The following is a 94,132-nucleotide window of genomic DNA, read 5'->3' as shown; positions in this document are numbered from 1 at the left end:
CGATTCGGTCGCACGGAGAGCATTTCCCAGTTGACAAAACTATAGGAACACCCAACGACTACCTAACGGCTATTGCGTACATGACTCACATGACAGTTGTCTCTTTTATGTTTCCTTTAGCCGTCGCTGCCTAGGATGGGAGTTAGTCGGCAGGAAGGGAGCGTCTGTATGGACGATGCGAGCGAGCGCGCGATCGAAGAGGACATGCTCGATCAGTTCAATTACTTTGATGATGAGGACGAGGAGCTGATCGACCGTCGCGAGCCAGCGCCGCTTGATTCCTTTGATCTGGTCGATGAAGAGGCTGATGAGGTTGAGGATGAATCGACGGAACCCCCACAGCCTTCGCGCCTTGACTCACTGCCTTCGAGAGCCCCCATGCACCACGGTGTCCGTGCCGGCGCGCTCCATATGAAAACTGACTGGCGCCAGATCGTGACCGCGGGCGATGAGCTTGCCGTCGATGCGCCACTTACCGACAAATCATCCATCATCTGCCGCACCGGTATGCTTATGCTCGCGAGCGGAACGGGTGCCTGGCGTGTACGCGATACCATGAACCGCGTCGCCGCCGTACTCGGTGTCACCATCCACGTTGACTTAAGTCTCCTGTCGTTTGAGTGCACCTGCATCGAAGGCGGCCACTGCTTTAACGAGGTCGTCAGCCTGCCAACAACGGGCGTCAACACTCATCGCATTTGGATGATGGAGAGCTTCCTAAAGGAAATCGAGACTTATGGGCGCCGGTTTACCGTGCATGAGTATCACGAGATGCTCAAGACCGTTGAGAGTTCAAAACCTGATTACGCGCCTTGGCAACAGGGCCTTGCGGCGGCCTGCGCCTGTGGCGCCTTTGTCTTTTTACTTGGTGGCGGTCCCATTGAGATGGCATGTGCGTTCGTGGGCGCGGGCGTCGGCAACTTTGCCCGTTCTCATATCCTCAAGCAGGGCCTCGGCCAGTTTAGCGCGTTGACGATTGGCGTCGCGCTGGCCTGTATCTCGTATTTACTGGCGTTGCTCGGCCTTGGCCAGGTCATTCCGGGGGCAATGTCGCACCAAGAAGGCTATATCGGCGCCATGCTCTTTGTCATCCCCGGCTTTCCCCTCATTACGGCAGGCCTCGACATCGCAAAGCTCGATATGCGAAGCGGCATCGAGCGTCTTTCGTATGCTGTGTCAATTATTGTGATGGCGACCCTCGTAGGCTGGATGGTTGCCGAGTGTGTGGGACTGGCGCCGGATGACTTCGCCCCGCTCGGCCTCTCACCGTTGGCTCTTACGCTCTTGCGCATACTGATGAGCTTTATCGGTGTATTTGGCTTCTCGGTTATGTTCAACAGTCCGATAAAGATGGCCGCGGCGGCTGGGCTCATCGGTGCCGTGTCTAATACCTTGCGCCTTACGCTCGTCGATGCGCCGACGCTGTTTCCCTTTCTGGGCCTGAGTGCAGGCATGCCTCCCGAGGCGGCGGCGTTTATCGGCGCGCTGGTGTCGGGACTGCTTGCGAGCCTGGCCGAAATCAAGCTCACGTACCCGCGCATCGCCCTCACGGTGCCATCGATTGTCATCATGGTGCCGGGACTGTATCTGTATCGCTCGATGTACTACATGTGCACGTTTGACACGGTTAATATGCTTGGCTGGTTTGTGCGTGCGGTGCTCATCGTGGCGTTCCTTCCCGTCGGCCTGAGCGTAGCGAGAACTCTCACCGATCCCCGCTGGCGCCACACCAGCTAATTGGTGCAAGGGGGACAGGTTACTTTGCACCAATACGCCGAGCATCTCCACAAACTCAACGCTTACGAAGCGCGTGTTGTTCGTGTTAGGGTAGTTCCACCACATAAGTAGTCGCAGACGCACGTACCGCGGGCGGGCGAGATGAAGTCCCAGTAACTCCATCTCGCCTGCCCGTTTTTTTGCACGCGCCGCGGCGTAACACAGAAAGGATTTCGCCCTTTATGCCTATCAACAAACGAGAGAGCCTGCTGTTCACCTTTATCATGTGTTTTTGTATGGTGCTCTGGATGAGCATCTACAACGTTGCCCTGCAGCATGGGGCCATCAACGGCGAGGTTGTTGCCGCTGCATGGCTTGGCTTCCCCGTTGCCTACGTCTTTGCCATGTGCTGCGACTGGTTTATCGCCAGCCCGCCAGCCAAAGGCTTCGCCTTCAAGTTCCTGGTTACTCCGGGCAAGAGCTCGCCGCTCGCTATGACGCTCGCCGTCAGCTCCTGCATGGTCGTCCCCATGGTCATCATCATGTCGCTCTACGGCGCCTGCGAGGGCCTGTTCCATATGCCCGGCGGCCCGCTTACCAATTTGCAGGCGCTGCCGATGATGTGGCTCGTCAACATTCCGCGCAACTTTATCATGGCCCTGCCCTGGAACCTGCTGGTGGCCGGTCCGGTTGCCCGGTTTGTCTTCCGTCGCGCCTTCCCCATGGGCACGGTCTTTGCCGAGCCGCACATGGAGCTCGTGCACATGCCGGGTGCTCCCGCTGCCGAGGAGGTTGCCAACATTTCCGAGGGCATGGACGTCGAGCCTGCCTGCTAGGCAACGCTCAGAACCAGACCCCCAAACAGACCGGAGCGATTCCTTTTTTGTAGACGTTGTCGTATGGCTCCGTGCGGAAAAGGTCCCAACGGTTAACATATACTCCATATGGGTAAAGAGACCAAAGCGCTGCCGCGGGGCGGCGCTTTGCGTTTGAAAAAACTAGCTCGTCTAAGAGGAACTAGCATGTTAGACCGTTTTACCGATCGCGCGCGCAAGGTCATGTCCATGGCCAAGCAAGAGGCGCTCGATCTACACTCAAATAAAGTGGGTACCGAGCATCTGCTGCTCGCGCTCGCTAAGGAGGACGAGGGCATTGCCGCCAAGGCACTGCGCTCGCTCGATATCTCCTACGACGACATCATGGACACCCTCAAGGAGGTCCAGACCACCGTTCCCGAGCCCAGCGAGGAGACCGAGGCCGCCAAGCTCGCCTTTACGCCGCTCGTCATTAGCGTGATGGAGCGTTCCTTCCGTGTGGCGCGCGAGAACAACCAGACCTATGTGTCGACCGAGCACCTGCTCATCGGTATCGTCGAAGAGGGCAACGGAATGGCCATGGACATCCTCATGCGCCTGGGTGTTTCGTCCGCTTCTATCAAAAAGGCCATCGAAAAGCTCACCGCCAAGGACCAGGACAAGAAGCGTCCGCTCGCCGGAGCTGGCGCCGGCCGCCCCGGTGCGGGCCTGCCGTTCTTTAGCGGCTCGGACGCCTCACAGCAAAAGGGGGACGGCACCGACACGCTCAAGCAGTTCGCCACCAACCTCACACAGAAGGCGCGCGACGGCAAGCTCGATCCCGTGATCGGTCGCGAAAAGGAAGTCCAGCGCATGATGGAGATCCTTTCGCGCCGCACCAAGAACAACCCGCTTATCTTGGGTGATCCCGGCGTGGGCAAGACAGCCATCGTCGAGGGCCTGGCTCAGCAGATTGCCGCCGGCAACGTGCCCGAGAACCTCATGAACCAGAATATCTGGACACTCGACCTGCCGGGTCTTGTTGCGGGCGCCAAGTATCGCGGCGAGTTCGAGGAGCGTCTCAAGAACGTGATCCAGGAGGCGACCGAAGCCGACGACGTTATCTTGTTTATCGACGAGATGCACACCATCATCGGTGCCGGCTCTGCTGAGGGTTCTATCGATGCGAGCTCCATGCTCAAGCCCGTTCTCGCACGCGGTGCCTTCCAGATCATCGGCGCCACCACGGCCGAGGAGTTCCGCAAGTACCTCACCAAGGATCCGGCCTTTGAGCGTCGCTTCCAGACAATCGATGTCGAGGAGCCGAGCGTCGAGGACACGGTCAAGATCCTGACCGCGCTCAAGCCGCGCTACGAGGAGCACCACCATGTGCGTTACACACAGGGTGCTATCGAGGCCGCCGCGAACCTCTCCAACCGCTACATTCAGGACCGCTTCCTGCCCGATAAGGCCATCGACCTTATCGACGAGGCCGGTGCCCGCGCCCGCATCGCCGCTAACCGCGCGCCCGAGCCGGTGCGCGAGGCCGAGCATCGCGTCGAAGAGCTCAAGGCTGCCGCACAGGAGGCCACCGAGAGCGACGACATGAACAAGGCTGCCGAGATCACTGAGCAGCAAAAGGCTGCCGAGATTGAGGTTGCCGAGGCCAAGGCTGCCTGGACGGCCGAGCTCGACGCGAGCCCGCTCACCATCGACGTCGCCCAGATCGCCGACATCGTCTCCGTGACCTCGGGTGTGCCGGTGTCTTCGCTCACCGAGAGCGAGAGCCGTCGCCTGCTGCAGACCGAAAGCGTGCTCAAGACCCGCATTATCGGCCAGGACGAGGCAGTCGAGGCCGTTGCCAAGGCCGTGCGCCGCAGTCGCTCGCCGCTCAAGGACCCGCGTCGCCCCGGCGGCAGCTTTATCTTCCTGGGTCCCACCGGCACGGGCAAGACCGAGCTCGCCAAGACGCTTGCCGAGTATCTCTTTGGCAGCAAGGACGCGCTCATCAGCTTCGACATGTCGGAGTTTGGCAGCGAGTTCGAGGTCTCCAAGCTTATCGGTAGCCCCCCGGGCTACGTTGGCCATGACGAGGGCGGTCAGCTCACCAAGGCCGTGCGCCGTCATCCGTACTCGGTTGTGCTGTTTGACGAGATCGAGAAGGCGCACCCCGATATCTTCAACATTCTGCTGCAGGTGCTGGAGGAGGGCCGCCTGACCGATAGCCAAGGCAAGACGGTCGACTTCCGCAATACCGTGATCATCATGACGTCCAACGTGGGCGCCCGCGAGATTGCGCAGGATGCGAGCGTTGGCTTTGGCACCACCGGCGAGCACGGCCTTACCTCGAGCGAGATTAAGGGCCGTGCGATGGGCGAACTCAAGCGCCTGTTCCGCCCCGAGCTGCTCAACCGTATCGACGACATCGTGGTGTTCCAGAAGCTTTCGGGCGAGAATCTGACCAAGATCGCGCACCTGCTGGTGGACGACTTGCGTCAACGCCTGATTGCCAACGGCATGAACATCAAGCTCACCGATGCGGCCTACGACAAGATTGTGGCCGAGGGCACCGACCTCACCAATGGCGCGCGTCCGCTGCGCCGCGCCATCCAAAAGCTCATTGAGGACCCGCTGTCCGAGGAGCTGCTGGCCGGCGAGTGGGGCGAGGGCGATACCGTCCTGTGCGATGTGGCCGACGGCAAGTTTGTCTTTAGCCACGGCACGGGCGAGATTCCGGCACCGCGTCCGGTCGGCGCGCTCGGCGGCGATACCGCTCCGGCGGCGCCGCACACCGGCAACGCCACGCCCGTAAGCGGCGGCGTGACCTCGGGCCCCGGCGGCATGATGCAAGCCGGCTCTGGCGCGCTGTAAAGTGTGAAATAGTCTGAATGAAGGGGATGTTCCAGCTGGGACGTCCCCTTTCTGGTAAAGGCGGCATTCATCCTAAATGCTATACTAAGTAAAGGAAAGCGTATAGCAAAAGGAGCCAACATGTCTATGTCGATACTAGACTCACGGCCGGTTCAGATGAACGTGCGCATGGATCGCCAACTCAAGGATGCCGGGGACGCCGTTTTGGCACAGATTGGCATGACGCCGTCGCAAGCCGTTCGGACACTTTGGGAGTATCTGGTCGTTAACGGACATATGCCCTCGAAGGGAGACGCGGCGGCTCCAGTTTCTGACGGAGTGGAGCCCCGGCGCATGGAGTCAAGGGCCGCGCAAGGCAGCCATATCGTTCGCGATTCGTGCCTCAAATACGGCATCCCCATCCCTGAGTTCTCGGGAGACTATGACGACCTCTATGAGGAGGCCATGGCGGAGCGCTATCCCGAGTGGGTGGAACTATGAGCACAGAAGGCGTCCTCAAGCTGTTAATCGATACCAACGTATGGATGGATTATTTTTCTGGCAGGTCCGACCGTACGGCAAATGTCGCCCATCTGATCGAGATTGCCGACGCCTCGGAGCGGATTGCCCTGTTTGCCTCGTCGCTTTCGGTCAAAGACGTTTCATATCTTGTCTCGGCGGCAATCAAGCAGGAGTGCCGAAGAAAGACTGGCTCACTGAGCGATAACGCCATTGCGGCGGCAGACGAAACGGCCTGGGCATGCGTTCGACAGATGCGCGAGCTAGCCCTCATCGCCCCGGTCGGTGCAGATGAGGTCTTCGACTCCTTTGTGTTCAAGTATCATCACAACGACTTTGAGGACGACCTGATACTGGGCGTCGCTAATCGCATTGATGCCGATTACGTCGTGACGGAGGACAAAAACCTCATTAAACATACCAATGGCGTATGCATAAACGTTGATCAAGCTTTGAGGTTGGTTGAAGGGTCCAACGCCCCTTCGGTGCGGCCCGTCTAACCTGCTTTATCTTAATAAAGTAGCGTTTCCCCGCCGTTAGCCGATGATGCGAGGGCGCTCGGCGTTTTCGACTGGTTTATGCACGCAAAGTCTGGGAATATACAAGGCGCATGTCTTACTGTCTAACCAGTTGCGCCAAGGAGGCACCATGGATTACAAGATTACCGGCTACGAGCCCGCCCAGCTGTTCCATTTCTTTGAGGAGGTCAGCGCGATCCCCCGTGGGTCTGGCAACGAGAAGGGCATCAGCGATTTCCTGGTTGCGTTTGCCAAGGAGCGCGGCCTCGATGTGTACCAGGACGAGGTCTACAACGTCATCATTCGCAAGCCCGCTTCTGCCGGCGCCGAGAATGCTCCGGCCGTGATGCTGCAGGGCCACATCGATATGGTGTGCGACAAGTTGGGCTCCGTTGAGCACGACTTTACGACCGACGGTATCGACCTGGTCGTCAAGGACGGCGTCCTCACCGCTAACGGCACCACCCTGGGTGCCGACAACGGCATTGCTGTCGCTCTGATGCTCACTGTTCTCGATGACGATTCGATCGTTCACCCCGCCCTCGAGTGCGTATTCACCACCGACGAGGAGACTGGCCTGGTCGGTGCCGAGACGCTCGACAAGTCCCAGATTAGCGCCCGCACCATGATTAACCTTGACTCCGAGGAAGAGGGCGTTGCCACCGTCAGCTGCGCCGGCGGCGTCGTTGTTACCTACGCCTGCCCCATCGTGCGCGAGCACAAGACCGGCAGCACCCTCACGCTCGACATCTCCGGCCTACTGGGTGGTCATTCCGGCAACGATATCAACCTAGAGCGCGGCAACGGCAACCTCATCATGGCCCGCATCATCGACCGCCTGATGGTTGCCGGCGAGCCCGCCATCGTTAGCTTTAACGGCGGCACCAAGGACAACGCCATCAACCGTGAGTGCAAGGCTGTTCTGGTCTACGCCGACCACGCTGCCGCCGAGGCCGCGGCCCAGATCGCAAAGGGCATCATCGCCGACGTCACTGCCGAGCTCGAGGTCTTCGACCCCGGCTTTACCTGCACCGTCGAGATTGCCGATAACGCTGAGGTCGAGGCCATGGACCAGAAGTCCGCGCTTGCCCTCATCCGCGCCCTGCGTCTTGCCCCTAACGGCGTGATTCGCCGCAACGTCGCCACCGACGGCTCCGTCGAGGTTTCCTCCAACATCGGTGTGGTTGCCACTTCTGACGACGAGGTCAAGATCATGCTGTCCCCGCGCTCCTCGATCACCTCGCTGCAGGACGAGTTCAAGGACCGCCTGCAGACGCTGGCCGATGTCCTGGGCTTCGACGCCAAGTTTGAGTTCGAGTATCCCGGCTGGAGCTATGCCGAGCATTCGCCGGTCCGCGACGTCTTTGTCGAGAGCTATCGTGAGCTCTTTGGCTCCGAGCTGCGCATCGAGTCCATTCACGCCGGCCTTGAGTGCGGCCTGTTTGCCGAGGCCCTGCACGGTCTGGACGCCATCGCCGTGGGCCCGACGCTCTCCGATGTCCACACCCCGGACGAGAGCATGGAGCTCGCTTCTGCCGAGCGCTTCTACGAGCTGCTCATCGACGTCCTCAAGCGCCTTGCCGCGTAAAGGTCACGCCGGCAGCGGTCCGAGCCACGTGCTAGCGGATTGCAAATGACATTACGAGAGGGGACACCCGGTCTTTTGCGACAGGTGCCCCCTCTCTTCTTTTAAGAAATGGGAAATTGCCTGGCGTCTAACCCATATCACCCTTTAGTCAATTTGGAACGTGTCTCTATAGTTTTGTCCACTCTCCCGGGACGACCCCGCCTTCCTTGAGGCGCGTCGGGAGGCTCGGCGTTACAGAGACGGCAAGGCCGGACGGGGATTACCTCTTCGCGATGGAGGGGAACCCCCGGCGCTGGAGGGCGACGGGGAAGAGCCATGCGATCAAAACGGGGAGCAGCGACTGCCGAAAGTTGATCGTCTCGCACAAGCGCCAGCACGACATTCGGGCTTTCGGATCCTAGGGAGCGGATGGCCGGGGCGGAGATTCCGGTTCAGAGTCAGAGAAGAAGAGGTGAAGGCTTGAGCCCCGGTGGAGGGAATTAGTGCCTTCCCGGGCGTAGCGCCATGTCTCCTCCACGGTATCGCCCGGAACCTTTACGTCCCCGCTTCGGAGCAGATTGATGAAACCCTCGGGGTCGTTCCGGTATTTCTTGCCGAAGGCTGCGGAAAGCTGCCTCTTCTCGTCATCGCTGAATTCGCGTACGGAGCCGTAGAGCGCATGCTCGAGGTTGCGGGACATGAAGTAGACTCTGTAGGGGACTGCGTGTTTTCTGTGCTTGAGCTCGCGCGTGCCCGCGAGCTCAAGCAGCGCGGCAGACTTTCTCTCGTTTCTGTCTACCACCCTAGCGGTGTCCCGGGCGGTGATAGAGTCGCGGCCATAGACGAATCCATCGCAGTCCCCCTCGACGATGCACTCGTTCGGTATGAAGGCGCCGTCCAGGTCGACGATGTGGATGATCCGGTCGAGGTCGGTCCATTCGTACTCGTGCCGCGACGCGATGCGGTCGACGACGAACTGGCGCACGGTGTCGCGCACCCTGTCCTTGACGGCGAAGGAGGCCTCCCATGAGAAGGGTCGCACCGTGGTAACGTCGCAGTGGAAGGCGAGCGCCCTCGCCTCGGGCGGTGCACCGTTTGCGGCGAAGTTGAGCGCGGCCTGCATGGGCTCGAGGAGCGCGTTTTCATCGCTCGGCCCCTCCACGAGAATCAGGACGACCCGCTTCTCCCTTGCCATGGTCACTCGCCTCCCATGGAGGACAGAAGGGAGTCGAAGTCGAGGGCCTGGGGGCTTCCAGCCTCAAGGAGGGCGGAGCCTATCGCGGAGGTTCTGGTCGGCTCGTACAGCTGTTCCTTCTGCCCCCCGAGGTTGATGGCTCTCAGGTATTGGTTCCTGAGGTTGTTCGAGGGTGCCATGCCCCGGAACCCGATGTAGCGGTTGTTGGGGTTGGAGGTCGAGAAGACGAGGCATCCGACCGGGAGACATTCAAGCGCTCGCAGGTTGTGAGCGGTGAAGATGAGCTGGCCCTTGCCCTGCTCGGTCACGACTTCGAGGAGCTCGCCGAGCAGGAACTCGAACACTCCGGAGTCGATCTCGTCAACGACGAGACAGGCGCTGTCGTCATTGAAGACGTTTATCAGCCAGCCGAGCATCGATGCGATCTTCTTGATTCCTTCCGATTCTGTTCTGAAGGGGACGCGTACCCCCTGCCGGCATGATAGGAGCTCGACGCGCTCGCCCGGTGTGCCGTCTTCCATCGTTTCGCCGTGGAGGGTGTTCACTTGGATGCTGAGTCCCGGAACGATTGCCCCAAGCGCGCAGTTGATGGTCTCGACGGTCTTGCGGACCGAGTCGCAGACTTCTGAGGGGAGGACCGTTGTCTGATCGATAGGGAGTGACACGTCGCGGATGACAGGGGCCTTTCCGGCCTCCTCGGGTGACCATCCGCCTGTGCTGCTGCCCGGGGAGGCGAGGAGGAAGATGTTGAACGCCAGCGCCGCGCTTCGGCGCGTGTCACAGACCCTCATCTTATCGTCGGCGAACCTGTTCAGGAGCGTCGTGGAGTCCATGAGTGGAACCAATACGCTCTCGTACGCCGTCCTCGCCGCCTCGGATAGGGAGTTATTTCCGAGGCGCTCGAGATAGGACTTTCTCGCGGCGACCGCGAAGGCGACCATGGCGTTCGAGAACAGCTTCGAGGAGCCCTGCAGGTCGGGGGAGCGCCGTGCGACGGTGAGGTCGAGGTCGGCCTCCCTTCCGGCGAGATTTCTGAGTGCCCGCCACCTGTTGACGGGCTTCAGGTTCTGGCTGTCCTCGGTATCGGCCGCATCGTAGGCGGCGAGCCTTCTCTTGACGAGCCCCTCGGCGCGGACGGAGAGGTCCTCGGAGAGGAGGCGCGGTCTGTCGTCGAGCCTGTCGAAGGAGAACGAGTAGCAAACTGTGAAGGGCTTCCCGGCCGCTACGGTGCCGCCGAGCCCGCCTACGAAGCCGAGCGAGGAAGGGGAACCCTCCGTCACCTCGACCTCGATGCTGATTTTGGCGCACTCGGCAGAGGGGCCGATCAGATCGACGCTTTCACGGTCGAGCGGAAAGCCGCACATCAAATCCTGGACTCGCGCGAGGGATTCGACGACGGCGGTCTTGCCCGATCCGTTCTGACCGTATATTCCCATCACGCTGGAACCGAAGGGGCTGTCCTTGAAGCCGATCGTGCCGTTAGCAACGTTTTTCACATTTGAGAGCTCTATGGAGCGAATACGGATCATGGTGCCCTCCTTGAACACAATTTATATTACTATATATCGAATAATCGATATAAAATCAAGATAACAATTATTAAGAATGGAAATGAGATCAACCAATAATTAAAACAAATTTGCATTCAAGCTATTATTTTTACTTGATTTAAGACGGAGTGGAATGTGAGCGCACAAGGAGATGCGGAATCGATGAGAGCCTCGAAAAAAATTACTGCAGTGTTATCATCTTTCATCCTCTCTATTCTTCCATTTCTGATTCTATGGGCGGCTTGGTCAGCCCTCCCTGATACAATTCCCGCTCATTGGAGTGGGGGTGTGGTTGATCGATGGGGTAATAAGCTTGAATTGCTGGTTGTTCCGCTGTTTTCTCTGATTGGTTCTATTGCAATTTCTGTGTACCTTATTGTTTCCACGCGGCGAAGAGAGTTCGCGGATTTCTCTGTTCGAATGCGACGGGACTTTCTTGCGTGCTATATTTCTAGCCTTCTTTTATCGACAACCTGCTCAGTGATAATTGCCGTTTGGGTTCAGTTGATTCTTACGCAAAACACTGCGGTTGATGGGGGGCTTGGACTATCGATCCTGTATTCCCTTCCCGGGCTATATGTGATCTTGTGCGCTTTGCCGCCTTTTTATGCGAGCGGCGAGAGCAAAAAGGCAGAGCGCCTGATAACAGTTCTTATTGGCGGCGCGGAGATTGTTCTTTGTGGAATAGTGTTTGAAGGTTCGGCTGCCTCTTATGCGATGATTGGACTGATGATTCTGTTCTGTGCGTTTGAGATTGTGTCACAGGTAAGGGATAACCGGTCCTTATGAGTTGAATTACGCGCGTGCGGATATAAAGGTTGGCATGTTAAGCTGGTCGTTTTCTCGTTCTGGGACATTTGCAGTAGGATGAGTGGGACTAGGCGCGCTGCGGTGTGATGGTTGAGACTTGTATCGCTGCAATTCCGCTGATGCACATTTTGCTATTGGGCTTGAAGGTGGGACCGACAGGCCTTTGTTTGGGATGTTCTGGTCGTCCAACGCGTGTTGCACGGCTTTATATTGTTACGCTCGTTCGGCGCTCCGTTGGAGCATTTCCGGGTTTGTCGGCATCATGACTTGACCAAGTGACACGCTTGCCGGGACGGTTGTAACGCCGCGCCGGTTCCGTGTGCTCCTTCGTTGTTGGCCTGTCCAGCCGGGGGCGGATTCGGCCTCATGTTGTGGCGCACGGCCTTCAGGGGCTTCCCCTGGCGAGCTATGTTCGTCCGTATGGGTAAGGGTCGGTTTGAGCTGACAATCCCGTGCCGGAAGAGGCTTGCACCATGCGTACGATGATAGAGATTGAGTGGCTGGACGGCCGTATGACGAAGGTGCCGGAGCTCGTCCTGGGCGATGCGTTCGGCGAGAGCGTCCAGGCGGAGCTCGATTTCGGGTTCGATGACGTGTCGGAGGGCCTTTGGGTCGAGGTGCGCCATCACGAGCCGGATGAGGGCTCGGGCGGCGACCCGCGCGGGAGGGGCTGCGCGCTGTACGCGGACTGCCGGTGCAGCCTGGTCGAACCGTCGGACCTCGAGCGCGTCTTCTGCATCCTTTACGAGGGGCAGCCGAGGGTCTGCCGCGTCGCGGGGGAGCTAGGGGTCCCCGTGTCGGCGGTGAACGCGGCCGCTGCGTGGGAATCCGGGATGGGGGCGGGTTTCGAAACGCCTGCGGAGGGGAGAACCCCGTTGGGCGGGGACTATTCGTGATGCTACTGGCGTTGAGTTTTGAGCGATTGCGTTTGGCGTTACAGCGCCAAAATCCCCAGATGCTCAAGCAAGATCTTAAGCCCGATGAGGATGAGCACGATGCCGCCCACGATGGTGGCAGGTTTTTCGTAGCGCGCGCCAAAGGTGTGGCCGATCGCTACGCCGGCGATGGAGAAGATAAACGTTGTGACGCCGATAAGCGATACAGCGGGAACGATGTCAACCGAGAGCGCCGCAAATGAGATGCCTACGGCTAGGGCGTCGATTGAGGTGGCGATGGCGAGGATCAGGTACTCGCCCAGGTCAATCTTTTCGGCATCCTTGCCGTCGCCTTCATTCTCGTCCTCGGTAAAGGCTTCCCACAGCATTTTGCCGCCGATAAAGGCCAAAAGGATAAAGGCGATCCAATGGTCGATGGGTCCGATGATGCCCATGAATTGACTGCCAAGCGCCCATCCGATTACGGGCATGCCGGCCTGAAAGCCGCCAAAGAACAGGCCGAGCACCGCGGCGACTTTAAGGTCGATCTTCTTCATGCCAAGGCCCTTGCAGATGGATACGGCAAAGGCGTCCATCGAAAGGCCAACGGCGAGCAGCACGAGCTCTGCGAGTCCCATAGTCTGACTCCCTCTCTGCGGGCGGGCCCGCGTGTACCTCTTGGGGGAGTAACAAAAAAGACCCGTGGCGTACGCGTTGCGCGCACAGCCACGAGTCTCGTTCATTAAGGCAAGCCAGGCCGCATCGGCCAGTGTGTTGACTTACCGCGCCACCGGAGGCGAACCCGGTCACGCGACTACTCCCTCATTCATGTGAATCCCGATGCTACCACATAAGCAGCTCATTTGGGTTGGGGCTCTTTTGACTACCCCAGCGGTGTTCGCTCATTCTGTAAGCATCGGATTTCGCAAGCGCTGCGGGGGCAAACCGTGAGAAACTATTTAGCGTTTATGGAGCGTATACGATGGGAGCGATGCCTTGGATAAGAACGAGCTGCAAAAGCGTATGGAACAGGCTATTCGCCTGACTGCCCCCGGCCAGCCGATCCGCACCGCCCTCGACATGATCATTGCTGGTCACCTGGGCGCTCTTATTTGCGTCGGCGACACCGAAAACGTACTCGCTGCCGGTAACGACGGCTTCCCGCTCAACATTTCGTTTACCTCGAACCGCCTGTTCGAGCTTTCCAAGATGGACGGTGCCATCGTCATCGATGGCGACCTCACCCAGATCCTGCGCGCCAACTTCCACCTCAATCCCGATCCCTCGCTCGCCACGAGTGAAACGGGCATGCGTCACCGTACTGCCGCTCGCATGTCGGTGCTCACCGACGCCATCGTGATCTCGGTTTCGGCTCGTCGTGCCGTCGTCAACGTGTACGTCCACGGCAAGAGCTACGAGATCCAGCCCGTCACCACCATCATGAGCTCGGTCAACCAGCTCGTCGCCACGCTCCAGACTACCCGTCAGTCGCTCGATCGCTCCCTGCTGCGCCTGACGGCCCTCGAGCTCGACGACTACGTTACGCTCGCCGACATCACCGGCATTTTCTCGAGTTTCGAGATCATGCAGCAGGCAAAGACTGAGCTTAAGGATTGCATTGTCAAGTTGGGCAACCAGGGCAAGCTCGTGCAGATGCAGCTCGAGCAGCTCGCCGGCTCCAGCATGGATACCGAGTACGACCTGATGATTCGCGACTACGCGAGCGATTCTTCCGAGGCCAATGCCGAAAAGATCCGCGCCAACCTGAGCCGTATGACGCCCAAGGACTTGTCCGACCCGCAGCATGTGGCGGCGGTTCTGGGTTACGACGACCTGGACGAGGACTCCGTCATGACACCGCTGGGCCTGCGCACGCTTTCGCGCGTGTCCGTCGTGCGCGACGGCGTGGCCGAGAAAATCGTCGACGAGTATGGATCGCTGCAGGAGCTCATGGACGACATCAGCGAGGATCCGGAGCGCCTGGGCGACTTTGGCGTTAACAACCCTGCCATTCTTGCGGACTCCCTGTACCGCATGAAGGGCACCAAACAGGGGAACGCATAATGGCGCCCGTATGCGCCGTGGTCGTTGCCGGTGGCAGCGGCCAGCGCTTTGGTAACCCCGGTGGCAAGCAGCTCGTCAATGTAGCGGGTCGTCCGCTTATGAGCTGGTCCATCCGCGCGTTCGATCGTAGCGACAAGGTCGGCCACATCGTGGTGGTGTGCCCTGCCGAGCGCCGTGCCGAGATGCGCCGCCTGGCCATCGACCCGTTTGACTATGACACGCCCATCAGTTTTGCCGATGCCGGCGATACCCGCCAGGACTCCACCCGTGCCGGCGTGCATGCGGTACCGGCGGGTTTCGAATATGTCGCCATCCACGACGGCGCCCGTCCGCTCATCACGACCGAGGCCATCGATCATGCGATCGACGTGCTTGTGGGCGACCGCTCGCTCGACGGCGTCGTGTGCGGCCAGCCCGCGATCGACACGCTCAAGATCGTCGACGGCGACAATATCGTCGAGACGCCGCCGCGCGAGCTCTACTGGGCCGCGCAGACGCCGCAGATCTTTAGCGTCGACGCCATGAAGCGCGCCCACACCGCAGCTATCACCGAGGGCTTTATCGGGACCGACGATTCTTCGCTGGTCGAGCGCATGGGCGCCCGCGTCCGCTGTGTCCAGAGCCCGCGCGATAACCTTAAGGTGACGGTGCCCGAGGACCTGCGTCCCGTAACCGCGATTCTGCTTGGCCGCATGGCCGAGGGAGAGGACCTTCCCCATGTTCAGTAACCTGCGCATTGGCCACGGCTACGACGTCCACCGTTTGGTGGAGGGGCGTCGATGTATCATCGGCGGGGTCGACATTCCCTACGAGCGCGGCCTGCTGGGCCACTCGGATGCCGATGTGCTCGCGCATGCCTTGGCCGACGCCATTCTGGGCGCCTGCCGCGGGGGAGACATCGGCAGGCTATTTCCCGACACCGATCCCGCCTACGAGGGTGCCGATTCGATGGTGCTGCTCGCTCGCGTGATGGACTATGCGCGCGAGCTGGGCTTTGAGTTTGTCGATGCCGATTGCACCATTGCCTGTCAGCAACCCAAGATCACTCCGCACCGCGATGCCATGCGCGCCAACCTTGCCCATGCCCTGGGCGTTGACGTCGAAAACGTGGGCGTCGCCGCCACTACGACCGAAAAGCTCGGTTGGGAAGGCCAGGGCGAGGGAATCGGTGCCTGGGCCGTCTGCCTGCTACAGAAAACCGTTAAGGAGTAACGAATGCGTATCTACAACAGCGCTACCCATAAAAAGGAAGAGTTCCAGCCCATCGAGTCCGGCAAGGTCCGCATGTACGTGTGCGGCCCCACGGTCTACGACAACATCCACATCGGCAATGCCCGCACGTTCATCAGCTTTGACGTGATTCGTCGCTGGCTCATCGCGAGCGGCTACGAGGTCACGTTCGCCCAGAACCTCACCGATGTCGATGACAAGATCATCAAGCGCGCCAACGAGCAGGGCCGAACGGCCGCCGAGGTCGCGACGGAGTTCTCCGACAAGTTTATCGGCGTCATGCGCGCCGCCAACGTGCTCGATCCCGATGTGCGCCCCCGCGCCACCAAGGAGATCGGCCCCATGATCGCCATGATCAAGACGCTTATCGAGCAGGGCCACGCTTACGCAGCCGATAACGGCGATGTGTACTTTGCCGTGCGCAGCGATCCCAACTATGGTCAGGTCTCGGGCCGCAACATCGACGACCTTATGGTTGGCGCGCGCATCGAGGAGAACGAGGACAAGAACGATCCGCTCGACTTTGCCCTGTGGAAGGCCGCTAAGCCCGGCGAACCCAGCTGGCCGAGCCCCTGGGGCGAAGGCCGTCCCGGTTGGCACACCGAGTGCGCCGCCATGGTGCATCGCTACCTGGGCACTCCGATCGACATCCACGGCGGCGGCTCCGACCTTGCCTTCCCGCATCACGAGAACGAGTGCGCTCAGGCCACCTGCGCCTGGCACCAGGGCTTCTCCAACACCTGGATGCACACGGGCATGCTGCTGGTCGACGGCGAGAAGATGTCCAAGTCGCTCGGAAACTTCTTTACGCTGGCCGAGGTGCTCGAACAGCACTCTGCCGCGGCCCTGCGCCTGCTGATGCTGCAGACGAGTTATCGCTCGCCGCTTGACTTCTCCTGGGAGCGTCTGGATGGTGCCGAGAACTCGCTCACACGCATTGCCGGTACGGTCGAGAACCTGCGCTGGGCCGCGAACCATGCGACGGCCGATGCCGATGAGGCAGCATCCGAGGCGTTTGCCGCTAAGGCCGCCGAGGCCCGTGCCGCCTTTAAGGAGTGCATGGACGACGACTTTAACACTGCCGGTGCCATGGGTGCTGTCTTTGGCTTTGTGACCGAGTGCAACCAGTACCTGGAGCAGGCGGGCGACGCTGCCGACAAGGCCGCTGCGCTTGCTGCTGCCGATACGCTGGTCGAGCTGCTCGATACGTTTGGCGTCGAGCTCCCCGAGCCCAAGGTCGAGTTGCCGCTGGGCCTGCTGGGCGTTGCCGCCGGCCTGGTCGCCTACACGGGTGACGACGTGGACGAGGCCGCTGCCAAGATTCTCGAGGCCCGTGCCGAGGCCCGTGCCGCCAAGAACTGGGATCTGGCCGACGCCATCCGCGACCAGCTCAAGGACCTGGGCCTGACGATTGAAGATACGGCCGCGGGTACTCGTATTAAGAGTCTCTAGTATTTGTCGACCGTTCGAGGTGCGGCAGATTGCCTTGAAAGAGGAGGGCATAGACCTGGTGGTCATGCCCAACGATTGAAAGGCAAGGTGCCGTGGCTCGGACGGTCGATTCTTGTTCGTTATCTATTTAAGGAGGCCGTTTTATGGCCGACAATCGCAAACGTGCACCGCGTGGAGGCAAGCAGGCTGCTTCTGGCTCGCGTCCGATTCGCCGCAACGACCGCGCTGCCACTCCCAAGGGCCAGCGCGAGCGCTCCCAAGCCCAGGCTGCGCGTTCGCAGCGAGATCGCAACCGCGACAACGTTCAGGTTCCCAAGGGCGAGTTTATCGAAGGTCGTCGTGCTGCCGCCGAGGCACTGCGTACCGGCTTTCCCGTCAAGTGCGCGCTCATCGCCGAGGGCGGGGAGCGCGATGCCGCCTTGTCGCGCCTGGTCGACGACCTCAACGCCGCGGACGTCCGCATTAAGTATGTGCCGCGCACGCAGCTCGATGCGCTGTCGAGCCATGGCGCTCACCAGGGCATTGCGCTCGAGGTGGGCAATTTCCCCTATGCCGATGTCGCCGATATTCTCGATCGCGCGGGTGAAGGACCGGCGCTCGTCGTCGTGCTCGACCATGTGACCGACGATGGCAATTTTGGTGCGATCGTGCGCTCTGCCGAGGTCGTGGGCGCAGCGGGCGTCATCATTGCCAACAAGCGCGCCGCCGGTGTGACCGTGGGCAGCTACAAAACCTCCGCTGGTGCCGTCATGCACCTGACCGTCGCGCAGGTTCCTAATATCGCCCGAGCGCTTGACGACCTCAAGGCCGCCGGCTTTTGGGTGGGCGGTGCTTCCGAGCACGCCGAGGGCAGCTGCTGGGATGCTCCCTTCGAGGGCCGCGTTGCGCTCGTCATGGGCTCCGAGGGCGACGGCATCTCGCGCCTGGTGCTCGAGAAATGCGACTTTTTGACCAAGCTTCCCCAGCGCGGCATGACCGAGAGTCTCAACGTGGCCCAGGCGACCACCGCGCTGTGCTTTGAGTGGCTGCGCCGCAATGCCGGCGAGCTCATGGGGGAGGAGTAGCGCATGTCCAAGAAGAACCGCGCCAAGTCCAAGGCCAAGCGCTTTGGCGAGGGCTCGGCCAAGCCGATTGTTTCGGCCGCGACCTATGGCGTGGGCGGCAATGCGTTTGCGCAGGCCATCGCCGACCCGGTCTCGACGGTGCACTCCAATAAGCCCGAGCTGCTGGTGGTCGACGGCTACAACGTGATTCACTGCACGCCGCGCTACGAAAAGCTCGTCTACGACCATTCCGACGATCCATATTCCAGCGACGTCCACGATATGGCTCGTACTGCGCTTATCAACGATGTCGCGGCGTTTGCCCAGGGCCGTTACGAGGCCGTGATCGTGTTCGACGGCGCGGGCAACATCTCCAACGAGCGCCCCAACCTACCGGCCCGCGGCGTGCGCATCGAGTTCTCGCCGACGGGCGTCTCTGCCGATACCGTGGTGCAGAAGCTCTGCATCGAGGCGCGTGAGGAAGGCCGCGCGTGCTCCGTGGTATCGAGTGACGGCACAATACAGGCCGTCGTCATGGGCAAGGGCGTCACGCGCATCTCGAGCCGTATGCTGGTGGACGAGATCAAACAGATCGACAACGACGTTCACGAGGCCGAGGAAGCCCCGCAGATCAAGATGACCCTGGGCAGTCGCCTGAGCCCCGATGCCCTGGCCAAGCTCAAGGCCCTGCGCGGACGGTAGGGGAGTTGCGGCAGAGAGCCGTTTCCTAGATTGGTCTACCCGCTGATTTGTAATCAGTGGGTTGCGGGTTTGCAGCTGTCAAAACGAATAGGTTTATGTTTTGACGAACAGATAAAACTGTTCGTTCTGACGAACGGTTTTTGAGATGTGGTCGGTCGAAGGGCCTGTTGCGCCCCGTCCTCAATTCCTTTATCCTAAACAGGCTTCGCGCGAAAGCGCCAAGTGTGCCAGTGTGGCGCAACGGTAGCGCAACTGATTTGTAATCAGTGGGTTGCGGGTTCGATTCCTGTCACTGGCTCCATGAGAGTTTCGGGCTCTGTCTCTATATGGGACAGAGCCCGTTTCTATTTAGGTGGTGCGCCATCGGGTTAGCGCCCATCCCGTTTTTGGTTTGTCTCGTCCTCCAGTTTGTCTAAATCTGTAACACCAAGACCGATATTCGGCATCTAACTGTTACAGATTGAGATGAAACTTAGGGTGTTTTAGGAATATCTTGATCTGTAACATGTAGAAGCGGAATAGGCCTCTTGCTGTTGCAGATCGAGACAAGGGCGGGCGCGGATCTGGATGTCCTGCTCGAGCGTGGATTTCTGGATACGCGAGCGAAGAAAATCTCCCGACCGGAGAACGAGCGTGGATAATTAACTTGGATAGGGAGCTAAGGTAAACACCGATTGTCTATCGACGGCTTTAGAAACAACGGCCCCGATTTCATTGTGGAATCGGGGCCGTTTGTGCCTCAGGAATCCGAATGGATTAATCGAGCTCCTAAGGAACTTCTTGGGTTCTTGCTAATGGTCTGCCGAGGATGTCCCCAATGCAAACAGCGGGCATCTACTCAATATAGCTGGGGTTCTTCTTGATGATCACGCGTGCAGCGATGAAGGAGACGACGATGGCGATGATGGCGACAACGCATGCCAGCACGAAGTTACCCATGGACCCATCGGGAGCGATAAAGATGAGTGCCGAAAGAAGGCCGGGGCATGCTCCCGCAACATACTCTTTCAGAACAAAGATGCCTGCAGGGAGTCCAGCGCAGAGCGCGCCGATTGCCGTGCCGACAAGCAGGCGGGGACGCTCGATGAGGCAACCGTAGAACGCGGGCTCGGTTACGCCACAGAGTGCGGTGACGGCAACCGTGGTGACCATACCCCTCTTCTCTTTGTTTCCCTTCATGGCAGTTGCCAGGGCGAGGCTCGTGCCGCCAATGCAGAGGTTCGAGATGAATCCAAAGATAATGGGTGCCCAACCGAGCTGCGCCAGGCTCGTAACTTCGATTGCGATGTAAGCCTTATCGAGACCGAGCATGACGAAATAGGGGTTAAGGGCTGCCAGGATCGGAGTAGCGATAAATGCCACGTTGTCCATAAGCCACGTGACGGCATCGCTCAGCGCGTAGCCCATCATGCTGCCGGCGGGGCCAAGGATAATAAGCTCGACGGGCACGACGATGATCATGGTGAGCAGCGGCTTCAAGAACAGTTTGGTAACGTCGGGAATAATCTTCTGAAGGCCGCGGTCGACAAAGTACATGAATACAACGCCCAGTACGATGGGCACTACCGTACTCGAATAGTCGTTCGTCGGGATGGGAATACCAAGAAAGTCGAGACCCTCGGCACCGCTAATGGACGAGCTGATCATGATCGCGCCCAGCAATGCGCCCATGATGGGCTGCATCTTCATGACGGCCGCGAGCTGATAACCAAGATAAACGGGTAAGAAGCTAAACGAAGCGCTAAAGATCGCCAACAGGACCTGGGCGGTTCCGCTATCGGTGCTCAATCCGCAATAATTGACCAGGAGATTCTTGATCGAAAGAATGAGTCCGCCAACGATGAGCGCCGGGACGATGGGCATGAATACCTGTGCAGAGACGTTCCCGAATTTCTCAATCAAGCCCATGGCGGTGTTACCGCTTTTAATGCCTTCTGCAAGGTCTTTGGCGGTTTGGGCATCGTCGGCAACCGTGCCACCGCCGACTTCGATTCCCGCGAAGTCGAGGAAGTCGTTGTAAGCCTCGGTGACGTTGGGGCCGATGATCACCTGAAGCTGGCCACCGCTGACTACTGCCCCGAGCGCCTGATCGGCCGATTTGGCGAGCTGGAGATCGATGATCGAGGTGTCTCGTGCGTCGATGCGAAGGCGCGTCGCACAATGAGTTACCGATGTAATGTTCTCTTTGCCGCCAACAGCCTTTAGGACTGTTTCGGACATTGCCTGATATTTCATCTCTTTCTCCTAACCTTCCTGCTCCTGATACTTCGAGATAAGGTCTCGGTACCAATACCAGCTCTTTTTGGGGGTGCGCTCCAGATTGTTCTCGAAGTCGATATGGACAAGTCCGTATCGTTTTTCGTAGCCGTTGATCCAGCTATACAGATCCATCGTCGACCAGAGGTAGTAGCCCTCAACGCGCGCGCCGTCGCGCTTAGCCCTCATCATGTGCTCGATGAACTGGCCCAGAAGCTCGATGCGGTCATCATCGTGGATCATTCCGTCTGCGTCTGGTTGCTCATAGGCGCCATGTCCGTTTTCCGTAATAAAGATGCGGGGCGCGTCATAGCGCTCGTGGACATCCATGATGGTTGAATACATGCAACCTGGGAGTATTTCGCGGCCCCATTTATTGCGGGGAACATTGCTGTCGCGGGCGCTTTCAAACAAGGGCGCAATGCATTTTCCTTCGACCTTTTTGCTCGAACCGCCCTTATTGTTCGCCGAAACGGCAAGCTCTCCACCGTGCCAGTCGGTTACATACTCTCGGCAATACACGTTGAGTCCAATAAAATCGACTTTACCGTCTCTGAATTCTTCTACGTCATTTGGGGATCGATAGAGCGAGACGCCAAGTTTTTCAAGGATTTCGTCCATTTCTGGCGGCAGTTGACCCTGAAGCGCTGGTGCCAGAATCATGCGATTGGCGAAAAAGTCTGCGTATCGAAATACGTCATCAGGGTGCTCGGTTGCCGGGTCGAGTTCGACAACGCCGCCATCGTGGACGGCGCCGATGATGCCGTCGTAGCCCATTTGACGATATGTTCGGACTGCGAGTGCGCTTGCGCGCATCAGGTTGTACTGAAACTGCATGTACGACTGAACGTCGAGCGATCGATTGGGGGGATAGTTGCCCAACATGTTTACGCAGTAGCTGTAGAAATGCGGCTCGTTAACGGTAGCCCAGATTTTGACGCGGTCTCCAAAGCGCTCAAAGCAAATCTTGGCGTATTTGCAGAACCACTCTGCCATGTCATTGTTCAGCCATCCGCCTTTGCAAGCAAGCGTGAATGGCAGATCGTAATGGAACAGCGTAACGTTGGGCTCTATGCCATTTTCGAGGCAGCAATCAATGACCCGATTATAAAAATCGATACCCTCTTCATTCACTTCGCCGATACCCGTGGGGATGATTCGACTCCATGAAAGAGAGAAGCGATAGGTGTTTTGTCCGCCTTCTTTCATCATGCGGATATCTTCTTCATAGCGATGGTAGAAGTCGCAAGATACATCACCGTCAACATGGTTGATGTTCTTATTGCTTGTGTGGCTAAAGAAATCCCACTCGCCAAGGCCTTTGCCGTCTTCGTTCCAGGCACCCTCGCACTGATAAGACGCCGTGGCGGAACCCCAGAGAAACGGCATGTTGTTCACGTTGCCCATGAATCCCCTTTCCATCATTCAACACGGTGGATACGTGTGGCGGAATTACGATTAAGATGACGTCAACTGATTTGAATCATAGGAGAACGACCAAAGCTGTTTGATTCAATAAATGAACTATGATTTCGAGGAGAGCGGAAAGAGGGATCACGTGAATATCAATGACTTCGATGTGCTCAATCGCATTAGCTCCATCATCAACAGCGAGTTTGGGTCAAACGATGCCGCCATCGCTCGATATCTCGTCGCTCACATTAGGCGTTCGAGCGAAATCAATGTTGCCGCAATAACCCGCGATGCATTCGTGACCCGTTCCGCTGTTCGTCGTTTCTGCAATCGATTGGGCTACCAGTCTCTTAGCGATTTGAAAGAATCATTTACTCAATCAGTCTTTCCAAGCGACTTAAGCCATCGAGAGGAGGAATTTGGCTACGAGGAGTACAGGGCAGAGCTCGACGTTCGCATGATCGAGATGTTCGCTGAGGTTGAAAGCGGCGTGTCCGATATTGCTATTAAGCACCTTGCCGACGAAATTGATGGCCATAAAAACGTTGAAATCTGGTGCACCAATAATGTGAGCGCCAATCTCGTACGATTTCAGCAGGAAATGTTTTATGCGGGCAAGATAGTTCGCATAGTTGCTGGGGCTAACGTCGCGGAATTGAAAAACATGGGAGATGCTTCGCAGTCATTGATAATTCTCGTATCGGTCTCCGGGCTATTTGCGTCACAGGCGCGTGAGTATCTTGATTGCCGTTCGGGCAGGAAGATTCTAATTACTGCGTTTAGCAACGATGACAAATCGAGGTCTTTTGACCGTATATATCGTCTTGGTAATGCGGGAAACGGAATTGACCGACTCGGCGTTTATTCGAAATATGCCATGACTTATTTCTTCGACTTGCTATCGTCGTGTTACTTGAGTCGCTACCCCTGCACCAAGGGTGAGCCGCTCTATGGGTCTACTTTGGCCTGGCCCGAGTAGTTGCGGCTCTATAGTTCTCCCGTCTGGAGAATGAGCGTGGATAATCTGCCACTTTGGCCTTGGGGGCACACCAAAAGTGGGAGATTATCCACGCTCGATTTCAAACGGGAGATTATCCACGCTCGATCGATCCAGGGAAGCCCGATCTCGACCTATATATAGGTGCAAATGAGTCGTTATCGAAGTTCGTTCCAGCCAGCGTACTCCACTACGACAAAGTGTTCCCTCGGGAAATGTTACCGCTACATGCAAATCCACCATCCTTCATATCCAAACACAGCAAAACCGCAGGTCAAAGGTATATAGATACGCCCGGAACCGTGTATCTAGAGGTTTTCGTTGACAGCCCCCAAGGTTGCATCGTATTATCTTTTTCGTTCGCGGGGGCGGCGGTCCAAAAGACCAAAGGACCTGCGGATACTTGAACGATTGGGAGTTTGCCCGAGTGGTTAATGGGGACGGGCTGTAAACCCGTTGGCTCTGCCTACATAGGTTCGAATCCTATAGCTCCCACCCGTCAAGTGCCTGTATAGCTCAGTCGGTAGAGCACTTCGTTGGTAACGAAGAGGTCACCAGTTCAAGTCTGGTTGCAGGCTCCATCCGGCGGTGTAGCTCAGTTGGTTAGAGCACACGGTTCATACCCGTGGCGTCACTGGTTCGAATCCAGTCACCGCTACCATAGGTAACACGGTGGCTTCTCAATAATATGTTGAGAGGCCACTATGGTATAAAGGCAAAGTCCCGTCCGGGGACGACCTGTTTAGAGGAGGGCTTTATGGCCAAAGAGAAGTTTGAGCGCACTAAGCCGCATGTTAACATCGGCACCATTGGTCACGTCGACCACGGCAAGACCACGCTGACCGCTGCCATCACCAAGGTTCTCTCCGAGACCGAGGGCTGCAAGGCTGACTTTACGGCGTTCGAGAACATCGACAAGGCTCCCGAGGAGCGCGAGCGCGGCATTACGATCTCCGTCTCCCACGTTGAGTACGAGACCGCTTCCCGTCACTACGCTCACGTTGACTGCCCGGGCCACGCTGACTACGTCAAGAACATGATCTCCGGCGCTGCTCAGATGGACGGTGCTATCCTGGTCATCGCTGCTACCGACGGCCCCATGGCTCAGACTCGCGAGCACATCCTGCTCGCCCGTCAGGTCGGCGTTCCCTACATCGTCGTCTTCCTGAACAAGTGCGACATGGTCGACGATGACGAGCTTATCGACCTCGTCGAGATGGAGACCCGTGAGCTCCTCTCCGAGTACGATTTCCCCGGCGACGACATCCCCGTCATCCGTGGTTCCGCTCTGGGCGCTCTCGAGGGCGACGCCAAGTGGATGGACGCTATCCGCGAGCTCATGAACGCCGTCGACGAGTACATCCCGACGCCTGCTCGTAACAACGACCTCCCGTTCCTGATGGCCGTTGAGGACGTTATGACCATCTCCGGCCGTGGTACTGTTGCTACCGGCCGTGTCGAGCGCGGTGAGCTCAAGCTCAACGAGCCCGTCGAGATCGTCGGCATCAAGGATACCCAGAACACCGTCGTTACCGGTATCGAGATGTTCCGTAAGTCCATGGACTTCTGCGAGGCTGGCGACAACGTCGGTCTGCTGCTCCGCGGCATCAAGCGCGAGGACATCGAGCGCGGCCAGGTTCTCTGCAAGCCCGGTTCGGTTACCCCGCACACCAAGTTCACCGGCGAGATCTACGTTCTGACCAAGGAGGAGGGCGGCCGTCACACCCCGTTCTTCGATGGTTATCGTCCTCAGTTCTACTTCCGTACCACCGACGTTACCGGTACGGTCAAGCTCCCCGAGGGCACCGAGATGGCTATGCCTGGTGACCACATCACCATCGAGGGCGACCTCATCCACCCGATCGCCATGGAGGAGGGCCTGCGCTTCGCTATCCGCGAGGGTGGCCACACCGTCGGTTCGGGCATCGTCTCCACGATCATTGAGTAAATTAGCTCTCTGATAGTTGACTTAGAGAACCCGGCACTTATATGGGTGCCGGGTTCTTTTCTGCAATGGATATTGAGCCGTTGCTGGTGTCGAGAGGATCAATAATGGTCCTGGTTGCACCGTCGATTAGCTCTCGATGGCTTCATTGATGTGTTCCAAATATGAATGGATCCACCGAGAACCAATTGATTCGAGGTTTTCATTGACAGCACTTACATAGAGCTGATAAAGTACCATCTCGTGCCCGTACGGGGCGGAAATGAAAGGTTCAGGATAAATGCGTACTCTAGTTACTCTTGCGTGCACTGAGTGCAAGCGCCGCAACTATACGACCACCAAGAACAAGTCGAACATGCCTGATCGTATGGAGATCAAGAAGTATTGCCCCTGGTGCCGTCACCATACGCTGTACAAAGAGACTCGCTAGTCTCTAGTCATATACGCCAGTAGTTCAATTGGTAGAGCATCGGTCTCCAAAACCGAGTGTTGAGGGTTCGAGTCCTTCCTGGCGTGCCAGTCATTATTCCGTAAGCTCCCAATTGGGGGCTTACGGTTTACTCATGTATAAGCGCATTGCGCGGAGGTAACCCAAATGGCCAACAAGAAGAACAAGAAGAAGGCTCAGCAGTCGGCACCTGCCAATAACGCTGCCGCCAACTCCAAGGTTGAGGCCAAGAAGGCCGTTGCCAAGAAGAACGAGAAGGCTGCGAAGTCCAAGAAGAACGAGAAGCCTGGTTTCTTCGCCCGCACCAAGAAGTATTTCGCTTCGGTCAAGTCCGAGATGAAGCGTGTCACGTGGCCCGATAAGAAGGAGCTCGTGAACTACTCTGTCGTCGTTTGCGCTTCTCTGATCGTCGTCGGCGTCGTCATCGCTCTGCTCGATGCTGGCTTTGGCGAGGCTCTTGCTCTGTTCTCTGGATTGAGGGGCTAAACCATGTCTAAGCGTTGGTACGTCGTTCACACTTACTCCGGATACGAGAACCGCGTTAAGTCCGATCTCGAGCATCGCATCGAGACCATGGGCATGCAGGACCGTATCTTTGATATCGAGATTCCTATGGAGCGCGTCACCGAGATTAAAGAGGGTGGCAAGCGCGAGACCAAGGATTCTAAGATTTTCCCGGGTTATGTCCTGGTCCGCATGGAGATGGATGACGATGCTTGGACGTGCGTTCGTAACACGCCTGGCGTCACCGGTTTCCTGGGCGGCAATGGCAAGCCCGCTCCGCTTTCCCGCGACGAGTACAACAAGATGACTCGTCGTCCCGGTAAGGGCGATTCGCCCAAGCGCACTTCGGTCGATATTCAGGTCGGCACGTCTGTCCGCGTCACCGATGGCCCGCTTACCGACTTTGATGGCAAGGTCTCCGAGGTTAACACCGAGGCAGGCAAGCTTAAGGTCACGCTGATGATCTTTGGCCGCGAGACGCCGGTTGAGCTCGACTTTAACCAGGTCGCTGTCATCGCTTAAGTTTTCGTCCGTTCGCGCGAGCGTGCTTCTTCTGTGACTGCTCATCTCAGGAGTGCTTCTAACACGTGCGTGCTTACGATATAGCAAGTACTTCACACTCGTGATTCGAAAGGAATGACCATGGCTGAGAAGAAGGTTGCCAACGTCATTAAGCTCCAGATTCCTGCTGGTGCAGCTAACCCCGCTCCTCCCGTCGGCCCCGCCCTGGGCGCTGCTGGCGTGAACATCATGCAGTTCTGCCAGGCCTTTAACGCCGAGACGCAGGACAAGAAGGGTGACATCATCCCCGTTGAGATCTCTGTCTACGAGGATAAGTCCTTCTCCTTCATCACCAAGACCCCGCCGGCGGCTCACCTCATCAAGAAGGAGCTGAACCTCAAGTCTGGTTCCGCTAAGCCCCAGGCTGACAAGGTCGGTCAGCTCTCCCAGGAGCAGCTCACCAAGATCGCCGAGATCAAGATGCCGGACCTCAATGCCAACGACATTGACGCCGCCAAGAAGATCATCGCCGGTACCGCCCGTTCCATGGGCGTCACCATCGCTGAGTAGCGATTTCTTTAGGTAATAACGGGTGCTCCGACCGGGGCGCCCGTTATATGTGTGCAATAGGGCACACGATACGATGTGGGAGGGCTCACGCCCGTTTAACCACAGGAGGTAATGCACATGGCTAAGCATGGTAAGAGCTATAACGCCGCTGCCGAGAAGATCGACCGCGCCACGCTCTACACCCCCCTTCAGGCTGCTAAGCTCATCAAGGAGCTCGACACCGCCAAGTTCGACGAGACCGTCGAGGCTCACTTCCGTCTGGGCATCGATACTCGTAAGGCTGACCAGAACATCCGTGGTTCCATCTCCCTGCCCCACGGCACCGGCAAGACCGTTCGTGTTGCCGTCTTCGCCGAGGGCGAGAAGGCCCGCGAGGCCGAGGCTGCCGGCGCCGACATCATCGGTTCCGACGAGCTCGTCGCCCAGATTCAAAAGGGCGAGATCAACTTCGACGCCGCTATCGCTACGCCGAACATGATGGCCAAGGTTGGCCGCATCGGTAAGATTCTTGGTCCCCGTGGCCTCATGCCGAACCCCAAGCTCGGCACCGTGACCATGGATGTTGCCAAGATGGTTTCCGAGCTCAAGGCCGGCCGCGTTGAGTATCGCGCCGACCGTTACGGCATCTGCCACGTGCCCCTGGGCAAGAAGTCCTTCTCTGAGCAGCAGCTCGTCGAGAACTACGCTGCCCTGTACACCGAGATCCTGCGCGTCAAGCCCTCTTCTGCTAAGGGCAAGTACGTCAAGTCCATCTCCGTGTCTTCCACCATGGGCCCTGGCGTCAAGGTCGATCCCGCTGTCCAGCGTGACTTCCTGGCTGAGTAACTTTTAGTTACTGCCTGAGCAAAGCAAGCATTGCTAAAGAAACCCGGTTCTGCCTCGTGCAGGACCGGGTTTCTTGCTATCTCGGGCCAAAACCGCCACAAAGGTGCCTGTCCCCTTTGTGACGGTTACCAGGGTGTTCTGGCGGTAGAGGACTCGATTGCCTCGTGGCGCTTGAGCTCGCGGCGCATGGTTTGCGAATTGAGCCAAGCTGCCTGCCAGCCACGGATGGGGTAGCTCGCTTCGTCCAGCTCAAACTGCGTATAGCCACAGGCGTTGATGATCGTTGCCCCGCATGCGTGCTGACGTTCGCGTTGAAAGTCGCGACCATAGCATTGGTGCACATGCCCGTGCACCATGTACTCGGGATTCCAGGATTCGAGTGCTGTGTTAAAGCATTCGAATCCTCGATGCGGCAGATCATCCAGATCGCCCACGCCGGCGGCGGGTGCATGGGTCAGCAGAATGTCGCAGCCGCCGACCATCCTCACTTTGCGGGACAGCTTGCGCACACGCTTGGCCATCTCGTGCTCGGTATACATGTTGGCACCGTCTCGGTAGCGCATGGAGCCGCCAAGCCCCGCAATGCGGACGCCGCGATACACGTACACGGTGTCTTCGACACAAATGCAGCCGCCCGGTGCATGACGCGCATAGCGGTCATCGTGATTGCCACGCACGTAGATGAGCGGTTTGTTGATGACCGTGACCAAAAACTCAAGATAATCCGGGTCCAGATCTCCTGCGGATAAAATCAAATCGATACCCTCAAAGCGCTCCTTGCGAAAGCACTCCCATAGGCATCGTTCTTCGGTATCGGCTATGGCAAGGATTTTCATAGGGCGCGGACCTTCGGCTCATCGTCGAGTTGCGGAATGGTGCCCACCACGTTGTCGGCCAGCCAGTCCATCTCGACGATTTGCGTGCTCGGCAGTGGGGGAAAGCCCTCGATCTGCACCACGCCGTCTTGGCTATGGAGCTCGCCGCCAAATGGATTGATGGAGCCCTCGACGATGCCATTGCGGAGCAGCTGAACAAGCTTACGCGTCTGATAGGGCAGGCCCGGAGCGTAGCGAATGTCGATGACGCCCGAGCTCATACCATACCAGTAGTTGACGGCACGAACCTGGCTGTCGTCACTGGTCTCATCCCAGGTGCCGTGCAGCAGACTTCGCACGATAAGCTCGTAGTATCGGCCCCAGTTCCATACCGGCATGGCAATGCCGACAACCTTGCCATCGACCAGACGGTGGAGTCCGTAGGCCGTGGGGTCTTCGAGTGACTTTGACATGTCGGCGCCGGTCATGACGCTCGCGCCTTCGCGGCACATGGCCTCGGCAAGGCCTCCAGCGGGCACATCGCCCCAGGTCAGGATAATTTGCGCACGGGGGTCGAGCAGCGAGGCGCCAATCGCAAAGGCGTTGATCTCGCTGAGCGCGCCCGAGGCGAAGACCGACGCGTGGTAACCGATGCGGTGGTTGTCCGCCATGCTGGCGGCAAGGGCGCCCAAGAGAAATTTGGCCTCGTACATCTTGCCAAAGTACGAACGGACGCTTTGGTGGGGAAGGCCGATGGAGCAGTTGAGGAATCGCACCTGAGGATACTCGACGGCAGCCCTGAGCGTGTATTCCATCAGGCGGTGCGAGGTCGAGAAGATGACGTTTGCTCCATGTTTGACAGCCGTTTCCACGGCGGCGTAGAACACGTCCGGATCGTGACAGTCCTCGAACGCCTCGGTACGCACGATGCCGCCAAAGTGCTCGTCGAGATATTGGCGCCCTTGGTCGTGCAGACTATCCCAGCTCGACGTGGCACACGGGTATTCGTGAATAAAGGCGATACGCAGGGGATTGGCTGCTGAATAGACGGTCTTGCCCATAAAGAAGTTGAGCACGCCGGAGGTGGGCTTGGCGGGTGCCTCTTCCTCATCGACGCTCGGCGCTTCGACAAGATCGACCTTGTCCTCGTCATTTTTGCCGGCAATGACCAGCTCGCGCCAAATCTTGCACAGGCGGTTTACGACGATATCAGTCGGCGTATCCAGCAGGCGGTCTTGGTTGTACACGTTGAGGTAGACGAGCATAGCGTCGGCGGGCGTAATGTCCAGATGGTCGCCGCCGGCGCGCAGGTAGGCTCGTTTAAAGAGTAGGAAGGTATGGCGCAGGTAGTCGACCTTTTTCTGTGGCCACTTTTCGACAAGGTCCTGGCCGAGCATCTTGGCGAGCGTCTCATAGCTTCCCTCGCGCGAGAACTCAATCTCGTATAGGGGGCAGACGCGCCAAAACGCGCAGAACTCGCCGTACAGGCGACTTTCGACGGAATCCCATGTGCCGGGGTAGAGGCGGGTGACCTTGGCCGAAACCGTCGGGGCGTCCAGGAATTTGAGGACGCTGACGCGCTTGTTGCCCTCCTGGACGTAGAACCGATGCATGAACTCGGTGACGATGATGGGGTCGCGATAGCCCTCGGTCACCTGGATGTCATAGAGGTTGGACCACTTGCGGGCGAACTCGGTGCTAAATGGCAACAGGGGCATAAAGTTGCACGAAAAGGCTGACTGACGGCCCTTGGTAACCGTGCCGACGACCATTTCGAGCGGAATGTCCCTTAGGCCGACGCTCTCTCGCTGACCTAAGGGGAGCTGGGCAACGAGGCTATCGAGGTCCGTAAGGTACGGGTGCTCGCTTTGGCTGATGGCGTGACGGCGTCCCTGCTCGCCGCGCTTGCGTGCTTGACGATAGGCCTCTTCCATGGTGTCTACTCCCTTAGTCGTTTAAACAACGATATGAACCATGGTACCACGATGCGAAACCACCACAAAGGTGCCTGTCCCCTTTGTGGTGGTTTTAGGCGATGATGGGGGCGATGGCGCGGATGCAGGCGTCGGCTGCCGTGAAGGTGGTGCTATCGTCGCTGACGATAAAGATGATTTTGCCCTTGACGCCAAAGTCGCCGATCTCGCTAAAGAGCACGTACGGCTCCTTGTCAAAGCCAGAGATGGGAAGCACCGCGGCCTTGGTGGCGTCGGTAAGCTCATCTGCCAGCGCATCCAGCGAGGCCCACTTGGACGTGTCCTTTACGGCAACGGGCACGGTAACGCGCCCAAAGGGCATCAAGTGCACGAGCGTGTTCTTGGAGATGTTTGAATTGGGGACGATGATGGTCTGCCCGCAGGCGTCCTCGATGGTCGTATGGCGCCAGGTGATATCTTGGACCACGCCCGACACGCCGCCGACCTCGATATTGTCGCCGGGTTTGATAATGCCCATAAACGTCACCTGCATGCCGCCGATGAGGTTTGACAGCGTGTCCTGAAAGCCGAGCGAGATGGCGATGCCGCCGACGCCAAGAGCGGCGACGAGGGCGTTTGCGTTAATGCCAAAGCAGTTGTCGAGGATAAAGCTGCCGCCGATCGTCCATATGACGGCGCGCGCGATGTTGATGAAGATGCTGGATGAAGGGAGTGGGTTATCGTCGCGGTTAAGCAGGTGGCGCAGGGTCTTGGACGCGACCTTGGCGGCAACGGCGGTTCCGATAGCCAAGATACCTGCCCAGATGATGTTGTGGACCCATCGTTGTGCAAAGAAATGAAGAATTGGCTCAAACAATTCCATGTAGGGAAACCTCCTAATGATCGTCCAACCATGATACCCACCAAAAAGCCCGTCCGATCACATTGGACGGGCTTCTGCGCTCGATATAAGGGTTAACGAAAACCACCACAAAGGTGCCTGTCCCCTTTGTGGTGGTTTTCTAGGTCGTTAGCTCAGCAGCATGCGGTCGTTGGCGAGCTCGCCGCCCGAGACCTCCTCGAACTTCTGGAGCAGGTCGGCGACGGTGAGCGACTTCTTCTCATCGCCGGCCACGTCGTAGATCACGTGGCCTTCGTGCATCATGATCAGGCGATTGCCCAGACGGATGGCGTCGTTCATGTTGTGCGTGACCATGAGCGTGGTCAGGTGGTTCTCGTCGACAATCTCCTCGGTCAGATTGAGCACCTTAGAAGCCGTCTTGGGGTCGAGGGCCGCCGTGTGCTCGTCGAGCAGCAACAGGCGCGGCTTGGTGAGCGTGGCCATCAGCAGGGTGAGTGCCTGGCGCTGGCCGCCCGAGAGCAGGCCGACCTTGGCGTTGAGGCGCGTGTCCAGACCGAGGTCCAGGCGCTTGAGCAGCTCAACGTACTCGTCCTTCTCGGCCTTGGTGACGCCCCACGAAAGACCGCGACGCTGGCCGCGGCGCTTGGCGAGGGCCAGGTTTTCGGCAATTTGCATGTCGGCTGCGGTGCCGCGCATGGGGTCCTGGAACACACGGCCCAGGTACTTGGCGCGCTGCGACTCGCTCAGACGCGAGATGTCGGTGCCGTCGAGCTCAATAACACCCGAATCAAGCGGATACACGCCGGCGATCATATTGAGCAGCGTGGACTTGCCGGCGCCGTTGCCGCCAATCACGGTTACAAAGTCGCCATCGTTGAGGGTGAGGTCGACGTCGGTGAGCGCGCGCTTCTCGGTGACGGTGCCCTTGTTAAAGGTCTTCTTGACGTGCGAGAGCTTAAGCATCTGCCTCATCTCCCCTCGTGTAGGAGCTGCGGAGCTTATAGCGCTCCCAAACCACGGGCACGCACAGGGCCACGGCAACGATCACGGCGGAGAGCAGCTTCATGTCGTTGGCGTCCATGCCCAGCTGCAGCACGATAGCGCGGATGAGGAAGTACACCACGGAGCCAAAGACGGCAGAGGCAAGACGGACGCTAAACTGCGTGAGTCCGCCGGGCAGCAGGCGGCCGAGCACCTCGCCGATGACGATGGCGGCAAGACCGATAACGATGGCGCCGGTGCCCATGCCAATGTCAGCGTACTTCTGGCTCTGGCAGATGAGCGCGCCCGAAAGGCCGATAAGGGCGTTGGAGAGCACCAAGGCGATCATCTTGGTGGAGTTGGTGTTAACGCCCAGGGCGCGGATCATGTACTCGTTGTTGCCGGTGGCACGCAGCGCCGAGCCGATCTCGGTGCCAAAGAACCAGTACAGGATGGCGACGATGGCCACGGCCAGCACAATGCCTAGGATAATGGCAACAGTGGACTGCGGCAGGCCCGTCATGTTGCTGACGGATGAGAAGATAGTGCCCTTGGCAAGGATGGGCGTGTTGGACTTGCCCATGATGCGCAGGTTGATGGACCACAGACTGATCTGCGTAAGGATTCCGGCGAGGATTGCGGGAATCTCAAAGACGGTGGTCAAGATGCCCGTGACGGCGCCTGCGATGGCGCCGGCGCACATGCCGGCCAGCACGGCGAGCAAGGGGTCGACGTTATTGTTGACGATGAGTACGGCGCAGACACAGCCGCCGAGGGCAAAGCTGCCGTCGCAGGTCATATCGGGGATGTCGAGCAGGCGGAACGTGATAAACACGCCAAGCACCATAATGCCCCAGAGGACGCCCTGCGAAACGGCGCCCTGCAATGCAATGAGCATGCTTCATACCTCCTAGGATAGGGTGGACACGTGATTTTCCATAATAGCGGTACCAATGCATAAAAGAGCTGCGGACAGATGTTTTGTCTCATCCGAAACAAGCAGGGCGAACGCCGGTCTTTAGCGTTCGCCCCAAGGACTCAGATATTGAATAACGCGGCTGTGGCGCGCGTGCGGGCCCTAGACGCGTTACCGCGCATGGCGCTACTCGTCCAGAGCGGAAAGGTCGATACCCAGAGCCTCGGCCATCTCGTCGTTCTTGACGACGACCAGGTCCTTGCTCGAGAGGTGCTTGATCGGCATATCCTCGGGCTTGGTCTCGCCCTTCAGGATCTTAACGGCCATCTCGCCCGCGGCGTAGCCCAGGTCCTTATAGTTGATGGAGAGGGTGAACAGGCCGCCGGCCATGCACATACCCTCCTCGCCGGTCACGAAGGGGAGCTTATTCTCCTTGCAGATCTGGCCGACCTGCGAAGCGCCCGCGGCGATGGTGTTGTCAGTGGGGGAGTACAGCGCGTCGACCTTGCCCACGGCAGACTCGACGACGGACTGAATCTCGTTGGAGCTCGAGACGGTGAAATCGGTGTACTCGAGGCCCAGCTTGTTGAGCTCCTTCTTGGCGGCTTTGATCTGGACGTCGGAGTTGGACTCGGCGGTGCAGTAGAGCAGGCCGACCTTTTTAACGTCGGGCAGGACCTTCTGCATCATCTCGAGCTGCTCGGCGACTGGGGTGAGGTCGGAAGCGCCCGTGACGTTGGTGCCGGGCTTGTCGTTGTCCTGGACCAGGCCGGAGGCGGCGTAGTCGGTGATGGCACAGCCCACGATGGGGATATCGGCCGTGGCGCCGGCGGCAGCCTGCGCGGCGGGCGTGGCGATGGCATAAATCAGGTTGACGTTGTCGCCCACAAACTTGTCGGCAATGGACTTACACGTGGACTGGTCGTTCTGGGCGTTCTTCTGGTCGATCTTGACCTTAAGGCCGCTCTCCTTGATGGCCTTGACAAAGCCGTCGTTGGCGGCATCGAGTGCGGAGTGCTCGGTGAGTTGCAGAACGCCGATGGTGTAGTCGGAACCGGCGGCAGCAGAGCCGGAACCAGAGTTGCCGCCGCATCCGGCGAGCGGGGCGAGCGCGAGCAGACCGGCGGAGACCAGAAGGCTCCTGCGGCTGATGGTGATGTCCTTCATATCATTACCCCCAGTATAAAAATGGCTGGAAACACTGCACTGGGACAAAGTGCAAGTGGAACTATAGTAGCGCTGATGTCCATTTTTACAACAGCCTGGCGGGTTTTTTAATACAGAATCGGATGGGCGGTACGGGTAGTCGAATGGGCGGCGGAGGGTCTTATGCGGCGGAGGAGGCGTCGTCCTCGTCCAGGGCGGCGAAGAGCTTCTTGCCGTCGAGGAGACGTGTGGTGACGTTTCTCATTCGGCCGATCTCTACGGTACGCAACGTGTCATCGGCGCCTCGCGCGTCATAGACCGTTCCCAGCACATACGAGATGCCGTCTCGTTGCTTGATGGCAAAGGGCCGGAGTGTCATCCGCGCCACTTCGACCTCTCCGCGTGCCGTGACACTCGAAATATCAAAACTCACCGTGGTTCCGTGGTCGATGGCCTGCTCGATGAGCTCGCAGGCATCGATGCGCTTGACGGGCGTGCGTGTGGCCTTGGTGGATTTGCCGTCTGCGCTTGGAGCAGGCTCGGGCGCATCGAGGTAGCCGCGAACGTCGGCACTCGCCATGGCAACCAGGTGCTGCGCCATGCTTTTTCGAATGGCGATGGGTGTAGAGCGGTTGCGCATGACCATGCCGTGGAGCCGGATGATCTCTTCGTCGGTGAGCGGACGGGTCAAGAGCCGATACCCCACGCCGCGCTTGTACTCAATTTCGTATCCGGCATGGCGAAGCGCGGAGATGGCGGTGTAGATGCTGCGCCGCGCCGCCGAGATGGGCATGCGGGCGGGGTCGTCGGGATGGGCGAGGCACCGGATCAACTCATCGGAAAGCATGGCCTTGTCCTCGCCGGTGTTTTCGCTTAATAGTTGCAGGATGCGAACGGCGCGATAGGCTGCCATCGAGGCGGCGCCCCTCGTCGTGGTGTCGTAGGTTTCAACAGCGGCTTCGGTCATGGTGCCCACGTCCTTTCCGTTTTGGGTGGCGACGGTATGGAGCCTAGGACGTGGGGCTTTCCCAGGGGCGCAGGGCGCTCTGGGCGGTCGGTAGTCGTCGGCAAGCGGCGGGTCGAGTTTTCAACAACCCTGCCCAACTGACCAAAAACTTGCCAAAAGATTGACGGATGCTGTTGAAAAAAGCGCCCCTCGGCTTGCCGAGAGGCGCTGGCGTGATGCGCTGGAACGTGTTTGGTGGCGCTGTGGCGATTAGAAGTCGGCGTTGCCCACGGTGCGCGGGTGCGGCAGGACGTCGCGGATGTTGCCCACGCCGGTCAGATACATGACCAAGCGCTCGAAGCCCAGACCGTAGCCGGCGTGCTTGCAGGAACCGTAGCGGCGCAGGTCAAGGTAGTACTTGTACTGCTCGGGATTCATGCCCAGGTCCTTGATGCGGGCCTCGAGCAGATCCAGGCGCTCCTCGCGCTGGGAGCCGCCGATAATCTCGCCGATACCCGGCACCAGGCAGTCGGCGGCGGCGACGGTCTTGCCGTCCTCGTTCATGCGCATGTAGAACGCCTTGATCTCGGCCGGGTAGTCGGTTACGAAGGTCGGGCGCTTAAAGTGCTCCTCGGTCAGGAAACGCTCGTGCTCGGTTTGCAGGTCGATGCCCCAGCTCACGGGATAGTCAAACTTGTGACCGGCGGCGACGGCCTGCTCCAGGATTTCGACGGCCTCGGTATAGGTGACGCGGGCAAAGTCGGAGTTTGCCACGTGGTCCAGACGCTCGAGCAGACCCTTGTCCACAAACTTGTTGAGCATATTGAGCTCGTCGGGGCAGGTGGCCATAACGTCCTTAAGGACGTACTTGAGCATGGCCTCGGCGTTATCCATGTAGTCGTTCAGGTCGGCAAAGGCCATCTCGGGCTCGATCATCCAAAACTCGGCGGCGTGGCGCGTGGTGTTGGAGTTTTCGGCGCGGAAGGTGGGGCCAAAGGTGTACACGTCGCCAAAGGCCATGGCAAAGTTCTCGGCATTGAGCTGGCCGGACACGGTAAGGCTCGCGTGCTTGCCAAAGAAGTCCTGGCTCCAGTCGACCTCGCCGGACTCGGTGAGGGGCGGATTTTTGGGGTCGAGCGTGGTCACGCGGAACATCTCGCCGGCGCCCTCGCAGTCACTCGTGGTGATGATGGGGGTGTTGACGTAGACAAAGCCCTGCTCCTGGAAGAAGCGGTGGATGGCGGCAGCCGCGACAGAACGGATGCGGAACACGGCGCGGAACAGGTTGGTGCGCGGGCGCAGGTGCTGCTGGGTGCGCAGGAACTCGACGGTTGCGCGCTTCTTCTGCAGCGGGTAATCCGGGGCGCTGACGCCCTCGACCTCAATGGAGGTGGCAGAAAGCTCGAAAGGCTGGGGCGCATCGGGGGTCAGCTTGACGGTGCCGGTGCAAATGAGTGCGGCCGAGACGTTTTGATGGGCGATCTCGTCGTAGTTGTCGAGTGCCTCGCGGTTCATGACGACCTGCAGGTCGCGGAAGCAGCTGCCGTCGTTGAGCGTAACAAAGCCAAAGTTCTTCATGTCGCGGATGGACTTGACCCAGCCGGCGACGGTGACGGTCTGGCCGCCAAGCGACTCGGCATCGGCGTAAAGCTGCGCGATTTTGGTGCGGTTCACGTATCCTCCCATAACGGTTGAATGATAGTTATCCATACAGTTCGATATTCTAGCAGCTCGGCTCATTTGGGCTATACGGATAAGGCATTGGCGGGATGGTTTTTCAAACGAAAAGCGCCTGCGGCCAAATGGTCGCGGGCGCTTGACGAGGTGCCTTTTGGCTGTGTGGCGCGGGGCCTGGCTACTTGGTCTTGGCTACCAGCAGCGGGTCGCCCAGCTTGACGAGCGGGTTGCCGCCGATAAGCGTTCCGGACTCGCCGACATGGTCGATGCTCTTAAGACGATCGAGCTCGGAGATGATGACGGTCACGATGTCCTCGTGGCCGGCGGCCTTGATGGCCTCGCGATCGAAGCTGATGAGCGGCTGGCCGGCCTTGACCGTGTCACCCATCTCGACAAAGCGGGCAAAACCCTTGCCGTTCATTTCCACGGTGCCCAGGCCAACATGGATGAACACGCGAAGACCGTCCTCGGTGATCATGCCGATGGAGTGGTTGGTGACGGTGGTGGCGCCGATACGGCCGTTAGCGGGGGCGTAAATGGTGCCGGTAATGGGCTCGATGCCGTAGCCCTGGCCGAGCATGCCCGAGGCGATGGTCTCGTCGGGAACCTCACTCAGATTGACGAGCACGCCGTTGACAGGAGCGTAGATGACGCCTTCGCGGGTGGCGAAGCTTGCTGCGGGCGGAACGGACGCCTCGCCCGACGAAGTGAACGTGGACTTGAGCGAATCGAGCAGACCCATAGATGCCTCCAACGTATCAGGCGCGCATGTTGCACGCGTGTGGTTTGCCGGAAACGTTTCGTACGTGTTTCCCAGCACGGTCAGCGCTCCTATTTTACGCTGTCCAACGATACCTCTGAACAGCGATTTTGTGATATATCAGTTGAAGGCCAACTTATTGCGGGGGTGTTTCTGCGCCGCGGGCTCAAGTGGGGTACGCTAAGGTGCGAAAAACGAGTGCGCACGAATCGCACGGAGGGAGCACCTATGATTATTGAGAACCATGCGCTGTGGGGCGAGGAGCCGACCGAGGATTATCCGGCGACGTTTACGTATCTGGGTGCCGAGCCGCTGCCCGACAAGCCCAATGGCCGCCGCCCCGCGGTGATCATCTGCGGCGGAGGCGGGTTTACGCATATCGCTCCGCACGAGCAGGACCCGGTGGCGTTTGCGTTTTTGGACCGCGGCTACCAGGCCTTTGTGCTCAACTATGTGACGAGCGCCACGGGCGACGTGAGTTTTCCGCACCCGCAGGCGGACCTCGCCAAGATGGTCGCTACCGTGCGCGCCAACGCCGACGAGTGGCATGTCGATCCCAAGCGCGTGTGCATCGTGGGTTTCTCGGCGGGCGGCATGATCTGCGCCTCGTTGGCAACGCAGTGGAAGACCGGACCTTTCGCGGGCCTTGCCGGGGCTCGTCCGGAGGATATTCGTCCCGACGCCGTGGTGCTGGGCTATCCGTTGCTCGACCTTGCCTATGTGCGCGATATGCAGACGCGCGACCCGCGCATCGACCTGCGCGTGCCCAAGACGGGTGGCAAGACGGGGCGCGATTTGCTCAACGACTATCTGTCGATGGTGACGGGCGGCGAGGCGACCGATGAGCACCTGGCCGACATTTGCCCTACCACGCACGTTTCGCGCCAGATGCCTCCGACCTTTGTGTGGGGCGTTTCGGACGACAAGACGGCGCCGATTGCGCAGGTCTATCCGTTTGCGCAGCGCATGGCCGAGGAAGGGGTCGCATGCGAGATGCACGTCTTTGACCAGGGTGGCCACGGCCTTTCGCTCGGCAACGCCAATACCGCGGTCGACAACGAGGACAAGCAAGTGGCAGTCCGTCCTTGGATCCGCCTGGCCTTCCGCTTCCTGGAGCGCCATATGTAAAAGTAGACTACTTGCCCGTTTCAAAAAGTCTGCTTAGAGGAGGAGCCATGCTTGAGGGTACGTATGTGGTTTTGGCCCAGACGCCGGTGGGGAGCAAACGCGGCGAGGTGACGTTTTCACATGGGGTGAACGGCGCGCTCAGGGCAGTACTAAACGTCAGGGGTCTCAATATCGCTCTCTCGGGTGCCCGCGCTGAGGGCGATTTCTTTGAGTTCTCGGGCACTATCTCCCACGTCTTGATGGGCAAGGCGCCCTTTACATGCACGGGGTCGGTTGAGGGTGATCGACTCACTGCTACCGCGCGGTCGGGTTCCATTTCGATCTCGCTGAGCGGTATGCGCAAAGAGCTTTCGGGGCGCACCGCATAAAGTTTGCGCAGGTAAACATCGGTATTTGACTTTATATAATAGTTCAGAGCGCTATCATTTGTCGTTACGAGTTGGTTAGCCCCGGTAAACGGTTAACCGCGTCTAACGAAAGGATGAGCGCGTGAAGCTCGATACACTCGAGATTGGAAAGGACGCCGTTGTCGCATCGGTGGCATCGGACGATCAGGCACTCCGACAGCATATTTTGGACATGGGCCTAACGCCGGGCACCGAAGTCACCATGATGAAGTACGCTCCTATGGGCGACCCGCTCGAGATTCGCCTGCGTGGCTACGAGTTGACGCTGCGCAAGGACGATGCTGCTCGCATCGAGCTCGTGGGTGTTCACGACACAGACACGGGTCCGCGCACTAACGCCGCAATCGGCATGACGGAGCACCCGGCACTTGGCGAGGGGACGTATTCGCCCCGTGCGGCAAAAACGGCCGTGCCCGAGGGCGCACCGCTGCATTTTGCCCTCGCCGGCAACCAAAACTGCGGTAAGACCACGCTGTTCAACCAGCTTACGGGCTCCAACCAGCACGTCGGTAACTTTCCCGGCGTGACGGTCGACCGCAAGGACGGCACCATCCGTAACCATCCCGAGGCAAGCGTTACCGACCTGCCCGGCATCTATTCGCTGTCTCCGTACACGGGCGAAGAGATCGTCAGTCGCCAATTTATCCTGGACGAAAACCCCGACGCCATCATCGACATCATCGACGCTACTAATATCGAACGCAACCTGTACCTGACGCTGCAGCTTATGGAGCTCGACCGCCCCATGGTCATCGCGCTCAACATGATGGACGAGGTGACGGCCAACGGCGGCGCCGTGGACGTCAACCTGCTCGAGAGCCTGTTGGGCGTGCCTGTTGTCCCCATTAGCGCTGCCCGCAACGAGGGTATCGGCGAGCTGGTGGATCATGCCTTGCACGTGGCACGGTTCCGCGAGCGCCCCGGTCGCCTGGACTTCTGTGCGCCCGATGGCTCGGACGGCGGCGCACTGCATCGCTGCATCCACGGCATTGCCAACCTGATCGAGGACCATGCCGTGACGGCGCACATTCCGGTGCGTTTTGCGGCGACCAAGCTGGTTGAAGGCGACGAGCTGGTGACCGAGGCGCTTCACTTGGATCGCAATGAGCTCGACGCTATCGAGCACATCATTACCCAGATGGAGGGCGAAGCCGGCACCGACCGCCTGTCCGCGCTGGCCGATATGCGCTTTAGCTTTATCGGCGACGTGTGCGGGCGCTGCGTCGTCAAGCCGCATGAGAGCCGCGAGCACGTGCGCTCCGTCAAGATCGACCGCATCCTGACGGGTCGCTACACGGCCATTCCGGCGTTCCTGGTGATCATGGGCCTCGTCTTTTGGCTGACGTTTGGCGTGATCGGCGCGGCGTTGCAGGGACTCATGGAGGACGGCATCGCTGCCGTCATCGCCTCGGCCGATGCGGGCCTCAAGGCGTTCGGCACCAACGACGTGGTACGCTCGCTGGCTGTCGACGGCGTGCTTACGGGCGTGGGCAGCGTGCTGACCTTCCTGCCGATTATCGTCGTGCTCTTTTTGTTCCTCTCCATTCTGGAAGACTCCGGCTACATGGCGCGCGTGGCCTTTGTCATGGATAAAGTGCTGCGTCGCTTTGGCCTGTCGGGCCGCAGCTTCGTGCCTATGCTCGTCGGTTTTGGCTGCACCGTGCCGGCTATCATGTCAACCCGTACGCTCCCATCCGAGCACGACCGCAAGATGACCGTCATGCTCACGCCGTTCATGAGCTGTTCGGCCAAGTTGCCGGTCTACGGTCTGCTGTGCGGGGCGTTTTTCCCGCAGGCGACGGTTCCCGCCATGGTCTCGCTCTATTTGATTGGCATTGCGGTCGGTTGCATCGCGGCTTTGGTGCTCAATCGCACGGCATTTAAGGGTGACCCGGTGCCGTTTATCATGGAGCTTCCCAATTACCGTCTGCCGAGCGTCAAGACGACGGTGATGCTGGCATGGGATAAGGCCAAGGACTTTATTACCAAGGCCTTCACCATTATCTTTGCCGCCACCGTGGTCATCTGGTTCCTCCAGACGTTCGATATTCGCTTTAACGTGGTCGCCGATCAGTCGCAAAGCCTGCTTGCCAGTTTGGGTAGCATCATCGCGCCGGTGCTGGCGCCGCTCGGCTTTGGCGACTGGCGTGCGTCGACGGCTCTCGTCACCGGACTTATCGCCAAGGAGAGTGTCATCTCGACCCTCACGGTGCTTCTGGGCGCAACCTCGCCCGCTGCACTGTCGACTATGTTCTCGCCGTTCACCGCCTATGTGTTCCTGGTCTTTACGCTGCTGTACCCGCCCTGCGTGGCGGCCATCGGCGCCGTCAAGAGCGAGCTGGGCGCGCGCTACGCCGTGGCCGTGTTCGCGTTTCAGGTGACGGTTGCCTGGATTGTGGCGTTTGTCGTGCATTCGGCAGGCATATTGCTGGGGTTGGCTTAGTTATTTATTGATGGCGCAACCTCTGTGTATTGAGTTGATTACGGCCCCGCATCTGTTGCTGACGGATGCGGGGCCGTTGCTATATAATCGCCCATCGCTCAAGACAATCGGAGAGGGTTCCTACATGACTCAGGCAAGACAAGATGGCATCTCGCTCAAGCAGTGGCTCCCGCTTATCGGGCTCGCCTGCTGTGCGTTCGTATTCAACACGTCGGAATTCATGCCCATTGGCCTTCTGATTGATATTGCCGCATCGTTCTCGCTCACCGAGGCCCAGGCAGGCATCATGATCTCGGTCTATGCTTGGGGCGTCATGCTGCTGTCGCTGCCGCTCATGGTGTTTGCCTCACGTTTTGAGTTCAAACGGATGCTGTTGGGCGTGCTTGCCGTGTTTTCGCTGGGCCAGTTCCTGTCCGCCGTGGCGCCCACCTATCCTATTTTGGTCTGCGCGCGCCTGGTGGTCGCCTGCGCGCATGCCGTGTTCTGGTCGGTCGCCTCGATCATGGCTTCGCGCCTGGTCGACACCCGCCATGGGGCGCTCGCCATTAGCATGATCGCCACGGGCTCGTCCATCGCGCAGATTTTTGGCCTGCCGATCGGCCGCGCCATCGGGCTGGCCGTGGGCTGGCGCATGACATTCGCCGTGGTCGGTGCCTTCTCTGCCGCCGCGGTGGTGTACCAAGCCGCGGTGTTTCCGGCTATGCCGGCGGGTGAGCGCTTTACCGTCAAACAGTTGCCCGTGCTGCTCAAGAACCCGTTCCTGATCGCGCTCTACGCGGTCACGGTCTTTATGGCAACCGGCTATTATGCGGGTTACAGCTATATCGAGCCGTTCCTGGCGCAGGTCGCGCACGTCGACGCAAGCGCTATTACCATGACGCTGACGGCGTTCGGCTGCTCTGGTCTGCTCGGAAGCTGGCTGTTCGGCCGTCTGTTCGATGGGCATCGCTTCCCGTTCTTGGCTATCACGCTCTCCGGCGTGCCGGTGGCTCTGCTGCTCATGGGTCCGGTTGCACCGTCGCTCGTCGCCGTTCTCGCTGTTTGCGCGCTATGGGGCTGCTGCGCCACGGCCTTTAACGTGGCGTTTCAGGCCGAGCTCATCAAGTACACACCGGCGGATTCGTCGGCCGTCGCCATGTCGATCTTCTCGGGCCTGTTCAATCTGGGTATCGGCACGGGCACCGCAATCGGTGGCGCCGTGGTTTCGGGTCCCGGTATCGCTTGGATTGGCTTCGCGGGCGGGGCGATTACCGTCGTGGGCGTCATCCTCGCCATCACGGTGCTGTTCCCGGCCATACGCCGCGCAAAGCCCGTCGCCTAATCACGTCCCCTCATCAGCTGCGGTGGAATAGCTCCTGTTTAAGGCCTCTGAAGGCCCAAGCAGGAATTATTTCACCGCAACTTATTTTGGGGGAGGGGATACGCGGCGGGCATACAATGGATGTCGTTGCGTGAAAGCTTGCCGGGAGGTTGCTATGTGGGCATACGAGACGACGTTCTATCAGATCTATCCGCTGGGCTTTTGCGGAGCTCCGCGCGAAAACGCCGCGCCCGTTGCCGAGGATGAGCTCGCCCAGGCTGCCAACGCTGCGCCCAACCCCGATGCGCCCATCATGAAGATCGCCCAATGGGCCGACTACCTGCAAAAACTCGGTATTGGCGCTGTGCTGATTAACCCGCCGCTCGAGTCTGATAGCCACGGCTACGATACGCGCAGCCTGCGCCATATCGACCGCCGCCTGGGCGGGGATGCCGATTTTGCCGCCGTATGCGAGACGCTGCACGCCCATGGCATCCGCGTGGTGCTCGATGCCGTCTTCAACCATGTGGGCCGTGGCTTTTGGGCCTTCCGCGATGTGCAGGAGCGTAAGTGGGACTCGCCGTACAAGGATTGGTTCCACATCAGCTTTGACGGCGATTCCTGCTATGGCGACGGCTTTTGGTACGAGGGCTGGGAAGGCCATTTTGAGCTCGTGAAGCTCAACCTGCAAAACCCCGCCGTGGTCGATTACCTGCTCGAGTCCGTGCGCCGCTGGGCCGAGGTCTTTGGCCTCGACGGTCTGCGCCTGGACGTTGCCTATATGCTCGACCGCGACTTTATGCGTCGCCTGCACGCCTTTACCCGTGAGCTCAAGCCCGACTTTGTGCTGATCGGCGAGACGCTTCACGGTGACTACAACCAGATCGTCAACGACGAGATGCTCGACTCCTGCACCAACTACGAGTGCTACAAGGGCCTGTACTCCAGCTTTAACTCGGTCAATATGTTCGAGATCGCGCATTCGCTGCATCGCCAGTTTGGCGGCGATCCGTGGTGCATCTACCGCGGCAAGCACCTGCTGTCGTTTGTCGACAACCACGACGTGCCGCGCCTGGCAAGCATCCTCACCGACAAGTCGTGCCTGCGTCCCGTCTATGGCATGCTCTTTGGCATGCCGGGCATTCCGTGCGTCTACTATGGCAGCGAGTGGGGGATTGCCGGCGAAAAGGGCGGCCCCGATGGTGACTGGGCGCTGCGACCTGCGCTCGATGAGCCTGCGCCCAACGAGCTGACGGCGTTCATCACGCAGCTTGCGCACCTTCGCTCGGCCGATGACGCGGCGGCCTGTGCTCTCAACTACGGTGCCTATCGCAACGTGGTGATCCAGAACAAGCAGCTGCTGTTCGAGCGCGCCTGTGATGACGCGACGGTGCTCGTGGCGGTGAACGCCGTGGGCGAGCCTTACACCTTTGGCGCCGGCGAGCTCAACGGGTCCTTTGTCGACCTGCTTGCCGACGATGCGCCCACGGTCGAGCTGACGGGTACCCTTGAGCTTGCACCCTACGAGGTGCGCTATCTGTTGAGAGCCTAGCCCATGGCCGTGTCTGACGAGGACTATCAACATATTGAGCATGGGTTTGAGCCTGTGTTCGACCAGCGCTCGCGCGTTTTGGTGCTGGGGTCGTTTCCCTCGGTGCTCTCGCGTGCAAATGCCTTTTATTACGGCAACCCTCAGAATCGCTTTTGGCGTGTGATGGCTGCGTGCCTCGGTGTGCCTGTGCCGCCCAACGAGGGCGATCCTTTGGCAAGCGGTGAGCCCGCGACGCTCGATGCCTCCATTGCTGCCAAGCGATCTATGCTGCTGAACGGCGGCGTGGGCCTGTGGGATGTGATCGAGAGTTGCGACATTAAGGGCTCGAGCGACGCGAGCATTCGCAACGTTGTGCCGGCACATATCGAGCGCATTACCGATGCCGCGCCGATCGAGGTCGTTGTCTGTAACGGCGGTACGGCAGGGCGACTCTACAAACGCTACTTGCAAGATCGGACGGGGTTGCCCGCCGTCGTCCTGCCCTCGACAAGTCCTGCCAATGCCGCCTGGCGACTGGAGCGTCTTGTCGAGCGTTGGCACGAAGCCGTTGACTGGGCTGTTATTTAATTTAGATTTTTGTTTGAGCGTGGGCGCCCAGACGTTTCAGAACGCCTCGCCAGATCGGCGCGGGCACGGCTGGCTCGGCGCAAACCATGCCGTCGGCGTCGACGTTGGCGGCATTGCCGCCGCCAAGTCGCTGTGCATGCTCGACGGAGCAGCCCATGCGCACGGCGCCCACGAGCTTGTCCATGGCCTCCGAAAACGGTCGCCGCAAGAGTCCCATGCGCGGGGAATGGCGAAGCGCTGCGATGCCGCTGCCGGTACAGGCGACAACGCCGCCGCACCATGACAGCCCACGAAGGTCGCACGCCGCTCGCAGACGCACGACGAGCTCGTGTGCTCGCTCCAGGCCGCCGATGTCGGCCTGGGCAACAACGTAGGCACGCGTCCCTGCGCCGCCAAAGCGGTCGAGCACCTGCTCAATGGGCGCCATCGCTTCATCATTGGGTGCATCTTCAACGGCGAACACAATGCCATCGGCGGTACCGGCAACGCTGCCGGCATCATCCGCCTCCAAGTCGACTGGATGGGGGAGTGCGGTGCCGGAAATCTGTGCATAGGCGGCGATGGCATCCTGCAGGTCCCAGAGCAAAAACTCAAGATCGGCGCTCTTGGGAATACTGATATACGCAATGGTTTGCAGCGTTTTTGGTACATCGCCGCGTGCGGTCGTCTCCATGCCGCCTTCTTTCCGGTTGGTTTCCGTTTAGGTTACACCGTCCGGCGGCGTCCCGCCGCGCTATCCTAGTGCAACCCTTACGAAAGGAACGTCATGCGTCTGCCCATGAACACCTCGCTTGCCACGCTTAAGCCCTCCGGTATCCGCCGGATCAACGCGCTCGCCGCCCAGCATCCGGGGTGCATCGCGCTCGCGCTAGGTGAGCCCGATTTTCCCACGCCCGATGTGATTAGCGCCGAGGTGACTGCTTCGTTGGACCGCGGCGACACGCACTATCCGCCCAACAACGGTCGCCCCGCCCTGCGTGAGGCGTTATCTGCCTACATGGGGGACGCGGGCCTTATGTTTTCGGCCGACGAGGTCATCCTGACCGACGGCGCGACCGAGGCCCTGTCGGCAACATTTATGGCTATGCTCAACCCCGGCGACGAGGTCATTATTCCCACGCCGGCCTTTGGCCTGTACGAAAGCATCGTTGTGGCCAATCACGCCAAAGCGGTCTTTTTGGATACGGGGCCTGCGCAATTTCAGATTGACGAGGATGCGCTTCGCGCCTGTGTGACCCCGGCGACCAAGGCCATCGTTATCTGCTCGCCCAACAATCCCACGGGCTGCATTCTCAACGCGGCATCGCTCAACGCCGTGGCGCGCGTAGCGGAGCAGTCGGGCATCTACGTGGTCTGCGACGACGTGTACAACCGTTTGGTCTATGTGGATGGTTACGAGCGTTTTGCCCAGCGACACCCGGAGCTGCGCGAGCAGACGGTGATCATCGAGAGCTTCTCCAAGCCCTGGGCCATGACCGGCTGGCGCTTGGGCTGGCTCGCCGCTACAACCCCCGTCATCGCCGAGATCGCAAAGGCCCACCAATACCTAGTATCGAGTGCCGTCTCCTTCGAAATGGACGCCGCCCGCACGGCACTCACCGTGGACCCAACCCCCATGCTCGAAGTCTACCGAGCCCGCCGCAAACGAGTTCTTACAGCCCTCAACAACATGGGCCTCGACGTAGTGGAACCAGCCGGCGCCTTCTACACTTTTCCGAGCATCAAAAAGTTCGGACTAACCAGCGAAGATTTCTGCATCAAAGCCATCAAAGAGGCAAACGTAGCCCTAGTCCCGGGCGACTGTTTCGGCACCGAAGGCCACATCCGCCTAAGCTACTGTGTCTCCGACAAAGACCTTGACGAAGGCCTAAATCGCCTGTCCACCTTCGTTTCAACCTTGTAGCCCAACGAGATCCAAACCATCAGCCCACCGACATAAGGGTTATGCGTGGGGCGCGTCGCTCAACGGGCGCGAGGATTCGCAGCAAAGTTACCGCAGCTCCGGTCCGAGGGGCCGGGTTGAGATTTTCGTAGATTCCGCACGAGCCGAAGGCCACTTAATGTGGCCTTCGTGCGAGCCAGGACTTGACCGAGCGAAAATCTCAACCCGGCCCCTCGGACCGGAGCGTATGCAGGGTTTGTGTACGAATCCTCGCGCCCGTTGACCGACGTCGGGGTCCCCGCCATAATACTTTCGGTTCACGCACGAATCCGCTGCCAGAGACAGCCGGCGCAAACGGGCATCGCCCGCGAGCTTAATGGGAAATCCCGCCAGCCGAGGTGGTCGAGTAGATATGTCTTCTCGCCCCCGTCGCTCATGCAGCGCGGGGGCTTTCTTTTTGGACATGCCCCCGTCACGTCCTTGTGGCGGACCGTGCCCGGAAAGAATTCGAGGAGGTGTAATTCATGCCCCAGCAGTACAAAATCGACAAGGTTGCAGAGATCGAGTCCCGTATCGCCGAGAACGCCGGTCTGTTCGTCGTCAACTACAACGGTCTGACGGTTAAGCAGGCTCAGGAGCTGCGTCATCAGCTTCGCGAGTGCGGCGCCGAGATGAAGGTCTACAAGAACAACCTGGTCAAGATCGCTCTCAAGAACCAGGAGCAGCCCGAGATCGACGAGATCCTCGCGGGCCCCGTCGCTTATGTGTTCTACGAGACCGAGCCGGTCGAGGCCGCTAAGGCCCTTAAGGACTTCTCCGCTAAGTCCAAGGGCGTCCTTGAGATCAAGGGCGGTATCTCCGACGGCAAGGCCGTTTCCGCTGATGATGTTAAGGCTATCGCCGAGCTGCCCACCAAGGATCAGCTTCTCGGCCAGATCGCCGGCCTCATCTCCGGTTTCGCTCGCGACATCGCTGTCTGCGTCAACGGCGTTTCCTCTGGTCTCGCTCGTTCGATCCAGCAGGTCTCCGAGCAGAAGGCAGCCTAGTTGCTGTTTTCACCCGCGGCGGCAACGCCGCACCCCTGGCGCATTCGCGCCGTGTTTTAACTGATCTCCGTGCATCCGCACGGAAACCGAAAGGACTTAGAAATGGCTAAGCTTACCACCGATGAGATCATCGATGCTCTTAAGGAAATGACCCTTCTCGAGGCTTCCGAGCTCGTTAAGGCTATCGAGGACACCTTCGGCGTTTCCGCCGCTGCTCCTGCCGCTGTTGTCGCCGCTCCCGCTGCTGGCGCTGCTGAGGCCGAGGAGAAGACCGAGTTTGACGTCGTGCTCGAGGGCTTCGGCGACAACAAGATCCAGGTCATCAAGGCCGTCCGTGAGCTCACCAACCTTGGCCTGAAGGAGGCCAAGGAGGTCGTCGAGGGCGCTCCCAAGGCTGTTCTCGAGGGTGCCAAGAAGGAGGACGCCGAGGCTGCCAAGGAGAAGCTCGAGGCTGCTGGCGCTGCTGTCACCCTCAAGTAATCAGGCTTTCTCGCCAGATTTCTTTGCAGACGGGGTTCGCATTGCGAGCCCCGTCTTTTTTGTTTTTCGGTCCCTCGGCATCGGTTGCTCAAACTGCCATGTTCTGTGATTTGCGTCGTATCGGGTGCCCTGCCGTTGGGCAATAAAATTGCACCATTCGAGCAATAATTTGCGTTGACCTGCTGAAGAATTGTCTCTGCCTTGTAGCGACATATAGTTCCAGCGGTAAGATGCTTGGGTATCGCAATTTGGTCTGCGGCTGTGTGCCGCACGCATGGGGCGCTTTTGCGCCTGCGAAAGGATCTTTGAATAACATGAAGGCAATCATCCCCGCCGCCGGTCTTGGCACGCGTTTTCTGCCTGGCACCAAGTGCACGCCCAAAGAGATGCTGCCGGTGCTCGACAAGCCCGTCATTCAGTACGTCGTCGAGGAGGCGCTCGAGCCCGAGGAGGTCGACGATGCCATCATCGTTACTTCTCCCGGTAAGCCCGAGCTACTGAACTACTTCCAGCCCGACCGTTCGCTCGAGAACCTGCTGCGCGAGCGCGGCAAGAACGCCTATGCCGATGCTGTCGCCCACGCTGGCGGTATGCCGGTCGACTTCCGTTATCAGTACGAGCCCAAGGGCCTCGGCCATGCTATTCGCTCTGCTGCCGACGCCGTGGCAGGGGAGAACTTCCTGGTTCTTCTGGGCGACTACGTTGTGCCTAACCGCGATATCTGCGACAAGATGCTCGCCGTTTCCAAGGAGCACGGTGGCGCTTCGGTTATCGCCGTCGCTGCTTGCTCGCCCGAGGAAGTCAGCCGCTACGGTGTTATCGCCGGCGAGCGCGTCGGTTCGCTCGAGGGCGCCGAGGACGTTGCCGATGCCGAGCCGGGCGCTGTTTGGCGTATCGGCGGTCTGGTTGAGAAGCCCGCTCCCGAGGCTGCTCCGTCCAACCTGTACATCGTCGGTCGCTACCTGCTGAGCCCGCTGGTCATGGACCTGCTGGCAGATCAGCAGGCCGGCAAGGGCGGCGAGATCCAGCTCACCGACGCCATGGCCCGTTCGCTCGACCGCGAGGCCATGTATGCCGTCGTCATCGACCCGCTGTCGGGCTACGACACCGGCACTCCCTCTGGTTGGATGGCCACTAACGCCCTCATGGCTGCAAACGACCCCCGCTTTGCCGATGCCTTCTGGGACGCCATCGACGAGCGCGGCGGATTGATGCGCAAGTAAGCCTTCGGGCACCGACATTTACGGGCGTGGACCTCGGTTCGCGCCCGTTTTTTATAAGAGCTGCGATTGCCGGCTCTCTGTTCACAGAAAATATATGAACAGATGTTCGATACACATACATCTACCTGCGTGTTTTCTGTCGAAAAACTTTGCTACTCCAAAAACTCAATCGCGTCAAGGCTTTTCTTGCCCAACGGTCGGTACCTGATAAACTATTAGGTTGCGATAACTGGCGAAGCTATGCCTCGCCAACCCACCGAGCATTTCCGTGAAGGAGGAAAAACCTGGTGACCTACGCATACACTGCCACTGAGCGCAAGCGCGTCAGCTTCGGGAAAATCCCGGAGGCCATGGAGCTCCCCAACCTTATCTCTGTTCAAAGGGAATCCTTTGAGCGTTTTAAGGATGAGGGCCTTCGTGAGGCGTTCAAGGAATCCAGCCCCATCCAGAGTCAGAACCATGTTCTCGAGGTTACCTTCGGCGAGCATCAGTTCGGCGACCCCGCGCACACCGTCGAGGAGTGCCGCGAGAAGGATATGACCTATCAGGCTCCGCTTCTGACCGACGTCCGTCTCACCAACAAGGAGACCGGCGAGATCAAGGAGCAGCTCGTCTTCATGGGCGACTTCCCCATGATGACCGATCAGGGCACCTTCATCATCAACGGTACCGAGCGTATCGTCGTCTCGCAGCTCGTCCGCTCCCCGGGCGTGTACTACAGCTCCGAGATGGATTCGGGCAAGCAGATCTACAAGGCCCAGATCATCCCGTCCCGCGGTGCCTGGCTTGAGTTTGAGGTCGACAAGCGCGACCAGCTCATGGTCTCCATCGACCGTAAGCGCAAGCAGAGCGCCACGATGTTCCTGCGCGCCCTTGGCATCGCCGTCACCAACGATGACATCATCGAGCTGCTTGGCAACTCCGATGTGATCAAGCGCACCCTGGAGCGCGACACCGCCCTTACCCGCGAGGACGCCCTCATCGAGATCTACCGTCGTCTGCGCCCGGGCGAGCCTCCCACCGTGGACGCTTCCCGCAGCCTGCTCGAGGGTCTGCTCTTTAACCCGCAGCGCTACGATCTGGCCCGCGTCGGTCGTTACAAGGTCAACAAGAAGCTCAACCTCACCACCGAGGAAGAGGTCACGGTGCTCACCGACGAGGATATCGTTGCGACGCTGCGCTACCTGCTGTCCCTCGCTGCCGGCGAGCAGGGCTTCAAGGTCGACGACATCGACCACTTTGGCAACCGCCGTATCCGCACCGTTGGCGAGCTCGTCGCCAACCAGTTCCGTATCGGCATGAGCCGTATGGAGCGCGTCGTCCGTGAGCGCATGAGCTCCCAGGACATCGACGAGATCACCCCGCAGTCGCTCATCAACATCCGCCCGATCGTGGCCTCCATCAAGGAGTTCTTCGGTTCCTCGCAGCTCTCGCAGTTCATGGACCAGGCGAACCCCCTGACCGGTCTGACCCACAAGCGCCGTCTGTCCGCACTCGGCCCTGGTGGTCTTGCCGGCCACAAGTCCGGCTCCAGCCGCCGCACCAACGTGCCGACGGCCGTCCGCGACGTTCACAACTCGCACTACAGCCGCATGTGCCCGATCGAGACCCCCGAAGGCCCCAACATCGGCCTGATCGGCTCGCTCGCCCTCTACGCCCGCGTCAACGAGTACGGCTTCATCGAGGCCCCGTTCCGTCGCGTCGAGAACGGCGTTGCCACCGACCAGATCGACTGGATGACCGCTGACGAGGAAGAGAAGCACGTCATCGCGCCGGCCAACACGCCGCTCGATCCCAAGACCAACGAGTTCATCACGACCGATGCCGAGGGCAAGCTTGTCCGCCCGCACACCGTGATCGCCCGTACCCGCGACTTCGACGGCTCCTTCGGCGCTCCCGCCGACGTGCCCGTCGAGGACGTCGACTACATGGACGTCTCGCCGCGTCAGATGCTCTCCGTCGCAGCCACGCTGATTCCGTTCCTTGAGCACGACGACGCCAAGCGTACGCTGATGGGCGCTAACATGCAGCGTCAGGCCGTGCCGCTGGTTCACCCCGCCGCTCCCTATGTCGGTACCGGCATGGAGTGTCGCGCCGCTCTGGACTCCGGCGAGGTCACCCTGGCCAAGAATGCCGGCGAGGTCATCTTTGCCGACGCCGCCAAGATCATCGTCAAGCATGCCGGCGGCATGGACGAGTATCACCTGGCCAAGTACCAGCGCTCCAACCAGTCCACCTGCATCAACCACCGTCCGCTCGTGCGCGTCGGTGACACCGTTGAGCAGGGCGAGCCCCTGGCCGACGGTCCTTCGACCGATCATGGCGAGCTTGCACTGGGTCAGAACCTCACCGTGGCATACATGCCGTGGGAAGGCTTTAACTACGAGGACGGTATCGTCGTGTCCGAGCGCCTGGTGGCCGAGGACCTGCTGACGACCATCAACATCACCCGTCACGAGATCGACGCCCGCGACACCAAGCTCGGCCCCGAGGAGATCACCCGCGAGATCCCGAACCTCTCCGAGGACATGCTTGCCAACCTCGACGAGGACGGCATCATCCGCATCGGCGCCGAGGTCGGCCCTGGCGACATCCTGGTCGGCAAGGTCACGCCTAAGGGCGAGAGCGCTCTGACCGCCGAGGAGCGCCTGCTGCGCGCCATCTTCGGTGCCAAGGCCCACGACGTCCGCGATACCTCCCTTAAGATGCCTCACGGCGCTTACGGCCGCGTCATCGATGTCGTCCGCTTTAGCCGCGAGAACGGCGACGACCTGGCCCCCGGCGTCAACGAGCAGGTGCGCGTCTACGTCGCCCAGCGTCGTAAGATCCAGCAGGGCGATAAGATTGCCGGCCGCCACGGCAACAAGGGTGTTATCTGTAACGTTCTGCCGGTCGAGGACATGCCCTACATGGCTGACGGTACCCCGATCGACGTTATCCTCAACCCGCTGGGCGTTCCTTCGCGTATGAACGTCGGCCAGCTGCTCGAGTGCCACCTTGGCTGGGCTGCTGCCTGCGGTTGGGATACCGAACAGGCCGACTCCGACAAGTACGTCCCCGGTCCGTTCTTCACCGCCACGCCCGTCTTCGACGGCGCCAAGGAGGACGAGATCGCCGAGGTCATCCGTCGTGCCAACAAGAACATGCTCAACAAGGCCACCGCTGCCTTTGGCGATCACATGCGCCCCGAGTTCGTCACCCAGCTTGACGAGCGCGGCAAGACCCGTCTGTTCGACGGCCGCACCGGTGAGGAGTTCCGCGAGCCCATTACCGTGGGTACGTCCTACATCCTCAAGCTCGGCCACATGGTCGACGACAAGATCCACGCCCGTTCGACCGGCCCTTACAGCCTGGTTACCCAGCAGCCTCTGGGCGGCAAGGCCCAGTTCGGCGGCCAGCGCTTCGGCGAGATGGAAGTTTGGGCACTGTACGCTTACGGTGCTTCCAACGTCCTGCAGGAGATCCTGACCGTCAAGTCCGACGATACCGTGGGCCGCGTCAAGACCTACGAGTCCATCGTCAAGGGCGAGAACGTTCCTGTCCCGGGTATCCCCGAGTCCTTCAAGGTTCTCGTCAAGGAGATTCGCTCCCTCGCACTGGACATCGAGCCCATGCACGATGCCGACGAGGACGCCTCCGCCCCTGTGACCGCCGAGGAGACCTCCGCTCTCGACGACCTGGCTGCGCTCGCCGGCGTTGACGCCGACGTCGAGGCCCAGGATGCCGAGACCGCCGAGGCGCCCGAGGCTGTCGCCGCCACGACCACTGATAAGGAGTAGTTGACTGTGGCAGATTTCGAAGCTACTGATTTTGACTCGGTAAAGATCTCCCTTGCCTCCGCCGACCAGATCCGTTCCTGGTCGCACGGTGAGGTCAAGAAGCCGGAGACCATCAATTACCGTACCCTCAAGCCCGAGAAGGACGGCCTGTTCTGCGAGAAGATCTTCGGTCCCGCCAAGGACTGGGAGTGCTCCTGCGGCAAGTACAAGGGCATCCGCTTTAAGGGCATCGTCTGCGAGCGCTGCGGCGTCGAGGTCACCTCGGCCAAGGTGCGTCGCGACCGCATGGGCCACATCGAGCTCGCCGCTCCCGTGTCCCACATCTGGTACTTCAAGAGCCCCACGAGCTTCCCGATGAGCCGTATGCTCGACATCAAGTCCAAGGACCTCGAGAAGGTTCTGTACTTTGCCAGCTACATCATCACCGAGGTTGACTACGAGGCTCGCGAGGCCGACGCTGACGACCTGCGCGAGGAGCTCGCCGCCGATCTGGAAGAGATCGATGCCGAGTGCGCCCGCCAGATCGAGTCCCTCAAGGAGCAGGGCGACCCCGAGAACTTTGACGAGTTCTCCGACGAGGAGCCGCTGACCCCCGAGGAGATCGCCTCTGGCATCGTCGACATCGAGGAAGAGTGCAAGGACGAGAAGCAGCTCCGCACGGACGCCTTCAACGCCTTCATGAAGCTCACCGAGCGCGACCTCATCTCCGATGAGCCGCTGTTCCGCGAGATGACCCGCTACTACTCCATGTACTTCAAGGGTGGCATGGGTGCCGAGGCCGTCCGCGACCTGCTCGCTGCCATCGACCTCCCCTCCGAGGCCGAGAAGCTCAAGGCCATCATCGCCGACGAGGATTCCCAGAAGCAGAAGCGCGAGAAGGCCGTTAAGCGCCTCGAGGTCGTTGACGCCTTCCTGAAGGGCGGCAACAGCCCCGCGAACATGATCCTGGACGTCATCCCGGTCATTCCGCCCGATCTGCGCCCGATGGTCCAGCTCGACGGCGGTCGCTTTGCCGCGTCCGACCTCAACGACCTGTATCGTCGCGTGATCAACCGTAACAACCGACTCAAGCGCCTGCTCGACCTGGACGCCCCTGCGATCATCGTGAACAACGAGAAGCGCATGCTCCAGGAGTCCGTGGACGCCCTGTTCGACAACGGCCGTCGTGGTCGCCCGGTCTCTGGCCGTGGCGGTCGCCCGCTCAAGTCGCTCGCCGAGGCCCTCAAGGGCAAGCAGGGCCGTTTCCGTCAGAACCTGCTGGGTAAGCGTGTCGACTACTCCGGCCGTTCGGTTATCGTTACCGACCCCAAGCTGCTGCTGCACCAGTGCGGTCTGCCCAAGACCATGGCGCTGGAGCTCTTCAAGCCCTTCGTCATGAAGCGCCTGGTCGAGCTTGGCAAGGTCGAGAACATCAAGGGCGCCAAGCGCGCTATCGACCGCGGTGCCACCTTTGTGTGGGATATCCTCGAAGAGGTCATCGACGGCCGCGTCGTGCTGCTCAACCGCGCACCGACCCTGCACCGTCTGTCCATCCAGGCCTTTGAGCCGGTTCTGGTCGAGGGCAAGGCTATCCACCTGCACCCGCTGGTCTGCTCGCCCTTCAACGCCGACTTCGACGGCGACCAGATGTCTGTCCACGTGCCGCTGTCCAGCCAGGCTCAGGCCGAGGCCCGCGTGCTCATGCTCTCTGCGAACAACCTGCGCTCGCCGGCATCCGGCAAGCCGGTCAACATCCCCTCGCAGGACATGATCATCGGTGTGTACTACCTGACCCAGGTCCGCGACGGTCTGCCGGGCGAGAACCACGTGTTCGCCAGCTTCGACGACGCGCTGCACGCCTATGACTGCCGCTCCGAGGTCGACATGCAGGCCAAGATTCAGGTCCGCGTGTCCGCTGCCGACGCCAATGTCATCAACGAGGACGGCACCCGTATCTTCCGCGTCAAAAACGGCAAGAACGAGTTTGTCGACTACGACGTCACCGGCAACAAGACCGCGCGCTTCGAGACCTCCATTGGCCGCATCATCTTCAACCGCCAGTGCCTGCCCGAAGACTATGAGTTCATGAACTACAAGATGGTCAAGGGCGACGTGGCCAAGCTGGTTGCGGACTGCTGCGATCGCTACCCCGAGGCCAAGGTCGGCCCGATCCTCGACGCCATCAAGTACTCCGGCTTCCACTACGCTACCCGCGCCGGCCTCACCATCTCGGTGTGGGACGCTCTCATCCCTGCCGAGAAGCAGGAGCTGCTGGACCGCGCCCAGGCCAACGTCGACCAGATCAACGAGTACTTCGAGGAGGGCTTCATCAACGAGACGGAGCGCCACATCGAAGTCGTTAACGAGTGGACCGCTTGTACCGATAAGGTCGCAGCGCTCATGCTCGACTTGTTCGACGAGGAGAACCCGCTCTACATGATGGCCGACTCCGGCGCCCGTGGTTCTAAGACCCAGCTGCGTCAGCTCGGCGGCATGCGTGGCCTGATGGCAGACATGTCCGGCGAGACGATCGACCTTCCCATTAAGGCGAACTTCCGTGAGGGCCTGCTGCCGCTCGAGTACTTCATTTCGACCTACGGCGCCCGTAAGGGCCTGGTCGATACCGCATCCCACACCTCGGACTCTGGTTACCTGACCCGTCGTCTGGTCGACGTGGCCCAGGACGTCATCGTCCGCGAGGAGGACTGCGGTACGCACGAGGGCGTCACCTACAACCTCATCATCCCCGGCACCACCGACCTCAACACCGACCTCGTCGGCCGTTGCTTCATCGAGGACGTCGTGGCTCCCGATGGCACCGTGCTCTTTGAGCAGGACGGCTACATCGAGAAGGTCGCTGACATCCAGAAGATGGTCGATGCCGGCCTTAAGAAGGTCAAGCTTCGCGCGCTGCTCACCTGCCGCTCCAAGTACGGCGTGTGCCAGAAGTGCTACGGCTGGGATCTTTCCACCCGTCGTCCGGTCGCCATCGGTACCGCGGTCGGCATTATTGCCGCCCAGTCCATCGGCGAGCCCGGTACGCAGCTTACGATGCGTACCATTCACTCCGGCGGCGTCGCTGGCGTCGACGATATTACGCAGGGTCTGCCTACGGTCAGCCGTATGTTCGATATCGTCGGCAACGTCAACGAGAAGATCCTGGGTCGCGAGGCCGAGCTGGCTCCGTACTCCGGCCACCTCTCGATTAAGCCCGAGAAGTCCGAGTACGTGCTGACGCTCACCGACTCCGAGGATCACACCCGTGTCCTCGACGAGCGTCGCGTCCCCGCTTCGGTGCGCTTCATGCCCGAGATCGAGGACGGCTGCGAGGTTCGCGCCGGCGACCAGATCACCAAGGGCTTCGTTAACTTCCGCAACCTGCGCAAGCTGACCGACATCGAGTCGACGATGCACACCTTCGTCGAGAGCGTCAAGGACGTCTACACCAGCCAAGGCGTCGACCTGAACGACAAGCACATCGAGGTGCTCGCACGTCAGATGCTGCGTCGCGTTCAGATCACCAACCCCGGCGACTCCAAGTACCTACTTGGTCAGTACGTCGACCGCTACGAGTTTGCCGACGAGGTCGAGCGCGTTGCCCGTCTGGGCGGTCAGGCTCCCGTGGCCGAGCCCGTCATCCTGGGTACGCTCAAGGTCGCGTCCAACATCGACTCCTGGCTGTCGAGCGCTTCGTTCATCCGTACCGCTGGCGTCCTTACCGAGGCTGCCATCGAGGGCAAGGTCGACCACCTGCTCGACCTTAAGTCCAACGTCATCGTCGGTAAGAAGATCCCGGCTGGTACCGGCCTCAAGCCGTACGCCAACGCCAAGCTGACGTATCGCACGGCCGACGGCTACGTGGACATCGACGGCCCGGCTTCGCCCAACGCCAAGTCGCTGCCCGAGTGGGCTCCTGTGGAGCTCAAGGACCTGGACGAGCAGCTCCCGCAGCAGCTCGACTGGGCCGGCTACGACGAGTTCGGTGGTGCTGACGGTTCGTTCACCCGCAACGGCCACACCATCTCCGCCGAGAAGGCTCGTCTGTACCTGTTCGACGACCTGGGCGTGTCGCAGCGCTGGACCAACAAGTTCAGCGAGGTTGGCATCGAGACGGTCGGCGACCTGGTTGGCAAGTCCGAGGAGGATCTGCTGCGCATCGATGGCATCGGCGCCAAGGCGATCGAGGAGCTCCGTGACGGCCTCGAGGCCCACGACCTGCTCTACATCCTCGAGAACAACGACGACGTTGCCGACGAGGAAGACCTCTCGCAGCTGCTGCAGATGGTCTTTAGCCCCGACGGTCCGGACGACATCCTGCTGGGTACCTCCGCTCCGACGCATCACGCCGACGCCGACGAGGAGCTCCTGGGCGCCCCGATCGACGACAAGAAGGCTCCCGCCAACGGCGCGATCAACGAGGACATGGCTTCCCTCGACGAGCTGCTCAACCAGCTCGTGGACACCGACGACGCCGAAGAGGCCAAGGACAACGACGAGGAATAATTTCCTAGTACGTTAACCGCCCTTCCAAAGACCCGCTTCCCAACAGGGGAGCGGGTCTTTTTTTGGTGAGGAACGTTGCCCCGACGAGCACGTCGGATTCCCGGAACGGGCGGCCCGCTGTTAAAGTTTGTCGCGAGTTCCGCACGCAAAGGAAAGCACTTAATGTGCTTTCCGTCTTGTGCAGGACTGTAGAGCAGCAAACTTAAACAGCGGGCCGCCCGTTCCGGGAATCCGCCCCCGCGCACAGAAGGGGATTCCTTTTGCCAATAAGGGACAGGTTTATTTTGGTCGGTTTTTCATGCTTGAATTTGAAACATTTCGCCCGACAAGAGCGTATCTATGGTGAGGGCCTCATCGAGAACCATTAATGTCACCGGGAGGTGATTATGGAAGAACAAGCTTTTAGACAGGCGGTCGAAGACCACCGGGATGTCGTGTTTCGGATCGCATTGACGTATCTGCGTGATCGCGCTGACGCCGACGATGTCGCTCAAGACGTCTTTCTTAAGTTGCTCAAAAGCGACGCGCAATTTGAAAACTGGGAGCATCTTCGTCGATGGCTTATCCGGGTCACGATCAATGAATGTAAATCTCTCTTTCGAAAGCCGTGGAGGCGCGTGGAGGATATTGAGAATCTGGCCGATTCGCTTTCGACGGCGCAGGAGGAGACCAAGGCGGTCCTGTCAGACGTTATGCGACTTCCGGAGCGATTCCGTATTCCTATCGTGCTCTATTACTATCTGGGCTTCTCGACTTCAGAAATTGCCGAGTTACTGCATGTGCCAGCCGCGACCGTTCGAACGCGTTTAGCTCGCGGCAGATCGAAGCTCAAGTTCATCCTAGAGGAGGGCGACCGTGAAATCCAACCAGATCAAGCAGGCCTTCGAGTCCGTCCAAGCCGATAGCGATCTTGCTGACCGTGTTCTTTATGCCGCTGCTGGCGAGCCGCTTCGCCGAAAGGGTCACGCGAAGCCTCTGTATGTTGCCGTAATCGGATGTCTTGCCGGAGTGCTGGCGACCGGAGGGGTCGCCTACGCTGTTGTCAATTCCAGTTATTTTGCCTCTGCCTGGGGAAACCATGGCAACGGAGAGTCCGTTACCTGGACAAATGGCGGCTCGTCGGGGACGAAATATACCTACACCAGAGAGTTTGGTGATGGTATCGCGCCTCAAAGCCTGGAGGGTGCAGTCCAGAAGGTCAATCTGTCCGTCGAGGGCAACGGCTATACGCTCGACATTCATGAGATGGCAATCGACGAGAACGGTTGCGGTGCTGTGACGTTTACATTGTCCAATCCGAATGGCGTTAACTACTACAAGCCGGCGGCAGAGCTTGGCGAACTTGTTCTCTATGGTGAAGAAGAAGGGGGCGTCAGTACACCCAGCATGAACTTCGGCGAGGAATGGGCTGATACACGCTGCACCATTGATAAAGACACATCAAGCGACACGGTCATTAACGGCACGATGTACTTTGCATCTTGGAATCGCGATCGAGATTTACGACATGCGGTCACCTGGAATATCAGTTGGACGGAGGGCAAAGGTGAGGATGCGAAGGTGATCGAGGTATCGACGCCAGAGTTTAACGTCGGAGCGCACGTCGATACAAAAGAACTCCGCTCCGATGACTCGCCTCTCGAGATCAGTCCGTTTTCCATCCAGACGCACATCGATGATCTGGGCTATGAAGCAGTTGATCATAAACTGACCGTCACCTACAAGGATGGGTCAGAGCAGATTATCGAAGATGACGACGCAGGGGCGTACAATTTCTATGTTTCGATGGCGCGCAATAGCGGAGAGAACATCTGGGTTCCGGCAAGGCTCATCAATGTCGATCAGGTTGTATCGGTAACCCTTGAGGGAACGAGGTGCACATCAACAGGAGAGACCGAAACAGAAGTACCCTTTACCATCGTCTACTCGTAAGACTTGAGGCCGCTTCCCACTAGGGGAAGCGGCCATTTTTGCGTTACATGGACGGCTGGAATGGGCACTTGCGCACAGGCGGGGATTCCTTTTATGGAGGCTTTGCGGAAATATAGCTATTTTGGGATACGCCCGGCGGCGTGGTCTGTTGACGACACAGCTAACGGCACGTATCCTATCGAACTGCGTGTTTCGTAGGGGGATGCTGACCCCTCGATTCAAGCCGTTGCACTTTACAGAAAGCTGGAATCATTCGAGAAGGAGTACGCTTTGCCTACTATTAACCAGCTGGTTCGCCAGGGCCGTCGTTCCGTGCCCAAGAAGTCCAAGAACGCTGCTCTGCAGCACAACTCCCAGAAGCGCGGCGTGTGCACCCGCGTCTTCACCACGAGCCCCAAGAAGCCGAACTCGGCTCTTCGTAAGGTTGCCCGTGTTCGCCTTGTCAACGGCATCGAAGTTACTGCTTACATCCCGGGTGAGGGCCACAACCTGCAGGAGCACTCCATCGTGCTCGTCCGCGGCGGTCGTGTCCGTGACCTCCCTGGTGTCCGTTATCACGTCATCCGTGGCGCCTACGACGCTGCTCCGGTCCAGAACCGTATGCAGGCCCGTTCCAAGTACGGTGCTAAGCGCCCCAAGGCTAAATAAGCCAGATAACGTTTTGATACTTTCGCCGTGTGCCGTCTTGAGCGCCGCACGGTAGACACTTAAGGAGATTTCACATGCCGCGTCGTGCAGCAGCTAATCGTCGTGAGGTTCAGCCTGACGCCGTTTACAACAACCGCCTGGTGACTCAGCTCATCAACAAGGTCCTTCTTGACGGCAAGAAGGCCACCGCTGAGCGCATCGTTTACACCGCATTCGAGATCGTTGCCGAGAAGTCCGAGGGTGGCGACGCTCTCGCTACCTTCAAGAAGGCTATGGACAACGTCAAGCCCACGCTCGAGGTTAAGCCCAAGCGTGTCGGTGGCGCTACCTATCAGGTCCCGATGGAGGTCAACTCCCGTCGTTCCACCGCTCTTGGTATCCGCTGGATCGTCAACTTCTCCCGCGCTCGCAAGGAGAAGACCATGGCCGAGCGTCTCGCCAACGAGATCCTCGACGCCTCCAACGGCCTGGGCGCTTCCGTCAAGAAGCGCGAGGACGTCTTCAAGATGGCCGAGGCCAACCGCGCGTTCTCTCACTATCGTTGGTAAGTTAAGGTAAGGAACTAACATGGCTAAGCCTAAGTACAAGCTTTCCGATACCCGTAACATCGGCATCATGGCCCACATCGATGCCGGTAAGACCACCACGACCGAGCGTATTCTTTACTACACCGGTAAGACCCACAAGATCGGTGAGGTCCATGAGGGCGCTGCCACCATGGACTGGATGGTTCAGGAGCAGGAGCGCGGCGTGACCATTACCTCCGCTGCTACCACCTGCTTCTGGAACAAGGACGGCAAGGACTACCGCATCCAGATCATCGACACCCCGGGCCACGTTGACTTCACCGCCGAGGTCGAGCGCTGCCTGCGCGTCCTCGATGGCGCTGTCGCCGTCTTCGACGCCGTTGCCGGCGTCCAGCCCCAGTCTGAGACCGTTTGGCGTCAGGCTTCTACCTTCAACGTCCCCCGCATCGCCTTCATCAACAAGTATGACCGCGTGGGCGCTGACTTCTTCAACGCTATCGAGACCATGAAGGATCGTCTCGACGCTAACGCCGTGGCCGCTCAGGTCCCGATGGGCGCCGAGGACAACTTCTGGGGCGTCATCGACCTGGTCACCATGACCGCATGGGACTTCAAGGCCGACGAGAAGGGTATGACCTACCCCGAGCCGATGGACGAGATCCCGGCTGAGTTTGCCGACATCGCTGCCACCAAGCGCGAGGAGCTCCTTGACGCTGCTGCCAGCTTTGACGACGAGCTCATGGAGAAGATCCTCATGGAGGAGGACTTCACCGTCGAGGAGCTCAAGGCTGCTCTGCGCAAGGGCGTTCTGGCCAACGAGCTCAACCTCGTCTTCGTGGGTTCCGCCTACAAGAACAAGGGCGTTCAGGAGCTGCTCGACGCTGTCGTCGACTACCTGCCCAGCCCGCTCGACGTTGAGGCCGTCACCGGTACCGATCCGGACACCGGCGAGGAGATTCAGCGTCATCCTTCCTTCGACGAGCCCTTCTCCGGCCTGGTCTTCAAGATCATGACCGACCCGTTCGTCGGTAAGCTCACCTACGTCCGCGTTTACTCCGGCCGCGCCGAGTCCGGCTCCTACGTTGTCAACGCTTCCAACGGTCAGCGCGAGCGCCTCGGCCGCATCCTCGAGATGAATGCCGCCGAGCGTATCGACCGTGACGACGCTGCCGCCGGCGACATCGTCGCTTGCGTCGGCTTCAAGAACTCCACCACCGGTGACACCCTGTGCGCCGAGGGCAAGGAGATCGTCCTCGAGAAGATTGAGTTCGCTAAGCCCGTTATTGACGTTGCCATCGAGCCCAAGACCAAGGCCGAGCAGGACAAGATGTCCCTGGCTCTGACCAAGCTCGCCGAGGAGGACCCGACCTTCCAGGTGTCCACCAACCACGAGACCGGCCAGACCATCATCGCCGGCATGGGCGAGCTGCACCTCGAGATCATCGTCGACCGTCTGCTCCGCGAGTTCAAGGTTGACGCTAACGTCGGTAAGCCCCAGGTTGCCTACCGCGAGACCGCCGGTCACGACGTCGAGAAGGCTGAGGGCAAGTTCGTCCGTCAGTCCGGCGGTCGCGGTCAGTACGGCCACGCCGTCATCAAGCTCGAGAAGATGGAGGAGGGCTTCGGCTACGAGTTCGTCAACGCTATCGTCGGCGGCGTCGTGCCCAAGGAGTACATCCCGTCCATCGACAAGGGCATCCAGGAGGCCCTGAACACCGGTGTTATCGCCGGCTTCCCGGTCCTCGACGTTAAGGTCACCCTGTTCGACGGTTCTTACCACGAGGTCGACTCCTCCGAGGCCGCCTTCAAGATCGCCGGTTCCATGGCTATCAAGGACGCTCTCAAGAAGTCCGATCCGCAGCTGCTCGAGCCGATCATGGCTGTCGAGGTCGAGACCCCCGAGCAGTACATGGGCGACGTTATGGGCAACCTCTCCGGTCGCCGCGGCAAGATCGAGGGCATGGAGGATCGCAAGAACAGCAAGCTCATCCGTGCCAAGGTGCCGCTGGGCGAGATGTTCGGTTACGCTACCGACCTTCGCTCCCAGACCCAGGGCCGTGCATCCTACACGATGCAGTTCGACTCTTATGAGCCCGCGCCCAAGTCCATCGTGGACGAGGTCATGAGCAAGAACGCCTAAGTTCGAGCTCCCTGTTACGTAATCCGCGAGAACATCTCTCGCACTCTTTGGAGGTTTAAGTTGGCTACCCAGAAGATCCGCATTCGCCTCAAGGGCTATGATCACGAGGTCGTCGATCAGTCCGCGAAGCTCATCGTCGAGACCGCTCAGAAGACCGGTGCTCGCGTTTCCGGTCCTGTCCCCCTGCCCACCGAGCGCAACCTGTACACGGTTATCCGCTCGCCGCACGTGAACAAGGACTCCCGTGAGCAGTTCGAGATGCGCACCCACAAGCGCCTCATCGACATCCTCGACCCCACCTCGGGCACCGTTGATTCGCTTATGCGTCTCGACCTCCCCGCTGGCGTCGACATCGACATCAAGCTCTAAGCGATATTCCTTATAGCTTAAAGGGCCCCGCTGCCATTACGGTAGCGGGGCCCTTTTGTTTTGCATGATGGGTTTGGATCGCCGGGTAAGGCTGCCGAGCGGCTGGCTGTGACGACCTACTCACTCAAGGGGCGCAATGACGCTTCCTCAAAATGGAAGAATCGCAAGCCGTCTTCTGTTTCGATGCACGCACGACCAAAGCCATCGACCGTTTTAAAGATGCCTCGCGCCAGCTCGTCACCGGCAGGGGAGCGGGCGATAACATGCTTTCCAATCCAATTGAGGTGAGCGACATATTCGCCGTGGACGGGCGCGAGCGGTCCGGTGTTTTCTTCCATGGCGTTGAGGCGTTCTGCCCAGGCATCTACAGCGTCTATAACTGCGTGATAGACCTCATCGAGGAGCATGTCGACAGCAGGAACGTTCTCGTTAAGGTCCGAGAGACCGATTGCCGGCAGGCCGCCATCGGGCACCTCTTGGGGCGCATAGTTCACATTGACACCAATGCCACAGACGGCGAAAGGTTTGCCTTCGTTATCGCGTGCGGCCTCGACCAGAATGCCGCCGAGTTTGCGTCCACGCGCGACCAGGTCGTTGGGCCATTTGAGGCCAATCTCGTTTGCAAGACCCTGTTTTTCGAGCGCCTCGAGCACCGCTAGGCCGCTGACGGCAGCTAGACCAGAGTACTTCGCAGGATTAACGCATGGACGCAGGACAATCGAAAGCAATAGGTTACCGGCGGTTGAATCCCACTTGTGGCCGCGCCGGCCGCGTCCTGCTGTCTGAGCCCGGGCGGCAAGTCCTGTGCCGTGCGTCGCTCCCTGTTTTCCTGCTTCGAGCAGGTCATCGTTGGTCGATCCGGTTACGTCGACTATCGTTAATTTGGCATCCATAACGGCTGCTACCTCCTAAGTTAATAAAGCAATCGTGCAATGGTGTCGAGAGATAGACACAATGTGAAGCCCTTGTCGCATTTGGACAATTTAATGTTAACACGTCAACAACGACTAAATTGCGCTATCCTCTCTTGGTCGATGTAAACACGTCAACAACTCAAAGGAGGTTAGTGATGGGTTTCACGATTCTTGGAACAGGCTCGGCGCTTCCCAAGCGCAGTGTTTCCAATGACGAGCTGTCCGAGTTCCTCGATACCTCGGATGAGTGGATTTTTACCCGCACAGGTATCAAGAGCCGCCATGTATGCACCACCGAGTCACTTGATGACCTTGCCGTAGCGGCGAGCGAGCGGGCACTCCAGGTGTCCGGAATCGACGCGAGCCAGCTGGATCTGATCGTCTGCTCGACGACGACGGGTGACCACCTTGTTCCCGCTGAGGCGTGTGCCGTTGCTGAGCGACTGGGCGCGACGTGCCCTGCTTTCGATGTCTCGGCTGCCTGCGCCGGCTTCGTATTTGCGCTCGATGTCGCCGAGGGCTATATCGCCCGAGGACGAGCCAAGCATGTGCTTGTCGTTGCCGCCGAGCAGATGACGCGCGCGCTCGACTGGACCGACCGCGCCACCTGTGTGCTCTTTGGCGATGGGGCAGGCGCCGCGGTGATTGAGGCTGGGGGAGACAGCCCCCTTGCCGTTGAGCTTTCGACGGCGCCCGACGTCGAGACGTTGTGCGTTCCCGGTCTGGTCGGCACCTCGCCGTTTAAGGCCTCCGCAGATAGCGAGAGCGTGCTGTCCATGAATGGCCGCCGCGTGTTCAAGTTCGGCGTCAACGCGATTTGCGACACGGTCCATAAGCTTGCGAGCGATGCGGGCATTTCGGTCGAGGACATCGACCATTTTGTATTCCATCAGGCTAACGAACGAATCCTGAGTCAGGCGGTCAAGCGCCTCGGTGTGCCAGACAAGCGCGTGGTTCGAACGCTGCGCGAGACCGGCAACATTTCGAGCGCATGCATTCCGCTTGCCCTCGACCGGCTGGCAAACGCCGGTGCACTTCACACGGGCGACACCATCGCCCTCGTTGGATTTGGCGCCGGTCTGGATATAGGTGGCTATCTACTTCGTTGGAAGTAGTCGCACATAGGAAATAAAAACGCCCCTAGGGCACAAACAAAGGAGAACTACCATGGCAGATCAGAAGACCTTCGAGCGCGTTTGCGATGTTATCCGCGAGACCGCCGGTCTTGACGACGTCGAGATGAAGCCCGAGTCCACGCTCGAGGAGATTGGTCTCGACAGTCTGGGCACCGTCGAGATCCTCGTCGCCGTTGAGGACGAGTTTGGCATCCAGCTCGATACCGAGGAGAACCCCAAGACGGTCGGCGAGTTCGCCGATACGGTCGAGGCGGCATTGGAGAAGTAGAGATGCTCAAGACTCCTCTCTGCGATCTGCTCGGCATCGAAAAGCCCGTGTTCCAGGGCGGTATGGCCTGGATCGCCGACGCCTCGCTGGCGTCCGCAGTGTCCGAGGCGGGCGGCTTAGGGATTATCGCGGCCATGAACGCAGACGCCAACTGGCTGCGCGACCAGATTCATGAGCTGCGCGCCAGGACGGATAAGCCCTTTGGCGTCAACGTCATGCTCATGAGCCCGTTTGCCGACGAGGTCGCGCGGATCGTGATTGACGAGCGGGTGCCGGTCGTCGTGACGGGTGCCGGCAATCCCACCAAGTACATGAAGGCGTGGAACGAGGCGGGCATCAAGGTCATCCCGGTCGTTGCCTCGGTGGCGCTGGCGCGTCTCGTGGCGCGTCGTGGAGCCACTGCCGTGGTTGCCGAGGGTACCGAATCAGGCGGCCATATTGGCGAGACCTCGACGATGGCACTGGTGCCACAGGTTGTCGATGCGGTCGATATTCCCGTGGTTGCGGCTGGCGGTATCGCCGATGGCCGCGGCGTGGCGGCCGCCTTTATGCTGGGCGCCGCCGGCGTGCAGGTGGGTACGCGCTTTCTGATCGCAGATGAGTGCACCGTATCGGAGCAGTACAAGGAGATGGTCCTGAAGGCCAACGACACCTCGACGCGTGCGACCGGCCGCTCGACGGGACACCCGGTGCGTGCCCTCAAGAGCCCCTTCACTAACGCCTACGCCAAGAGCGAGGCGGCGGGCGTAAGCGTCGAGGAGCTCGGGGCCATGGGCACGGGCGCCCTTCGCAAGGCCGCCAAGGACGGCAATTACGAAGAGGGCTCGTTTTTGTGTGGACAGATTGCCGGCATGGTCAACGAGCGCCAAAGTGCACGTGAAATCGTTGACGACCTAGTCGATGGCGCCGAGCACGTCCTGAAGGGTGCGTGCGCATGGGTGGCGTAGCGTTTCTGTTTGCCGGCCAGGGCGCCCAGCACCCCGCGATGGGCGTCGACCTGATCGAGGCATCGCCGGCGGCCGCCGAGGTGTTCGCCATTGTCGACGAGGTGCGCCCGGGGACCAGTGAGCAGTGCCGAAGCGCCTCCAAGGAGGAACTCTCGCAGACCGAGAACACGCAGCCGTGCGTGTTCGTTCACGATCTGGCAGCGGCTGCCGCCCTGCGTGAGCGCGGCGTGGTACCTGCCGCCTGTGCGGGTTTTTCGCTTGGCGAGGTCGCCGCGCTCACCTTTGCGGGGGCGTTCGATACGCGAGCGGGCTTTGAGCTCGTGTGCGAGCGCGCGGCGCTGATGGCCGCGGCTGCCGAGCGCCATCCGGGCGGCATGCGCGCCGTCATCAAGCTCGATGCGGCGCAAGTCGAGAACCTGGCAAAACAGGCCGGCGAGGACTGCTGGCCGGTCAACTACAACAGTCCGCAGCAGACGGTTGTTGCCGGAGCGCCCGAGGCGCTGCAGGAGCTCGACGTCCTAGTAAAAGAGGCTGGCGGCCGCGCTATGAAAGTCGCGGTGTCGGGCGCATTTCATAGCCCCTATATGGCCGAGGCGACTGAGGGGCTGGCGACGTATATCCAAGCCGGCCACGCGCCGTCACCGCTGCTGATTCCGGTCATGGCAAACATGACGGCGGCGCCCTATCCGGCGGACCCGCGAGCGGCATCGGATGTCTTGGCCAATCAGGTGAGTCATGCCGTTCGTTGGGTCGACACGCTGCATACTCTGCAGAATCAGGGCATCGACACGTTTATTGAGGTCGGCCCTGGCAAAACGCTGTCGGGCCTGGTCAAGCGTACGCTGAGCGACGTTCGCGTGTATTCGTGCGAAACGGCCGAGCAGGTCGCAGCTATTGCCGACGAGCTCGCATAGTCCACAGGGCTGTAACCCGAAAGGAATGACATGGGCAACTTGAACAACGGCGCGCTCGAGCGCAACGACTCACGTCGCGTGGCACTGGTCACGGGCGGCTCGCGGGGTATCGGCCGCGCCTGCGCTGTCGGTCTGGCGGAGGACGGCTTTGATATCGCCGTCGTCTATGCCGGCAGCGTCGATGCGGCGCGCAAGACGTGCGAAGCCTGTGAGGCGGTTGGCGCCACGGCACGCGCATATCAATGCGACGTGGCCGATCCCGCTGCCGTCAACGCGTGCGTGGAAGCGGTCCTCAACGACTTTGGTTCCATTTGGGCGCTCGTCAACAACGCCGGCATCACCCGCGATGGCCTGCTCATGCGCATGGGCGATGACGCATTCGATCGCGTGCTCGATGTCAATCTCAAGGGAACATTCAATATGACGCGCGCGCTCACCAAGACCTTTATGCGCCAGCGCGGCGGTTGCGTCGTCAACATGAGCTCGGTCGTGGGCCTGATGGGCAATGCCGGGCAAGCCAACTACGCTGCTTCCAAGGCGGGCGTGATAGGGCTTACCAAGGCGGTGGCGCGCGAGCTTGCGCCTCGTGGCGTACGAGCGAACGCGGTCGCTCCCGGGTTTGTCGAGACAGATATGACGGCAAAGCTCTCGGAGAAGGTGCGTACGGCAACCGAGGAACAGATTCCCCTTAAGCGCATGGCACGTCCCGAGGAAGTGGCCGGCGTGGTGCGCTTTTTAGCGAGCGATGCGGCTGCTTACATTACGGGCGAGGTCGTGCGCGTCGACGGCGGAATGGCGATGTAGAAACCAGGGCCGAAGAACGGCTTGGATGAGGAGACCATGATGGAACAGAGAGTTGCAATCACCGGCATCGGTGCCGTATCGCCGCTCGGCAACACCGCGCTTGCCACCTGGGCGGCCATGTGCGCCGGGACCTGTGGCATCGGCCCGATCACGCACTTTGATACCGATGCGTTTACCGTCAAGGTGGCGGCCGAAGTCAAGGGCTTTGACGGCAACGAGTACTTTGGCAAGCGCGACGCCAAGCATCTGGACCCCTGCGTTCAGTTTGCGCTGGTGGCTTCGGACGAGGCAATGCACGATGCGGGCTTTGATGCCGAAGGCGCCATCGATCGCGAGCGCCTGGGCGTTTACGTGGGGTCGGGCGTGGGCGGCATGCAGACGCTCGTCGACAACGTCCATACGATTGCCGACCGTGGGCCCCGCCGCGCATCGCCTTACATGATCGCGATGATGATCCCCAACATGGCATCGGGCAATATCGCAATCCGTCACAAGGCAAAGGGACCGACCCTGCCAGTCGTGACTGCGTGCGCGACCTCGGCCCATGCGGTGGGCGAGGCGTTCCGTGCTATTAAGCACGGCTATGCCGACGCGATCCTCGCGGGCGGTGCCGAGGCGGCCATTATCCCCGATGCTGTTGCAGGCTTTACGTCCTGCCGCGCATTGACCACCAACCCCGATCCCGCGACGGCCTGCCGCCCGTTCGACGCAGACCGCGATGGCTTTGTGATGGGTGAGGGCGCCTGCGTGCTGGTACTCGAGAGCATGGAGCATGCGCAGGCGCGCGGTGCGCACATTTATGCCGAGGTCGTGGGCTACGGCAACACCGATGATGCCTATCACATTACGAGTCCCGACCCCGATGCCGCCGGCATTGCCCGTGCGATATCGCTGGCGGTAGCCGAGGGCGACGTCAAGCCTTCCGAGGGTCTCTACATCAACGCCCACGGCACCTCGACCAAGCTCAACGATTCGTCCGAGACGACAGGCATTAAGCGGGCGCTCGGCGAGGACGCGGCACGCGCCGCACACGTCTCGTCGACCAAGTCGATGACCGGGCACATGATCGGTGCCACGGGTGCCATCGAGGTCATGGCCTGTGCCATGGCGCTCGAGCAGGGCGTGGTGCCCCCGACCATTAACTACCACACGCCCGATCCCGCCTGCGATCTTGATTACACGCCTAATCGAGCGGTTCGCGCCGACCTTACCTGGGCGCTTTCGACCAACCTGGGCTTTGGCGGGCACAACGCCGCCATCGCGCTGCGTAGATATACGAGGAGCTAGAGCATGGATTCCAAAAGACTTGCCGAGATAGCCGATGTGATGGAGGACCGCGGCCTTACGCGCGTACGTGTTGAGGAGCCCGATGGCACCGCGGTCGAACTCGAGCGCGCGAGTGTGGCGCAGCCGGTTGCCGTGCCCATGCCTATGCCGAGCGCCATGGCCGCTCAAGTTGCAGCTCCCACAGTCGCGCCTGCCGCACCGGAACCCGCCACGCAGACACCTGCCGCCGCGCCGGAGCCCAAGGGCACCGAGGTGACTGCTCCCATGGTGGGCGTCTTCTATGCTGCCCCTGCGCCGGGCGACGAGCCATTTGTGCGCGTGGGCTCCAAGGTCAAGGCCGGCGAGACCCTCTGCATCATCGAGGCCATGAAGGTTCTCAACGAGGTGACGGCCGAGGCAGACGGTGAGGTGCTCGAGATCTGCGTGGCCGACGGCGACCTCGTGGAGTTTGGCAGCTGCCTCATGAGGATCGGATAGGTGATATCCATGAACAAAGAAGAGCTCAAGAAGCTGTTACCGCATCGCGAGCCGATGCTTTTGCTCGACGAAGCCGAGCTGGTGGGCGACGAGGCCCACGGCAAGATCACGATTACAGGCGACGAGTACTTTTTGCAGGGACATTTTCCGGGAAACCCGGTCGTTCCCGGCGTGATTCAGTGCGAGATGCTCGCCCAGAACTGCTGCGTGCTGCTGATGGGCGATGAGGAGGCGCGCGGCGCGACGCCGTTCTACACGAGTCTGGACAAGGTGCGCTTTAAGCGTCCGGTGCGCCCGGGCGACACGGTGGATCTAGTGTGCTCCATCACGCGTGCGCGCGGGCCGTTCCGCTTTGCGACGGGTACTGCGAGCGTCAACGGTGAGGTTTGCTGCCGCGCCGATATGTCTTTTGCACTCATGCACGAAAGTTAAGGAAGGCTCCATGTTCGACAAAGTGCTCATCGCCAACCGCGGCGAAGTCGCGGTCCGTGTTATCCGCGCGTGCCGCGATATGGGCATCAAGACCGTCGCCGTTTATTCCACGGCCGATGCGGACGCGCTACACGTGCAGCTTGCCGACGAGGCGTATTGCATCGGCGGCCCGCGTCTTGCCGAGAGCTACCTCAACGACGATGCCGTGCTCACCTGTGCCGTAAAGTCGGGAGCTAAGGCAATTCATCCCGGCTATGGCTTCTTTTCCGAGAAGGCGAGCTTCGTGCGCGACTGCGACAAGTTCGGTCTGGCGTTTGTCGGTCCTTCGGCCGAGGTGATCGACAGCATGGGCGACAAGGACGCCGCACGCCGAACGGCCGCTGCTGCGGGCGTGCCCATCGTGCCGGGCTGCGATTTGCTCAAAAGCCCCGAGGAAGCAACGGCCGAGGCCGAGCGCATCGGCTGCCCCGTGCTTATTAAGGCGCGCGCGGGCGGCGGCGGTCGCGGTATTCGCAAGGTCGAGCGCGTGGAAGATGCGGCAAAGGCGTTCAGCGAGGCGCGTGCCGAGGGTGAGGCCGTTTTTGGCGACGGCGAGTGCTACATGGAGAAGTTCGTTGCGCCGGCGCATCACGTTGAGGTACAGATTATGGCCGATAAGCAGGGCCATGTGTTTTCGCTCGGCGAGCGCGAGTGCTCGGTGCAGCGCCGCAACCAAAAGCTGATCGAGGAGAGCCCCGCGCCGTGCCTCGACGGACGCGATGATATTCGCGCGCGCATGCACAAGGCCGCGCGCGACCTGGCTCGTGCCGTTGGCTATGAGGGCGCTGGCACCATCGAGTTTTTGTACTCAGATGACGGCAATTTCTACTTTATGGAAATGAACACGCGCTTGCAGGTGGAGCATCCGGTTACGGAGTTTGTGACCGATACCGACCTGGTTAAGTGGCAGCTGCGCGTGGCTGCCGGCCAGCCTCTGCCCTTTGAGCAGGAGGACGTACCGGTCCGCAACCACGCCATGGAGTGCCGCATCAATGCCGAAACGCCGGACTTTCTACCGTCATGTGGAACGGTCACCGCGTTGCGTGTGCCGGGTGGTCCGCGCGTGCGCTGGGATTCCGCCATGTTTACCGGAGCGAAAGTTCCGCCGTACTACGACTCCATGCTCGGCAAGCTCATCGTGTGCGCGCCCACGCGTGACGGTGCCATTCGCAAGATGCGCTCGGCCCTGGGCGAGCTCGTGATTGAGGGCGTGAGCGAAAATAGCGAGCTTCAGCTCGACGTGCTGGCAAACGACGAGTTTTTGTCGGGCATGTATCACACCGATCTGATGGGGCATCTCTATGCTGATGAATAGAAAAGCGAAGACGGTCAATGTCCTTGAGGGGCCGATAACCGAGTCGTGCGCCGAGTTCCCCGCGCGCCACGTGTTTGTCAAATGCCCGGAGTGCCGCCGTGTGATCGATGAGGCGCGCCTGCACGACAACCTCGAGGTCTGCCCTCGTTGCGGCAAACACTTTCGCGTGAGCGGTCGCGCGCGCATGCGCATGACGGTCGACGCGGGTACCTTTGAGGAATGGGATGCCAATCTGGCGTCGAAGGACTTCCTCTCGTTTCCCGGTTATGCCGACAAGCTTAAGAGCGTGAGCGAGCGTTCGGGCGAGCGCGATGCCGTTGTGTGCGGCAGGGGCAAAATCTGCGGCTGCGATACCGCGCTCTTCTTTATGGATGCCAACTTTATGATGGGCTCAATGGGCTCCGTGGTGGGCGAGAAGATCTGTCGTGTCTTTGAGCGCGCGGCCGAGTTGGGGCTGCCGGTCGTTGGCTTTACCGTATCGGGCGGCGCCCGCATGCAGGAGGGCGTGACCTCGCTCATGCAGATGGCCAAGATTTCTGCGGCGGTTAGGCGCCACAGCGAGGCGGGCGGCCTGTACATCACGGTGCTCACCGACCCCACGACCGGAGGCGTAACCGCGAGCTTTGCCATGGAGGGCGACATTATCCTGGCCGAGCCCGATGCCCTGACAGCATTTGCCGGCCCGCGCGTGGTCGAGCAGAACATGCACAAGCGTCTGCCCAAGGGATTCCAGCGTTCCGAGTTTTTGCTGGAGCACGGCTTTTGCGATGCCGTTGTTCCGCGTGGTGAGATTGCGCTCACGGTAGGCGAGCTGCTGGCGCTGCACGAAGGGCACGCGCCCGGCCTGGGGGCACCGCATGAGATCGTGCATACGGGTCGTCGCGACAAAAAGCTGGGACACTTGTTTAAGCGCTCGGCCGCACCAAAAAGCGCGCTCGAAATCGTCAAACAGACTCGCTCGGCGAACCGCGCCACGGCAGGCGAGATGATCTCGTTGGGTCTCGACGGATTCGTAGAGCTGCACGGCGACCGCTACTTTGGCGACGATGCTGCCGTGGTGGGCGGCATCGGCTGGAAAGACGGGCGACCCGTGACGGTTATCGCCATCGAGCGCGGTACCACGACCAAAGAGCGCATGCGTCGCAACTTTGGTATGGCACATCCCGAGGGCTACCGCAAGGCACGTCGCCTGATGCACCAAGCCGAGAAATTTGGTCGGCCGGTTCTGTGCCTGGTTGATACTTCGGGCGCGTTTTGCGGCATCGGTGCCGAGGAGCGCGGCCAGGGCGAGGCGATTGCCCAGAATCTCATGGAGATGAGCGGCCTTAAGACGCCGATTGTCTCGGTGGTGACAGGCGAGGGCGGCTCTGGTGGCGTGCTGGCGCTGTCCGTGGCCGACCGCATCCTGATGCTCTCGAGCTCGGCCTATTCGGTCGTGAGCCCCGAGGCCTGTGCGTCGATCCTGTGGAAGGATACCGAGCGCGCGAATGAGGCCGCTGAGGCGCTTAAGCTCACGGCCCCCGATCTGTTGGCGCTCGGCATCATCGACGGCATTGTTGACGATAGGGGCCTGTCGCATGAGGAGATCGCCGGTGTCGTCATGTCCTCGGCATTTGATGCCTTCGATACGCTTGGGCAGCTCGACGACGCGACCCTCACAAACCTCCGCTACGAAAAGTACCGCGCAATCGGTCAGTACCGCACGATGTGACAAAGGGACAGTCCGCATGTCACATTGGGAAAGGCGTTCCATGTCACAAGTTTCTAACACCTCGTTTACAACGACGGTTTCATCAAACGCCATGGCCGTGGTGGACTATCTGTCCAAAAGCATGATGTCGGCGTTGCCGTTTATTGTCTGCGCGGCGCTGTTCCGCACCGTTGCCGTCATTATGGGCGAAGGCATGCTTGGTCTATGGCCTGCCGATTCCGAAATCTATCGCCTGTTTTACAGCTGGCTGTATAACGCTGGCTATTACTTTTTGCCCATCTATCTTGGTTGGGCCGCTGCCCGCCAGCTCGGTTGCTCGGAGCAGCTGGGCATGATGCTGGGCGGCGTATTGATTGTGCCCGATCTGCTTAAGCTCGTTGATGCCGCATCGACGACGGGGGCATCGATGACTTTCGTGTATGGTCTACTTCCCGCGCCGGTCAACGATTACACGACGACTGTTATTCCGGTTCTCATCTCGGTGCCCGTGCTATGGCAGGTGGAGCGTTTCTTTAAGCGCACTATCCCTCAGGCTGTGGCGTTTTCTTTTGTACCGTTTGCAACCATGCTTGTCATGGTTCCGGTGTCGCTGTGTGTTACGGCGCCGGCAGGCAGCTATCTGGGCATGCTGTTGGGACAGCTTATGTTTATGCTTGGCAATTCCGGTGGCATCGTGTCGCTGCTCACGCTCATGGGGCTTGCCGCGGGCTGGGAGTTTCTTAAGATCGCGGGTGTCAGCAACGTTGTCCTATCGCTCGCCTATGCGCAGTTTATGAGTGTGGGAACGGATTCGTGCATCCTGATCGCCGCGACGATGGCAACGTTCGCCGTTTGGGGTATGCCCTTTGGCGCGTCGCTCCGCGTTGCGGATAAGGACGAGAAGGCGCTCATGCTGGGCTATTCAATCTCGGGTATTCTTGGCGGCGTAAGCGAGCCAGCGCTGTACGGATGCGGCTTTAAATATGGCAGGTGTCTGACGTGCATGGCCGTTGGCGGCGCCGTCGGAGGCCTTGTTGCGGCCGTAGGCCACGTTACGGCTTATACCATCGGTATGACGAATGTTCTTATGGTCATTGGCTTTGCCACGGGCGGCATCTCGAATCTGCTGTGGTGCTGCGCTGCCGGTGGCACGGCATTTGCGGTGTCTGCGGCGCTGAGCTACTGCTTTGGCGTGGTGCCGGCGAAGGGGCAGGTGACGGGGGACGGAGCCGATTTGTCCGAAACCTCGAAGAGCGTGGCCGATGCAAGCGCATAAACCTGTGCGACAAAGGGACGGTCCCGCATGTCGCATTCCAAGGCCGTGGCCCGTGTGGGTTGCGGCCTTTTTGTATCTGGGGGACAAAGTGGCTACACTACAATCCGTTTGAGCAATAGATATATAGGTAGTACCGTGGGGGCGGATGCAGATGGTCGAGTGGATTGTTCGTCGTGCGCAGGGCGACCGTGCACGCGTGGGAACGTTGACGGGCATGGTGTGTATTCTCGCCAATGTGGCACTATGCGCTGCGAAGGGTGCAATTGGCGTGCTGTCGGGATCGGTTTCAATCGTGGCGGACGCTATGAACAACCTGTCTGATGCCAGCTCGAACATCGTGAGCGTGCTTGGCTTTAAGCTGGCGGGCAAGCCGGCAGACCCCGAGCATCCTTACGGCCATGGCCGCTACGAGTATCTCTCGGGTCTGGTCGTGGCGGCGCTCGTGCTGCTGATTGGCGTTGAGCTGGTGAAGTCCTCGGTTGAGCGCATCATCCACCCCGAACCTGTCGAGTTCTCGCTTGCCCTGGTGGCAGTCTTGGTGCTTTCGATGATTGTTAAGCTCTGGATGGCGGCCCTCAACCAAAAGCTCGGCGATCGCATTGAGTCCGAGACGCTGCATGCGACCGCTCAGGACTCAAAGAACGATGTCCTAGCTACGGGCGCCGTGCTGGCGTGCGCAATTGTTTCGCAGGTGACGCACATCAATCTTGACGCATGGGTCGGCCTTGCCGTTGGCGCCTATATCGGCTGGAGCGGCTTTGAGCTCATCCAGGATACGGTGAGCCCGCTTTTGGGCCAGGCACCCGATCCAAAGCTGGTCAAGCACATTCGAGACAAGATCATGAGTTACCCCGGCGTTTTGGGCGTTCACGATTTGATGGTTCACGACTACGGCCCGGGCAGGAAGTTCGCAAGCGCTCACGCCGAGATGGCAGCCGAGGCCAGCCCGCTGGAAAGTCACGACACGCTCGATAACATCGAGCAGTCGTTTAGGGTCGAAGACGGCATGATCGTCACGCTCCATTACGATCCCATCGTGACCGACGATCCAAAGGTGGCGAGCATGCGTCTGCGCATCAACGCTATGGCTCAAGAGATTGATAGCCGCCTCTCGATCCACGACCTACGCTGTGTTCCGGGCCCCACGCATACCAACGTGATCTTTGACTGCGTACGTCCCTCGGATTTGGCGATGAGCGCCGAGGACCTGAAGCGCGCGCTGGCGAAACGGGTCGAATCGGAATATCCCAAGTCGGTCGCCAAGATCACGATCGACGAAGACTACGTAGGGCATACCCACGAGTAAGGCTGTGCCGGCAAAGCAGGTTATGCAGAAGGGGAGAGCATGAAGAAGCTGTATCTACTCCGCCACGGTCAGACGGAGTTTAACGTCAAAAAGCTGGTCCAGGGCCGCTGCGATTCACCGCTGACCGACCTGGGTCGTCAGCAAGCCGGGATGGCAGCCGCGTGGCTCAAAGCCCACAATGTCGTTCCCGACAAAGTGGTCTCTTCGCCCTTAGGCCGAGCCATGGACACGGCAAGTCTCGTCGCAACCGAACTCCTCGGCCGGGATGCAGCAGTCGAGCCCTGCGAAGGCATCATCGAGCGCAGCTACGGCACCTTCGAAGAAGGCCCCCACGACGCCCTACCCACCGACGTCTGGGACCCCGGCGAGGACCTGATCCCATTTGGCGGAGAAGGAAGCCATGCCCTGCAGGAGCGCATGGTGGGCACCCTCACCAATCTCATGGGCGCCGAGGGCATCGAAACCCTCCTAGCAGTAAGCCACGGCAGCGCCAGCCGCCAATTCATCAAGGCTGCAGCCCCAGAGGGCTTCGAGCTCCCAACAAAACTCCCCAACTGCGCCATTATGATTTTCGATTTTGATGAGGCGGAGCCACAAGTAGAGGGCGAGCCAATGCAATGCAAGTTCACCCTCCAGCAAATAGTGGACCCCCAACAAAGTCATTAGCCTGAGCGAGCAGAGTTAAGCAGACATCAACGTGTCGTCTCCCGAGCACGGCGGAGGGCCGGAGAAATATATTAAGGTCATCGCGAGTTCCGCACGCAAAGGAGAGCACTTAATGTGCTCTCCGTCTTGCGCAGGACTGTAGAGCAGGGACCTTAATATATTTCTCCGGCCCTCCGCCGTGCTCGGGAGCCATCCACGCACTTTACCTGCGTAAACAATGTGAGTGAAATATGAATCTCGATGGATACGCCCGCAGCCGTGTATACTAAACAGCTGTGTGAAACCAGGGGAGTATTCTGGCTGGACAAAATGCCTGCTTAATAGGGTTGTCAGGTAGTCCGGGCGCAATACAAGACTGGGGAGCACGTCGTGTAAGTAGTGGTCCTCTAGGGGCGTACGCTCGGTGGTGTACGCATTGTCCCAAGACCACGCGAGAGTTGGGATCATATCTTGATCAGCATGATTCTCGGCCGCAAGATTGGCATGACCCAGGTTTGGGACGAGGACGATAACGTCGTTCCCGTCACGGTCATCCAGGCTGGCCCCTGCGCTGTCTCGCAGGTTAAAACTCAGGCAACCGACGGCTATGACGCCGTCCAGATCGGTTTCGGCGACATCAAGGCCAAGAACGTGAACAAGCCCATGGCTGGTCACTTCGCCAAGGCTGGCGTCGAGCCTGTCCGCTTCCTTCGTGAGGTCCGCGTCGAGAACGGCGAGGAGCACAAGGTCGGCGAGGTCGTCACCGTCGCTGATTTCGCTGATGTCGAGAAGGTCGACGTCATCGGTACCTCCAAGGGTAAGGGCTTCCAGGGTCGCATCAAGCGCTGGGGTCAGCGCCGCGGTCCTATGACGCATGGTTCTCACTTCCAGCGTCACCCCGGTTCTATCGGTCAGTGCGCCTATCCTGCGCGCGTCCTCAAGGGCGTCAAGATGGCCGGTCACATGGGTAACGAGCGCGTTACCGTCAAGAACCTTTCCGTTGTCCGCATCGATGCCGAGCAGAACCTCATCTTGGTCAAGGGCGCTGTCCCGGGTGCCAAGAATGGTCTCGTCGCCATCCGTATGGCCTAAGGGCCCAGCCCATTTAGCCCAGCGTCATACCAAGGAGAACACTTAAATGGCAAAGTTTGAAGTAAAGAACAGCGAGGGCAAGAAGGTCGCCGTGGCCGAGCTCGCCGCTGAGGTGTACGGCATCGAGCCGAACATCCACGTTATGCACCACATCGTCAAGTGCCAGATGGCCTCTTGGCGTCAGGGCACCCAGTCCGCTAAGGGCCGCTCTGAGGTTTCCGGTGGCGGCAAGAAGCCTTGGCGTCAGAAGGGCACCGGCCGTGCCCGCCAGGGTTCCATCCGTGCTGCCCAGTGGCGTCACGGTGGCGTTGTCTTCGCCCCCAAGCCCCGTTCCTACGCTAAGCGTATGAACAACAAGGAGGTCAAGCTGGCTATGCGCTCCGCGCTGTCCGCCAAGCTGGCCGATGGCGAGCTCGTGCTCGTCGACGACTACGGCTTCGAGAAGCCTTCCACCAAGGCTGCCGTCGCCATGCTCAAGGCTCTCGGCCTTGAGGGCAAGCGTCTGACCATCATCGTTCGCGATGAGGACGTCAACGCCTACCTGTCGTTCCGCAACATTCCCAAGACGTTCATCATCACCGCTGACGAGGCCAACACCTACGATCTCGTCAACAACAACGCTGTGCTGATGCCCGCCGACATCGCCGCTCACTTCGGGGAGGTGCTTGCATAAATGACCGCCCACGAGATCATCATCCGTCCGATCGTGTCCGAGCGTTCCTTCTCCGGCATGGAGCTGAACAAGTACACGTTCGAGGTCGCCAAGGATGCTAACAAGTATCAGATCAAGGACGCTGTCGAGGAGATCTTCGGCGTCAAGGTCGTTCGCGTGAACACCCTGACGGTCAAGCCCAAAACCAAGCGTGTGCGCTATGTCGCCGGCAAGACCCGTTCTTGGAAGAAGGCCATCGTCACGCTGGCCGAGGGCGACACCATCGAGGTCTTTGGCAATCAGGCCTAAGACTCGCTGCTGTTGAGTGAGCTCATGCCTCCCAAATAGGGGAGGCGAGAGCTCAAGGTTTCGGGCGTATAAAATGGACACGCCCGGAACCGTGTATACGTCCGGTGTCATCGCACCCGAGGCAGAACCTCGAATCCCTGTCTGCGATGGCTAACGGATTCCTATTGAAAGGGATTGTAATGGCTGTAAAGCACCTTAAGCCGACCTCCGCTGGTAGGCGTTGGCAGACGATCTCCGATTTCTCCGAGATCACCTGCACCAAGCCCGAGAAGTCCCTTCTCGAGCCCCTGCCCAAGAAGGCCGGTCGTAACAACAACGGCCGCATCACCACCCGCCACCAGGGCGGCGGCGTGAAGCGTCGTTACCGCGTGATCGACTTCAAGCGCAACAAGGACGGCGTGCCCGCCAAGGTTGCCACGATCGAGTACGATCCGAACCGTTCCGCTCGCATCGCTCTGCTGCACTACGCTGACGGTGAGAAGCGCTACATCCTGGCCCCCAAGGGCCTCGAGGTCGGTCAGACCATCATGTCCGGTTCTGACGCCGACATCAAGCCGGGCAACGCTCTGCCCCTCGCCGACATCCCCGTCGGTACGCTCATCCACGCCGTCGAGTTCCAGCCGGGCAAGGGCGCTGCTATCGCCCGTTCCGCCGGTAACTCCTGCCAGCTGATGGGTAAGGAGGGCAAGTACGCTATCGTCCGTATGCCTTCCTCCGAGATGCGCCGCATCCTCGTTACCTGCCGCGCCACCGTCGGTGAGGTCGGCAACGCCGATCATGCCAACATCGTCATCGGCAAGGCCGGCCGTAAGCGTCACATGAACGTGCGCCCGACCGTCCGCGGTACCGTCATGAACCCTGTCGACCACCCGCACGGCGGTGGCGAGGGCAAGAACCACACCTCTGGTCGTCCCTCTGTTACCCCCTGGGGTAAGCCGACGAAGGGCCTTCGTACGCGCAAGAAGAAGAAGGTCTCGAACCAGCACATCATTCGTCGCCGTAAGAAGTAATTTCGGATACCGAGTTTTAGGAGAAAGCACTTATGAGCAGAAGTCTCAAAAAGGGCCCGTTCGTGGAGACTCGCCTTCTCTCGCGTATCACCGCGATGAACGAGGCTGGCAAGAAGGACGTCGTGAAGACCTGGTCCCGCGCGTCCACCATCTTCCCCGAGATGGTTGGTCACACCATCGCCGTCCACGACGGCCGCAAGCATGTGCCCGTGTATGTTACCGAGTCCATGGTTGGTCACAAGCTCGGCGAGTTCGCGCCGACTCGTACGTTCCGTGGCCACAAGGCCAAATAGGGGGTTAACCGTAAATGGCAACTAAGTCTATTGAAACTGAGGCCACCGAGGTTCGCGCCGTCGCTAAGTACGTGCGTGTTTCCCCCAGCAAGGCCCGCCTGGTGGTCGATCTGATCCGCCGCAAGCCTGTCACTCAGGCCTTCGACATCCTCCACTTCTGCGACCGCGCCGTCGCCGTGGATGTCGAGAAGGTTCTCCGTTCCGCCGTTGCGAACGCCGAGAACAACAACGGTCTGCGTGCCGACAACCTGGTTGTCGCCGCTGCCTATGTTGACGAGGGTCCGACGCTTAAGCGCATCCGTCCCCGCGCCAAGGGTTCCGCTTCTCGCATTCTGAAGCGTACTTCCCACATCACCGTCGTCGTTGCTCCTCGAAAGGAGGCGTAAAGCTGTATGGGTCAGAAAGTCTACCCCACCGGCTTCCGTCTTGGCATCACCGAGAACTGGCGCTCCCGCTGGTTCGCAGAGAAGGATTACGCTAAGACCCTCGGTAACGATCTCGAGATCCGCAAGTACCTCGAGAAGCGTCTTTCCCGCGCAGCTGTCTCCCGCGTCGAGATCGAGCGCGCTGGCGACAAGGTGAAGGTCATCATCCTCACCGCTCGCCCCGGCGTTGTCATCGGTAAGAAGGGTGCCGAGATTGATACCCTCCGCACCGAGCTCGAGAAGGTCGCTGGCGTCTCCAAGGGCCAGCTCTCCGTCGACGTTGTCGAGATCAAGCGCCCCGAGCTCGACGCCAACCTCGTTGCTCAGTCTATCGCCGAGCAGCTCGAGGGCCGCGTTGCCTTCCGTCGCGCTATGCGCAAGGCTGTCCAGTCTGCCCGCAAGGCCGGCGCTAAGGGCATCCGTATCCAGTGCTCCGGTCGTCTCGGCGGTGCCGAGATGGGCCGTCGTGAGTGGTACCGCGAGGGTCGCGTGCCTCTGCACACCCTCCGTGCCAAGATCGACTACGGCACGGCTGTCGCCAGCACCACCATGGGCGCTTGCGGCGTGAAGGTCTGGATCTACCTGGGCGAGAAGCTCCCGGGCCAGCCTGTTCCCAACCCTGCACTCGAGGGCTCTTCCCGTCCTCGTCGTCGTAACTCCGAGAGGAGGGGTCAGTAGTGCTTGCCCCTAAGCGTATTCTTCACCGCAAGGTGCAGCGTGGCTCCATGAAGGGCCAGGCCAAGGGTAATACCGAGCTGCATTTCGGCGAGTTTGGTATCCAGGCTCTCGAGGCCCATTGGATCACCAACCGTCAGATCGAGGCCGCTCGTATTGCCATGACCCGCTACATGAAGCGTGGCGGTCGTGTCTACATCACGATCTTCCCCGATAAGCCCATCACCAAGAAGCCTGCCGAGACTCGCATGGGTTCTGGTAAGGGTAACCCCGAGGAGTGGGTGGCCGTCGTCAAGCCCGGCCGCATCATGTTCGAGGTCAAGGGCGTGCCCGAGGAGGTCGCTCGCGAGGCTCTGCGTCTTGCACAGCACAAGCTTCCCATCAAGACCAAGATTGTTGCTGCTAAGAACGCTGAGCAGCGCATCGAGAAGGAGATGGCTGAGGAGGCCGCTCTCGAGGCCAAGTGGGCTGCTGAGGACGCCGCCGCCGCCAAGGAGGAGAACTAATGAAGCCCGCAGAGATTCGTGAGCTCTCGGACGCTCAGCTCGTTGAGAAGCTGAAGGAAATGCGCGCCGAGCTCTTTAACCTTCGTTTCCAGATGGCCACCAGCCAGCTGGACAACACCGCTCGCGTCAACACCGTGAAGAAGGACATCGCTCGCGTCCTCACGGAGCAGCGCGCCCGCGAGATCGCAGCGGAGAAGTCCGCTGTCGCCGAGTAGGACCTAAGGAGAGAACATGACTGATTCGCGTAACTCGCGTAAGGTCCGTACGGGTGTCGTTGCCTCCGTCTCCGGTGCCAAGACCATTGTTGTCACCATCACCGAGCGCAAGCGTCACCCCAAGTACGGCAAGATGATGACCAGCTCCAAGAAGCTGCACGCTCACGACGAGGAGTGCACGGCTGGCGTGGGCGATACCGTCCGCGTTATGGAGACCCGTCCTATGTCCAAGATGAAGCGTTGGCGCCTCATCGAGGTCGTCGAGCGCGCTAAATAAGCAGTCGCTCTTACGACTTGTACGTTTCCGAAGATGTGCGTATGCCTGGCTTGCATACCACGGGCCGTATAAAGGCTGCGCACCTCTCTTCGGTTCTTAGTTCGGAGGAACATCTACCATGATTCAGATGCAAACCATGCTGAACGTCGCCGACAACTCCGGCGCTCGCAAGATTCGCTGCATCAAGGTGCTTGGCGGTTCCAAGCGTCGTTATGCAGGCATCGGCGATGTGTTCATCGGTGCTGTCCAGGAGGCTACCCCTGGCGCCAACGTCAAGAAGAAGGACGTTGTCCGTTGCGTCGTCGTTCGCACCGTTAAGGAGATCCGCCGCAAGGATGGCTCCTACATTCGCTTTGATGAGAACGCCTGCGTTGTCATCAACAACGATGGTTCGCCCGTCGGCACCCGTATCTTCGGGCCCGTCGCTCGCGAGCTTCGTGACAAGAAGTACATGAAGATCGTCTCGCTCGCTCCCGAGACCCTGTAGTTAGGGGAGATATATGTATATCAAGAAGGGCGATAAGGTCCAGGTTCTCTCAGGTAAGAATCGCGGCAAGCAGGGCGTTGTCCTGCGTGCTCTCCCCGCCGAGAACAAGGTCGTTGTCGAGGGCGTTTCGGTCGTCAAGAAGGCCGTCAAGCCCAACGCTGCCAACCAGCAGGGCGGCATCGTTTCGCAGGAGGCTCCCATCGACGCCTCCAACGTCAATCTCGTCTGCCCCGAGTGCGGTAAGGTTACCCGCGTCGGTCACGAGAAGGACGGCAAGAACAAGCTGCGCGTCTGCAAGAAGTGCGGCCACAAGTTCTAACCTGCCCGCAACATCAAGTTGCTAGCAAAGGCCCGGATGCCACGGCACCCGGGCCTTTTTCTATCCCCACTCGATGGCTTCGGTTCTGCCGTCCCGTCATTCCGGTTGCATCCAGTTTTCGGTGCCGTCTCGAATCGAGTGCCGCCAGGTGATACCCTGTCGCGTTTCGTCGGCTTCGGGGACAAAAGTCGGGACAACTCCAAAAACTATTTTCGAACTCAGGGCTTTGAGTTTTTGTTTTTGTCCCAAAGGGCGCGGCGGGATGCCTTTGGAGGCTCGATAGCGCCGAAAACGCCCGTTTTGAAACTTAAATGCCTTTTCGCGTGCAAGCCGCCAGCTGCAATAGGAAGTGAATCAACGCAGGTGGCTTTCAAGCAGTTTGCAAAACTGCAGGTCGCAGGTCTTCATTGCCAGTAGGAGAAATGAGTAGTCTCAGGTGGCTTGCCCATGAGTTGACGAACGGGATTTGAGATTACGCTGACGTCCGGAAACGCTTCGAGCACGGCGTTACGTTTTTGGGGTTTGGGCGTAGCCCCTGCACCCGCGAGCGCGGGCCTTAAGCCCGTCGAGAGGGTGACGCGTCGAAAACGAAGGGGAAAGAGAGAAGGGGCCGTCCCTATCATTCAGGTTGCGACCGAAGAAGACAAGGAGACCCCCTGAGCCTGAATGATGCCCCACAGACCGCGTCCGACCGAGCTCAAGCCGAGCTTTTCCTGACGTCCGCCTTCGCGGAGATGATGGCTGGATTGGCTATGGATTGGCAACACTTATTTGGACGATTCCGGGAGGGACGGCCCCGCCTCCCTGAACTCGACCGGCGACATGTAGCCCAGCGTCGAGTGGATCCTGAAGTTGTTGTACCAGTGCACGTAATCCAAGAGCTTGGCTCGGAGCTCGCGCGTCCCTCCTCGGTCCTTCGGAGTGGCCGACGATCTCCCCGTTGCAGAGGTCGACGAGCAGGCAGACGTAGTTCCACGACGCCCCGACGTGCACGCAGGCCAAGTCGCTGCATATATGGGTGCACGGCGCCCTGCCGCCGAAGCCGCGCGCGACGACGTTCGACACGTCGGCCTCGTTGACCGCCCCGGGGTGCACCTTGAACCTCTTCCTGCCGTATGCGCCGGCCAGGCCGTTCTCCCTCATGATGCGGCAGACGCGGCGCCGGCTGACGGTAACGCCCGACCTCCCGGGTGACGCCTTGATCTTGCGCGATCCGTTCCGGCCCTTGCTGGCGGCGTGCGCCGCCGCGGCCGCCGTCGCCCCCGACATTAAGGCCCTCAAGGGCCGCGTCGTCTCCGGCGACCAGTTCGTCTCGCCCGCGGAACAGAAGGAGCGAATCCTCGCGGCCTTCGGCGACCTGTGCTGCGAGATGGAGGGCTGCACCATCGCGCAGGCCTCCTATCTCAACGGCGTGCCCCTCGTCGTCGTGCGCGCCATCAGCGACAAGCCCTGCGCCGAGGGCCGGGTCGTCGACTACAACACCTTCGAGAAGAAGGCCGCCTGCGACTGCGCCCGCATCGCCGCGCGCATGGTTAAGCTTTAGGCCCGGCGCGCCGGGGCCCTTTCCAAAGCGAAGTGTCGAGCCGAAGTGTTGAGCGTCGGCCCTGAATGTTCAATGGCCGTTGTTTTCTGCCCCTCAAGTGGTGGACTTTTCCTCGGAGCTGTTGATTCCCCCACGCGCCCCCTTCCGTTCTCTGTTCTCCCCTTATACTCCTTGTACGAGGAGGTAAGAAGTCATGGACAAGACCACACAGGACAGCTTGGCAAAGAAACCCGTCGACATGAGGGACAGGATTCTCGAGCATCTCGAGGCCCTCACCTCTGCCGTCTCGCTCGACGACCTTGCCCGTCTGTCCACCTCCGACATCGCCGAGACGCTCATCATCTCCAGGAGCCTGGCGAGCCAGTACCTCAACGACCTTGTTCGCGCCGGTCTTGTGGTTAAGGTGGCGGGCAGGCCTGTCCGTTATTTTCATCGCCGCGCGTTCCAGAAGCGTTTTCAGGTAAAGCTCTCTGCAAGCGAGTACGCCTCGCTCGCCGACCTCATCCAGGCGACGGGAATCGCCGATCACCGCGACTTCGCGCGTGCCGTGGGCTTCGACATGAGCCTCAGCTCCGTTGTCGAGCAGTGCAAGGCTGCGGTTCAGTACCCTCCGTTTGGCCTGCCCATCCTCTTGAGCGGCGGCGTGGGTGTCGGTAAGTCTTTCCTTTCTCGCCTTGTATACAAGTACGGCAAGAACCAGGGCTTGCTGTCCCGCGACTCCTCCTATGTGCGCATCGACTGCGCCGGGGTCCCGGACGCCGCCTCGTTCAACGGGCTTCTTGACGAGTCGATCGCGAAAGCGCGCGGGGGTGTGGTCTTTGTCAACGGCATCGAGGCACTCTCTCCCTCTGCGATGGAGCACTGCCTTGCGACGGCCCTCGGGCTCGATGCCTCCCAGGATGCGCCGCGCGCTCGCCTCGTTCTTTCGACGACGCTTTCCGCCGATGACCTGAAGGTTTCCTCGGCCTACAGCAAAATGCCCATCTGTGCCCGCGTCCCCTCACTCAAGGAGCGGACCCCCGAGGAGCGCGAGGATCTCATCTTGAGCTTCCTGCGCAGCGAGGGGTGCCGAATCGGTTCTGATGTGAAGATCAGCCGCGGCGCATACCGTTGCCTCGTGAACGCGGACTTTTCCGATAACATCGCCGGCTTGCGCGCCTGCGTGACGAACTGCTGTGCCAAAGCGTTCCTCAATCGCGAGGGCGACTACGTCGTCGTTCGCCCGTATCTTCTTCCCAGCGGGCTCCTCTCCTCCGCGCAGATCGATCAACAGCCCGACGATGGCGTTCTGATCGACGCGTCTCTGGATGCCGCCGAGAGCACAGGGCCGGTCGAGCAGGCGCTCGATGCCCTGTGCTCCCTCGATGAGCGATTCTGCGCCGGGGAGCTCTCTGTCTCCGAGCTTGTCTCGCAAGCTGTCTCCGCTGTGCGCGGCGTTGAGGATCACTTGATCTTCGACCACGGCGTCGCCTCCTCGAGGTCGCGCGCCTTCGAGCGCGTCGTGGGCGCGGTCCTTGCCGACGCAGGCTCTTCTTATGGCATCGAGCTTTCGAGGAAGGTCGCTTTTCTACTGGCCCAGGAAATTTGCCTGCAGTTGTGGCCGGGTATCGGTCTGGCTAAGCGAAAGTCTGCCTGTGCGGAGCAAATCTCCCATCTCCTCGGTGCCGTGACCTCCGAATTGCCGTTTGCCTCGAGTGTCTCCGATCAGGTCGCCGCAGACGTGGAAGGGGCGCTGGGAATCTCGCTCGATCACTTCACGAAGACGCTTCTGACGCTGTGCGTCGCATCGGAGTCTCGCGATGCGAAGGCCCTTCGGACGCTCTGCGTCATCTTGTCCCACGGCTACTCAACGGCGACGAGCATCGCCGACGCGGCGAACCGTATGCTCGGCATGCATGTGTACGAGGCTGTCGACATGCCCTACGACCAGCAGATGAAGGACATCGTCGGTCCGCTCCAGCGCCTCGTCGACCGCCATTCCTACTGCACCGGGGTCGTGTTCCTCGTCGACATGGGCTCCTTGGAGGAGGCCTATAAGGCCCTCGAGAACGTTACCGACTCCACTATCGGCGTGGTGAACAACGTCTCTACCGGTCTTGCGCTCGAGATCGGGGTCGGGCTGCTCGGCGGCAAGTCCATCGCCGAGGTTCTTGGCGATGCGACCGCCGCGTGCGTGACGCACTGCAAGGTGATCGAGCGCGTCAACCGTGAGGACGCCATCGTCTTCTGCTCCGAGTCCGGGGTCGACGCCGCGGAGAGGATACGCCAGCTCGTCTCGCAGAGCCTCCCGCGCACCATAGGCGCGCGCCTGCTCACGAGGCCCTTCAAGCAGCTCGTCGCGAACGGGTCGAACGACGCCGTTTTCTCCGAGCACCGCGTCTGCGCCGTCATCGGCACGGGAGACCCCGGGGTCGCCTCCGTCCCCTTCGTCGCCCTCGAGGACATCATGTCGACGGCGTCCGCCTCTAAGGTTGATGCCGTGTTCGGCAGGTGGCTTGACGCTTCCGAGCTCTCTTCTTTCCACGAGAAGCTGCTCTCGAACATGACGCTGCAGAACGTCATCCGCTCCATCACCATCCTCGACCCGGAGCGGCTATTCCATGAGATCGAGAGCGCCGTGCACGAGCTTCAGCGCAGGACAGGCGAGAAGATCGGCAGCAACGCCATCATTGGGCTCTACGTTCACCTCTGCTGTCTCGTCGAGCGCCTTGTTACCAGAAACCCCATTGAGACCTACGTTGGCCAGGACCGCTTCGAGGAGGAACGCGCCGATTTCATCGAGTCCTTCAGGCAGAGCTTCTCGAGCATCTCGACGCGCTATCGCGTAGAGGTTCCCGTAAGCGAGATCGCATATGTCTTCGACTACATAAGCGTGAGCGCCGCCCCGGCGCGAGAAGAGCGCCTCGGCTCCTCGGACCTCCTGCTCGACGAGTGACCTTCCCCGCGCCGCCGCAAGCTGACCGCGCGTCCTCAATAATCCGATAACCCCTTGCCCGGCGCGAATCCGGATAGCGCCGAGGCAGTACCGAACGCAAAACTTCATTTGATAGGAGCAAACATGAGTGTTGTTATGGCACGAATCGACAATCGCCTGCTTCACGGCATCATCGTGACGCAGTGGGCCCCGGTGTCGGGCGCGACCCGAGTCATGGTCATCGACGACAAGGTCGCCGGCGACGAGGTCCTGAAGTCCACCATGAGGATGGCGCGCCCCGCGGGCATGGCCGTTTCGATCATCTCCGAGCAGACCGCGCTCAAGAACTTCGCCGCGGGCAAGTACGACCGCGAGAAGGTCTTCGTCATCGCCAAGGAGCCCGAGACGATGCTTCGCCTGGTCGAGTCGGGCGTCGAGCTCCCGTCGCTGGTCGTCGGCGGCTCGCTCGTCAAGGAGGACGGCATCCAGCTCACCCAGCGCGCCTACGCCTCCGCCGAGAACGTCCAGAGCTACAAGGCGCTCATCGCCCGCGGCGTCAAGGTGACGGCACAGTTCGTGCCCGCCGACAAGCCCGTCTCCGTCGCCGACCTCATCTAAGGAGGGATCATGGTCAACTTCACTATCCTGCAGGTCGTCCTTTTGACCCTGCTTGCCTTCATCAAGCACGTGGACTACTACGGCATCCCGATGATCTTCGTCAACTATGCCGTCTTCTGGGGCCTTATCACCGGCGTCGTTATGGGCGACTGGCAGACCGGCCTCGTCATCGGCGGCACCATCCAGCTCATGCAGCTCGGCGTCGCGGGTTTCGGCGGTTCGTCGATTCCCGACTACGGCACGATGGCCATCATCGCCACCGCCTACGGCGTGACCCTGGGCTCCGACACGGGCCTCGCCATCGGCCTGCCGGTCGGCATGCTCGGCATCCAGCTCGACGTCGTCGTCAAGATCCTCAACGGCTTTGTCGTCGAGAAGTCCCAGAAGTTCTGCAACGAGGGTAAGTTCAATCAGATGAACGCCATCCTGTGGGTCTGCCCCGCACTCTTCGGCCTGTGCGCCGCCCTGCCCGTCTTTGTCTCCGTGACGCTCGGCCAGCCCGCCGTCAACTGGCTCCTCGAGGTCATGCCCCAGTGGTTCCTCTCCGGCCTCACCCTCGCCGGCAAGATGCTCCCGGCCGTCGGTATCGCCATGCTGCTCCGCTACATGCCAACCGCCAAGTACTTCCAGTACCTGCTCGCCGGCTTCTTCCTCTCAGCCTTCCTGAACGTGCCCATCATCGGCGCCGCCATCGTCGGCTTTGCCCTCGCGATTGCGTTCTACCAGCGTGCCGAGAGGGACACCGAGCTCGCCGCCCACGCTTCCGCAGACGCCTTCATCGGAGAGGATGAGTAACCATGGAAAACGAGAACATCACCGCCGTCGCCGAGGGCAAGCCCTCCGGCTACAAGGTCACCAAGAAGGACCTGCGCAACGCGAACTGGCGCTGGCTCATGAGCGTGTGCACCTTCAACTACCAGACCCAGCAGGGCGCCTCAGTCGCTTACGCCCTCTCGCCGGTCCTGAGGAAGATCTACACGAACGACGAGGACTATAAGCAAGCGCTCAACAACCACTTCCGCTACTACAACACCCAGCCTTGGCTCGCCGCCATCATCCTTGGCGCCTGCGTGGCCATGGAGGAGCGCGACGGCCTAGCGGCGGCGGACGCCGTCCAAGACCTGAAGATCGGCACCATGGGACCGCTCGCCGGCGTCGGCGACTCCCTGCTCATGACCATGATCCCGACCATCATGGGCTCCATCGCCGCCTACATGGCCATCGAGGGCAACCCCGTGGGAGCCGGCATCTGGTTCGCGCTCATCCTGGCCATCTTCTGGGTCCGCATGCACGCCCTCGAGTTCGGCTACAAGCAGGGCGTGAAGCTCGTCACCGACTTCAGCGAGAAGCTTCCCAACCTCACTGCCGCCGCCTCCGTGCTCGGCCTCACCGTGGTCGGCTGCCTCATCGCCTCGGTCATCGGCGTCACCTGCCCGATTAGCTTCAGCTTCGGCGAAGTCGCGATGGAGATTCAGCCGCTGCTCGACAAGATCCTGCCTGCCATGATCCCCGCCGCCATCACGGGAAGCGCGTATTACCTTCTTACCAAGAAGAACGCGAGCATGACGGCCCTCATCCTCGTGGTGATCGTCCTCGCGATGGTCGCCTCCGCCGCCGGCATCCTCGCCTAGCTTCGACCCAAGAGATTGGTGAATCAATGAGAAAGATAGTTGTGGCGAGCCATTCCCTTCTCGCCCAGGGCTTCAAGGACACCCTCGAGTTCCTTACGGGTAAGGGCGACGCCGTCAACGCCGTGTGCGCCTACGTGAACGACAACGGCGAGGGGCTCGACGCGGCGGTCGAGGCGGCTCTTTCGGGCACTGACGAGGTCGTCGTCCTCACCGACGCGTACGGCGGCAGCGTGAACCAGCGCTTTTCCCGCTTCGCCTCCGACCGGATCCACGTGATCGCGGGTGTCAACCTCCCGCTCGCCATGACGGTCGCGCTCGCGCGCCCCGACGAGAAACTCGACTTCGACGCCCTCGTCAACGAGGCGCGCCAGCAGATCATCTACGTGAACGGTGCCAGTTCCGCCGAGTGCGACGACGACGAATAGAGGAGGTCGACGATGAGAGAGTTCCTTAAGGACGTGTGGATGCACGGCGGTGAGGAAAGCCGCGCCATCACCCCCGAGAACATCACGGGCGAGAAGGGCCGCGCCGCCATGTCGGCCAGCCACCTCGGCGTCGGCCGCAAGGGCTCGTGCTGCGTGCCCCTTGAGTCCGGCGAGACCATCACGCTCGCGGACATCGAGGGACCCGGCATCATCCGCCACATCTGGATGACCGTCCCCGACAAGACCGCCGCCGGCAGCTTCGTCATGCGTGACCTCGTGCTGCGCTTCTACTGGGACGACGAGGAGACCCCCTCGGTCGAGTGCCCTGTCGGCGACTTCTTCTGCAACGGCTTCGGTGAGCGCGCCATCGTCAACTCGATGCCCATCTGCGTGAACCCGACGGGCGGCATGAACTGCTACTTCGAGATGCCCTTCAGGAAGCACGCCAAGGTCACGCTTACGAGCGAGCACCCCGGGTTCATTAAGTACATCTTCTACACGTTCAACTACGCGCTCACCGACGTGCCGGACGACGCCATGTACTTCCACGCCCGCTTTAACCGCGAGCGCAGCACCCGCAGGGGCGTCGACTACACCGTGCTCGACGGCGTGCGCGGCAAGGGCTACTACGTCGGCACCTACATGGCCCTGTGCGCCCTGGAGCGCTATTGGTGGGGCGAGGGCGAGATGAAGTTCTTCCTCGACGGCGACGAGGAGTTCCCCACGGTCACCTCGACGGGAGCCGAGGACTACTTCGGCGGTGCCTGGGCCTTCCTCGACAGGCCGCCCCACGCGCTGCCCGAGGCGCAGTGCTTCAACACGCTGTTCGCCGGCTACCCGTACCGCTCGACGCGCGACGCCACGCGCGACCGCTTCAGCGCGGGCAAGCCGAACCCGAATCCGATGCTCGCGACTAACGACGACGCGCTGCCCAGGCACGGCCTCTACAGGTGGCACCTTCCCGACCCGATCTCGTTCAAGGAGGACCTGCGCGTGACGTTCCAGGACCTCGGCAACGACGACATCAAGCTCTACGAGCGCGAGGACGACATCTCCACCGTCGCCTACTGGTACCAAAGCGAGCCGCACGCCGTGCTCGCCCCGTTTGCCGCAAGGCAGGACCGCGTGCCCAGGTAGGGTCGCCTCGAAACAAGCCAACGTTATGGGCGCCCGCGGTTGACCATGACTGCGGGCGTCCCTTTGTAAGGAGGATCACATGAGCGAAAAGCAAATGAGGCTCGGCGCCCTCGAAGCCGGCGGGACCAAGATGGTCTGTGCCGTGGTGTCCGGCGACGGCGAGGTCCTCGACCGTATGGAGACCCCGACGCTTACGCCCGCCGAGACCGTCCCGCAGATGATCGAGTGGTTCACCGCCCGCGATGTGGACGCGTTGGGCATCGGCGCCTTCGGCCCGACCTGCGTCAACCCCAACGACGAGCGCTACGGCTCCATCCTCCAGACGCCCAAGCTCGCGTGGCGAGGCCATGGTCTTCGCGCCGCGTTCGCCGACGCCCTCGGGATTCCGGTGGCCTACGACACGGACGTGAACGTTGCCTGCCTCGGCGAAGTGGTCTTCGGCTGCTGCAAGGGGCTCGAGGACGCCGTCTACGTGACCATCGGCACCGGCGTGGGCGCGGGCGTCATGTGCGCGGGCAGACTCCTTCACGGCATGCTGCACCCCGAGGCCGGTCACATGCTGGTAAGGACCCGTCCCATCGAGGAGGGACGCTGCGTCTGCCCGAGCCACGCGAGCTGTCTCGAGGGGCTCGCCTCCGGCCCCGCCATCGCCGCGCGCTGGGGAAAGCCCGCGGCCGAGCTCGCGGATAACGATGAGGTGTGGGCGCTCGAGGGGGATTATCTGGGGCAGATGTGTGCGAACCTCGTGCTCATGTACTCGCCTCGCCGCATCGTCCTCGGCGGCGGCGTGATGCACCAGGAGCAGCTCTACGGCATCGTCCGCAAGAAGACCCTCGAATATCTGGGTGGCTACATCCAGACCGCCGAGCTTAAGGACATGGAGAGCTACATCTGCGCCCCGGGCTGCGGCGGCGACCAAGGAATCCTCGGCGCGGCCGAGCTGGCAAGAAGGGCGCTCGCGTAACTTGCGCTCTCTCCGCCATACAACGCGTTAAGAAAAGACGAGCGCTTCTTGCCAATTGAGCGGCAAGAAGTGCTCGTCTTTTGCATTTGTTTTTGGGGCAGGACGCCCCGCCTCCGCTAGAGTCCCTGGACCGCCACACCCACGAGGTTTGGACCGGTGTGGACAAGAAGCGCGGGGCTGATGTCGGAGCGGACGACCTCCACCGCGTTGGCCACGCGCTCGCACAGGGCCTGCTCCATGCGGTCGTAGAGGTCGGCGTGGGCCGAGGTGCGGCTCGCGGCAAAGCGCACCTTGGGGTGCTTCTCGACGATGGCGGCGATGAGCTTGACCTCGGTGCGATGCGGTACTTGCACAGCCATTTCGTGTACGCGAGGCTGTTGGCTTTCTGGGCCACAGCAATCACCTCCCCCTAGTATGATGACCTGAACAATCCTCATGCTAGGGGGAAGGTTTTTGTCGCGTAACGGAAATTGGCCTCCACCCGCTGAGCGGGTGGCTTTCTATGCCGCGCGTGCCGCGCGGCACGGACTAAAGTCCATGAATAAAAACGAGGAAGGCCACGTCCGGCCTCCCTCGCAAAGGGTCTCTGATTACTCCCACTCATTGGGGACAGACTTAAATGAGTACTCTTGAAATGCCGGCGCCTGGGGACGTTCTTTTTCTGTCTGCAGTTTGGAACGTTCCTTTTCTGTCGGCAGTTTGGGACGGTCCTTAGAGCTGCAGCGCGCCATGAGCGACGAGGCGAAGCGGATCATCCTGTCTTTTGAGTTCTAAGCATAAGCCCCTGTCTCTGAGCAATGACCGGTTCGCATTTGTGCGTATTTGCGTGCGTGGGATTGCGTGAATATGCGTATAGATGCGCCGTTTTCGGGACAACAATGACCGTTTAGCGGTGAGATACGCAAAAACGCGCACAGAAGCGCGT

The 94,132-nt window shown here is 60.3% G+C and carries 89 protein-coding genes, 5 tRNA genes and 2 pseudogenes; 77 read left to right on the top strand and 19 right to left on the bottom strand.

Annotation, left to right across the window (positions count from 1 at the left end):
• Positions 1 to 168 precede the first annotated feature (168 nt).
• The 6 genes from DWW51_RS03115 (at position 169) to DWW51_RS03090 (ending at position 7,985) form a co-directional block, all read left to right on the top strand.
• The gene (locus DWW51_RS03115) at positions 169 to 1,737 is read left to right on the top strand and encodes a threonine/serine exporter ThrE family protein (RefSeq protein WP_231500736.1); all 1,569 of its coding nucleotides are present in this window, start codon (positions 169 to 171) and stop codon (positions 1,735 to 1,737) included.
• A gap of 221 nt (positions 1,738 to 1,958) precedes the next feature.
• A complete protein-coding gene (locus tag DWW51_RS03110; RefSeq protein ID WP_117773492.1) occupies positions 1,959 to 2,552 on the top strand; it encodes a DUF2798 domain-containing protein in 594 nt (197 codons plus the stop codon).
• A 186-nt stretch (positions 2,553 to 2,738) separates the two neighbouring features.
• Positions 2,739 to 5,381, top strand: coding sequence for an ATP-dependent Clp protease ATP-binding subunit (locus DWW51_RS03105; RefSeq protein ID WP_117773491.1), 2,643 nt, complete (start codon positions 2,739 to 2,741; stop codon positions 5,379 to 5,381).
• Between the two features lie 120 nt (positions 5,382 to 5,501).
• Positions 5,502 to 5,861, top strand: coding sequence for a type II toxin-antitoxin system RelB/DinJ family antitoxin (locus tag DWW51_RS03100; protein ID WP_197032147.1), 360 nt, complete (start codon positions 5,502 to 5,504; stop codon positions 5,859 to 5,861).
• Entirely contained in the window at positions 5,858 to 6,379 is a 522-nt protein-coding gene (locus tag DWW51_RS03095) for a PIN domain-containing protein (RefSeq protein ID WP_117773490.1), read from the top strand. The genes DWW51_RS03100 and DWW51_RS03095 overlap by 4 nt, the downstream gene beginning before the upstream one ends.
• 148 nt (positions 6,380 to 6,527) lie before the next feature.
• Positions 6,528 to 7,985, top strand: coding sequence for an aminoacyl-histidine dipeptidase (locus DWW51_RS03090; protein WP_117773489.1), 1,458 nt, complete (start codon positions 6,528 to 6,530; stop codon positions 7,983 to 7,985).
• 397 nt (positions 7,986 to 8,382) lie between these two features.
• Here DWW51_RS03090 and DWW51_RS03085 read toward each other — a convergent pair whose 3' ends face one another.
• Positions 8,383 to 9,159, bottom strand: coding sequence for a hypothetical protein (locus DWW51_RS03085; protein WP_117773488.1), 777 nt, complete (start codon positions 9,157 to 9,159; stop codon positions 8,383 to 8,385).
• Positions 9,160 to 9,161: 2 nt separating this feature from the next.
• Positions 9,162 to 10,688, bottom strand: a complete 1,527-nt coding sequence (locus DWW51_RS03080) for a hypothetical protein (protein WP_117773487.1) — start codon at positions 10,686 to 10,688, stop codon at positions 9,162 to 9,164.
• A 156-nt stretch (positions 10,689 to 10,844) separates the two neighbouring features.
• Between DWW51_RS03080 and DWW51_RS03075 the strand changes: the two genes are divergently transcribed.
• A complete protein-coding gene (locus DWW51_RS03075; protein WP_124785975.1) occupies positions 10,845 to 11,498 on the top strand; it encodes a DUF1648 domain-containing protein in 654 nt (217 codons plus the stop codon).
• A 494-nt stretch (positions 11,499 to 11,992) separates the two neighbouring features.
• Positions 11,993 to 12,415: a hypothetical protein gene (locus tag DWW51_RS03070; protein WP_117773485.1), complete on the top strand. Its 423-nt coding sequence runs from the start codon at positions 11,993 to 11,995 to the stop codon at positions 12,413 to 12,415.
• A 38-nt stretch (positions 12,416 to 12,453) separates the two neighbouring features.
• Here DWW51_RS03070 and DWW51_RS03065 read toward each other — a convergent pair whose 3' ends face one another.
• The gene (locus tag DWW51_RS03065; protein WP_117773484.1) at positions 12,454 to 13,032 is read right to left on the bottom strand and encodes a manganese efflux pump MntP family protein; all 579 of its coding nucleotides are present in this window, start codon (positions 13,030 to 13,032) and stop codon (positions 12,454 to 12,456) included.
• Between the two features lie 385 nt (positions 13,033 to 13,417).
• On the opposite strand from DWW51_RS03065, the gene disA reads away from it, so the two are divergent.
• The 7 genes from disA to DWW51_RS03030 all read left to right on the top strand — a co-directional run bounded on the left by disA (position 13,418) and on the right by DWW51_RS03030 (position 19,186).
• Entirely contained in the window at positions 13,418 to 14,458 is a 1,041-nt protein-coding gene (disA, locus tag DWW51_RS03060) for a DNA integrity scanning diadenylate cyclase DisA (RefSeq protein ID WP_369831362.1), read from the top strand.
• Complete coding sequence (gene ispD / locus DWW51_RS03055; RefSeq protein ID WP_117773483.1) at positions 14,458 to 15,186, top strand: 2-C-methyl-D-erythritol 4-phosphate cytidylyltransferase; 729 nt, start codon at positions 14,458 to 14,460, stop codon at positions 15,184 to 15,186. The genes disA and ispD overlap by 1 nt, the downstream gene beginning before the upstream one ends.
• A complete protein-coding gene (ispF, locus tag DWW51_RS03050) occupies positions 15,176 to 15,670 on the top strand; it encodes a 2-C-methyl-D-erythritol 2,4-cyclodiphosphate synthase (protein ID WP_117773482.1) in 495 nt (164 codons plus the stop codon). The genes ispD and ispF overlap by 11 nt, the downstream gene beginning before the upstream one ends.
• A 3-nt stretch (positions 15,671 to 15,673) precedes the next feature.
• A complete protein-coding gene (gene cysS / locus DWW51_RS03045; protein ID WP_117773481.1) occupies positions 15,674 to 17,140 on the top strand; it encodes a cysteine--tRNA ligase in 1,467 nt (488 codons plus the stop codon).
• Between the two features lie 143 nt (positions 17,141 to 17,283).
• Positions 17,284 to 18,204, top strand: a complete 921-nt coding sequence (gene rlmB, locus DWW51_RS03040) for a 23S rRNA (guanosine(2251)-2'-O)-methyltransferase RlmB (RefSeq protein ID WP_117773480.1) — start codon at positions 17,284 to 17,286, stop codon at positions 18,202 to 18,204.
• A 3-nt stretch (positions 18,205 to 18,207) separates the two neighbouring features.
• Positions 18,208 to 18,885 (top strand): NYN domain-containing protein, encoded by a 678-nt coding sequence (locus DWW51_RS03035; RefSeq protein WP_055309418.1) that lies wholly within the window; start codon positions 18,208 to 18,210, stop codon positions 18,883 to 18,885.
• A 226-nt stretch (positions 18,886 to 19,111) separates the two neighbouring features.
• A tRNA-Thr gene (locus tag DWW51_RS03030) sits at positions 19,112 to 19,186 on the top strand.
• Positions 19,187 to 19,719: 533 nt separating this feature from the next.
• On the opposite strand, the gene DWW51_RS03025 is transcribed toward DWW51_RS03030, so the two are convergent.
• Complete coding sequence (locus DWW51_RS03025) at positions 19,720 to 21,120, bottom strand: PTS transporter subunit EIIC (protein ID WP_117646058.1); 1,401 nt, start codon at positions 21,118 to 21,120, stop codon at positions 19,720 to 19,722.
• Between the two features lie 9 nt (positions 21,121 to 21,129).
• Complete coding sequence (locus DWW51_RS03020; protein ID WP_117635377.1) at positions 21,130 to 22,548, bottom strand: glycoside hydrolase family 1 protein; 1,419 nt, start codon at positions 22,546 to 22,548, stop codon at positions 21,130 to 21,132.
• A 151-nt stretch (positions 22,549 to 22,699) separates the two neighbouring features.
• Between DWW51_RS03020 and DWW51_RS03015 the strand changes: the two genes are divergently transcribed.
• The 11 genes from DWW51_RS03015 to rplA all read left to right on the top strand — a co-directional run bounded on the left by DWW51_RS03015 (position 22,700) and on the right by rplA (position 28,344).
• Positions 22,700 to 23,533, top strand: a complete 834-nt coding sequence (locus DWW51_RS03015) for a MurR/RpiR family transcriptional regulator (RefSeq protein WP_164473278.1) — start codon at positions 22,700 to 22,702, stop codon at positions 23,531 to 23,533.
• Positions 23,534 to 23,964: 431 nt separating this feature from the next.
• Positions 23,965 to 24,046: transfer RNA gene (locus tag DWW51_RS03010), tRNA-Tyr, on the top strand.
• A gap of 10 nt (positions 24,047 to 24,056) precedes the next feature.
• Positions 24,057 to 24,132, top strand: a tRNA-Thr gene (locus DWW51_RS03005).
• A gap of 3 nt (positions 24,133 to 24,135) precedes the next feature.
• Positions 24,136 to 24,212: transfer RNA gene (locus DWW51_RS03000), tRNA-Met, on the top strand.
• 96 nt (positions 24,213 to 24,308) lie between these two features.
• A complete protein-coding gene (gene tuf, locus DWW51_RS02995) occupies positions 24,309 to 25,499 on the top strand; it encodes an elongation factor Tu (protein WP_089572520.1) in 1,191 nt (396 codons plus the stop codon).
• Between the two features lie 277 nt (positions 25,500 to 25,776).
• Positions 25,777 to 25,926, top strand: a complete 150-nt coding sequence (gene rpmG / locus DWW51_RS02990) for a 50S ribosomal protein L33 (protein WP_117773478.1) — start codon at positions 25,777 to 25,779, stop codon at positions 25,924 to 25,926.
• A 13-nt stretch (positions 25,927 to 25,939) separates the two neighbouring features.
• A tRNA-Trp gene (locus DWW51_RS02985) sits at positions 25,940 to 26,015 on the top strand.
• A 76-nt stretch (positions 26,016 to 26,091) separates the two neighbouring features.
• Positions 26,092 to 26,430: a preprotein translocase subunit SecE gene (secE, locus tag DWW51_RS02980; RefSeq protein WP_117773477.1), complete on the top strand. Its 339-nt coding sequence runs from the start codon at positions 26,092 to 26,094 to the stop codon at positions 26,428 to 26,430.
• A gap of 3 nt (positions 26,431 to 26,433) precedes the next feature.
• Complete coding sequence (gene nusG, locus DWW51_RS02975; RefSeq protein ID WP_006234984.1) at positions 26,434 to 26,970, top strand: transcription termination/antitermination protein NusG; 537 nt, start codon at positions 26,434 to 26,436, stop codon at positions 26,968 to 26,970.
• 120 nt (positions 26,971 to 27,090) lie between these two features.
• The gene (gene rplK, locus DWW51_RS02970) at positions 27,091 to 27,519 is read left to right on the top strand and encodes a 50S ribosomal protein L11 (RefSeq protein ID WP_022093893.1); all 429 of its coding nucleotides are present in this window, start codon (positions 27,091 to 27,093) and stop codon (positions 27,517 to 27,519) included.
• 117 nt (positions 27,520 to 27,636) lie between these two features.
• On the top strand, positions 27,637 to 28,344 hold the full coding sequence (gene rplA, locus DWW51_RS02965) for a 50S ribosomal protein L1 (RefSeq protein WP_022093892.1): 708 nt from the start codon (positions 27,637 to 27,639) through the stop codon (positions 28,342 to 28,344).
• A gap of 125 nt (positions 28,345 to 28,469) precedes the next feature.
• On the opposite strand, the gene DWW51_RS02960 is transcribed toward rplA, so the two are convergent.
• The 9 genes from DWW51_RS02960 to DWW51_RS02920 form a co-directional block, all read right to left on the bottom strand.
• Positions 28,470 to 29,180 (bottom strand): metallophosphoesterase, encoded by a 711-nt coding sequence (locus DWW51_RS02960; protein WP_117773476.1) that lies wholly within the window; start codon positions 29,178 to 29,180, stop codon positions 28,470 to 28,472.
• Complete coding sequence (locus DWW51_RS02955) at positions 29,177 to 31,093, bottom strand: BMP family ABC transporter substrate-binding protein (RefSeq protein WP_117773475.1); 1,917 nt, start codon at positions 31,091 to 31,093, stop codon at positions 29,177 to 29,179. Before DWW51_RS02955 ends, DWW51_RS02960 begins: the two co-directional genes overlap by 4 nt.
• A gap of 94 nt (positions 31,094 to 31,187) precedes the next feature.
• On the bottom strand, positions 31,188 to 31,955 hold the full coding sequence (locus DWW51_RS02950) for a mechanosensitive ion channel family protein (protein WP_117773474.1): 768 nt from the start codon (positions 31,953 to 31,955) through the stop codon (positions 31,188 to 31,190).
• 147 nt (positions 31,956 to 32,102) lie between these two features.
• Entirely contained in the window at positions 32,103 to 32,897 is a 795-nt protein-coding gene (locus tag DWW51_RS02945; protein WP_117655044.1) for an ABC transporter ATP-binding protein, read from the bottom strand.
• Positions 32,890 to 33,813, bottom strand: a complete 924-nt coding sequence (locus DWW51_RS02940; RefSeq protein ID WP_117773473.1) for an ABC transporter permease — start codon at positions 33,811 to 33,813, stop codon at positions 32,890 to 32,892. Before DWW51_RS02940 ends, DWW51_RS02945 begins: the two co-directional genes overlap by 8 nt.
• A 204-nt stretch (positions 33,814 to 34,017) precedes the next feature.
• Positions 34,018 to 34,998 carry an ABC transporter substrate-binding protein gene (locus tag DWW51_RS02935; RefSeq protein WP_117773472.1) on the bottom strand — a complete coding sequence of 327 codons (981 nt, stop codon included), beginning with the start codon at positions 34,996 to 34,998 and terminating at the stop codon, positions 34,018 to 34,020.
• A 160-nt stretch (positions 34,999 to 35,158) separates the two neighbouring features.
• Positions 35,159 to 35,944, bottom strand: a complete 786-nt coding sequence (locus DWW51_RS02930; protein WP_117646067.1) for a hypothetical protein — start codon at positions 35,942 to 35,944, stop codon at positions 35,159 to 35,161.
• A 249-nt stretch (positions 35,945 to 36,193) separates the two neighbouring features.
• Positions 36,194 to 37,597: an asparagine--tRNA ligase gene (asnS, locus tag DWW51_RS02925; RefSeq protein WP_089572552.1), complete on the bottom strand. Its 1,404-nt coding sequence runs from the start codon at positions 37,595 to 37,597 to the stop codon at positions 36,194 to 36,196.
• A gap of 181 nt (positions 37,598 to 37,778) precedes the next feature.
• Entirely contained in the window at positions 37,779 to 38,342 is a 564-nt protein-coding gene (locus DWW51_RS02920) for a PTS glucose transporter subunit IIA (protein ID WP_089572509.1), read from the bottom strand.
• Positions 38,343 to 38,588: 246 nt separating this feature from the next.
• Between DWW51_RS02920 and DWW51_RS02915 the strand changes: the two genes are divergently transcribed.
• The 6 genes from DWW51_RS02915 to DWW51_RS02890 all read left to right on the top strand — a co-directional run bounded on the left by DWW51_RS02915 (position 38,589) and on the right by DWW51_RS02890 (position 45,757).
• Positions 38,589 to 39,488 carry an alpha/beta hydrolase gene (locus DWW51_RS02915; protein WP_117563781.1) on the top strand — a complete coding sequence of 300 codons (900 nt, stop codon included), beginning with the start codon at positions 38,589 to 38,591 and terminating at the stop codon, positions 39,486 to 39,488.
• A 47-nt stretch (positions 39,489 to 39,535) separates the two neighbouring features.
• The gene (locus tag DWW51_RS02910) at positions 39,536 to 39,856 is read left to right on the top strand and encodes a hypothetical protein (RefSeq protein WP_089572507.1); all 321 of its coding nucleotides are present in this window, start codon (positions 39,536 to 39,538) and stop codon (positions 39,854 to 39,856) included.
• 121 nt (positions 39,857 to 39,977) lie between these two features.
• The gene (feoB, locus tag DWW51_RS02905; RefSeq protein ID WP_117773471.1) at positions 39,978 to 42,338 is read left to right on the top strand and encodes a ferrous iron transport protein B; all 2,361 of its coding nucleotides are present in this window, start codon (positions 39,978 to 39,980) and stop codon (positions 42,336 to 42,338) included.
• A gap of 124 nt (positions 42,339 to 42,462) precedes the next feature.
• Complete coding sequence (locus DWW51_RS02900) at positions 42,463 to 43,659, top strand: MFS transporter (protein WP_117773470.1); 1,197 nt, start codon at positions 42,463 to 42,465, stop codon at positions 43,657 to 43,659.
• A gap of 154 nt (positions 43,660 to 43,813) precedes the next feature.
• Positions 43,814 to 45,190, top strand: a complete 1,377-nt coding sequence (locus DWW51_RS02895; RefSeq protein ID WP_117773468.1) for an alpha-amylase family glycosyl hydrolase — start codon at positions 43,814 to 43,816, stop codon at positions 45,188 to 45,190.
• A gap of 3 nt (positions 45,191 to 45,193) precedes the next feature.
• On the top strand, positions 45,194 to 45,757 hold the full coding sequence (locus tag DWW51_RS02890; RefSeq protein ID WP_117563776.1) for a uracil-DNA glycosylase family protein: 564 nt from the start codon (positions 45,194 to 45,196) through the stop codon (positions 45,755 to 45,757).
• 1 nt (position 45,758) lies between these two features.
• Here the strand turns inward: DWW51_RS02890 and DWW51_RS02885 are convergent, their stop codons facing one another.
• The gene (locus DWW51_RS02885) at positions 45,759 to 46,430 is read right to left on the bottom strand and encodes a hypothetical protein (RefSeq protein WP_117773466.1); all 672 of its coding nucleotides are present in this window, start codon (positions 46,428 to 46,430) and stop codon (positions 45,759 to 45,761) included.
• A gap of 93 nt (positions 46,431 to 46,523) precedes the next feature.
• Between DWW51_RS02885 and DWW51_RS02880 the strand changes: the two genes are divergently transcribed.
• From DWW51_RS02880 to rpsJ, 12 genes are all read left to right on the top strand, one after another.
• On the top strand, positions 46,524 to 47,660 hold the full coding sequence (locus tag DWW51_RS02880; protein WP_117773464.1) for a pyridoxal phosphate-dependent aminotransferase: 1,137 nt from the start codon (positions 46,524 to 46,526) through the stop codon (positions 47,658 to 47,660).
• Between the two features lie 503 nt (positions 47,661 to 48,163).
• Positions 48,164 to 48,685, top strand: a complete 522-nt coding sequence (gene rplJ / locus DWW51_RS02875) for a 50S ribosomal protein L10 (RefSeq protein WP_055250258.1) — start codon at positions 48,164 to 48,166, stop codon at positions 48,683 to 48,685.
• Between the two features lie 102 nt (positions 48,686 to 48,787).
• The gene (gene rplL / locus DWW51_RS02870; protein WP_006235005.1) at positions 48,788 to 49,165 is read left to right on the top strand and encodes a 50S ribosomal protein L7/L12; all 378 of its coding nucleotides are present in this window, start codon (positions 48,788 to 48,790) and stop codon (positions 49,163 to 49,165) included.
• A 314-nt stretch (positions 49,166 to 49,479) separates the two neighbouring features.
• Entirely contained in the window at positions 49,480 to 50,388 is a 909-nt protein-coding gene (locus tag DWW51_RS02865; protein WP_117773462.1) for a UTP--glucose-1-phosphate uridylyltransferase, read from the top strand.
• Between the two features lie 350 nt (positions 50,389 to 50,738).
• The gene (locus DWW51_RS02860) at positions 50,739 to 54,167 is read left to right on the top strand and encodes a DNA-directed RNA polymerase subunit beta (protein WP_231501555.1); all 3,429 of its coding nucleotides are present in this window, start codon (positions 50,739 to 50,741) and stop codon (positions 54,165 to 54,167) included.
• 6 nt (positions 54,168 to 54,173) lie between these two features.
• On the top strand, positions 54,174 to 58,649 hold the full coding sequence (locus tag DWW51_RS02855) for a DNA-directed RNA polymerase subunit beta' (protein ID WP_187361807.1): 4,476 nt from the start codon (positions 54,174 to 54,176) through the stop codon (positions 58,647 to 58,649).
• A 386-nt stretch (positions 58,650 to 59,035) separates the two neighbouring features.
• On the top strand, positions 59,036 to 59,554 hold the full coding sequence (locus DWW51_RS02850; protein ID WP_187364957.1) for an RNA polymerase sigma factor: 519 nt from the start codon (positions 59,036 to 59,038) through the stop codon (positions 59,552 to 59,554).
• Positions 59,505 to 60,581, top strand: a complete 1,077-nt coding sequence (locus tag DWW51_RS02845; RefSeq protein WP_117773458.1) for a DUF4179 domain-containing protein — start codon at positions 59,505 to 59,507, stop codon at positions 60,579 to 60,581. The genes DWW51_RS02850 and DWW51_RS02845 overlap by 50 nt, the downstream gene beginning before the upstream one ends.
• A 270-nt stretch (positions 60,582 to 60,851) precedes the next feature.
• The gene (gene rpsL / locus DWW51_RS02840) at positions 60,852 to 61,229 is read left to right on the top strand and encodes a 30S ribosomal protein S12 (protein ID WP_006235012.1); all 378 of its coding nucleotides are present in this window, start codon (positions 60,852 to 60,854) and stop codon (positions 61,227 to 61,229) included.
• A 74-nt stretch (positions 61,230 to 61,303) separates the two neighbouring features.
• The gene (gene rpsG / locus DWW51_RS02835) at positions 61,304 to 61,777 is read left to right on the top strand and encodes a 30S ribosomal protein S7 (protein ID WP_006235013.1); all 474 of its coding nucleotides are present in this window, start codon (positions 61,304 to 61,306) and stop codon (positions 61,775 to 61,777) included.
• Positions 61,778 to 61,796: 19 nt separating this feature from the next.
• Positions 61,797 to 63,896, top strand: a complete 2,100-nt coding sequence (fusA, locus tag DWW51_RS02830; RefSeq protein WP_022094183.1) for an elongation factor G — start codon at positions 61,797 to 61,799, stop codon at positions 63,894 to 63,896.
• Positions 63,897 to 63,956: 60 nt separating this feature from the next.
• On the top strand, positions 63,957 to 64,265 hold the full coding sequence (gene rpsJ / locus DWW51_RS02825; RefSeq protein WP_022094184.1) for a 30S ribosomal protein S10: 309 nt from the start codon (positions 63,957 to 63,959) through the stop codon (positions 64,263 to 64,265).
• A 116-nt stretch (positions 64,266 to 64,381) separates the two neighbouring features.
• On the opposite strand, the gene DWW51_RS02820 is transcribed toward rpsJ, so the two are convergent.
• Positions 64,382 to 65,158, bottom strand: a complete 777-nt coding sequence (locus tag DWW51_RS02820; protein WP_117773456.1) for a biotin--[acetyl-CoA-carboxylase] ligase — start codon at positions 65,156 to 65,158, stop codon at positions 64,382 to 64,384.
• Between the two features lie 176 nt (positions 65,159 to 65,334).
• On the opposite strand from DWW51_RS02820, the gene DWW51_RS02815 reads away from it, so the two are divergent.
• The 25 genes and pseudogenes from DWW51_RS02815 (at position 65,335) to rplX (ending at position 83,975) form a co-directional block, all read left to right on the top strand.
• Positions 65,335 to 66,294 carry a 3-oxoacyl-ACP synthase III family protein gene (locus DWW51_RS02815; protein ID WP_117646091.1) on the top strand — a complete coding sequence of 320 codons (960 nt, stop codon included), beginning with the start codon at positions 65,335 to 65,337 and terminating at the stop codon, positions 66,292 to 66,294.
• 52 nt (positions 66,295 to 66,346) lie between these two features.
• A complete protein-coding gene (locus DWW51_RS02810; protein WP_006235019.1) occupies positions 66,347 to 66,583 on the top strand; it encodes an acyl carrier protein in 237 nt (78 codons plus the stop codon).
• A 2-nt stretch (positions 66,584 to 66,585) separates the two neighbouring features.
• On the top strand, positions 66,586 to 67,530 hold the full coding sequence (fabK, locus tag DWW51_RS02805; RefSeq protein WP_117773454.1) for an enoyl-[acyl-carrier-protein] reductase FabK: 945 nt from the start codon (positions 66,586 to 66,588) through the stop codon (positions 67,528 to 67,530).
• On the top strand, positions 67,518 to 68,444 hold the full coding sequence (locus tag DWW51_RS02800) for an ACP S-malonyltransferase (RefSeq protein WP_117757103.1): 927 nt from the start codon (positions 67,518 to 67,520) through the stop codon (positions 68,442 to 68,444). Before fabK ends, DWW51_RS02800 begins: the two co-directional genes overlap by 13 nt.
• Positions 68,445 to 68,474: 30 nt before the next feature.
• Positions 68,475 to 69,248 (top strand): 3-oxoacyl-[acyl-carrier-protein] reductase, encoded by a 774-nt coding sequence (gene fabG, locus DWW51_RS02795; RefSeq protein ID WP_089572490.1) that lies wholly within the window; start codon positions 68,475 to 68,477, stop codon positions 69,246 to 69,248.
• A 39-nt stretch (positions 69,249 to 69,287) separates the two neighbouring features.
• Positions 69,288 to 70,535 carry a beta-ketoacyl-ACP synthase II gene (gene fabF / locus DWW51_RS02790; RefSeq protein ID WP_117563765.1) on the top strand — a complete coding sequence of 416 codons (1,248 nt, stop codon included), beginning with the start codon at positions 69,288 to 69,290 and terminating at the stop codon, positions 70,533 to 70,535.
• Between the two features lie 3 nt (positions 70,536 to 70,538).
• Positions 70,539 to 71,012 (top strand): acetyl-CoA carboxylase biotin carboxyl carrier protein, encoded by a 474-nt coding sequence (gene accB / locus DWW51_RS02785; protein ID WP_117629227.1) that lies wholly within the window; start codon positions 70,539 to 70,541, stop codon positions 71,010 to 71,012.
• 9 nt (positions 71,013 to 71,021) lie between these two features.
• Positions 71,022 to 71,444 carry a 3-hydroxyacyl-ACP dehydratase FabZ gene (fabZ, locus tag DWW51_RS02780; protein ID WP_099432064.1) on the top strand — a complete coding sequence of 141 codons (423 nt, stop codon included), beginning with the start codon at positions 71,022 to 71,024 and terminating at the stop codon, positions 71,442 to 71,444.
• 10 nt (positions 71,445 to 71,454) lie between these two features.
• Positions 71,455 to 72,798 (top strand): acetyl/propionyl/methylcrotonyl-CoA carboxylase subunit alpha, encoded by a 1,344-nt coding sequence (locus tag DWW51_RS02775; protein ID WP_117773452.1) that lies wholly within the window; start codon positions 71,455 to 71,457, stop codon positions 72,796 to 72,798.
• Positions 72,785 to 74,509, top strand: coding sequence for an acetyl-CoA carboxylase, carboxyltransferase subunit beta (gene accD / locus DWW51_RS02770; protein WP_117773450.1), 1,725 nt, complete (start codon positions 72,785 to 72,787; stop codon positions 74,507 to 74,509). The genes DWW51_RS02775 and accD overlap by 14 nt, the downstream gene beginning before the upstream one ends.
• Before the next feature lie 40 nt (positions 74,510 to 74,549).
• Positions 74,550 to 75,764, top strand: coding sequence for a PTS fructose transporter subunit IIB (locus DWW51_RS02765; RefSeq protein ID WP_117773448.1), 1,215 nt, complete (start codon positions 74,550 to 74,552; stop codon positions 75,762 to 75,764).
• Between the two features lie 151 nt (positions 75,765 to 75,915).
• Positions 75,916 to 77,070, top strand: a complete 1,155-nt coding sequence (locus tag DWW51_RS02760; protein WP_231501552.1) for a cation diffusion facilitator family transporter — start codon at positions 75,916 to 75,918, stop codon at positions 77,068 to 77,070.
• Positions 77,071 to 77,109: 39 nt separating this feature from the next.
• Complete coding sequence (locus tag DWW51_RS02755; RefSeq protein ID WP_089572482.1) at positions 77,110 to 77,736, top strand: histidine phosphatase family protein; 627 nt, start codon at positions 77,110 to 77,112, stop codon at positions 77,734 to 77,736.
• A 450-nt stretch (positions 77,737 to 78,186) separates the two neighbouring features.
• Positions 78,187 to 78,807 (top strand): 50S ribosomal protein L3, encoded by a 621-nt coding sequence (gene rplC / locus DWW51_RS02750; RefSeq protein ID WP_035137484.1) that lies wholly within the window; start codon positions 78,187 to 78,189, stop codon positions 78,805 to 78,807.
• Between the two features lie 46 nt (positions 78,808 to 78,853).
• Positions 78,854 to 79,480: a 50S ribosomal protein L4 gene (gene rplD / locus DWW51_RS02745; RefSeq protein ID WP_117773444.1), complete on the top strand. Its 627-nt coding sequence runs from the start codon at positions 78,854 to 78,856 to the stop codon at positions 79,478 to 79,480.
• Positions 79,481 to 79,768: a 50S ribosomal protein L23 gene (rplW, locus tag DWW51_RS02740; RefSeq protein ID WP_022094197.1), complete on the top strand. Its 288-nt coding sequence runs from the start codon at positions 79,481 to 79,483 to the stop codon at positions 79,766 to 79,768.
• 179 nt (positions 79,769 to 79,947) lie between these two features.
• On the top strand, positions 79,948 to 80,778 hold the full coding sequence (gene rplB / locus DWW51_RS02735) for a 50S ribosomal protein L2 (protein ID WP_055250219.1): 831 nt from the start codon (positions 79,948 to 79,950) through the stop codon (positions 80,776 to 80,778).
• A 32-nt stretch (positions 80,779 to 80,810) separates the two neighbouring features.
• Complete coding sequence (rpsS, locus tag DWW51_RS02730) at positions 80,811 to 81,071, top strand: 30S ribosomal protein S19 (protein ID WP_006235035.1); 261 nt, start codon at positions 80,811 to 80,813, stop codon at positions 81,069 to 81,071.
• 14 nt (positions 81,072 to 81,085) lie between these two features.
• Positions 81,086 to 81,457: a 50S ribosomal protein L22 gene (gene rplV / locus DWW51_RS02725; protein ID WP_117773442.1), complete on the top strand. Its 372-nt coding sequence runs from the start codon at positions 81,086 to 81,088 to the stop codon at positions 81,455 to 81,457.
• A gap of 6 nt (positions 81,458 to 81,463) precedes the next feature.
• Complete coding sequence (rpsC, locus tag DWW51_RS02720) at positions 81,464 to 82,174, top strand: 30S ribosomal protein S3 (RefSeq protein WP_006235037.1); 711 nt, start codon at positions 81,464 to 81,466, stop codon at positions 82,172 to 82,174.
• Positions 82,174 to 82,569, top strand: a pseudogene (rplP, locus tag DWW51_RS02715) (50S ribosomal protein L16); the annotation flags it as partial. The gene rpsC and the pseudogene rplP, both read left to right, overlap by 1 nt.
• A 107-nt stretch (positions 82,570 to 82,676) precedes the next feature.
• Positions 82,677 to 82,892 (top strand): 50S ribosomal protein L29, encoded by a 216-nt coding sequence (gene rpmC, locus DWW51_RS02710; RefSeq protein WP_006235039.1) that lies wholly within the window; start codon positions 82,677 to 82,679, stop codon positions 82,890 to 82,892.
• A 16-nt stretch (positions 82,893 to 82,908) separates the two neighbouring features.
• Positions 82,909 to 83,169, top strand: coding sequence for a 30S ribosomal protein S17 (gene rpsQ, locus DWW51_RS02705; RefSeq protein WP_117773440.1), 261 nt, complete (start codon positions 82,909 to 82,911; stop codon positions 83,167 to 83,169).
• 118 nt (positions 83,170 to 83,287) lie between these two features.
• On the top strand, positions 83,288 to 83,656 hold the full coding sequence (gene rplN, locus DWW51_RS02700) for a 50S ribosomal protein L14 (protein ID WP_006235041.1): 369 nt from the start codon (positions 83,288 to 83,290) through the stop codon (positions 83,654 to 83,656).
• A gap of 13 nt (positions 83,657 to 83,669) precedes the next feature.
• Complete coding sequence (gene rplX / locus DWW51_RS02695) at positions 83,670 to 83,975, top strand: 50S ribosomal protein L24 (RefSeq protein WP_117773438.1); 306 nt, start codon at positions 83,670 to 83,672, stop codon at positions 83,973 to 83,975.
• 767 nt (positions 83,976 to 84,742) lie between these two features.
• On the opposite strand, the gene DWW51_RS10350 is transcribed toward rplX, so the two are convergent.
• Both DWW51_RS10350 and DWW51_RS10345 read right to left on the bottom strand, forming a co-directional pair.
• Entirely contained in the window at positions 84,743 to 84,844 is a 102-nt protein-coding gene (locus tag DWW51_RS10350; protein WP_231501554.1) for an IS3 family transposase, read from the bottom strand.
• A 292-nt stretch (positions 84,845 to 85,136) separates the two neighbouring features.
• A pseudogene (locus DWW51_RS10345) lies at positions 85,137 to 85,244 on the bottom strand (hypothetical protein); the annotation flags it as partial.
• Between DWW51_RS10345 and DWW51_RS02685 the strand changes: the two are divergent.
• From DWW51_RS02685 to DWW51_RS02650, 8 genes are all read left to right on the top strand, one after another.
• Positions 85,201 to 85,518, top strand: a complete 318-nt coding sequence (locus DWW51_RS02685; protein WP_231501553.1) for a hypothetical protein — start codon at positions 85,201 to 85,203, stop codon at positions 85,516 to 85,518. The pseudogene DWW51_RS10345 and the gene DWW51_RS02685 sit on opposite strands and share 44 nt — an antisense overlap.
• A 193-nt stretch (positions 85,519 to 85,711) precedes the next feature.
• Positions 85,712 to 88,453 (top strand): PRD domain-containing protein, encoded by a 2,742-nt coding sequence (locus DWW51_RS02680; protein ID WP_117773434.1) that lies wholly within the window; start codon positions 85,712 to 85,714, stop codon positions 88,451 to 88,453.
• Between the two features lie 123 nt (positions 88,454 to 88,576).
• Positions 88,577 to 89,050 carry a PTS sugar transporter subunit IIB gene (locus DWW51_RS02675; RefSeq protein WP_089572478.1) on the top strand — a complete coding sequence of 158 codons (474 nt, stop codon included), beginning with the start codon at positions 88,577 to 88,579 and terminating at the stop codon, positions 89,048 to 89,050.
• A gap of 9 nt (positions 89,051 to 89,059) precedes the next feature.
• A complete protein-coding gene (locus tag DWW51_RS02670) occupies positions 89,060 to 89,845 on the top strand; it encodes a PTS sugar transporter subunit IIC (protein WP_117773432.1) in 786 nt (261 codons plus the stop codon).
• A gap of 2 nt (positions 89,846 to 89,847) precedes the next feature.
• Positions 89,848 to 90,681: a PTS system mannose/fructose/sorbose family transporter subunit IID gene (locus tag DWW51_RS02665; protein WP_117773430.1), complete on the top strand. Its 834-nt coding sequence runs from the start codon at positions 89,848 to 89,850 to the stop codon at positions 90,679 to 90,681.
• 26 nt (positions 90,682 to 90,707) lie between these two features.
• Positions 90,708 to 91,106: a PTS sugar transporter subunit IIA gene (locus tag DWW51_RS02660; protein WP_089572475.1), complete on the top strand. Its 399-nt coding sequence runs from the start codon at positions 90,708 to 90,710 to the stop codon at positions 91,104 to 91,106.
• A 12-nt stretch (positions 91,107 to 91,118) separates the two neighbouring features.
• Complete coding sequence (locus tag DWW51_RS02655) at positions 91,119 to 92,243, top strand: glycoside hydrolase family 172 protein (RefSeq protein ID WP_172676343.1); 1,125 nt, start codon at positions 91,119 to 91,121, stop codon at positions 92,241 to 92,243.
• Between the two features lie 79 nt (positions 92,244 to 92,322).
• Positions 92,323 to 93,207 carry an ROK family protein gene (locus DWW51_RS02650; RefSeq protein WP_197032144.1) on the top strand — a complete coding sequence of 295 codons (885 nt, stop codon included), beginning with the start codon at positions 92,323 to 92,325 and terminating at the stop codon, positions 93,205 to 93,207.
• Positions 93,208 to 93,323: 116 nt separating this feature from the next.
• On the opposite strand, the gene DWW51_RS02645 is transcribed toward DWW51_RS02650, so the two are convergent.
• Positions 93,324 to 93,560, bottom strand: a complete 237-nt coding sequence (locus DWW51_RS02645; RefSeq protein ID WP_117765044.1) for a hypothetical protein — start codon at positions 93,558 to 93,560, stop codon at positions 93,324 to 93,326.
• Positions 93,561 to 94,132: the final 572 nt, after the last annotated feature.

This window comes from Collinsella sp. AF15-51 (genome assembly GCF_003462845.1).
Taxonomy (GTDB): Bacteria; Actinomycetota; Coriobacteriia; order Coriobacteriales; family Coriobacteriaceae; genus Collinsella.
Note: the sequence above shows the minus strand (reverse complement) of the source record. Positions and strands in the feature narration are given on the sequence as shown.

Coding starts and splice junctions, on each gene's coding strand:
- DWW51_RS02755 (WP_089572482.1), top strand. CDS start 77,110: ATGAAGAAGCTGTATCTACTCCGCCACGGTCAGACGGAGTTTAACGTC.
- DWW51_RS03025 (WP_117646058.1), bottom strand. CDS start 21,120: ATGAAATATCAGGCAATGTCCGAAACAGTCCTAAAGGCTGTTGGCGGC.
- rpsG (WP_006235013.1), top strand. CDS start 61,304: ATGCCGCGTCGTGCAGCAGCTAATCGTCGTGAGGTTCAGCCTGACGCC.
- DWW51_RS02660 (WP_089572475.1), top strand. CDS start 90,708: ATGAGAAAGATAGTTGTGGCGAGCCATTCCCTTCTCGCCCAGGGCTTC.
- ispD (WP_117773483.1), top strand. CDS start 14,458: ATGGCGCCCGTATGCGCCGTGGTCGTTGCCGGTGGCAGCGGCCAGCGC.
- DWW51_RS02675 (WP_089572478.1), top strand. CDS start 88,577: ATGAGTGTTGTTATGGCACGAATCGACAATCGCCTGCTTCACGGCATC.
- DWW51_RS02960 (WP_117773476.1), bottom strand. CDS start 29,180: ATGAAAATCCTTGCCATAGCCGATACCGAAGAACGATGCCTATGGGAG.
- DWW51_RS02820 (WP_117773456.1), bottom strand. CDS start 65,158: ATGGATGCCAAATTAACGATAGTCGACGTAACCGGATCGACCAACGAT.
- DWW51_RS02655 (WP_172676343.1), top strand. CDS start 91,119: ATGAGAGAGTTCCTTAAGGACGTGTGGATGCACGGCGGTGAGGAAAGC.
- DWW51_RS03085 (WP_117773488.1), bottom strand. CDS start 9,159: ATGGCAAGGGAGAAGCGGGTCGTCCTGATTCTCGTGGAGGGGCCGAGC.
- DWW51_RS03110 (WP_117773492.1), top strand. CDS start 1,959: ATGCCTATCAACAAACGAGAGAGCCTGCTGTTCACCTTTATCATGTGT.
- rplK (WP_022093893.1), top strand. CDS start 27,091: ATGGCTGAGAAGAAGGTTGCCAACGTCATTAAGCTCCAGATTCCTGCT.
- accD (WP_117773450.1), top strand. CDS start 72,785: ATGCTGATGAATAGAAAAGCGAAGACGGTCAATGTCCTTGAGGGGCCG.
- DWW51_RS02815 (WP_117646091.1), top strand. CDS start 65,335: ATGGGTTTCACGATTCTTGGAACAGGCTCGGCGCTTCCCAAGCGCAGT.
- ispF (WP_117773482.1), top strand. CDS start 15,176: ATGTTCAGTAACCTGCGCATTGGCCACGGCTACGACGTCCACCGTTTG.
- DWW51_RS02885 (WP_117773466.1), bottom strand. CDS start 46,430: ATGGAGACGACCGCACGCGGCGATGTACCAAAAACGCTGCAAACCATT.
- rpmG (WP_117773478.1), top strand. CDS start 25,777: ATGCGTACTCTAGTTACTCTTGCGTGCACTGAGTGCAAGCGCCGCAAC.
- rpsS (WP_006235035.1), top strand. CDS start 80,811: ATGAGCAGAAGTCTCAAAAAGGGCCCGTTCGTGGAGACTCGCCTTCTC.
- DWW51_RS02950 (WP_117773474.1), bottom strand. CDS start 31,955: ATGGAATTGTTTGAGCCAATTCTTCATTTCTTTGCACAACGATGGGTC.
- DWW51_RS02650 (WP_197032144.1), top strand. CDS start 92,323: ATGAGCGAAAAGCAAATGAGGCTCGGCGCCCTCGAAGCCGGCGGGACC.
- DWW51_RS03105 (WP_117773491.1), top strand. CDS start 2,739: ATGTTAGACCGTTTTACCGATCGCGCGCGCAAGGTCATGTCCATGGCC.
- secE (WP_117773477.1), top strand. CDS start 26,092: ATGGCCAACAAGAAGAACAAGAAGAAGGCTCAGCAGTCGGCACCTGCC.
- DWW51_RS02935 (WP_117773472.1), bottom strand. CDS start 34,998: ATGAAGGACATCACCATCAGCCGCAGGAGCCTTCTGGTCTCCGCCGGT.
- DWW51_RS02940 (WP_117773473.1), bottom strand. CDS start 33,813: ATGCTCATTGCATTGCAGGGCGCCGTTTCGCAGGGCGTCCTCTGGGGC.
- rpsC (WP_006235037.1), top strand. CDS start 81,464: ATGGGTCAGAAAGTCTACCCCACCGGCTTCCGTCTTGGCATCACCGAG.
- fabF (WP_117563765.1), top strand. CDS start 69,288: ATGGAACAGAGAGTTGCAATCACCGGCATCGGTGCCGTATCGCCGCTC.
- tuf (WP_089572520.1), top strand. CDS start 24,309: ATGGCCAAAGAGAAGTTTGAGCGCACTAAGCCGCATGTTAACATCGGC.
- fabG (WP_089572490.1), top strand. CDS start 68,475: ATGGGCAACTTGAACAACGGCGCGCTCGAGCGCAACGACTCACGTCGC.
- DWW51_RS03115 (WP_231500736.1), top strand. CDS start 169: ATGGACGATGCGAGCGAGCGCGCGATCGAAGAGGACATGCTCGATCAG.
- DWW51_RS02955 (WP_117773475.1), bottom strand. CDS start 31,093: ATGGAAGAGGCCTATCGTCAAGCACGCAAGCGCGGCGAGCAGGGACGC.
- DWW51_RS02680 (WP_117773434.1), top strand. CDS start 85,712: ATGGACAAGACCACACAGGACAGCTTGGCAAAGAAACCCGTCGACATG.
- rplN (WP_006235041.1), top strand. CDS start 83,288: ATGATTCAGATGCAAACCATGCTGAACGTCGCCGACAACTCCGGCGCT.
- fusA (WP_022094183.1), top strand. CDS start 61,797: ATGGCTAAGCCTAAGTACAAGCTTTCCGATACCCGTAACATCGGCATC.
- rplV (WP_117773442.1), top strand. CDS start 81,086: ATGGCAACTAAGTCTATTGAAACTGAGGCCACCGAGGTTCGCGCCGTC.
- nusG (WP_006234984.1), top strand. CDS start 26,434: ATGTCTAAGCGTTGGTACGTCGTTCACACTTACTCCGGATACGAGAAC.
- DWW51_RS02920 (WP_089572509.1), bottom strand. CDS start 38,342: ATGGGTCTGCTCGATTCGCTCAAGTCCACGTTCACTTCGTCGGGCGAG.
- rplL (WP_006235005.1), top strand. CDS start 48,788: ATGGCTAAGCTTACCACCGATGAGATCATCGATGCTCTTAAGGAAATG.
- cysS (WP_117773481.1), top strand. CDS start 15,674: ATGCGTATCTACAACAGCGCTACCCATAAAAAGGAAGAGTTCCAGCCC.
- rpsQ (WP_117773440.1), top strand. CDS start 82,909: ATGACTGATTCGCGTAACTCGCGTAAGGTCCGTACGGGTGTCGTTGCC.
- DWW51_RS02945 (WP_117655044.1), bottom strand. CDS start 32,897: ATGCTTAAGCTCTCGCACGTCAAGAAGACCTTTAACAAGGGCACCGTC.
- accB (WP_117629227.1), top strand. CDS start 70,539: ATGGATTCCAAAAGACTTGCCGAGATAGCCGATGTGATGGAGGACCGC.
- disA (WP_369831362.1), top strand. CDS start 13,418: ATGGAACAGGCTATTCGCCTGACTGCCCCCGGCCAGCCGATCCGCACC.
- DWW51_RS02895 (WP_117773468.1), top strand. CDS start 43,814: ATGTGGGCATACGAGACGACGTTCTATCAGATCTATCCGCTGGGCTTT.
- DWW51_RS02850 (WP_187364957.1), top strand. CDS start 59,036: ATGGAAGAACAAGCTTTTAGACAGGCGGTCGAAGACCACCGGGATGTC.
- rplW (WP_022094197.1), top strand. CDS start 79,481: ATGACCGCCCACGAGATCATCATCCGTCCGATCGTGTCCGAGCGTTCC.
- DWW51_RS03080 (WP_117773487.1), bottom strand. CDS start 10,688: ATGATCCGTATTCGCTCCATAGAGCTCTCAAATGTGAAAAACGTTGCT.
- DWW51_RS03035 (WP_055309418.1), top strand. CDS start 18,208: ATGTCCAAGAAGAACCGCGCCAAGTCCAAGGCCAAGCGCTTTGGCGAG.
- DWW51_RS02930 (WP_117646067.1), bottom strand. CDS start 35,944: ATGACCGAAGCCGCTGTTGAAACCTACGACACCACGACGAGGGGCGCC.
- DWW51_RS02810 (WP_006235019.1), top strand. CDS start 66,347: ATGGCAGATCAGAAGACCTTCGAGCGCGTTTGCGATGTTATCCGCGAG.
- DWW51_RS02865 (WP_117773462.1), top strand. CDS start 49,480: ATGAAGGCAATCATCCCCGCCGCCGGTCTTGGCACGCGTTTTCTGCCT.
- rplB (WP_055250219.1), top strand. CDS start 79,948: ATGGCTGTAAAGCACCTTAAGCCGACCTCCGCTGGTAGGCGTTGGCAG.
- DWW51_RS03070 (WP_117773485.1), top strand. CDS start 11,993: ATGCGTACGATGATAGAGATTGAGTGGCTGGACGGCCGTATGACGAAG.
- fabZ (WP_099432064.1), top strand. CDS start 71,022: ATGAACAAAGAAGAGCTCAAGAAGCTGTTACCGCATCGCGAGCCGATG.
- DWW51_RS02910 (WP_089572507.1), top strand. CDS start 39,536: ATGCTTGAGGGTACGTATGTGGTTTTGGCCCAGACGCCGGTGGGGAGC.
- DWW51_RS03020 (WP_117635377.1), bottom strand. CDS start 22,548: ATGGGCAACGTGAACAACATGCCGTTTCTCTGGGGTTCCGCCACGGCG.
- rplJ (WP_055250258.1), top strand. CDS start 48,164: ATGCCCCAGCAGTACAAAATCGACAAGGTTGCAGAGATCGAGTCCCGT.
- fabK (WP_117773454.1), top strand. CDS start 66,586: ATGCTCAAGACTCCTCTCTGCGATCTGCTCGGCATCGAAAAGCCCGTG.
- DWW51_RS02915 (WP_117563781.1), top strand. CDS start 38,589: ATGATTATTGAGAACCATGCGCTGTGGGGCGAGGAGCCGACCGAGGAT.
- DWW51_RS02900 (WP_117773470.1), top strand. CDS start 42,463: ATGACTCAGGCAAGACAAGATGGCATCTCGCTCAAGCAGTGGCTCCCG.
- DWW51_RS03090 (WP_117773489.1), top strand. CDS start 6,528: ATGGATTACAAGATTACCGGCTACGAGCCCGCCCAGCTGTTCCATTTC.
- rplX (WP_117773438.1), top strand. CDS start 83,670: ATGTATATCAAGAAGGGCGATAAGGTCCAGGTTCTCTCAGGTAAGAAT.
- DWW51_RS02670 (WP_117773432.1), top strand. CDS start 89,060: ATGGTCAACTTCACTATCCTGCAGGTCGTCCTTTTGACCCTGCTTGCC.
- DWW51_RS02860 (WP_231501555.1), top strand. CDS start 50,739: ATGGAGCTCCCCAACCTTATCTCTGTTCAAAGGGAATCCTTTGAGCGT.
- DWW51_RS02665 (WP_117773430.1), top strand. CDS start 89,848: ATGGAAAACGAGAACATCACCGCCGTCGCCGAGGGCAAGCCCTCCGGC.
- DWW51_RS02760 (WP_231501552.1), top strand. CDS start 75,916: ATGGTCGAGTGGATTGTTCGTCGTGCGCAGGGCGACCGTGCACGCGTG.
- rpmC (WP_006235039.1), top strand. CDS start 82,677: ATGAAGCCCGCAGAGATTCGTGAGCTCTCGGACGCTCAGCTCGTTGAG.
- rlmB (WP_117773480.1), top strand. CDS start 17,284: ATGGCCGACAATCGCAAACGTGCACCGCGTGGAGGCAAGCAGGCTGCT.
- DWW51_RS02800 (WP_117757103.1), top strand. CDS start 67,518: ATGGGTGGCGTAGCGTTTCTGTTTGCCGGCCAGGGCGCCCAGCACCCC.
- rplA (WP_022093892.1), top strand. CDS start 27,637: ATGGCTAAGCATGGTAAGAGCTATAACGCCGCTGCCGAGAAGATCGAC.
- DWW51_RS03065 (WP_117773484.1), bottom strand. CDS start 13,032: ATGGGACTCGCAGAGCTCGTGCTGCTCGCCGTTGGCCTTTCGATGGAC.
- rplD (WP_117773444.1), top strand. CDS start 78,854: ATGGCAAAGTTTGAAGTAAAGAACAGCGAGGGCAAGAAGGTCGCCGTG.
- DWW51_RS02880 (WP_117773464.1), top strand. CDS start 46,524: ATGCGTCTGCCCATGAACACCTCGCTTGCCACGCTTAAGCCCTCCGGT.
- DWW51_RS02890 (WP_117563776.1), top strand. CDS start 45,194: ATGGCCGTGTCTGACGAGGACTATCAACATATTGAGCATGGGTTTGAG.
- DWW51_RS03095 (WP_117773490.1), top strand. CDS start 5,858: ATGAGCACAGAAGGCGTCCTCAAGCTGTTAATCGATACCAACGTATGG.
- DWW51_RS02765 (WP_117773448.1), top strand. CDS start 74,550: ATGTCACAAGTTTCTAACACCTCGTTTACAACGACGGTTTCATCAAAC.
- DWW51_RS02775 (WP_117773452.1), top strand. CDS start 71,455: ATGTTCGACAAAGTGCTCATCGCCAACCGCGGCGAAGTCGCGGTCCGT.
- DWW51_RS03100 (WP_197032147.1), top strand. CDS start 5,502: ATGTCTATGTCGATACTAGACTCACGGCCGGTTCAGATGAACGTGCGC.